This is a genomic window from Streptomyces sp. NPDC059850, assembly GCF_042731515.1.
Classification (GTDB): domain Bacteria; phylum Actinomycetota; class Actinomycetes; order Streptomycetales; family Streptomycetaceae; genus Streptomyces.
The window spans coordinates 115,201-199,109 of the sequence record NZ_JBHWJI010000011.1 but is presented as its reverse complement, the minus strand read 5'-3'; the positions used below and the strand labels follow the sequence as shown (position 1 = coordinate 199,109).

At 72.3% G+C, this 83,909-nt stretch carries 69 protein-coding genes, 2 pseudogenes and 1 riboswitch (1 of these 72 running past the window's edge); of the genes and pseudogenes, 49 read left to right on the top strand and 22 right to left on the bottom strand.

The annotated features are described in order from the left end of the window. A pseudogene (locus ACFV9T_RS12200) lies at positions 1–1,106 on the top strand (hypothetical protein); the annotation flags it as partial. A gap of 33 nt (positions 1,107–1,139) precedes the next feature. Here the strand turns inward: ACFV9T_RS12200 and ACFV9T_RS12195 are convergent. Further along, positions 1,140–2,459 carry an ABC transporter substrate-binding protein gene (locus ACFV9T_RS12195; protein WP_385438973.1) on the bottom strand — a complete coding sequence of 440 codons (1,320 nt, stop codon included), beginning with the start codon at positions 2,457–2,459 and terminating at the stop codon, positions 1,140–1,142. A gap of 172 nt (positions 2,460–2,631) precedes the next feature. Here ACFV9T_RS12195 and ACFV9T_RS12190 point away from each other — a divergent pair, with 172 nt between their 5' ends. Together ACFV9T_RS12190 and purU are read left to right on the top strand one after the other, a co-directional pair. Next, positions 2,632–3,078 (top strand): hypothetical protein, encoded by a 447-nt coding sequence (locus ACFV9T_RS12190; protein ID WP_385438970.1) that lies wholly within the window; start codon positions 2,632–2,634, stop codon positions 3,076–3,078. A gap of 59 nt (positions 3,079–3,137) precedes the next feature. Further along, the gene (purU, locus tag ACFV9T_RS12185) at positions 3,138–4,007 is read left to right on the top strand and encodes a formyltetrahydrofolate deformylase (RefSeq protein WP_385438967.1); all 870 of its coding nucleotides are present in this window, start codon (positions 3,138–3,140) and stop codon (positions 4,005–4,007) included. A gap of 24 nt (positions 4,008–4,031) precedes the next feature. Here the strand turns inward: purU and ACFV9T_RS12180 are convergent. Both ACFV9T_RS12180 and ACFV9T_RS12175 read right to left on the bottom strand, forming a co-directional pair. Beyond that, a pseudogene (locus tag ACFV9T_RS12180) lies at positions 4,032–5,488 on the bottom strand (zf-HC2 domain-containing protein). Beyond that, positions 5,485–6,072, bottom strand: coding sequence for an RNA polymerase sigma factor (locus ACFV9T_RS12175; RefSeq protein WP_385438965.1), 588 nt, complete (start codon positions 6,070–6,072; stop codon positions 5,485–5,487). The pseudogene ACFV9T_RS12180 and the gene ACFV9T_RS12175 overlap by 4 nt, the downstream one beginning before the upstream one ends. Positions 6,073–6,380: 308 nt before the next feature. Between ACFV9T_RS12175 and ACFV9T_RS12170 the strand changes: the two genes are divergently transcribed. After that, positions 6,381–6,758, top strand: coding sequence for an STAS domain-containing protein (locus ACFV9T_RS12170; RefSeq protein WP_385438963.1), 378 nt, complete (start codon positions 6,381–6,383; stop codon positions 6,756–6,758). Between the two features lie 186 nt (positions 6,759–6,944). Here the strand turns inward: ACFV9T_RS12170 and ACFV9T_RS12165 are convergent, their stop codons facing one another. The 3 genes from ACFV9T_RS12165 to ACFV9T_RS12155 all read right to left on the bottom strand — a co-directional run bounded on the left by ACFV9T_RS12165 (position 6,945) and on the right by ACFV9T_RS12155 (position 10,771). Then, the gene (locus tag ACFV9T_RS12165; RefSeq protein ID WP_385439005.1) at positions 6,945–8,168 is read right to left on the bottom strand and encodes a sensor histidine kinase; all 1,224 of its coding nucleotides are present in this window, start codon (positions 8,166–8,168) and stop codon (positions 6,945–6,947) included. Between the two features lie 17 nt (positions 8,169–8,185). Then, positions 8,186–8,854 (bottom strand): response regulator, encoded by a 669-nt coding sequence (locus ACFV9T_RS12160; RefSeq protein WP_385439002.1) that lies wholly within the window; start codon positions 8,852–8,854, stop codon positions 8,186–8,188. Positions 8,855–9,337: 483 nt separating this feature from the next. Further along, entirely contained in the window at positions 9,338–10,771 is a 1,434-nt protein-coding gene (locus tag ACFV9T_RS12155) for a helix-turn-helix domain-containing protein (protein ID WP_385439000.1), read from the bottom strand. Between the two features lie 67 nt (positions 10,772–10,838). On the opposite strand from ACFV9T_RS12155, the gene ACFV9T_RS12150 reads away from it, so the two are divergent. The 6 genes from ACFV9T_RS12150 to ACFV9T_RS12125 all read left to right on the top strand — a co-directional run bounded on the left by ACFV9T_RS12150 (position 10,839) and on the right by ACFV9T_RS12125 (position 21,335). Then, positions 10,839–12,191 carry an alpha/beta fold hydrolase gene (locus ACFV9T_RS12150; protein WP_385438961.1) on the top strand — a complete coding sequence of 451 codons (1,353 nt, stop codon included), beginning with the start codon at positions 10,839–10,841 and terminating at the stop codon, positions 12,189–12,191. A 208-nt stretch (positions 12,192–12,399) separates the two neighbouring features. Continuing rightward, entirely contained in the window at positions 12,400–13,740 is a 1,341-nt protein-coding gene (locus tag ACFV9T_RS12145; RefSeq protein WP_385438958.1) for a M64 family metallopeptidase, read from the top strand. A 440-nt stretch (positions 13,741–14,180) separates the two neighbouring features. Further along, a complete protein-coding gene (locus ACFV9T_RS12140) occupies positions 14,181–15,908 on the top strand; it encodes a serine/threonine-protein kinase (protein ID WP_385438956.1) in 1,728 nt (575 codons plus the stop codon). Positions 15,909–15,995: 87 nt separating this feature from the next. Further along, positions 15,996–17,783 carry a serine/threonine-protein kinase gene (locus ACFV9T_RS12135; RefSeq protein WP_385438954.1) on the top strand — a complete coding sequence of 596 codons (1,788 nt, stop codon included), beginning with the start codon at positions 15,996–15,998 and terminating at the stop codon, positions 17,781–17,783. A 65-nt stretch (positions 17,784–17,848) separates the two neighbouring features. Continuing rightward, on the top strand, positions 17,849–19,498 hold the full coding sequence (locus ACFV9T_RS12130; RefSeq protein WP_385438951.1) for a succinic semialdehyde dehydrogenase: 1,650 nt from the start codon (positions 17,849–17,851) through the stop codon (positions 19,496–19,498). Between the two features lie 28 nt (positions 19,499–19,526). Beyond that, entirely contained in the window at positions 19,527–21,335 is a 1,809-nt protein-coding gene (locus ACFV9T_RS12125; protein ID WP_385438948.1) for a GMC oxidoreductase, read from the top strand. 137 nt (positions 21,336–21,472) lie between these two features. On the opposite strand, the gene ACFV9T_RS12120 is transcribed toward ACFV9T_RS12125, so the two are convergent. Both ACFV9T_RS12120 and ACFV9T_RS12115 read right to left on the bottom strand, forming a co-directional pair. Further along, positions 21,473–22,501, bottom strand: coding sequence for a PT domain-containing protein (locus ACFV9T_RS12120; protein ID WP_385438946.1), 1,029 nt, complete (start codon positions 22,499–22,501; stop codon positions 21,473–21,475). 647 nt (positions 22,502–23,148) lie between these two features. After that, entirely contained in the window at positions 23,149–23,406 is a 258-nt protein-coding gene (locus ACFV9T_RS12115; RefSeq protein ID WP_385438944.1) for a chorismate mutase, read from the bottom strand. A gap of 266 nt (positions 23,407–23,672) precedes the next feature. Here ACFV9T_RS12115 and guaA point away from each other — a divergent pair, with 266 nt between their 5' ends. From guaA to ACFV9T_RS12090, 5 genes are all read left to right on the top strand, one after another. Then, positions 23,673–25,259 carry a glutamine-hydrolyzing GMP synthase gene (gene guaA / locus ACFV9T_RS12110; protein ID WP_385438942.1) on the top strand — a complete coding sequence of 529 codons (1,587 nt, stop codon included), beginning with the start codon at positions 23,673–23,675 and terminating at the stop codon, positions 25,257–25,259. A 128-nt stretch (positions 25,260–25,387) separates the two neighbouring features. Next, the gene (locus ACFV9T_RS12105) at positions 25,388–25,990 is read left to right on the top strand and encodes a Uma2 family endonuclease (protein WP_385438940.1); all 603 of its coding nucleotides are present in this window, start codon (positions 25,388–25,390) and stop codon (positions 25,988–25,990) included. 74 nt (positions 25,991–26,064) lie between these two features. Then, positions 26,065–26,868, top strand: a complete 804-nt coding sequence (locus ACFV9T_RS12100) for a class II aldolase/adducin family protein (protein WP_385438937.1) — start codon at positions 26,065–26,067, stop codon at positions 26,866–26,868. A 124-nt stretch (positions 26,869–26,992) separates the two neighbouring features. After that, a complete protein-coding gene (locus tag ACFV9T_RS12095) occupies positions 26,993–28,264 on the top strand; it encodes a hypothetical protein (RefSeq protein ID WP_385438997.1) in 1,272 nt (423 codons plus the stop codon). 101 nt (positions 28,265–28,365) lie between these two features. Continuing rightward, positions 28,366–28,941: a DoxX family protein gene (locus ACFV9T_RS12090; protein WP_385438935.1), complete on the top strand. Its 576-nt coding sequence runs from the start codon at positions 28,366–28,368 to the stop codon at positions 28,939–28,941. 430 nt (positions 28,942–29,371) lie between these two features. Here the strand turns inward: ACFV9T_RS12090 and ACFV9T_RS12085 are convergent, their stop codons facing one another. Beyond that, positions 29,372–29,593, bottom strand: coding sequence for a hypothetical protein (locus ACFV9T_RS12085; RefSeq protein ID WP_385438933.1), 222 nt, complete (start codon positions 29,591–29,593; stop codon positions 29,372–29,374). Further along, a complete protein-coding gene (locus ACFV9T_RS12080) occupies positions 29,590–30,891 on the bottom strand; it encodes a PspC domain-containing protein (protein WP_385438930.1) in 1,302 nt (433 codons plus the stop codon). The genes ACFV9T_RS12085 and ACFV9T_RS12080 overlap by 4 nt, the downstream gene beginning before the upstream one ends. 157 nt (positions 30,892–31,048) lie before the next feature. On the opposite strand from ACFV9T_RS12080, the gene ACFV9T_RS12075 reads away from it, so the two are divergent. The 4 genes from ACFV9T_RS12075 to ACFV9T_RS12060 all read left to right on the top strand — a co-directional run bounded on the left by ACFV9T_RS12075 (position 31,049) and on the right by ACFV9T_RS12060 (position 35,995). Next, entirely contained in the window at positions 31,049–32,734 is a 1,686-nt protein-coding gene (locus ACFV9T_RS12075; protein WP_385438927.1) for a serine/threonine-protein kinase, read from the top strand. A gap of 488 nt (positions 32,735–33,222) precedes the next feature. Then, positions 33,223–34,500 carry a PspC domain-containing protein gene (locus tag ACFV9T_RS12070; protein WP_385438925.1) on the top strand — a complete coding sequence of 426 codons (1,278 nt, stop codon included), beginning with the start codon at positions 33,223–33,225 and terminating at the stop codon, positions 34,498–34,500. After that, entirely contained in the window at positions 34,497–35,225 is a 729-nt protein-coding gene (locus ACFV9T_RS12065; protein ID WP_385438923.1) for a LuxR C-terminal-related transcriptional regulator, read from the top strand. The genes ACFV9T_RS12070 and ACFV9T_RS12065 overlap by 4 nt, the downstream gene beginning before the upstream one ends. A 95-nt stretch (positions 35,226–35,320) precedes the next feature. Further along, positions 35,321–35,995, top strand: a complete 675-nt coding sequence (locus ACFV9T_RS12060) for a DUF5701 family protein (protein WP_385438921.1) — start codon at positions 35,321–35,323, stop codon at positions 35,993–35,995. On the opposite strand, the gene ACFV9T_RS12055 is transcribed toward ACFV9T_RS12060, so the two are convergent. After that, a complete protein-coding gene (locus ACFV9T_RS12055; RefSeq protein ID WP_385438919.1) occupies positions 35,992–37,497 on the bottom strand; it encodes an FAD-dependent monooxygenase in 1,506 nt (501 codons plus the stop codon). The genes ACFV9T_RS12060 and ACFV9T_RS12055 overlap by 4 nt on opposite strands. Positions 37,498–37,588: 91 nt before the next feature. Between ACFV9T_RS12055 and ACFV9T_RS12050 the strand changes: the two genes are divergently transcribed. Continuing rightward, positions 37,589–38,227 carry a TetR/AcrR family transcriptional regulator gene (locus ACFV9T_RS12050; protein ID WP_385438917.1) on the top strand — a complete coding sequence of 213 codons (639 nt, stop codon included), beginning with the start codon at positions 37,589–37,591 and terminating at the stop codon, positions 38,225–38,227. Here the strand turns inward: ACFV9T_RS12050 and ACFV9T_RS12045 are convergent. After that, on the bottom strand, positions 38,220–38,645 hold the full coding sequence (locus ACFV9T_RS12045) for an ATP-binding protein (RefSeq protein WP_385438915.1): 426 nt from the start codon (positions 38,643–38,645) through the stop codon (positions 38,220–38,222). The genes ACFV9T_RS12050 and ACFV9T_RS12045 overlap by 8 nt on opposite strands. Positions 38,646–38,740: 95 nt before the next feature. On the opposite strand from ACFV9T_RS12045, the gene ACFV9T_RS12040 reads away from it, so the two are divergent. Together ACFV9T_RS12040 and ACFV9T_RS12035 are read left to right on the top strand one after the other, a co-directional pair. Continuing rightward, positions 38,741–39,556: a Scr1 family TA system antitoxin-like transcriptional regulator gene (locus ACFV9T_RS12040; RefSeq protein ID WP_385438912.1), complete on the top strand. Its 816-nt coding sequence runs from the start codon at positions 38,741–38,743 to the stop codon at positions 39,554–39,556. After that, the gene (locus tag ACFV9T_RS12035) at positions 39,553–39,873 is read left to right on the top strand and encodes a DUF397 domain-containing protein (RefSeq protein ID WP_385438911.1); all 321 of its coding nucleotides are present in this window, start codon (positions 39,553–39,555) and stop codon (positions 39,871–39,873) included. Before ACFV9T_RS12040 ends, ACFV9T_RS12035 begins: the two co-directional genes overlap by 4 nt. Here ACFV9T_RS12035 and ACFV9T_RS12030 read toward each other — a convergent pair. After that, positions 39,860–40,684, bottom strand: a complete 825-nt coding sequence (locus ACFV9T_RS12030; RefSeq protein WP_385438908.1) for an SAM-dependent methyltransferase — start codon at positions 40,682–40,684, stop codon at positions 39,860–39,862. The two genes, ACFV9T_RS12035 and ACFV9T_RS12030, sit on opposite strands and share 14 nt — an antisense overlap. A 497-nt stretch (positions 40,685–41,181) precedes the next feature. Between ACFV9T_RS12030 and ACFV9T_RS12025 the strand changes: the two genes are divergently transcribed. From ACFV9T_RS12025 to ACFV9T_RS11995, 7 genes are all read left to right on the top strand, one after another. Further along, the gene (locus ACFV9T_RS12025) at positions 41,182–41,991 is read left to right on the top strand and encodes a hypothetical protein (protein ID WP_385438905.1); all 810 of its coding nucleotides are present in this window, start codon (positions 41,182–41,184) and stop codon (positions 41,989–41,991) included. A gap of 64 nt (positions 41,992–42,055) precedes the next feature. Beyond that, positions 42,056–42,634 (top strand): Uma2 family endonuclease, encoded by a 579-nt coding sequence (locus ACFV9T_RS12020; protein WP_385438903.1) that lies wholly within the window; start codon positions 42,056–42,058, stop codon positions 42,632–42,634. Beyond that, complete coding sequence (locus ACFV9T_RS12015; protein WP_385438900.1) at positions 42,631–42,801, top strand: hypothetical protein; 171 nt, start codon at positions 42,631–42,633, stop codon at positions 42,799–42,801. The genes ACFV9T_RS12020 and ACFV9T_RS12015 overlap by 4 nt, the downstream gene beginning before the upstream one ends. Before the next feature lie 137 nt (positions 42,802–42,938). Beyond that, positions 42,939–43,208: a hypothetical protein gene (locus ACFV9T_RS12010; protein WP_385438897.1), complete on the top strand. Its 270-nt coding sequence runs from the start codon at positions 42,939–42,941 to the stop codon at positions 43,206–43,208. Continuing rightward, complete coding sequence (locus ACFV9T_RS12005; RefSeq protein WP_385438895.1) at positions 43,201–43,827, top strand: DUF6879 family protein; 627 nt, start codon at positions 43,201–43,203, stop codon at positions 43,825–43,827. Before ACFV9T_RS12010 ends, ACFV9T_RS12005 begins: the two co-directional genes overlap by 8 nt. 157 nt (positions 43,828–43,984) lie before the next feature. Continuing rightward, the gene (locus ACFV9T_RS12000; RefSeq protein WP_385438892.1) at positions 43,985–45,262 is read left to right on the top strand and encodes an AAA family ATPase; all 1,278 of its coding nucleotides are present in this window, start codon (positions 43,985–43,987) and stop codon (positions 45,260–45,262) included. Then, positions 45,150–46,106: a tetratricopeptide repeat protein gene (locus ACFV9T_RS11995; protein ID WP_385438994.1), complete on the top strand. Its 957-nt coding sequence runs from the start codon at positions 45,150–45,152 to the stop codon at positions 46,104–46,106. The genes ACFV9T_RS12000 and ACFV9T_RS11995 overlap by 113 nt, the downstream gene beginning before the upstream one ends. Before the next feature lie 11 nt (positions 46,107–46,117). Here ACFV9T_RS11995 and ACFV9T_RS11990 read toward each other — a convergent pair whose 3' ends face one another. Further along, complete coding sequence (locus ACFV9T_RS11990; RefSeq protein ID WP_385438890.1) at positions 46,118–46,990, bottom strand: dihydrodipicolinate synthase family protein; 873 nt, start codon at positions 46,988–46,990, stop codon at positions 46,118–46,120. Positions 46,991–47,010: 20 nt separating this feature from the next. Beyond that, positions 47,011–47,976, bottom strand: a complete 966-nt coding sequence (locus tag ACFV9T_RS11985) for a redoxin family protein (protein WP_385438888.1) — start codon at positions 47,974–47,976, stop codon at positions 47,011–47,013. Positions 47,977–48,087: 111 nt separating this feature from the next. Between ACFV9T_RS11985 and ACFV9T_RS11980 the strand changes: the two genes are divergently transcribed. Beyond that, complete coding sequence (locus ACFV9T_RS11980; RefSeq protein ID WP_385438886.1) at positions 48,088–48,900, top strand: MerR family transcriptional regulator; 813 nt, start codon at positions 48,088–48,090, stop codon at positions 48,898–48,900. Positions 48,901–49,025: 125 nt separating this feature from the next. Here ACFV9T_RS11980 and ACFV9T_RS11975 read toward each other — a convergent pair whose 3' ends face one another. Then, positions 49,026–50,099 carry an NlpC/P60 family protein gene (locus ACFV9T_RS11975; protein ID WP_385438884.1) on the bottom strand — a complete coding sequence of 358 codons (1,074 nt, stop codon included), beginning with the start codon at positions 50,097–50,099 and terminating at the stop codon, positions 49,026–49,028. 232 nt (positions 50,100–50,331) lie between these two features. Between ACFV9T_RS11975 and ACFV9T_RS11970 the strand changes: the two genes are divergently transcribed. Both ACFV9T_RS11970 and ACFV9T_RS11965 read left to right on the top strand, forming a co-directional pair. Beyond that, a complete protein-coding gene (locus tag ACFV9T_RS11970) occupies positions 50,332–50,685 on the top strand; it encodes a hypothetical protein (protein ID WP_385438882.1) in 354 nt (117 codons plus the stop codon). A gap of 230 nt (positions 50,686–50,915) precedes the next feature. Next, positions 50,916–51,566: a L,D-transpeptidase family protein gene (locus tag ACFV9T_RS11965; RefSeq protein ID WP_385438991.1), complete on the top strand. Its 651-nt coding sequence runs from the start codon at positions 50,916–50,918 to the stop codon at positions 51,564–51,566. Between the two features lie 69 nt (positions 51,567–51,635). On the opposite strand, the gene ACFV9T_RS11960 is transcribed toward ACFV9T_RS11965, so the two are convergent. Then, positions 51,636–52,835, bottom strand: coding sequence for an NlpC/P60 family protein (locus tag ACFV9T_RS11960; protein ID WP_385438879.1), 1,200 nt, complete (start codon positions 52,833–52,835; stop codon positions 51,636–51,638). Positions 52,836–52,841: 6 nt separating this feature from the next. After that, positions 52,842–53,037: riboswitch (cyclic di-AMP (ydaO/yuaA leader) on the bottom strand. 183 nt (positions 53,038–53,220) lie between these two features. On the opposite strand from ACFV9T_RS11960, the gene pcrA reads away from it, so the two are divergent. Continuing rightward, positions 53,221–55,722, top strand: coding sequence for a DNA helicase PcrA (gene pcrA, locus ACFV9T_RS11955; RefSeq protein ID WP_385438877.1), 2,502 nt, complete (start codon positions 53,221–53,223; stop codon positions 55,720–55,722). 22 nt (positions 55,723–55,744) lie between these two features. On the opposite strand, the gene ACFV9T_RS11950 is transcribed toward pcrA, so the two are convergent. Together ACFV9T_RS11950 and ACFV9T_RS11945 are read right to left on the bottom strand one after the other, a co-directional pair. Continuing rightward, positions 55,745–57,442, bottom strand: a complete 1,698-nt coding sequence (locus ACFV9T_RS11950; protein WP_385438875.1) for a peptidoglycan DD-metalloendopeptidase family protein — start codon at positions 57,440–57,442, stop codon at positions 55,745–55,747. 184 nt (positions 57,443–57,626) lie between these two features. Beyond that, positions 57,627–58,406 (bottom strand): esterase/lipase family protein, encoded by a 780-nt coding sequence (locus ACFV9T_RS11945; protein ID WP_385438873.1) that lies wholly within the window; start codon positions 58,404–58,406, stop codon positions 57,627–57,629. Between the two features lie 307 nt (positions 58,407–58,713). Between ACFV9T_RS11945 and ACFV9T_RS11940 the strand changes: the two genes are divergently transcribed. Continuing rightward, positions 58,714–59,124: a cobalamin B12-binding domain-containing protein gene (locus tag ACFV9T_RS11940; protein ID WP_385438871.1), complete on the top strand. Its 411-nt coding sequence runs from the start codon at positions 58,714–58,716 to the stop codon at positions 59,122–59,124. 312 nt (positions 59,125–59,436) lie between these two features. On the opposite strand, the gene ACFV9T_RS11935 is transcribed toward ACFV9T_RS11940, so the two are convergent. Together ACFV9T_RS11935 and ACFV9T_RS11930 are read right to left on the bottom strand one after the other, a co-directional pair. Next, complete coding sequence (locus ACFV9T_RS11935; RefSeq protein ID WP_385438869.1) at positions 59,437–61,071, bottom strand: DUF5691 domain-containing protein; 1,635 nt, start codon at positions 61,069–61,071, stop codon at positions 59,437–59,439. Beyond that, entirely contained in the window at positions 61,068–62,600 is a 1,533-nt protein-coding gene (locus tag ACFV9T_RS11930; protein WP_385438866.1) for an SWIM zinc finger family protein, read from the bottom strand. The genes ACFV9T_RS11935 and ACFV9T_RS11930 overlap by 4 nt, the downstream gene beginning before the upstream one ends. Before the next feature lie 136 nt (positions 62,601–62,736). On the opposite strand from ACFV9T_RS11930, the gene ACFV9T_RS11925 reads away from it, so the two are divergent. From ACFV9T_RS11925 to ACFV9T_RS11890, 8 genes are all read left to right on the top strand, one after another. Beyond that, on the top strand, positions 62,737–63,873 hold the full coding sequence (locus ACFV9T_RS11925) for an AAA family ATPase (protein WP_385438864.1): 1,137 nt from the start codon (positions 62,737–62,739) through the stop codon (positions 63,871–63,873). Continuing rightward, a complete protein-coding gene (locus tag ACFV9T_RS11920; RefSeq protein ID WP_385438862.1) occupies positions 63,870–66,260 on the top strand; it encodes a DUF5682 family protein in 2,391 nt (796 codons plus the stop codon). The genes ACFV9T_RS11925 and ACFV9T_RS11920 overlap by 4 nt, the downstream gene beginning before the upstream one ends. After that, entirely contained in the window at positions 66,257–67,489 is a 1,233-nt protein-coding gene (locus ACFV9T_RS11915; protein WP_385438859.1) for a VWA domain-containing protein, read from the top strand. The genes ACFV9T_RS11920 and ACFV9T_RS11915 overlap by 4 nt, the downstream gene beginning before the upstream one ends. Before the next feature lie 158 nt (positions 67,490–67,647). Beyond that, positions 67,648–68,592, top strand: coding sequence for a hypothetical protein (locus ACFV9T_RS11910; RefSeq protein WP_385438857.1), 945 nt, complete (start codon positions 67,648–67,650; stop codon positions 68,590–68,592). Positions 68,593–68,688: 96 nt separating this feature from the next. Then, a complete protein-coding gene (locus ACFV9T_RS11905; protein ID WP_385438856.1) occupies positions 68,689–70,260 on the top strand; it encodes a hypothetical protein in 1,572 nt (523 codons plus the stop codon). Between the two features lie 315 nt (positions 70,261–70,575). Then, positions 70,576–71,748, top strand: coding sequence for an ADP-forming succinate--CoA ligase subunit beta (gene sucC / locus ACFV9T_RS11900; RefSeq protein ID WP_385438854.1), 1,173 nt, complete (start codon positions 70,576–70,578; stop codon positions 71,746–71,748). Between the two features lie 21 nt (positions 71,749–71,769). Next, a complete protein-coding gene (gene sucD, locus ACFV9T_RS11895; protein ID WP_385438852.1) occupies positions 71,770–72,654 on the top strand; it encodes a succinate--CoA ligase subunit alpha in 885 nt (294 codons plus the stop codon). A 226-nt stretch (positions 72,655–72,880) separates the two neighbouring features. After that, the gene (locus ACFV9T_RS11890; RefSeq protein ID WP_385438850.1) at positions 72,881–74,650 is read left to right on the top strand and encodes a DUF6350 family protein; all 1,770 of its coding nucleotides are present in this window, start codon (positions 72,881–72,883) and stop codon (positions 74,648–74,650) included. Positions 74,651–74,726: 76 nt separating this feature from the next. Here ACFV9T_RS11890 and ACFV9T_RS11885 read toward each other — a convergent pair whose 3' ends face one another. Next, positions 74,727–75,662, bottom strand: a complete 936-nt coding sequence (locus ACFV9T_RS11885) for a hypothetical protein (RefSeq protein WP_385438847.1) — start codon at positions 75,660–75,662, stop codon at positions 74,727–74,729. 354 nt (positions 75,663–76,016) lie between these two features. Here ACFV9T_RS11885 and purN point away from each other — a divergent pair, with 354 nt between their 5' ends. From purN to ACFV9T_RS11850, 7 genes are all read left to right on the top strand, one after another. After that, the gene (purN, locus tag ACFV9T_RS11880; RefSeq protein ID WP_385438845.1) at positions 76,017–76,664 is read left to right on the top strand and encodes a phosphoribosylglycinamide formyltransferase; all 648 of its coding nucleotides are present in this window, start codon (positions 76,017–76,019) and stop codon (positions 76,662–76,664) included. Further along, positions 76,661–78,226, top strand: coding sequence for a bifunctional phosphoribosylaminoimidazolecarboxamide formyltransferase/IMP cyclohydrolase (purH, locus tag ACFV9T_RS11875; RefSeq protein ID WP_385438842.1), 1,566 nt, complete (start codon positions 76,661–76,663; stop codon positions 78,224–78,226). Before purN ends, purH begins: the two co-directional genes overlap by 4 nt. Before the next feature lie 149 nt (positions 78,227–78,375). Beyond that, positions 78,376–79,263 carry a bifunctional methylenetetrahydrofolate dehydrogenase/methenyltetrahydrofolate cyclohydrolase gene (locus ACFV9T_RS11870; RefSeq protein WP_385438840.1) on the top strand — a complete coding sequence of 296 codons (888 nt, stop codon included), beginning with the start codon at positions 78,376–78,378 and terminating at the stop codon, positions 79,261–79,263. A gap of 199 nt (positions 79,264–79,462) precedes the next feature. Beyond that, positions 79,463–79,867: a DUF3017 domain-containing protein gene (locus tag ACFV9T_RS11865; protein ID WP_385438990.1), complete on the top strand. Its 405-nt coding sequence runs from the start codon at positions 79,463–79,465 to the stop codon at positions 79,865–79,867. Positions 79,868–80,271: 404 nt separating this feature from the next. Continuing rightward, positions 80,272–81,426 carry a DUF2690 domain-containing protein gene (locus ACFV9T_RS11860; protein WP_385438838.1) on the top strand — a complete coding sequence of 385 codons (1,155 nt, stop codon included), beginning with the start codon at positions 80,272–80,274 and terminating at the stop codon, positions 81,424–81,426. A 377-nt stretch (positions 81,427–81,803) separates the two neighbouring features. After that, on the top strand, positions 81,804–82,793 hold the full coding sequence (locus ACFV9T_RS11855) for a malate dehydrogenase (RefSeq protein ID WP_385438835.1): 990 nt from the start codon (positions 81,804–81,806) through the stop codon (positions 82,791–82,793). 162 nt (positions 82,794–82,955) lie between these two features. Next, positions 82,956–83,909: the 5' portion of a hypothetical protein gene (locus ACFV9T_RS11850; RefSeq protein WP_385438832.1), read on the top strand. It continues 801 nt past the right edge of the window; only the first 954 of its 1,755 coding nucleotides appear in the window; its start codon is at positions 82,956–82,958; its stop codon lies beyond the right edge, outside the window.

The following is an 83,909-nucleotide window of genomic DNA, read 5'->3' as shown; positions in this document are numbered from 1 at the left end:
CGCCGGCGCCCCCCTTCCGCGGCCGGCCGCGGGCGTGCGCCGGGGGCCCCCCCACCCCCCACTCGCCCCGGGGGCCCGCGGGGCGGGGCGCCCCGGGGGGGCCCGGCACCCGGCCCCCCCCCGCCGCCCCGGCGGGGGACACCGAGGAGACGTCCGTCCTCCCGGCACCGATCCCGGCCGCCGCCCCCGCCCCCTCCCGGCGCGGTCGGCAGCAGCAACAGCCGCCGAAGCCCACCGGCTCCCCCTTCGCGATCCGCCCCGGCCGTCCGGGCGACCGGCCGCCGCCCTCCGAGTTCGACGGTCTCTTCCGGGCCGACGGCGACGCCCCCGCAGGCGCCGACTCTCCCGGCGAGACGCAGCAGATGCCGCAGTTCACCGCCCCGGCCCCCGCCACGGCCCCGGCGGACGGCGGCGGGCACGGCGGCCGTGGCAGCCGGGGTGGTGGCCGCCGTCGCCGGATGTCGCCCGCCGTGCTCATCGGCATCGTGGTCGCGGGCTGCGGGATCGCCGGGCTCGCCGCCGGAGCCGCGCTCAGCGCGGGCGGCGACGACGAGAAGAAGGATGACAACGCGACGCTGGGCTCCAGCTCGGAGCCGAACGCCGGGGAGGACGAGTCGAGCGAGCCGGGCGAGTCGTCCAAGTCCGCCGATCCCGCGCAGCCGCAGGCGAAGGCGCTGGACGCGCTGCTCAAGGACAGCAACAACAGCCGCTCGGCGGTGATCAACGCCGTCAACAGCATCAAGACCTGCAAGAACCTGCCCAAGGCGGCATCCGACCTGCGGACGGCCGCCGGGCAGCGCAACGGCCTGGTGACGCGGCTCGGCAAGCTGTCCGTCGACAAGCTGCCGAACCACACCCAGCTGACCGCGTCGCTGACCAAGGCGTGGAAGTCCTCCGCGCAGGCCGACAACCAGTACGCGGCGTGGGCCGATCAGACCCGTGGCAAGAAGGGCTGCCCCAAGGGCCAGGCCCGCCGGACCGGACGGGTCGGCGCGGCCGAGCGGGCGAGCGGCGAGGCGACGGCGGCCAAGCGGAAGGCGGCCGAGCTGTGGAACCCGCTCGCCGGGAAGTACGGCCTCACCAAGCACGAGGCCACTCAGCTGTAGAGGCAGCCCGGCGGTCCCCGGGACGGGGTCAGGTCAGTCCCGGGGGCCGTACCGCTCCAGCGTCTTCGCCACGTTGACGAACCCCTTGCGCACCGCGACCAGCCGCCCGTCGCGCACCACCTGATAGGTGACGTCGGCGTTCACGATCCGCGGATAGTCCCGCACGTTCAGCGGGTCGTTGTAGCCCCAGCGCAGCGGGGGCGTGAGGCCGCCCGTGTCGACCTTGTGGCCGTGGTCCAGGGCATTGCGCAGGGTGCGCGCGCTGATGTCATCGGGGTTCAGGGACATCAGCGCGGAGCGCAGCGCGGTGTAGGCGATCCAGGTGGTCTGGGTGCCCGCGTCGTCAGGGTCGATGCGGTTGTCGTCGAAGGCGTACTTGTTGATGACCTTCTTCATGGGGCCCCAGCGCGGATCGTCCGGCGCCGGGTACCAGCCCGTGGCGTACGTCCCCTCCAGCGGGCTGCTGCTGCCGCCCGTGCTGTCGACCAGGGACTGCCGGACGCTGCCCATGATGGAGGCGATCCGCACCTTCGGGTGGTCCTCCTGGACGCGCCGGAAGGAGTCGAAGAAGGTGCCCGTGCGGTTGCCGAGCGCGGCGGTGACGCAGGCGTTGTCCATCTCGGCGCCCGCGGTGGCGGAGCCCAGGGAGCTGTCGGCGCCGACGTCCGTGAGGGCGGTGGTGGCCTGCGAGCTGTAGTCGCCCGCGTCCTCGGGGGCGCGTATGTCGTGCGCGGGCTGGCGGCCCGCCGCCTTGAGCCCGGCGTCGAGGAGTTCGGGGAGTTCGTCGCCCGCGATGGTGTCGGGGCGGACCAGCGAGACGCGGTCGCAGCGGGAGGCGAGCTGGCGGCCGTTGCCCGCGAGCAGCGTGGCCTGGCCGCCGTTGACCGGGTAGGAGTACGGGCTGTTGAACTCCTCCTGGGTCAGCCCGTAGCCGCCGATGTACGGGATGCCCGCGACCTCCAGCGGGGAGGTGAAGGACCGGCCGTGCTGGCTGTACGAGCCGACGACGGCGACGGCCTTGGCCTTGGCCGCGTCCTGCGCGCAGCGCGCGGCCTGGACCGAGTCGTTGCGCTCGTTGCAGGTGATCACCTTGAGCTTGCGGCCGTGGATGCCGCCGCTGGCGTTGACCCAGCGGGCGTACGCCTGCGCCATGGCGGGCATTCCCGGCATATTGGTCGCTTTGGTGCCCTCGGGGGCCCATGTCATCACGACGATGGGCTTCTTGTCCGGCCCCTTCGCCAATCCTGGCAGCGAGCCGCATCCGGTCAGCGAGGACGCGCCCGCTGCGGTGCACAGTGCGGTGGCGACGGCTGCTCGGAGGGGGCGGGAGGAGGGGCGTCGCCGTCCGGTCATGGTATGCGAGCCTGGTGCTCCGGTCGGAACGCGACCGCTATGCCGGGGAACGCGCGGGTATCGGGAAGGTGAACACACGGGGGGTTATGCGGCCCTCTGTGTGAAGAACGTACGATCGGTGACTGTGCAAGGTTCGGAGAAGTCTTCCCGTCGCGGCCATCGCTCGACCACCATGGGCGGTATGCCTGTCAACGACATGCCGTGGTGGCGCTGGCGTACCAATGTGCGCTCGGGGCTGCACATGCTCTCTGACCCGGTCTTCCAGCAGGAGTGCTGGCTGGCCGGGCGATCCGGATACGGTGACGTCACCGACGCCGTGTACCGACTGGTCGAGGACACCTGGCTGGACAACTGGTCAGCCGAGAAGTACGTCGGGACGATCTTCCGGGACTCCCAGGAGGCGGCGCTCGTCGATGTCGCCGTACTGCGGGTGCTGAGGATCCTCCACCAGGTCGGCGCGGACGCCCAGGTCTCGGCGTACATCGAACATCACGGCTGGCCGGAGGCGGTGCGGGCGGCCCGCGACGCCCATGTCCTGCTGGCCTCCAACGACGGCGAGGACCCGGACGTGCCGCCGCGCACCCTGGAGGTGCTGTCGATCATGACGCAGGTCGCCTAGGTACTCCGGCCTGGGCGGCGGTCCTGAGGAGTGTCGCGGGTGTGCGACGCTATGGAGTCATGAGCCAGTCGCATTCCGTCCCCGACCAGTACATCCTCACGCTGTCCTGCCCTGACAAGCAGGGCATCGTGCACGCCGTGTCGAGTTTCCTCTTCATGACCGGCTGCAACATCGAGGACAGCCAGCAGTTCGGGGACCGGGACACGGGGCTCTTCTTCATGCGCGTGCACTTCCGCGCCGTCTCCCCGGTCAAGGTCGAGGACCTGCGGGCGAGCTTCGCGGCGGTCGGCGACTCCTTCGGGATGGACTGGCAGATCCACCGGGCCGACCAGAAGATGCGCGTCGTGCTGATGGTCAGCAAGTTCGGGCACTGCCTGAACGACCTGCTCTTCCGCTCCCGGATCGGCGCGCTCCCGGTGGAGATCGCGGCGGTGGTCTCCAACCACACCGACTTCGAGGAGCTGGTGGGCTCGTACGGGGTCCCGTTCCGGCACATCCCGGTGACCAGGGACACCAAGGCGCAGGCCGAGGCGGAGCTGCTGAAGCTGGTGCGCGCGGAGAACGTCGAGCTGGTGGTGCTGGCCCGCTATATGCAGGTGCTCTCGGACGACCTGTGCACCCAGCTGTCCGGCCGGATCATCAACATCCACCACTCCTTCCTCCCGAGCTTCAAGGGCGCCAAGCCGTATCACCAGGCCCATGCGCGCGGGGTGAAGCTGATCGGCGCGACGGCGCACTATGTGACGGCCGACCTGGACGAGGGCCCGATCATCGAGCAGGAGGTCGAGCGCGTCGGCCACGACCTGACCCCGGACCAGCTGGTCGCGGTCGGCCGCGACGTCGAGTGCCAGGCGCTGGCGCGGGCGGTGAAGTGGCACAGCGAGCGCCGCGTGCTGCTGAACGGCCACCGGACGGTCGTCTTCGGCTGACGGCGGTACGGGACGGCCGGGCGGCTACATCCGCGACAGCGAGGCCGTCGCGAACAGCACGTCGCGGATCGCCTCCACGTCCCCCAGCTGCCCCACCGCCGCCTCCTGCGGCGGCACATGCCCGGCGGCCAGCTGGTGGAACGTCTCGGGGTCCAGCGCGATCTGGGCCACCGTCTCCTCCCTCGTGCCCACGGCGGCCGGTGAGTCCAGCGCGATGAACCATTCGCCGCCGCCGGGGCCCTCGACCTCCAGATGGAGCGTACGGCCCGGGGCGCCCGCCTCCACCAGGCGGCGCGGCGGGGCGGCGAGCCCGGCCCGGCGCCGCTCGGCCAGCGCGTCGGGCAGCAGCCGGGCGCACAGGTCGATCATGGCCTTGAGGTGGGCGGAGGACGGGAGTTCATACGGGTAGTCGACGGCCTCGGCGATGTCCCCGGCGTGCACCCAGCACTCGAAGGCGCGGTCCAGGAACGCGTCGCGGACCGGCAGGGTGAAGTCCCCGAACGGAACGGCGAGATCCGAGGCCCCGCGCCCGGCGAACGACACCGTACGGACCAGCGCGTGCCCCTGCTCCCGCCACAACTCCCGCAGCAGGGTGGACGGGCCGGTCCCGCCCGCGACGTCGGGCTCCGCGTGCCAGTACGCCTCCGTACGGGCCGAGGGCGTGCCGGGCTCGTACTCGTGCTCGTGCTCTTGCTCGTAGTCTCCGAGCGGGTCGGGCAGTCCGAGGGCGGCGGCGACGGCGCCGTCCACCACCATCAGATGTCCGATCACCCCGGCGACGGTGGTGTTCCGGCCGGTGAGGCGCAGCCCGTCGAACCACTTGAGCCGCACTGGAGCGCGCCATTCGGCCTCGCCCATGTCCCGCAGCAGCGCGTCCAGCCGGGCGGCCTCCGCGTCGTACGCGGCGGCCCAGCCGGGCACCGGTATCCGCGCCGGGCGGCGGCCGAGGCATCCGGCCAGCACCCGGGAGCGGAGCAGCGGGTCGAGGTCGAGGCTGTGCTCGGCGTGCAGCAGCCCCACGGCCTCGCGCAGCCGCAGCGCCTCTTCGGCGCAGGAGGGGCAGTGGTTGAGGTGCGCTTCGACGGCGGCTGTCTCGTCGGGGGAGCAGGCGGTGAGCGCCCAGGCGCCGAGGAGCGACCGCAGACGTCATGCGTGGGCGGCGGAGCGGTGGTGCGCTCCAGCGCGGCGGCGGGCTGCTCGGTGTGGGGTTGGTCGTCCGGTGGATCGGTATCGGGCGGATCGGTATCGGGCGGGTCGGCTGGTTCGGGCAGCGGCATCAGGGGGCCCGGCCAGCCGCTGGCGTCCTCCGCGGCGGATCGCGGCGTCGGGATGCGGGGCGGCCCGGCCGGTTCGGGTGGAATGCCCGAAGTGTCGCCAGGCCCGTCTCTGCCGTCGCCGTGGTCGTCGCCGCGGCCATCACCGCGGCCGTACTCGGGAAAGTCGCCGGGGTCGCACCGCTCCGGGCCGCCCGCGCCGCTCATAGCGCCCGCCCGTAGCCGGGAGGCGCCGTGGTGCGCGGCGGCGGGACGTAGGCCGTGGACAGCAGTTGAAGCCCGAGCCGCAGACGGCGCCTGGCCTCGTCCTCGGTCACGCCGAGTGCGGCGGCCGCCTGGCGGTAGTCGCGGCGGTCGAAGTAGGCCAGTTCCAGGGCGGCGCGCAGCGGGGCGGGCATGGACGTGACGATGTAGTCGGCGCGGGCCGCGACGGAGGCGTCCCGGACGCGCTCCTCGACGGCGACGTCATCGCCCCCGCCTTCGCCTTCGCTGTCGCTGTCTTCGGTGGTCCGCGACCGGAGCCGGTGCACCGCCTGGCGGTGGGCGAGGGTGGCGATCCAGGAGCGCAGGGAGCCCTGTTTGGGGTCGTACGCGTCCGGGTTCTCCCAGACGTAGGCGAAGACCTCGCGGGTGATGCGGTCGGCCGCGTCCTCGTCTTCCAGGACGCGATGGGCGAGATGGTGGATGAGGGAGGCGAAGCGGTCGTACAGCTCGCCGAGTGCGGCGGCTTCCCCGCGCGCCAGCCGCTGCTGCATCCTGCGGTCCCAGCGGGGCGGTGCGTCGTTCGCCATGCGGCCCCCATCCCTGTTCGTCGGCCGGGTCTCCTGGCACTATGCCCACCTTCATATCGAATGTAGTGCCGGGGGCTGACACAACGCGCCTCCATGCGGCAAAGTGCGGCACAACGCGGCTGCGGATGGTATTGGGCCGCTCACGGTGCGCAGAACCGGTGGGACGAAACGCTTCGGCGGGGCATAGGGTCGTTGTACGGCTTGAGACTGGGGGGAGTTTTATGCGGTGCCGGGCGGGCAGCCGCCTTGGAACAGCAAATTCCGGTTAGCTGCGAGCGAAGGGCTTCGAGCGCGTGACGTTGAAGGTGATGGAGGACGGACGGGGGGAGTGGGTCGTCCTGCAGGTCTCCGGCGAGATGGACCTCGTGACCTCGCCCGCAGTCCGGCAGCACGTCCACGACGCGGTCGCCGAGGGCCGCCACTCACTGGTGCTCGACCTCTCCGAGGTCCGGTTCTGCGACTCGAGCGGCGTCGGCGTCCTGATCGCCGCGCGTCGGCTGATGCGGTCGTGCTCGGGCAAGCTCCGGCTGATCCTCCCGCCGCAGGACGCGGCCCACGGTTCGCATGTGCACCGCGTCCTCGCGGCCCTGGGCGTCCGCCGCCTGTTCGACGTCTATCCCAACCTGATGGTGGCGACGGAACCGGACGACGAAGAACGAAACACCGCGAATTCCCTGTCAGCCTAGTCACCGACCCACCTGGCGTCCCGGCCCGTCGGCCGCTCCGGCCCGAAGCCGACCGTTCCATTCCGCCCCGATGTTCGGCTCTTCCAGCCCGGCCGGCGTTTGAGGCCACGCCCGAAGGGCGTCCGGGGTCCGGGGCTTACCCCGGTTCGGGAAGGGGCGGGGTGGGGAACAAAACCCCCGTACCCCCTACGGCAGCGGCGGCACCTCAGGAAAGTCCGCCAGCACCACGAAGCCCCCCTCCTCCGTCGGCTCCGCCGACAGCGTGCCGCCCAGCAGCACCGCCCGCTCCCGCAGCCCCACCAGCCCGTGCCCACCCCCCGGCAGCCCCGGCGCCACAGCGGACGCGTCCGGCGGCCCGTTACGGACCTCCACCCGCAGCCCCCGCCCCTCGGCGGCCGCTTCCGCGATCCGTACCGTCACCCGCGCCCCCGGCGCGTGCTTGCGCACATTGGTCAACGCCTCCTGCACGATGCGGAACGCGGCCCGCTCCACCGCCTCCGGCCGCCCCGCGCGCCGCGCGTCGTCGGCCTCCTCGTACGCCACGTCCAGCGCGCTCAGCTCGATCAGCCGCGGCAGATCCGCCAGCCGGGGCTGCGGGGTGAGCTGTTCCAGATCGCCGCCCGCCGCCCGCAGGATGCCGACCATGTGGCGCAGCTCGTCCAGCGTCCGTACGGACAGCTCGCGGATCGTCCGCGCGCTCTCCCGCGCCTGCTGGTCCTCCGCGCTGATCTGCACCGCCCCGGCCTGCAGGCTGATCAGGCTGACCTGATGGGCGACGACGTCGTGCATCTCGCGGGCGAGCCGCGCGCGTTCGGTGCTCAGCACCTGCTCGGCGATCAGCTCGTCGGCGCGGCGGCGGCTGCGGGTCAGATCGTCCAGCCGGGCGGCGAGTTCGCCCCGGGTGCGCACCAGCAGGCCGAGCGCGATGGGCCCGACGGAGGTGATGGACGCGTCGATGAGCGTGAGCGTGTTCTCGCGGTACGCGGTCGGCTCGAAGTCGGAAACCGGCCACGGGACGAAGTGCGCGGCGGCCAGCAGCAGCGCCGAGACGCCGAGCAGCCGTGGGCCGGGGCGGCGTTCGGCCACCGTATAGAGCGCGATCATCGGCGCGAACCAGATGTAGCCGATGAGGATGCCCGGCAGGGTGACCAGGAAGACCGGCGCCGGGAAGCGGCGGCGCAGCAGCAGGGCGGCCGCCGCGACCAGGGAGACGTTCAGCTCCAGGCCGAGGGTGACGCCGTTGACGAGCAGTGCGTCGGCCACGGCGAGCACGACGGGGACCAGCAGCGGCCCCCACTTCCGCACCCACCCCGGCAGCCTCCGCCGCCCCGACGACGGCGACGCCGACTGCGCCGAGGACTGCGCTGAGGACTGCGCCTCCGATGACGGCGCCGACTTCGGCAGCGACATCGGGGCGGCGGCCGGGGTCACCGCGGGCCGCCCGTCCCCGGGCGGCTGGCGATCAGCCCGGCCCGGTCGGCGACGATGGCGGCCTGCACCCGGTTGAGCCCGCCCAGCTTGCCGAGCACCGCCCGCACATGGTCCTTGACGGTGCTGGGCGCGAGCCCCATCCGTTCGGCTATCTGCGGGTTGGCCAGCCCCTCGCCCAGCAGCGCGAGCACTTCGCGTTCGCGCGGGGTGAGGGCGTCGACGGCGGTGGCGGAGGTCGCCTCGGCCTCGGCGGCGAGATAGCCGCCGATCACCGCCCCGGTGACGCCGGGGTCGAGGACGCTGCCGCCCTGGGCGAGGGTGCGTACCGCGCGGACCAGTTGTTCCGGGTCGGTGTCCTTGAGGAGGAACCCGGCGGCCCCGGCGCGCAGCGCGGCGGTCAGATACTCCTGGGCGTCGAAGGTGGTCAGCATGGCGACGGTGGGGGAGCGGGGCGCGGCCCGCAACTGACCGAGTACGGTGAGCCCGTCGGCGTCGGGCATCCGGATGTCGAGGAGGACCACGTCGGCCTCGCTGTCGAGCACCGTCTCGACCGCCGTTCCGCCGGAACAGTCGGCGACCACGTCGATGTCCGGGGCCGTGCCCAGGATCAGCCTCAGGCCGGACCGTACGAGTGCCTCGTCGTCGACCACCGCAACACGGATCACCGGCAGCTCCCCTCCCTCGGCTGTCATGCGCATTGTCCGCACAGCCTGCCGCATCGGAGCGCCAATATGGAGTGGTCTCCTCCGCCCTGTTGGGGGGATCACCCCTCCGATCGGCGGGGGGCGAGGGAAGACCACGGGCGGATGACCGCACTTTCGCGGCCGGGCACAGTGGATCACATGCCGCACCACTCCGCGGGGTACACCCGACCCCCCGCCCCGACAGCGCGTCGTACGGCCTCTCGGCGCGCCGTAACCGCCGTGGCCGAAAATGGCCGTGGCGTGGGGTGGACAGCGGGGCGCTACGGCGCCGGACAGGCCGCCGCGACCCCCACACGCGGCGGCCTGTTCACCCTTTGACCCGCCCGCCGAGCCGTGTCGACCGGCCCTCGCTGGGGGAGGACCGGCCCATCGGGGCCTGACCACCCCCGAGCTGCCCCGGCCCGGCGGGCGCACCCATCGCCCGTGCCGTACGTCTTCCCGGGATCAGTGCCCGATGGGCGGTTCGGCCGGGGCCGGGCCCAGCGTGGTGGTGCCCGGTGCGGCCCGGTGCCCCAGGCCCGTCCGGTATGCGTCCATCGCGGCCTCCAACCGCCCCTCGCGGCGCAGCAGATCGCCCAGCAACCGGCACAGGTCGGCCAGGTCACCGGCGGCGCCGGTGCGCTCCAGCAGCGACAGCGCCGCGCAGTAGTGCTCCTCCGCCCCCTCCGCGTCGCCGCGCTCGTCGGCTATCAGCCCGAGCAGCCGGTGCGCGCCGCCCGCGTGCACCGCGCCGCGCTCCGCGGTGAGTTGCTCCGCGGTGAGTTCGACGGCATCGGCTCCGGTATCGCCGGATCTCGCCAGCAGCGGCCGCAGCAGCGCCTCCGCCTCGGCGGTACGGCCGCGCCGCCGCAGCACGTCCGCCAGCTCCACCTCCACCTGCACCATGAACAGCGCGGCCCGCTTGGACGCCAGCATGTCGCGGGCGGTGCGCAGTTCGCTCTCCGCGCGCTCCAGGTCGCCGTCCTGCGCGTGGACGTAGCCGCGCATCCAGTGGCAGTGGGCCAGATCGGTGCGCAGCCGCAGCTGTTCGTACAGCTCCTGCGCCTTGGCCAGCGACGCGTCGGCCTCGGCGGTGCGGCCCTCGGCTATCAGGGTGCGGGCCACCCCGCGGTGCATCTGGGCGACCAGTTCCGGGTTGTCCACGCTGGGCGCCAGCGCGAGGGAGAGTTCCGCGGCGCGCACCGCCCGCCCATGCGCCCCCATGTCCATGTACGGGGCGATCGAGGCGGTGTAGAGCAGCAGCAGGGCGTTCGGGTCGTGCATTCCGGACGCGTTCAGCTCGTCGATGGCGCTCTCCAGCAGATAGCAGGAGTAGCGCAGTTCGCCCGCGAGCAGATGGGAGACGGCGCGGCCGCGGAGCGCCGGGACGCGGCGCGGCAGCGGCTCGTCGGCGAGCAGCTTCTCGGCGGCCTCGAAGTGGTCGCGGGCGACGATCAGTTCGCCGGTCTCCATGGCGCAGTCGCCGGACCCCAGCAGGGCCGCGGCCCGCTCCTCGGTGAAGCCGAGCCGGTCGGCCTCGGCGCCGAGCGCCGCGAAGCGGGCGGCCGCGTCCTCGGTGTCGCCGGTGGCCAGCGTGCGCCGGGCGTCGGTGAGCCCGGCGCGCAGCCGGGTGGCGTCCTGCGGCGAACGGCCGGTGGACAGCTCCTCGTAGGTGATGCCGAGCCGGTCGGCGAGGTGGCGCAGGGCGGCCTCGGAGGGGCGGACCTTCCCGGACTCCAGCGTGGAGACATACGCGGCGGTGTACGCCGGTTCGGCCAGCTGCCGCTGGGTGAACCCGCGTTCCGTACGCAGCCTGAGCACCCGGCGCCCGATCTCCGCCGTGCCCTCCGCCCCTGCCGCCCCCGCCGCCCGACCGTCTCCGGCGCTCTTTTCGGCCACCGTGCCCTCTTCTCCCCGGCGGTAACTTAATCGCCGAGCTAAGTCCATTTACGTGAGGATTAAAAAGATGCAGCAGGCGATGGATACAGCACCGGACGGGTCGGACGCCACGGCGACCGTCCATCAGCCGGGACTGCGTCTCACCGACCATCATTTCGACGTACCGCTTGACCATAAGGCTCCGGAAGGCGAACGGATCCGGCTTTACGGCCGAGAGGTGGTCGCCGCGGGCACCTCGGACGCCCAGCGCGAGCGGCTGCCGTGGCTGCTCTACCTCCAGGGCGGCCCCGGTTTCGGCGCCGACCGCCCGGTGGGCCGCTCCGGCTGGCTCGACCGCGCGCTCGACGAGTACCGGGTGCTCCTCCTCGACCAGCGCGGCACCGGCCGCTCCACGCCCGCCACCCGCCAGACCCTGCCGTCGCGCGGCACCCCCGAGCAGCAGGCCGACTACCTGGCCCACTTCCGCGCCGACTCCATCGTCCGCGACTGCGAGCTGATCCGGACCCGGCTGACCGGCGGCCGCCCCTGGACCGTCCTCGGCCAGAGCTTCGGTGGCTTCTGCGCGGTCAGCTACCTCTCGTACGCGCCCGAAGGGCTCGACACCGTGCTGATCACCGGCGGGCTGCCCGGGCTCACCGCCGACGCGGACGCGGTGTACCGGGCCGCCTATCCGCGGATGGAGCGCAAGACCCTCGCCCACTACGACCGTTACCCCGGCGACGCCGACACCGTCCGCCGCGTCGTCCGCCATCTCGCCGCGCACGACGAGGTGCTGCCGGAGGGCACCCGGCTGACCCCGGAGGCGTTCCAGCAGCTCGGCATCCTGCTCGGCACCGGCGACGGATCGCACCGCCTCCACTACCTCCTGGAGGGCGCCTTCGTGGAGACCGCCGCCGGACCGCGCCTGGCCGACGCGTTCGCCGAGCAGGTCGCCGCCGTGCTCTCCCGCGCCGGAAGCCCCCTGTACACCCTGCTCCACGAGTCCGTCTACGCCCAGGGCGGCAGTGCCACCGCCTGGTCCGCGCACCGCGTACGGGACGAATTCCCGCGCTTCGACGCCGTACGGGCGGTCGCCGAGGACGCTCCCGTCCTGCTCACGGCGGAGACCGTCCACCCCTGGATGCTGGACACCCACGCCGCGCTGCGCCCGCTGCGCCGCACCGCCGAGCTGCTGGCGACGCGTACCGGCTGGGGCCCGCTGTACGACCCGGAACGGCTCGCCCGCAACACCGTCCCGGTGGCCGCCGCGATCTACCACGACGATCTGTACGTGGACACCGCGCACTCGCTGGCCACCGCCCGCGCGATCCGGGGCCTGCGGACCTGGGTGACGGACGAGTTCGAGCACGACGGAGTGCGGGCCGGAGGCCGCCGGGTGCTGGACCGGCTGCTGGCGCTGGCGCGGGACGAAGCGTCCTGACGGTGTGACGGTGAGTCACCCATCGGGGGATGCGGGCGGGGTGCGGGTGGGTCGCCGCCGGGGGGACGAGCCAGGACATAGGGCCTGATGGTCGATTTCTTTAGCGAATCCCCTAGTTCCCATTGCTCGGGCCATTCTTTGGCCCTAGGTTGAGCGGCGAATTAATCGTGTTTAACAGGCCGCTTACGGAGCACACTCGGGAGCCCCCGTGCGCAGAGGGATATGGCGAGGCCGCCACACCCCCTTACGCTCCGCTGTCGTCGCCGGAGGCCTGGCGCTGACGGCGGCGGTCGCCGCGACCCTGAGCCCCGCCGCGCCATCCGCGACCGCCGCCGGGTCGGCGGGGCGCACCCATGAGGTGGAGTACTTCACCGGCCCCGGCGCCCACCCCCGGCACACCGAGGTCCCGGCCGCCACCCCCGCCCGGCTCACCCGGGGCGACCGCGCGCTCTCCCGCGCCGAAACCGCCGCCGACGGCGATGTCGCGTCCGTCATCGACAACGGCGCCCCGGCCGACAAGGTCGACGTCGTCTTCGTCGGCGACGGTTACACCGCCGCCCAGCAGGACGACTTCCACGCCGACGTGCGCTCCAAGTGGGCGCAGATCTCCGCCGTCGAGCCGTACGCCGCCTACCGGAGCCTCTTCAACGTCTGGTCCGTGGACGCCGTCTCCAACCAGTCCGGCGTCTCCGGCGACCCGTCCAAGGGCGTCGTCAAGGACACCGCCCTCGACTCGTACTTCTGGTGCGACGGCACCGAACGGCTGCTGTGCGTCGACACCGGCAAGGTCGAGTCGTACGCGGCGAAGGCGCCCGAAGCCGACCTGGTGATCGTGCTGTCCAACTCCGCCAAGTACGGCGGCGCGGGCTACGCGATCAGCTCGGGCGTCGGCTACGACGGCATCGCCACCGCCTCCTCCGACCACCCCGACTCCGACCAGGTCGCCGTCCACGAGACCGGCCACTCGGTCGGTGACCTCGCCGACGAGTACGTCTACGCCACGAACGGCACCTACACCGGCGCCGAGCCCCGCGAGTCCAACGCCACCAAGCTGAGCGCCGCCCAGCTCACCGCGGAGAAGCGGAAGTGGTACCGCTGGATCGGCCAGACCTCACCGGACGGCGGCAAGGTCGGCGCGTACGAGGGCGGCCGCTACTACCCCAAGGGCCTCAACCGCCCCACCGAGAACTCGATCATGCGCACCCTCGGCCGTGAGTACAGCCTGCCCGGGCGCGAAGCGATGATCGCGGGCTTCTACCGCCACGCCAGCGTGCTCAGCAGCCGCACCGGCGCCGCTGCCGCCCGGGCGGCGAGCCTCACGGTGAGCGTCCCGAAGTCCGCCTCGCTCAGCTGGTACGTGGACGGCACCGAAGTCACCGCGGCGCGCGGCGAGAAGACCGTCACCCCCGCGTCCCTCGGCGTCCCGTCCGACGGTCGGCCGCACACCGTCATGGCCAAGGCCGCGGACACCTCCCGCGCGGTGAAGGACCCCGCGCTGCGCAAGCTGCTGACCGACTCCCGCACCTGGAAGGTCCCGCCCACCAGCTGACGCGCACCCAGCCGCCGCCGCATGGACGGCCGCCCCTGAACCGCCGCCCCGTGGACCCCCGCCGCGGGGCGGCCCCTTTTTTTGGGCTCGGTTCGCCTCCGGGGCGCAAAAGCCCCTGTCGACGGTCGACCGTGCTCGGCCCCTCGTTCCTCGGGGCCTGCGCGCGCTCTCCCTTTCGACAGCGGCGCGCCCCTTCGGCTCACTCGCCGAGCGGGGGCACCCGAGGGCCGAACGCATCCAAGGCTGGTCGATGCGGGGCGGCCGCGGTCCGCCCCTGTAACATCGGCACGCTCTACGATCCCCGACGCGGCCCGTCCGCTCAATCGCCCCCAAGGGCGAGCGCGCAGGCGCGCGTTCCACCGGCGCGCGGCTCATCCCACAAGGCGCCGGTGCCGCCTACCGGACGAAAGGCCGCCGAACCCGTGAGGCAAGATGAGCCCATGGGTAACTCCGGGGGAAACACCGGCCTGCTGGCCGGGCGTTATCGGCTGGGCTCGCGGCTCGGCCGCGGCGGCATGGGCACGGTCTGGCGGGCCGTCGACGAATTGCTGGGCCGCGATGTCGCGGTCAAGGAACTCCACGTGGACGAGGGCTACGGGCCCGACAACCGGCTGCGCGGCGAACGCGCGCTGCGCGAAGCCCGTACGGTCGCCCAGATCAAGCACCCCAATGTGATCGTCCTGCACGACGTGGTCGAGCAGGACGGCCATCCGTGGATCGTGATGGAGCTGGTCGACGGCGCCTCGCTCGCCGACCGGATGGGCGCGCGCGGCCCGCTCGGGGCGCACGAGGCGGGCCGGGTGGCGGCGGCGCTGCTGGACGCGCTGCGGGTGGCGCACGCGCGCGGGGTGCTGCACCGGGACATCAAACCGGCCAACGTCCTGATCGAGTCGGGCACCGAGCGCGTCGTGCTGACGGACTTCGGCATCGCGCAGGTCGACGGCGCGACGACGCTCACCGAGACCGGCGCGTTCGTGGGCTCCCCGGAGTACACGGCGCCGGAGCGGATGACGGGGCGCCGTACCGGGCCCGAGTCGGACCTGTGGTCGCTCGGCGTGCTGCTGTGCACGCTGGTGAGCGGCGAGTCGCCGTTCCACCGGGACTCCATGGCGGGGGTGCTGCACGCCGTCGTCTACGACGACGTCCACGTACCGGAGGCCGCCGGTCCGCTGCGGCCGCTCGTCGAGGGGCTGTTGCGGCGCGACGTCGAGACGCGGCTGACGGCGGACGAGGCGGCGCGGATGCTGCGTACGTACCTGGGCTCGGGGGACACCTCCGGGTTCTCCGTACGGCGCACCCCGACGCAGCCCGGCACGCCGCTCGCGTCGTCGGCGGCCACCCCGGCCACGCCGGTCGCTCCTACGGTCCCCGCGTCCGGGTCCGGGTCCGGGTCCGCGTCCGCGTCGGGGAGGCGTTCCCCCAAGCGCCGTACGGTCTGGATGGCCGTCGCGGCGGTCGTCGCCCTCGCCGGGCTGGGCGCGGGCACGATGGCGCTGCTGGACGACGGCGGCAAGGACACGACGGCCCGTGGCGGCGCGGGCCAGGTCGCGGAGAAGGACGGCGGCGAGGACGCGCGCCCGGACGGCGACGCGGAACCGACCGGGACCGCTTCCCCGAACCCGAAGGACTCCCCGGACCCGAAGGCGTCCCCGGACGCCGCGAACCCGAAGGCGTCCACGACCCCCGAGGCGTCCGCGCCCTCCGGCCCGGGCGGGGTGCCCGAGGGGTTCGAGCGGGTCCACGACCCCTCCGGGTTCTCGCTCGCCGTACCGAAGGGCTTCGCCCGCGAGGCCAAGGGGCCCCGGGTGTACTACAACTCGCCCGGCCTGGAGTTCCGCATCGGCATCCACGCCCAGGAGCCGGACCCGAGGGGTCCGCTCGCGGTGAGCCGGGCGGCGAACGCCAAGGGGCCGAGCGACTACGAGGGCTACCGCAACGGCCAGGTCATCCGGACCACGCAGAACGGCCACCCGGCGGCGCTGTGGGCGTTCGTCTGGAACGGTTCGGCCGACGACGGCGGCTCCCGGCAGACCTTCGACCTGAGCTGGAACGAGGGCGGCAAGATGTACGACCTGTGGCTTTCCGCCCCGGTCGGGAAGAAGTCCGAAGGGAAACGTTACTTCGATACGGCGGTCGCCACGTTCAAACGGACCGGCGCAACGCGCTGACCTCCTCGCAACGGCTTTGTCACGAGCCGTCCCCGGGGCCCGTCGGCGGGTGGCGGTGTTCACCGCCGACCGGGTAATGATTTGCGCATGACGAACGACGGGGGACGACGGGCGAACGAGCCCACCAGCTACGACCTGCGGCCGCCGCAGCAGGCGACGCCACAGCAGGCGGCTCCGCAGGCGACGCCGCAGGTGGCTCCGCCCGCGCAGCCGCCGCGACAGGCGACGGGGCCCGGTGCGTACGAACCCACGCAGGCATCCGGGCAGCGCCCCGCCGCCGACGCACCGAACGACCCGCGCGCGGGCCACGGCGCACAAGGCGGCCCTGCCACAGACGGCTCCGACACCGGGCGGCTCATCGGCGGCCGCTACCGCCTCCTCGGCCGCCTCGGCCACGGCGGCATGGGCACCGTATGGACGGCGCACGACCAGATCGTGGACCGGGAGGTGGCGGTCAAGGAGCCGCGCGTTCCGGCCCATCTGCCGGACCGCGAGCGGCAGACCGTCTACCAGCGGATGGAGCGCGAGGCGCGCGCCGCCGCCCGGATCGACCACCCCTCCGTGGTCACCGTCCACGACGTCGTCGTGGAGGACGGCCGCCCCTGGATCGTCATGGAGCTGGTGCACGGCGCCTCGCTGGCCGACCGGCTGGCCGAGGGCACGCTCGACCCGCGCGAGGCGGCCCGGATCGGGCTCGCCGTGCTGGGCGCGCTGTCGGCCGCGCACGAGGCGGGCGTACTGCACCGCGACGTCAAGCCGGACAACGTGCTGCTCGGCCGGGGCGACCGGGTCGTCCTCACCGACTTCGGCATCGCGCACATCGAGGGCGAACAGGGCCTGACCGAGACCGGCGGCTTCGTCGGCTCGCCCGAATTCATCTCGCCGGAGCGGGTGCTGGGCCAGCGGCCGGGCCCGGCGTCGGACCTGTGGTCGCTGGGCGTCGTGCTGTACGCGGCGGTCGAGGGCATGTCCCCGTTCCGCCGCTCGCACACCCCCGCGACCCTCCAGGCCGTGCTGTCGGCCGAACCGCAGCGGCCGGCGCGGGGCCCGGACGCGCTCGGCTCCATCACCATGCGACTGCTGCTCAAGGACCCGGCCCTGCGCCCCTCGGCGGCCGAGACGCGCGAGGCGCTGGAGTCGGTCGTACGGCCGGTGCCGACGCCTCCCGCGATGCCCATGCCCACGGCGGGCGGCTACGGCCCTCCGCAGGCGCAGGGCGGCGCGGTGCACAGCGGCAACCGCTTCGTCCCGCCGATCCTCCACAAGAACCGCCCGGCGCAGTTCGGCCTCGGCGCCACCCTCGTCGTGATCGCCGCCGTATGCGTGCTGGTCTTCGTCAAGCCGTTCGCGAGCGAGGACCCGCTGCCGTCCGGCTGGACGGTCCGCGAGGAGCGCGATGTGGTGGCCGCCTCGCTGGCGGTGCCGAGCGCGTACAAGCGGGTGCAGGACGACAGCGACGAGAGCGAGCCGAGCGTCACCTTCGGCGACCCCAGCGGCGTCTACACCATCACCCTCACCAAGCTGGTCTCCGACCCGGAGCGGAAGATCACCGACACCACCGGTCTGGCAGGGGAGGTCGCCGCGTACTACAAGAGCGGCGCCCTGTCGACGATGGAGGAGGTGCGCGGCGAGAAGCCGACGAAGACGACGCAGCAGGGCGAACCGGCGAAGGACCTGAGCACCACCTACTACAAGCCCGGCACCAGCAGCGACGAGAACCGCATCCTCTATCTGAAGCGCGATCACCTCTTCGTCAGCGACGATCACATCGCCTGGCAGCTGACCGTGACGATGCCCGCCCGGGGCGACGCCCGGGGGACCGGCGACACGCTGTACGAGGACGTCGTGAAGAACCTCAAGATCGAGGGCATCTGAGCGGCATCCACAAATAGTTACCGCCGGGTACCCAAACCGCCCGGCCGGGGCCTACGCTCGCCCCCATGACCGACTCGCAGGACAGCGCACAGGACCGGGACAGCGCACAGGACCAGGCCATGGCGGCCCCCGCAGACGGAAACCCGGTGGCCGCCAAGGGAAACCGGACCGCCGCCGACGTCGTCACCCCCGAGCTGGTCGCCCGGCTCGCCCGGTCCATCGTGGGCAGCGGCAGCACCGTCAACCACACCCCGTTCACCGGGGAGGTCCTGGCCTCCGGGTTGCCCGAGTCCACGCCCGAGGACGTCGCCACCGCCTACGAGCAGGCCCGCGCGGCCCAGCGCGCCTGGGCCGCGACCCCCGTGCGCACCCGCGCCGCCGTCTTCCTGCGCTTCCACGACCTCATCCTGCGCCGCCAGTCGGAGGTCCTGGACCTCATCCAGCTGGAGACCGGCAAGACCCGGCTGCACGCCCACGAGGAGATCCAGGGCGTCGTCCTGGCCGCCCGCCACTACGGCCGCAAGGCGCATGCCTATCTGCGTCCCAAGTCGCATGTGGGCGTCGTGCCGACGCTCACCAAGGTCACCGAACTGCGCCAGCCGCGCGGCGTCATCGGCCAGATCGTGCCGTGGAACTACCCGCTGGAGCTGTCGGTCGGGGACGCGATACCCGCCTTCGTCGCGGGCAACGCGGTCGTCATGAAGCCGGACACCGAGACCGTGCTGACCGCCCTGTGGGCGCGCGAACTGATGCTGGAGGCCGGAATGCCGCCCGGCGTGTGGCAGATCGTCGTCGGGGACGGCCCGGTGGTCGGCCCGGCCGTCGTCGAGCACGCCGACTACGTCTCGTTCACCGGCTCCACCCGCACCGGCCGGGGCGTGGCCCAGGCCGCCGCCGCCCGCCTGGTGGGCTGCTCGCTCGAACTCGGCGGCAAGAACGCCATGCTGGTGCTGCGCGACGCCGACCTCGACCGGGCCGCCGAAGGCGCCGTCCGCGCGTGCTTCGCCTCCGCCGGGCAGCTGTGCATCTCCATCGAGCGGCTGTACGTCCACGAGTCGGTCGCTGATGACTTCATCGAGCGGTTCGCGGCCCGTACGAAGGCCATGCGGCTCGGCTTGGCCCTCGCCTACGGCGCCGAGATGGGCTCCCTCGTCTCCGACCGCCAGCTGGAGACCGTCACCCGCCATGTGGAGGAGGCCGTCTCCAAGGGCGCCACAGTCGTCGCGGGCGGCCGCCCCCGCCCGGACATCGGCCCGTACTTCTACGAGCCGACGATCCTGGACGGCGTCGAGGCGCCGATGGCGGTGTGCACCGAGGAGACCTTCGGCCCGGTCGTCTCCATCTACCGCTTCTCCGACGAGGACGAGGCGGTCGAGCGCGCCAACGCCACCCCGTACGGCCTCAACGCCAGCGTCTGGTCCAAGGACGCCCGGCGCGGCCGCGCGGTCGCCGCCCGGCTGCGCGCGGGCACCGTCAACGTCAACGAGGCGTACGCCGCCGCGTACGGCAGCGTCGCGTCCCCGATGGGCGGCATGGGCGACTCCGGTCTCGGGCGCCGCCACGGCTCGGAGGGCATCCTCAAGTACACCGAGGCGCAGACGGTCGCCCAGCAGCGGCTGATGCCGCTCGGCCCGTCCTTCGGCCTGACGGACGAGAAGTACGCGGAGTTCATGAGCCGCAGCCTGCGCGCGATGAAGGCCCTGCGGCTGCGCTGACCGGTACGCATCGAACGGGAGGTACCCGGTGTCAGGGGACAAGCGGGACAAACACGCCGACACGACCGGTGATTGTGCTGACGACACGTACGACTACGACGTCATCGTCATCGGATCGGGCTTCGGAGGAGCCGTCTCGGCCCTCCGGCTGACCGAGAAGGGATACCGGGTCGGCATCCTGGAGGCGGGCCGCCGCTTCACGCCCGAGACCCTGCCCAAGAACTCCTGGGACCTCCGCAACTACCTCTGGGCCCCGGCCCTCGGCCTCTTCGGCATCCAGCGCATCCATCTCCTCGGCAAGGTGATGGTGCTGGCGGGCGCCGGGGTCGGGGGCGGTTCGCTCAACTACGCCAACACGCTGTACGTGCCGCCCGAGCCGTTCTTCCGGGACCCGCAGTGGGGCCGCATCACCGACTGGCAGGACGAGCTGGAGCCGTACTACGACCAGGCGAGGCGGATGCTCGGCGCCCGGCTCAACCGGACGATGACCCCCTCCGACGTCCACCTCAAGGCGGCCGCCGAGAAGATGGGCGTGGGCGACACGTTCCACATGGCGCCCGTCGGCGTCTTCTTCGGGGACGGCGAGGACGCGGACGGATCGGCGAAGGCCGCGCCGGGGCAGGAGGCCCCCGACCCGTACTTCGGCGGCGCGGGCCCGGCCCGCCGGGCGTGCACCCAGTGCGGCGAGTGCATGACCGGATGCCGCCGGGGTGCCAAGAACACCCTCAACGAGAACTACCTCTACCTCGCCGAGCGGGCCGGTGCCGTCGTCCACCCCATGACCACCGTGGTCGCCCTGCGCGACGCCGGTGGTCATGGGACGGACGGCGGCTACGACGTCGCCACCGTCCCCACCGCGAACCGCCGCAGGGGCAAGCGCGAGCCGAAGACGCTGCGCGCGCGGTACGTCGTCCTCGCCGCCGGTACGTACGGCACCCAGACCCTGCTGCACACGATGCGCGACCGGGGCCTGCTGCCCCGCCTGTCGGACCGGCTCGGGATGCTGACCCGCACCAACTCCGAGGCCCTGGTCGGCGCCCAGACCACCGACCGCCGCTACCGCGCCCGCAGCGGGCAGCGGCCCGACTTCAGCCGGGGCGTCGCGATCACCTCGTCCGTCCACCCGGACGCCAACACCCACATCGAGCCCGTCCGCTACGGCAAGGGCTCCAACGCGATGGGCATGATGTCCATCCTGCAGATCCCGGACGGCCGTGGCCCGCGCTGGCTGCGCTTCCTCAGCGCGACCCTCCGCCACCCGACGCTGGCCGCCCGCTCCCTGTCCAACCGGCGCTGGTCGGAACGCACCATCATCGGCCTGGTCATGCAGACCCACGACAACTCGCTGACCACGTACCGCAAGCCGAAGGGCCCCGGCAAGGGCCTGCTGACCGCCCGCCAGGGCCACGGCACGCCCAACCCGGACCACATCCCCGAGGGCGCGGCGGCGGCGCGCCACATCGCCGAGTCGATCAACGGCTTCCCGGGCAGCAACGTCGGCGAGCTGATGGGCACCCCGCTGACCGCCCACTTCCTGGGCGGCTGCCCGATCGGGGCGTCGGCGGAGGAGGGCGTTATCGACCCGTACCACCGGCTGTACGGACACCCGGGGATCAGCGTGGTGGACGGCGCGGCGGTCTCGGCCAACCTGGGCGTGAACCCGTCCCTGACGATCACGGCCCAGGCGGAACGAGCGATGTCCCTGTGGCCCAACAAAAACGAGCAAGACCCTCGCCCCACCCAGAACGAACCGTACGCCCGCGTAACCCCCGTGCCCCCAACAACCCCAACAGTCCCCGCGACGGCCTACGCCGCCCTGCGGCTACCGCCGCACTGATACCCCCCGTTGTGGGCAATCGTTCCGCTGGGCGGAACGGGTGGGCACAACCCACCCACCGGCCCGCACCCGCCCCCGAAACCCCAGGGGGCAACGCCGTGGGGCCACCCACCGAGGGGTGACCCCACGACCTACGCTCAAGCGGAACGGCGCCGCCGAACAACAAACACGGCCCCGCCACCAACAGCCATGGCCACCCCACCGATAAGCCCAATCATCGGCAGCGCGGAAGACGACCCCGTAGACGCAAGCTGCCCAGTCACCGGCAACTTGCTCAGCTCCGTGCCCCCCGTGGGCGAGGGCCGGTTGCCCTTACCCCCCGGCTTACCCTCCGCCTCGTCGACCGGCCCCGGCTTGCTGCCCGCGACCAGGACCTCGAACTCGTAGTCCATGACCTCGGAGTACCCGCAGACGTTGTCCTCGTCGTGGTACGCACCGGCCGCGAGCCCGACCCCGTAGCTACCGGGAGTCTTGGCGTCGGCCTTCAACCGCAGCTTGGCGTCCGCGTACTCACCCGGCTTCAGCTCGCCGATCGTGCCGAAGTACTCCAGCTCGTTGCTGATGGTCTTCCAGCTGCCGCTGTCCTCGTCGTAGAACTGCACGGTGATCAGCTTCGAGACGTCTTCCAGATCGTCCTTGTCGACGGCGGCGAACTCCACATACGCGTCGACCGACTTCATCGCCTTGTCGGAGGTGTTGGTCGTCCGGAAGGTGAACGGCACCCAGCCGGAACCGGCCACGATCTTGGTGGGCAGCCCGCGCAGCTCGGTGGTGACGGATTCCTCCAGGGACGACTCCTCGCACGTCTCCGGGTCGGTCGGCCCCGCCGTGGGCGTAGCCGTGGGCGTTCCCGTCGGCTCGTCGGTGGGCTCGTCTGTCGGCTCGTCCGTGGGCTCATCGGTCGGCTCATCCGTGGGCTCGTCCGTGGGCTCATCGGTCGGCTCGTCCGTCGGCTCATCACTGGGCTCACCACTCGGCCCACCCGGCGGCTCCTCCGACGGCGGTATCGACGGCTCCTCGGTCGGGGTGCCGTCATCCGGCGCGGTGGCTGACGGGCTGGGCGTCGGCGGGTCGTCGTCGGCGAACGCGGCAGGCGCGGCGAGCAACGCGGCGGGAGCGATGGCGGCCGTAGCAACGGCGGCCACCAGTGTGCGGCGAATCTTCATGAAGACCTCTTCTGGAAGGCCGTCGCGGTGGGGCGCGGAGTGGCCGTGCGTTCGGTTTGCACGTACATGACCAACCCGCTGGCCGAAAGGTTGCCTTCACAGTTGCTCACAGAATGGTCACAGAACCCGCAAGAGCCTCAGCGGGCATGGCCCGGAACGGGCGTAGGGCCCCGGGACGTCCGACGAGGCGGGCGTCCCGGGGCCCTAGGCGGTCAGCACCGGCGTCAGGGCAGCGCCGGTGCTGAAGGGGCGGCGCCGGGGGGTTGCGCCGCGGGCTCGGGGTGAGCGAACAAAAGAAAAACGAAAGAAAAGTATGGGGGAGGAGGAAGGTGCGTCAGGGGCGTACGCCCGCGCGGCCGGACTCGTGATCAGGCCGTGGTCGGACCAATGACGGGTGCTGACCCGGGGTGTTTTCCCTCACTGCATCGTGGTGGATGCATCGCTCCGGGCGCAACCGTTTCGACTGGATACGGTCGGTCCCAGGCGTCCCCGGGACCGACCGCCCTGTGGATGGTGACCGGGCTGCTGTCCCCTGCCGACCGGTCACCTCGCCGACGCGGCACCGGGCTCAACGAGCCCGTTCGCGAGCCGGTCACGCGCCGTACGGGTGACGGGGAGCCGGGGCGCCCGCGTCACGCGCGCCCCCGTCAGGCCCGCCCCCGGCACAGCTCCAGCAGCGTCATGGCGAGGGTCGTACCGGGCTTGCCGAGCGACTGGCGGTAGCGGTCGAGGATCTCCATCTCGCGGGAGAGGTGCACCCGCCGCCCGCCCGCCGCGATCCGCGCCTCCTGGATGGAGGCCGAGACCGCCATCCGTTCCCGGACGAGGTCGAGGATCCGTCCGTCGAGGGCGTCGATCCGCTCGCGCGCGGAACCGATCACATCTGAAGTCGTGCTCGTGCTCATATCCGTATCTCCTGGTCTCTCATCGATCAGAGGAGCCCGGAACCGGCTGAGACCCGAAGCCAAACGCACCAGCGCCCCGGGCCTTGTACCGGCCCGGGGCGCCTGGGAAGTCGCTTGTCAGTAGTTCAAGCAGCACGACCATGGCAGCCGGACGGGCCGGTGCCATAGATAAAGACGAAGGTCATGCGCGTGGACATGAGGCCGATTATGGGCTGGTTAGAATCGAAAGTCCAACCCTCCAGTTCCACCGCCGGAAGGCCGCCGAAGTGCCATCAGCGTCCCCTGCTGCCGCCCCCGACACCGTCCTGGTCGTCGACTTCGGCGCGCAGTACGCACAGCTCATCGCCCGACGAGTCCGTGAGGCCCGGGTCTACAGCGAGATCGTCCCGTCCACCATGCCGGTGGCCGAGATGCTCGCCAAGAACCCGAAGGCGATCATCCTCTCCGGCGGGCCGTCGTCGGTCTACGCCGAGGGAGCGCCCCGGCTCGACCGGGCGATCTTCGAGGCCGGGATCCCCGTCTTCGGCATGTGCTACGGCTTCCAGCTGATGGCCGTGACGCTCGGCGGCACCGTCGACAACAACGGTGCGCGCGAGTACGGCCGTACCGACCTGAGCGTGACCAAGCAGGGCTCGACGCTCTTCGCGGGCACCCCCGAGCAGCAGCAGGTGTGGATGTCGCACGGCGACGCCTGCTCGGCCGCGCCCGAGGGCTTCACCGTCACCGCGTCCACCGACCAGGTGCCGGTCGCGGCGTTCGAATGCGACGAGCGCAAGCTGTACGGCGTACAGCACCACCCCGAGGTGATGCACTCCACCCACGGCCAGCAGGTCCTGGAGCACTTCCTGTACCGGGGCGCGGGCCTGTCGCCCACCTGGACCACCTCCAATGTGGTCGAGGAGTCCGTGGCGGCCATCCGCGAGCAGGTCGGCACCAAGCGCGCGATCTGCGGGCTGTCGGGCGGAGTGGACTCCGCCGTCGCCGCCGCCCTCGTCCAGAAGGCCATCGGCGACCAGCTCACCTGCGTGTACGTCGACCACGGGCTGATGCGCAAGGGCGAGTCCGAGCAGGTCGAGAAGGACTTCGTGGCCGCCACCGGCGTCCAGCTGAAGGTCGTCGAGGCCGAGCAGCGCTTCCTCGACGCGCTCGCCGGGGTGTCCGACCCCGAGGAGAAGCGGAAGATCATCGGCCGGGAGTTCATCCGGGTCTTCGAGCAGGCCCAGGCCGAGCTGGTGGCCGAGGCGGGCGCGGCCGGTGAGGCCGTGGAGTTCCTGGTCCAGGGCACCCTCTACCCGGACGTGGTGGAGTCCGGCGGCGGCACCGGCACCGCCAACATCAAGTCCCACCACAACGTGGGCGGGCTCCCCGACGACATCGAGTTCCAGCTGGTCGAGCCGCTGCGGCGGCTCTTCAAGGACGAGGTACGCAACGTCGGCCAGGAGCTGGGCCTCCCGGAGGACATCGTCCACCGCCAGCCCTTCCCGGGCCCGGGCCTCGGCATCCGCATCATCGGCGAGGTCACCAAGGACCGCCTGGACCTGCTCCGCGAGGCCGACGCGATCGCCCGCGAGGAGCTGACCGCCGCCGGTCTGGACCGCGAGATCTGGCAGTGCCCGGTGGTCCTGCTCGCCGACGTCCGCTCGGTCGGCGTCCAGGGCGACGGCCGCACCTACGGCCACCCCATCGTGCTGCGCCCGGTGTCCTCCGAGGACGCCATGACGGCCGACTGGTCGCGCCTGCCGTACGACGTGCTGTCGCGGATCTCGACCCGGATCACCAACGAGGTGGACGAGGTCAACCGGGTGGTCCTGGACATCACCAGCAAGCCGCCCGGCACCATCGAATGGGAGTGACCGCCCACTCCTGATCATCATCTGATCGTCAACACCGACGCCGTCGCTCATACGTTTGGGTGGCGGCGTCGCTGTTTGTGCTGGGTACTCTGACCGGAGAGGCGAGACTCCGTCCCATGGGAGCAATCATGAGCGCCGCACGCGAGTACGAGCTGGACGAGCAGTACGAGTGGGCCCGCCCGCCGCAGGGCGGCTGGACGGCGGACGATCTCGACCGGCTTCCGAATCTTCCTCCGCACACGGAGCTGATCGACGGGAGTCTCGTCCTCGTGAGTCCGCAGGCCGCGTTCCACGCACGTGTCATGAAACTGCTTGAGTTCGCCTTGGAGACCCAGGCGCCGGACGAGTCAGAGGTCCTGCGGGAGATGACCGTCCGGATCGATGACAAGAACCGGGTCGAGCCGGATGTCCTGGTGACGCGGGCGTATGAGTTTCTCGACGCGCACCAGACCTGGTACGGCCCTCAGCAAGTCCTGCTGGCCGTGGAGGTCGTGTCGCCGGATTCCAGGGAGCGTGACCGTGACGTCAAGCCGCGCAAATACGCTCGTGCGGGTGTACCGCATTTCTGGCGGGTGGAGGAGGAGGGCGGCCTCCCCGTGGTCTACGTCTACGAGCTGGACCCCGCTCTGGATGCGTACCAAACCACCGGCATCTACCACAGCAAGCTCATTCTGAGCGTCCCGTTCCCCATCGACATCGACCTCACCGGGATCAACCCCCGTAGGCCCTGACACTGGCCTCCTGTCATACCCAGAGGTAGCTTCCGCCTCGGAGCCTTGAAGGCCCCGAGGAGGGAGCTGCCGAGATGACGATGCCGATACCGCGGCCGAACCCCGAGCCCATACCGGCCGACCAGCTGCACATCACCATGCCGCCCACCCACGCCTCCCCGGCCGACGAGCGGCGGTACCGCAAGGAGCGGCTGGCGGCGGCGCTGCGCGTCTTCGGGCGGTACGGGTACGAGGAGGGCGTCGCGGGGCACATAACCGTGCGCGACCCGGAACTCACCGACCATTTCTGGGTGAACCCGTTCGGAATGCCCTTCGCCCACATCACCGTGAGCGACCTGATCCTCGTCAACGAGGCGGGCCAGGTGGTCCAGGGGCGCTACCACGTCAACCAGGCGGCCTTCGTCGTTCACTCGTCCGTGCATCGGGCCCGGCCGGATGTGGTGGCCGTCGCCCACACCCGTTCCGTGCACGGCCGGGCCCTGTCCGCGCTCGGCGAGCTGCTGGAGCCGATCACCCAGGACGTGTGCGCCTTCTTCGAGGACCACGGGCTCTACGACAGCAGCACGGGCGTCGTCGTGGACGAGGGGGAGGGCCGCAGGATCGCGGCGGCGCTCGGCGCGTACAAGGCCCTCATCCTGCGCAATCGCGGTCTGCTGACGGTCGGGGACTCGGTCGACGCGGCCGCCTGGTGGTTCATCGCGATGGAGCGCGCGTGCCAGGCGCAGCTGGCGGCGAAGGCGGCGGGCAAGCCGGTTCCCGTCGATCACGAGAGCGCCGCGCGGATCCGTGAGCAGCTAGGAAGCGATCTTGTGGCGTGGATCAACTATCAACCTCTGTACCTGCAGATCACCCGCGGTGAGCCGGACCTGCTCAACTGAGACCCCTCGCGGTGCGGCACAATCCTCCCTCTATACCTGTCAGTTGGACGTACAGAACGAGTGAACGACGGAGCGGTGAGACCTCGTGGCGGTGGACACGACGAAAGACGCCACGAAGGCGAAAGTGAAGGCGAACGGCCCCCACGGGGACAGTCATGCGGACCACGGCCCGGCGGGCTGTGAGTGCCCCCAGGGCGCCCGTGAGGGGCACCGGCGGGCGGTGGCCGCGTTCGTGGCCATGCGGGAGCGTTTCGCGGCCGGAGAGGGCGTTCCGGCGGCCCTCGCGCACTCGGCCGGGGCGTCCCGGCAGTGGGTGTCGGACGAACTCGCCCACGCCGCCCGTACGCTCGTCGACTGCGGTCAGGCCGAGAGCACCGCGTGGCGCGACGCGGTGTGGCGGCGCACCCTGCTGGTGGTCTGGGGCGCGGTCGGGGCGCTGCTGGTCGGGCAGTTGGCGACGGCGCTCGGCGCCGGGTGGTCGGTCGCCCGCACCGCCGGGCTCACCGCCGCCCTCGTCACCGGCGCGCTGCTGACCCTCACCGCCCGGCTGCACTACGCGAACGGCGGCCCGCTCGCGCCGCTCGTCGGCGAGGACAACCGGATGTCCACCTCCCGCTCCCTCGCGGCCGCCTGGCTGCTGCTGGCCGTCTTCTCGGTGCTCGTCCTGGCCGTCGAGCTGGCCGTCGACCCCGGCGACCGGGACCGGATCGCCGGGGGCCTGTCCCTGGGCCACGCCGCCGGGCTGCTCACGGTCGCCGGGCTGACCTGCGTGGCCGCGGTGCTCGCCCGGCTCGTCGTCGCGGCCCGGGTGCGGGCGCAGCGGCTGCAGAAGGTCCGCGCGGCCCGCCCGCGCGCCGCCGACCTGCTCACGGACGACGCGGGCCGCGGCAGCTTCGCCGACGTCCAGTACGTCGTCGTCCACGCGGTCGCCCTCGCCTTCGCCGCCGTCCGGCTCGCCCGCGAACCGTGGCGGCTGCCGGAGCTGCCGTGGGGTCTGGTGCTGCTCGCCGTGGTCTCCGTGCTGATGTATCTCACCGGCAAGTACGCGGAGGGCGGCCGTCCGACCGTCCTGTCCGTCGTCCGGGTCCGCCCCGAGGAGGGCGGCATCGACCGCGACGCCCCGATCCGCACCGGCGACGACATCGAGATCCGCGGCAACGGCTTCGTCCCGCCGGGCGCGCAGGACCCCGACCGGCTGGCCCGGATGGTCGTCCGCATCGGCGCCGTCCACGTCCACGTCCCCCTGATCCCGGTCGCGGGCGGCTTCAGCAACCCGACCGATACGGCCCTGACCGTGCCGGTCCCGGTGGACGTGGAGCCCGGCCGGGTGGACGTGCAGGTGGTGACGGCGTCGGGGGCGGAGACGAACCGCTACCAGATCGACGTACTTGACTGACCAGGTCCGACCTCGGCTGAGTACGACTGACACCGGCTGAGTACGAATCCCCCTCCCCTCCGTATGGTTTTGATGACTACGCGATGGGAGAGGCGGGCGTCATGAGGCATGCGGACCGAACGGTCGGAGGGGGCCCCGCGGGAGACGCGGGCAGTGTGAACGTCGTGAGCGGCATAGGCGGCGGCCCGCCCACGGGCGGCGTGCGCGCCATGGCCGCCCGCTACTCCCTCCTACCCCTACGGATTTTCCTGGGCGTCACCTTCATCTACGCCGGGATCGACAAGCTCACGGATTCGGCCTTCCTCGCCGACAGCGGCGCGGGCTCGATCGGCCAGCTGATGAGCCAGGTGCGCGACACGTCGGCCGTGCCCTGGATGGTCGACCAGGCCCTGAACTCCCCGACCACCTTCGGCTACGTCATGGCCTACGGAGAGCTGGCGGTCGGCCTCGGCACCCTCTTCGGCCTCCTCTCCCGCGTGGCGGCCCTGGGCGGCGCGCTGATCTCGCTGAGCCTGTGGCTGACGGTGAGCTGGCAGACGGAGCCGTACTACTACGGCAACGACCTGGCCTACCTGATCGCCTGGCTCCCCCTGATCCTCGCGGGCGCCCCCTACCTGTCCCTGGACACGACCTGGTCCAAGCACCGCCGCCGCCAGAACTCCCAACTCTTCACCTGACCCCCAACCTCAGCGCCCGCACCCCCGCAGCACCCTCGCCCCGAGCCGACCACGGCCCGCCTCCGGCGGGCACCCGGCCCCACGGCACCCCGTGCGCCGAGCAGCGGCCGGGCCCGCGCCGCGCCCCCGGCGGTGGTGGCAGGGCTGCGGTTCCCGCCCGACTGCACCCCGCGCGCGGCGGCGGTCCGAGCTGAGCGGCGGCCCGGTTGCGGCTCCCGCCCCGCTCTCGACAGCCTGCCCCGCGGCGCCGACCCCGTGCCGCGCCCCAGCGGGCCTCGTCGGGCCTCGTCGGGGCGGTGGCCGGTCGCACCGGCAGGGGCCGCAGGCTCCGCGCAGCGGCGGGGGGCCGGGGGAGCCCCCGGTTTCGGGAAGGGGCGGGGTGGGGGACATCCCTCCGGTGCTCGGCGCCCCGGTGCTCGGCGGGCTGGGGCTACGGCTGTGAGGGGCGGTCCGGGGTGCGGGTGCGGCGGCGGGCCAGGTACGTCAGGGCCGACACGAACCCCGCCGCGCCCAAGCCCCCCACCAGCACCATCAGCGGCACAAGCGACCGCACATCCCACTCCCCGGCCGCATCCAGCCCGTACACCGTCGCCACGCCCAGCACGACGAGCCCCGCCACCAGCTTCCCCGGCTCCACCGGATGCCGCTTCACGAGCGCTTCACCTCCACATTCCCCAGCCCGATCGACAGCCGCAGCTCCAGCGTTCCGCGCGCCGCGCTCGCGCCGCCCTCCGGGTCGATGGTCACGTTCCGTTCCCGCCTCGGCTCGATGTCGATGTCATCGCCCCGTTCGCCCGGCAGCCGGATGTCGCCGAGCCCGGTCCGGATCGTCAGTTTGAGGCGGACGTCCCGTGGCACGGTCACGGTCAGTTTCCCGGCGCCCACGTCGGCCCGGGTCCGGACGGTCTGGTCGTCCGTCAGCCGGAAGCGGTCCAGTTTCAGTTCGCCGACGCCCCCGCCCAGCTCGTACGAGGACCGTACGGCGCCCGCCGACGCGGGGGCCCAGGTCTCGCGGGACCAGTCGGTCGTGACGGACCGGGGGAGCGCCGTGGCGGCGGCCAGCAGCGCGCAGGTGACGACGGTCATGATGGCGGTCCCCACCCCCGTCCGCCCGTACCAGCAGCTGACCAGCATCCCGAGCCCGAAGACCGCCAGCGCGCCCACGAGGCCGATCTCCAGGCTGGTGCCGAGCGGTTGGTGGTGCCAGGACAGCCGTACCCCGGCGGCCGCGACAGCGAGGGCGGCCAGGAAGATCCAGCCGCCGATGGAGGACCGGTCGCGGATCCGCCGGGCCCGGCCCGCCCGCGCGGTGGCCCTGTCGTACGGACCGTCGTCCGGTCCCCACAGATACCCCGCACGCCCCGCCGACCCCGTCGTACCGTCCTTGACGATCGGATCCCGCCACCACGACGGCCCCGGCCCGCCCCGCGTCGGCGGAGCCTTGGCTTCCGGGGGCGCGTCCGCGACGGCCTGCGCCGTGGCCGCGTCCACCGCGCCGCCGCTCTCCGCGTGCCGCCGCTGGTGCGACCAATAACCGGCGCCGCCCGTAGCGAGGATCAGCATGAAGGAGAACCACATCACGCCGCCGTTGTTGAGCATCGACAGGAACAGCCCGCAGCCGACCAGCGCGCACAGCACCGCCGTCAGCGCCGGGCCCTCGACACGCCCGGAGAGCAGCCGCCGCCCCTCGTTCTCGTCCTCCCCGCCCAGGGGGACGAGCAGCCAGCAGAAGCCGTACACGATCAGACCGAGCCCGCCCGCGAGGGAGAGGACGGACAGGACGATCCGGAAGATCACCGGGTCGAGGTCGCAGTAGCGGCCGAGCCCGCCGCACACCCCTGAGATCATCTTCTGGTCGCGGCTGCGCCGCAGCGGAGCGGCCGCGCCCCGGGGCTCCCCGGAACCGGCCGAGCCCTCGCTGTCGTCCGCCACGGTGGGTGCATCGGTCATGTGTCCATGGTGACAAGACGGTCGTTCCGGCGACATCCGGTGAAACCCTGGGCCTTCCCTGAGATCATCCCCGATGTCGTGGCGACTATCGTGGCGGATCGAACATGCGTGAGACGCGCGGGGGATCAGGGCCGCCGTGGAGCGGGAGGGGAGTGCGGTGTCGGACGTAGGGCGGCTGATTGCCGGACGGTACCGGCTGGCCGAACAGATCGGCCGCGGCGGCATGGGTACGGTCTGGCGCGCCGAGGACGAACTGCTGGACCGTCAGGTCGCTCTCAAGCAGCTGCACGTCTCGCCGCACATCACCGAGGAAGAACTGACGACGATGCACGAGCGCACCCGCCGTGAGGCGCGGAGCGCGGCCCGCATCGCCCACCCCAACGTGGTCGTGGTCCATGACGTCGTGGACGACGACGGGCTGCCGTGCATCGTCATGGAGTACGTCCCGTCCACGACCCTCGGCGATCTGCTCAAGGAGGGCGGAACGCTCTCCCCCGTCGAGACCGCCCGCGTCGGCCGCGGCATGATCGCCGCCCTGCGCGCCGCCCACGCGGCGGGCGTCCTGCACCGTGACGTCAAGCCCGGCAACGTGCTGCTCGGCCGCGACGGCCGGGTCGTGCTCACGGACTTCGGCATCGCCATGGCCACCGGCACGTCCACGCTCACCAAGACCGGCGAGGTCGTCGGCTCCATCGACTACATAGCCCCGGAGCGGGTGCGCGGCCGCACCCCCGGCCCGGCGTCCGACCTGTGGGCGCTGGGCGCGACGCTCTATCAGGCGGTGGAGGGCCGGGCTCCGTTCCGTAAGCCGACGCCGATCGAGACCGGGTACGCGATCGCCGTGGACCCCCTGGAGCCGCCGAAGCGGGCGGGCACGCTGGCCCCGCTGATCGAGGCGCTGCTGGAGAAGGAGCCGGAGCGGCGGCCGACGGCGGAGGAGACGGAACGGGCGCTGCGCGGCCCGGCGTCGGAGCCGGAGACGACGACGTATCCGGTGCACGACCGGACGACCCGGACGACGATGGCCCTGACGAAGCTCCGCCCCCAGCCCCCGGCCCCCGAGCCGACCCCCCAGCCGCAACACCCCACAAACCCCACACCCCCCACGCACCGCACCCAACAGGTGCCACGCGTCCCCACCCCGGCTCCCACCCCGGCCCCCGCTCCCGAACCCGTGACGGCCCCCGTCCCCACGCCCATCCCCCCTCATCAGCCGAAGGCCGCCACCCCCCGCAAGGCTCGATGGACCGCCATCGGGACGGCGCTGGCGGTCGTGATCGTGGCGGGCGGCGCTTACGTGTGGTCGAAGGAGGGAGTCACCCCCTCGTTCTCCTCCAACGCGGCCCCCGACACCTCGGCCACGCCCTCGTTCACCCCGTCCCCGGTCCCGAAGGGCTACCACCTGGCGAAGGGCCTCGGCGTCTCCTTCCCGGTCCCCAACACCTGGAAGCCCGACGCGGACGAGGAGGGGATCGTGGACGAGACCCAGGAGATCCGCTACCTCGACCCCGCCAAGATGGGCCGCCTGTCGGTCAACGTCCTGGACTTCGCGTCCAAGGACCAGGTCAAGCACCTGGAGGACGTCGAGACCGCGTTCAAGCGCAGCTTCGCGGAGGACGAGTACGAGCGGACCCGCCTGCAGGAGACCACGTTCCGCGGCATGCCCGCCGCGATCTGGGAGTTCCGCTTCAAGGGCCGCGCCCGCTGGTTCCGGGCGATCGACCTGGGCTTCGGGAACGAGGGCGACAAGGAGTACGCGATCTACTTGAGCGCGCCGGAAGCCCAGTGGAGCCAGTACCGCCCGATCTTCGACAAGGTAAGAGACGGCATCCGCCTCCCCTGACCTCCGAGGAACGCCTGCGGCGGGCTGTCCCCCACCCCGCCCCTCCCCGAAACTGGGGCTGCGCCCCAGACCCCGTACCGGGGCGGCGTCCCAGACTCCGGCAGGGGGCTCCGCCCCCACACCCCCACCGGGGCTGCGTCCCAGAGCGCGGCCGAGGCCCTGCCCCTCGCCCGGGGGCTCCGCCCCACACCCCGCCGGGGCTCCGCCCCAACTCCCACTGGGCTCCGCCCATGGACCCCGCCGGGGCGTGCCCGGTCGGCAGTGCCGTGGGCGTGGCGTTGTCGGCCCCGGGCCGCGGGGTCCAGGGGCGGAGCCCCGGCGGGGGTGGGGGGCGGAGCCCCCAACGGGGTCTGGGGCGGAGCCCCGGATTCGGGAAGGGGCGGGGTGGGGGACGGCCTGCCGCAGGCGCTTGCCCACCCGCCCCGCTCCGGGAACGATCAGGGTCGACCCTGATGTCCGGAACGCGGGGGCCGTGTGACGATCGGGGCATGACCGCCGCCGCACCCCCGACCACCCCCGTCGAGCCACCCCCGCGCAAGCTGTACCGCAGCGCCGAGGGCCGACTCCTCGGCGGCGTGGCACGCGGGCTCGCCGGGCATCTGGGGCTGCCGGTCTCCTGGGTACGGATCGCCTTCATCGCGCTGATCATGGCGGAGGGCTTCGGCACCCTCCTCTACGCGCTCTTCTGGTTCATCGTCCCCCTCGGCGTAGGCGGCGTCGGCGAGACGACCCGCCCGCTCACCACCCTCGGCCCGGACGGCCGCCGCCGGATCCTGGCCCGCAGGCCGGAGCGCGGCCAGATCATCGCCCTGGTCGCCCTCTTCATCGGGATGGGCATCTTCGTCCAGGGCTTCCAGCTCGGCCGCGCCAACACCTACATCTGGCCGCTGCTCCTCGTGGGGGCGGGCGTCGCGCTCTTCTGGCGGCAGGCCGACAACGCCCGCCGCGCCCAGTGGGTGGAGCTGAGCCGCAGCAAGCGGGTGCTGCCGCTGGCCCGCGCGGGGGCGGGGGTGGTGCTGGTCGGCGCGGGGGTGACCGGCATCCTCGTCCTGCAGGGCTCGGCCCGGCACCTGGGCGCCGTCCTCCAGGCCGCGCTCGCCGTGATCGTCGGCATCGCGCTGCTGGCGGGCCCGTACGTGATCCGGATGACGCAGGACCTCTCCGAGGAGCGCCTGATGCGCATCCGCGCCCAGGAGCGCGCCGAGGTCGCGGCGCACGTCCACGACTCCGTACTGCACACCCTCACCCTGATCCAGCGCAGCGCCGAGGACCCGCGCGAAGTGGCCCGGCTGGCCCGCGCCCAGGAACGGGAGCTGCGCGCCTGGCTCTACAAGCCGGAGGGCACCGGCAAGGACGAGGCGGACGAGCCGGACACCCTCGCGGAGGCGGTCAAGGCGACGGCGGCGGAGGTCGAGGACCACCACGGCGTCCCGATCGAGGTCGTGGTGGTCGGCGACTGCCCGCTGGACGAGAGACTGGGCGCACAGATGCAGGCCGCACGCGAGGCGATGGTGAACGCCGCCAAGTACGGTGGCGACGGCGGCGCGGTCCAGGTGTTCGCCGAAGTCGAGGGCGCCACGGTCTTCGTCTCGGTACGCGACCACGGCCCGGGCTTCGACCTGGACGCGGTGCCGGACGACCGCATGGGCGTCCGGGAGTCGATCATCGGCAGAATGCAGCGCAACGGCGGCACGGCCAGGCTGAGGTCCGCGCCCGACGGGGGCACGGTAGTGGAGCTGGAGACGGAGAGGGCGGCGACGACATGACCGAGCCAACGGACGAGGGCACGAACGCGACCAGCTCAACGGGCGCACCCGGCGCGCCGGACGCCCGCCGGGTCCGCGTCGTCCTCGTCGACGACCACCGCATGTTCCGCACCGGCGTCCAGGCCGAGATCGGCGAGACGGCCCGCACCGGCGTCGAGGTGGTCGGCGAGGCGGCCGACGTCGACCAGGCCGTCACCGTGATCACCGCGACCCGCCCCGAGGTGGTCCTGCTCGACGTCCACCTCCCCGGCGGCGGCGGGGTCGAGGTGCTGCGCCGCAGCGCCGCGCTGATGGCGGCCGCGGAGCGCCCGGTGCGCTTCCTCGCCCTGTCCGTGTCGGACGCCGCCGAGGACGTCATCGGCGTCATCCGAGGCGGCGCCCGCGGCTACGTCACGAAGACGATCACCGGCACCGACCTGGTCGACGCGATCTTCCGCGTCTCCGAGGGCGACGCGGTGTTCTCCCCGCGCCTCGCCGGTTTCGTCCTGGACGCCTTCGCGTCCACCGACGCTCCGCCCGTGGACGAGGACATGGACCGCCTCACCCAGCGCGAACGCGAGGTGCTGCGCCTGATCGCGCGCGGCTACGCCTACAAGGAGATCGCCAAGCAGCTGTTCATCTCGGTGAAGACGGTGGAGAGCCACGTCTCGGCGGTCCTGCGCAAGCTCCAGCTCTCCAACCGCCACGAACTCACCCGCTGGGCCACCGCCCGCCGCCTGGTCTGACCCCGACCTCGACTCCGACACCAAGCGGCGGGGAACGTTCCGGTGGGCGGCCGCGTTGCCCCAGGGCCCGTTCACGCCGCTGCCCTGGGAGCATCGTGCCCGCAACCACGCCCACCACCATCCCCGTACCTCCACTGAGCACGCAGGCCGAGCGGCTGATCGAGCTGGGGGTGCACGAGATCGCGGGGTTGCCCGCCGCCGAGATCCGTACGTTCGCCGCAGCCGCCCAGGCCGTCGCGGGTGGCGCGGGCGGCGAGGGCGCCCTGCTCGCCGTTCACCCGGACCGAGCCCCCGCCTCCGCCCTCGCGCCGCTGCTCCGGCGCGGTGACAAGCCGGGTTTCGTCGTCACCGACATGCCCGACGTCGACCTCTTCGCCCCGCTCGACACGGTCGCGTTGCCCGATGCCCCGCTCTACCTCCTCACCTGCCTCGACCGTGGCGACCAGCTGGCCAACTGGAGCCCGAACGAGGCGCTGCCGGACCTCACCGCCAAGGCCCGCACCCCGTTGCTGCTCACCGAGGGCGTGCACTGGGTGCTTCAGCAGCCCGCCGTTCTGGAGCGCAACCACTGCTTCATGACCATCGGCTCCCGGCTGCGTAAAGCAGACGGCGCCCTGGACTCCCGCACCCCGGCGATTTGGATCAGCAACGGCACCGGACGGGACGGCCGCGAGCGCCGCGACGCCCCCAAGGTGGGCTGGTGCTGGGCGAACAACCGCCACACCTGGCTGGGCTTCGCCTCCGCGACGGGCCGCCTGTCCGGCGTCTAGGCGACCTCCTCGATCAGATGCGCGGCGATCGCACGCGGCAACTCCTCGCGGCACGCCTCCGCGCCGTCCGCCGCCCAGCAGACGTAGCCGTCAGGGCGGAGGAGCAGCGCCCCCGCGCCCAGGTCGGTTTCGGCCGGGGACTTCGCACGTACGAGGTCGACTCGTCCCGGTAGCCGTACGTCGTCCGGGACGAGCCCGGCCACGTCCAGCAGCACGGCGTGGCCCGCGCCGAAGAGCGCCGACAGCCGGGTCGGTCCGGCCGGGGTGACCAGTTCGGCGTCCGGGACCCGGTGCCCGGTGAGGGGGTGCGCGCCGGGTACGTCGTAGCGCAGCGCCAGCCCGGAAATCAGGCCGGACAGATACCGGTTGGTGTCGGGCAGCCGCATCAGGTCGGTGAAGATCTCCCGCAGGGCCGCCACGTCCTCGCTGGGGCGCGGGTCCGCCAGCACCCGCTGGGCCGAGGTGTGGTGGCAGACCTGGGCCGCGACCGGGTGCCGTTCGGCGTGGTAGCTGTCCAATAGCCCGGCAGGCGCCCGGCCCTGGACGGTCGCCGCCAGCTTCCAGCCCAGGTTGAACGCGTCCTGGACGCCGAGGTTCAACCCCTGGGCGCCCAGCGGCGCGTGGATGTGCGCGGCGTCCCCGGCGAACAGCACCCGCCCCTCCCGGTACCGCTCGACCTGCCGCGTCGCGTCCGAGAACCGCGAGGAGTTGTCCACCCCGCCGAGGACCGTCTCCTCCCCGTACACGGCCCGCAGCGCGGCGGCGATCTCCTCCGAAGTGACCGGGGTGTCCCGGGTGAGGTCCGACCGCTCGTCGGCCCCGAAGTGCCCGTAGGTGAGCCGGTAGCGGTCGTCGCCGAGCGGGATGAGCATGGACCAGTAGCCGTTCGCCTGGCGTGTCAGCGTGCTGATCTGCGCCCGCTCGCGCGGCACCAGCGGCGACGCCGCCGACAGCCGGATGTCGGCGAGCACGGCCAGATACGTCCCGGACCGCCCCGGGAACGGCACCCCGAGCATCTTGCGTACGGCGCTGCGGCCCCCGTCGCACGCCACCAGATACCGCGCCCGCACCTGCGGGCCGCCGTCCGCCGTGGTCACGGTCACCCCGTCGTCGTCCGGCTCGACGGCTGTCACGGCGGCGTCGCGCCGTACCCGCGCGCCGAGGGCGGTGGCCCGCTCCTCCAGCACCTCTTCGATCTCCCACTGCGGGAGCATGACCGGGGACGGATACCGGGTGTCCCAGGGCTCGCAGTCCAGCGGCACCGGCAGCAGCGCGAAGTTCGCGCCGACCGGAGGGCCGGGGATCGCCCGGCGCCGCATCGCCTCCAGCAGCCCGCGCGACTCCAGCAACTCGGCCGTACGAGGCTGGATGGCCCCGCCCTTCACCTGCCGGTTGCGGCTGGGCAGCTTCTCCAGCACCAGCGTCCGGACCCCGGCCAGCGCCAGTTCGTGTGCCAGCGCCAACCCCGTCGGCCCGGCCCCCACGATCACTACATCCGTCATGCCACACTCCCTGTCCTCAACTGCACTCGGTATATTTCTACACCAGGTGCAGAAATATTCCCAGTGCAGTTTGGTGAGGTAGCTTGAACGAGTGACGACGACCGGCAAACCAGGGCTCCGCGAACTCAAGAAGCAGCGCACACGCACGGCGATCTCCGACGCCGCCATCGACCTCTTCCTCGACCGTGGCTTCGCCCATGTCTCCGTCGCCGAGATCGCCCACGCCGCCGAGGTCTCCAAGCGCACGCTCTTCGCGTACTTCCCGACCAAGGAAGACCTCGTCGTGCACCGCATGGCCGACCACGAGCAGGAAGCGGCGCGCGTGGTCCGCGACCGCCCCGCGCACACCACCCCGCTCACCGCCCTGCGTGACCACTTCCTCGACGGCCTGCGCCGCCGCGATCCGATCACCGGCATCAGCGATCACCCAGCGGCCATCAGCCTCACCGAGCTGATCTTCGAGACCCCGGCCCTGATCGACCGCATGCAGCGCTTCAAGGCGGGCGGCGAACAGGCCCTCGCCGAGGCCCTGCGCGAGACCAGCGACGCGCCGGACCTCACCGCCCGCATGGCCGCCGTCCAGATCATCGGCGTCCAATGGGCGCTGTCCACCGACAACTTCCAGCGCCTGGTGGACGGCGAGACCTCCGACGCCCGCTACCCGGGCGCCGTACGCGACGCCGAGCAGGCCTTCGACCTGCTGGCGAACGGCCTCGCGGCGCTCACGTAACCACGGTCAACTTCAGCTCGAACCACACCGTCTTGCCGATGCCGCACTCCCTCGGATGCGCGTCCCACGCGTCCGCGAGCGCCGCGATCAGCTCCAGCCCCCGCCCCGACTCGTCCTCCGCCGTCGCCTGACGCGGCCGAGGCATCACCTCGCTCGCGTCCGACACCTCGACCCGCAGTTTCCCGTCACGCACCACGCAGCGTGCGCGTACTTGCCGACCAGGGGAAACGCGCGCGTGGCGGCAGGCGTTGGTCACCAGCTCGCTGATCAGCAGCACGGCGACCTCCGCCTGTGCCTCCGCGATCTGCCACGTACGAGCCTGTTCACGCAGCAGCGCCCGCGCCCGCCCAACGCTGCGGGGGTGGCGGGGCAGCCGCCATTCGATGTCCATCGGAAGTGGGGGAGTTGGTGCATTCATGACCGGAATGCTGCTGGTCAGGCGTACTGTGCCGCAGTAACGACATCGGTACGCAGCGTATGCGTACCGCAGGTGCCTCAGGGAGAGAGGGCGCGATGAGTGTGATGGAGGGTGGTTCGCAGACGCCGATGTCCTGGCGGTACTGCGGAAACCAGATCAAACTGTGGCGCATGCAGGCCGGGGTCAGCCGTGAGGCGCTGGGCAAAGAGGCCAACTACGAGTACGAGACCATCAAGTCCATGGAGCAGGGCCGCCGAAAGCCCGCGCTGCGGCTGCTCCAGGTCGCGGACCAGATGTTCGGGGCGCGGGGGCTGTTGCTGGCGGGTCAGGAGTACCTGAAGCCGGATAAGTTCGCGTCGTACTCGGAGGACTTCATCCGGTACGAGGCCGAGGCGATCGTTCTCAACGGTTTCGAGGCACTGGTCATCCCAGGGCTGCTTCAGACGAGGGAGTACGCCGAGGCGCTGATCGGTGACCACTGTCCTCCGCTGGATGACGAAACCATCGAAGCGCGGGTCTCTGCCCGGCTGGAGCGTCAGGCTCTGCTGGACAAGCAGACCAGGGCGTTCAACTTCTTGATCGGCGAGGCCGCGCTGCGCTTCCCGATCCGCGACAAGGAGATGCACGTACGGCAGTTGCACCACTTGCTGGAGGTGGGGAAGCGGCGCAACGTGACGATCCAGGTCGTGCCGTTCGGCGGGACACACCCAGGGCTGCTGGGGCCCTTCGTGCTGCTGGAGACGCCCGAGCACGAGCACCTTGTGTACGAGGAGGGGCAGACCACGGGCGTGCTGTATGCCGACCCGCCGAAGGTCAGCATCATCAACCAGCGCCATGCCATGATCCTCCGGCAGGCCCTCAGCCCCGAGGCGTCGGCAGACTTCATCAGAAAGTTGGCGGAGGAGCTATGAGCAACGAGCTTGCGTGGTTCAAGTCCAGCTACAGCAATAGCGAGGGCGGCAACTGCGTCGAGGTCGCCCTGTCCTGGCGTAAGTCCAGCTACAGCGACACCCAGGGCGGCAACTGCGTAGAGGTTGCAGTCCCCTGGGCCAAGTCCAGCTACAGCAACAGCGAGGGGGGCGAGTGTGTCGAGGTCAGCACCTGCCCCCACACCATCCACGTCCGGGACTCGAAGCACGGGGCGGCCAGCCCTCAGCTGGCCCTGGCCCCGGGCGCCTGGGCGGAGTTCATAGCCTTCGCCGCCACCGCCGCCGTCAGCCCCGCTTGATCGCCACGCCTCCGTACATCGCCACTTCCTCGTCCCGGACGCCCTCAGCCGTGGCGTCCGGGCGCCAGTGGTGGAGCAGGGTCACGCCGGGGTCGATCAGTTCCAGGCCGTCGAAGAACCGCTCGGCCTCGGCCTTGTCCCTGATCTGGAGGGGGATACCGCGCTCGTTGTACTCGCGGCCGACCCCCGCGACCGCCTCGGGGGCCGTGTCGCCGCTGAAGATGGTCATGGCCAGCGCGCTGCCCGGCGCCAGCTCGGCCATCAACCGCCGCACGAGACCCTGCGGATCGTCCTCGTCCATGACGAAGTGCACGATCGAGATCAGGGACAGCACGACCGGCTGCTTCAAGTCCAGGGTGTCGTGCAGCTGGTCCGCGTCGAGGATGGAGTCGAGGTCGCGGATGTCGGCGTCGATGTACTCGGTTCGTCCCTCCGGCGTACTCGTCATCAGGTGACGGGCGTGGGTGAGGACGATGGGGTCGTTGTCGACGTACACGACCCGAGCGTCGGGGGCGATCCCCTGCGCGACCTCGTGGAGGTTCGGGGAGGTCGGGATGCCGGTGCCGATGTCCAGGAACTGGCGGATGCCGTGCTCCCGCACCAGGTCGCGGACCGACCGGTGCATGAAGTTGCGCGCCTGCTTCATGGACGTCGGCAGGCTGGGCCACGCCTTCGCGGACGCGTCACCGGCGGCGCGGTCGGGTGCGTAGTTGGTCTTACCGCCCATCAGGTAGTCGTAGACGCGGGCGGAGTGCGGTATGTCGGTGCGGAGGTCGACCCGAGGCTGGGCGAACTCCGACCTCGACGACATCCAGTCTGTTCCTGACATCTCATGCGCCCCGATCGTCAATCTGCGGCAATCAGCTGACCAATTGCGGTCGTGGACCATCGTAGGAGGCGTCGAGCCTCGCCCGCCGAGACCTGTGCGCATTTATCTAAGGAACGGTGCGTGCGCACAGAGTTGTTGGGGTTGAGCTTCGGGTGCCGAGGCCTGAGCGCTCTTTCCGAGGAACGGGTGGGTTGTATAACCCACCCACCCTCCCCTTCCATCCGCGCACATAATGTGACCGGGTTGCCACGCACGGTGGCATCGGTCTAGCGTTCGCGGCAACAAGCAAACGGCCCCGGGTGGTGCGCCAACACCAAATCCGGGGCCTGACCTACAAGATCGAAAGAGCCCTCGATCTCATGGCTTCAGACGACTCTAGCCCTGCCCCGCACGCCTCCGCACACCCCCAGGCCAACCCCGGCTACGGCAAGCGGAGCGCACCCCGCCAATCCCCTCGTCGCGCGGACGACTTCGCACACTTGCCCAGGCGTGAGGCGGCGATCGCCGCGTACATCGACCGGTTGCCGGACGGCGCCGCGATTGACGCCAAGACGCTCGCCAAGTGGCTCCCCGACTACGGCCAGATGGCCTGCGCGACCGCGCTGCGTCGGCTGTCGGAGGCCGGTCACCTGCGGCGAGTCCGCGAGCACCACATCACGGAGGACGGGGCGCGCTGGGTGACCCGTACGTTCTTCTCCCGGACGGCGCGCGGGGAGGACTGGTGGGAGGCGTTCGTACGCGGCGACGACGCGCCCGACCCCCGCCCCGCCGCCGTACGCGGCGACGACGCGCCCGACCCCCGCCCTGCCGCCGTACGCACGGCAGTCGCCCCCACCAGAACCCTCACCAGAACCCCCGCGTACGACACGCTGGCGTCCCTGGGCCGTACGGACCCCCGGATGACCCTCTCGGCCGCCGACTGCACCCGCCTCGAGCCCCTCGCCGCGATCTGGCTGGCGCGCGACGCCGACCCCGCCCGCCTCGTCCAGGCGCTGACGTCCGGCCTCCCTGTGCAAGTGCACAGCCCGGCCGCGCTGGCCCGCACCCGGCTGGAGGCCAAGCTGCCGCCGGAGCCCGTACGGGAGCCCGTACCGGAGCCCCGGTCGGAGATCACCATCCGCCGCCTCCTGGAATGCACCGACTGCGGCCGCCCCGGCCCACCCGCCGCCCTCCCCGGCGGCCTCTGCCGCCCCTGCCGGGGCGCGCCGGAACCGCCGCCGCCGGGCGGCATCGACGTTCACGACTGGGCCGAGCGGCTGCGAGCCGCTGCCCGCAACGCGAAGGGATGACCGAATGACCTTGCAGGACGCACCGCCCGATGTCGGGGCACCATGGGTGCGAGGAGGCGAACCCATGACCCCTGGCACCACCGATCGGCCCCAGATGAGCATCGAGGAGTTCGAGCAGCTCGCCCGCACGGCGCCGGAAACCGTCACGCTCGAATTCATCAACGGAAAGCTAGAGGTCAAGCCCGTGCCGGACGGGACTCATGGGGCGATCGTCGTATGGCTCCTCAAGCAGTGCATGCAGCACCGGCCCGAACTCGTCTTGCACCCGGAGCAGGGGCTGAAGATCGAGGCGTACCGCAGCGGTCGGGCCCGCGCGGATGGCGCCCTCGCGCCCGAGGACCATTTCGTCGGCCAGGGCGAATGGGCCGATCCGGCGGGCGTTCTGATGGCCGTCGAGGTCACCTCCCACGACACGGACGCGAACCGGCGTGACCACGTGGACAAGCCCGATGGCTACGCGGCTGCGGGCATCCCCGTGTACCTCCTCGTCGACCGCGACACGTGCACGCTCGTCGTCTACAGCGAGCCGCTGCGCGGGAGGTACCGCAACCGGAGGGTCTCGGCCTACGGCGAGACCGTCGAGCTGCCTGATCCCGTCGGGATCAGCCTCAAGACCGAGAAGCTCAAGGACTACGCCTCGTGAGGAGCGGAGATCCGGAGGCGGACGCCGCCGATGCCGCTGCGCAGGAGGTCGCGAAACGGCAGCGCCGACAGGAACTCTTCGACGCGATCGACAGCGGAGAGACCGACCTGACCTATGACGCTCGCGCCGACGCGGCATCCGGGCCGCGTGACCAGGCGCCTGGGTGAGCCATCGCTACCGGCGTGCTCGGCCGGGCTATCGGTCAAGCCGATGTGAAGGCGGTCCGTGGCCGACCGCGAACCTTGCCGTGTGTAGTCGCGTTGCCTACGACCTGTAGCAATCGAGGTGTGGAGCGGGAGGCGTCGTGACTCGTCCGTGGGAGGCCGATCCGTCCGCGTTATTCACGCGGCGCTTGGGCAAGTCGGCTAAGGAGCTGGGCATGACGCAAGACGAGGACGGCTGCCCCGACATCTGGGAGCTGGACAACGGCGACATCGCCGTCGTCGGCCGGGACCTCACGGACGTCTACGCGGCACATCTGCCCGCGGATGTGACCATCAGGTCGGATGAGCGCCTCGTGATCATCCCAGGGGTCATGCTCCGCTCGGCGAAGCCGGACATTGCCGATGCTTGACCGGAGCCTTCTTGAGCTGCCCCCTGCCCAGGGGGAGCGGCTGGCCGTCGCCGACTACCGGGCCGACTTCCGGGTGCATCGTGGCGCGATCCGCGACGCGGACTCCTGGAAGTTCGAGCGGCAGCAGGATTTCGAAGACAAGGGAGATAGCTGGGAGGCCTTCTGCCAGGGCCGTTGGGAGGAAACGCTGCGGCTCTTTGAGGAGAGGCGGGAGAGCCTTCTTGAAGGCGTCCGGCAGGATCAGGAGCGCAACACCGTCTTTCACCGCGTCCGGGTCGTCGAGGAACCGCTGACGGCCTACCTCCAATGGGAACTGCACTCGCTGCGGGTGCAGGCCGAGTCCGGGAAGAAGATCCGCGTCATCGGCCCCGGAGCGTGGAGCGCGCTGGAGGCGGACGGCCCGCTGCCCGAAGTCGTCGTGGTCGGCGGGCAGGTGCTCTACCGGGTCCTCTACAACGAGGCAGGCGCCCTGGACGGGGCCATCCGATTCCGTGACCCTGACCTGATCAAGCGCTGGGAGGGCTTCATCGGGCAGCTCTACGAAGACGGGGAGGACCTGCTGCCCTACTTCGAACGCCAGGTGGCACACCTTCCTCCGCCACAGATGAAAGCGGAGTAGGACGATCAACGAGGACGACGCACCACCAGAGGGGTGCCCGGAGGATACGGACAACGATCTGTCGGGCTCCGCCCGCGACGTCATACAGGCCGGAGCCATCAGCGGTGGCGTCCACTTCCACAGCGGACCGGCACCGGGTGGCGCCCCCGCCAAGGTCGTGCCGCGACAACTGCCCGCCGATGTACGGGGCTTCGTCAACCGCGCCGATGAGCTGCACCGCCTGGACGCGATCCTGGCCGAAAGGGACGGCGGAGACTCGGTCGTCGTCGCGCTCTGCGTCGTCGCGGGGACGGCGGGCGCGGGGAAGACCTCGCTGGCCCTGCGCTGGGCGCACCAGGTGAAGGCCCACTTCCCTGACGGCCAGCTCTACGTCAACCTGCGGGGCTACGACCCCGGCGAGCCGGTCACCGCGCAGGAGGCGCTGCACCGTTTCCTCACCGGGCTCGGCGTTCCCGCGAACGCAGTGCCCACGAACACCGAGTCCGCTGCCGGGCTGTTCCGGTCTCTGCTGGCCGACCGCCGGATCCTCATCGTCCTGGACAACGCCGCGGCCGCCGCCCAGGTGCGGCCCCTGCTGCCCGGTCACTCCGGCTGTCTCGTCGTCGTCACCAGCCGTGGGCGGCTGTCCGGGCTCTCCGTACGGGACGGGGCGCACCGCATCACCCTCGGCACCCTCCCCGAACTCGAAGCCGTGGCCCTGCTGCGGGCCGTGACCTCCGGCTACCGGCCCGAGGACAACGCGGAGAAGCTGGCCGAACTCGCCCGGCTCTGCGCCCGCCTGCCCTTGGCGCTGCGCATCGCGGCGGAGCGCGCCGCATGCCACCCGCACATGGGGCTGGACGAGCTGATCGCCGATCTGCGGGACGAGTCGGGGCTGTGGGAGGCGCTGAGCACGGGAGAGGAGCAGGACGCGGACGCGGTGCGTTCCGTTTTCGCCTGGTCCTACCGGGCGCTGTCCCCGGACGCGGCGCGCCTCTTCCGGCTGCTCGGCCTGCACCCGGGGCCCGAGTTCGGCATCGAGGCCGTGGCCGCTCTCGCCGGAGTCAGCGTGCGGAAGGCCCGGCAGGGGCTCGACGTCCTCGTCGGCGCGCATCTGCTGGAACACACGGGCCCGGACCGCTTCGATGGCGCCCGCCCGCGACCGGCTCGCCCTCGAACAGGCGGACGAGCAGGTCGTCCCGCTGTCGTTCGCCGACCAGGAGCGGACCAACCTCCTCGCCGCCGTACGCGCCGCCGAGACCGCCGGACTCGACCGGTACGCGTGTCAGTTGGCCCTGGTGCTGTGGAGCGTCCGGGCGCCGTCCGCTCCCGTCGCGGAATGGCTGACGGCGGGGGAGATCGGCCTGGGCGCCGTACGCCGTGTCGACGACCGCGCCGGGGAAGCGGGGCTTCTGCAGAGCCTGGGCTTCACCTACCGCCAGCTCAACCGCCTTGACGAAAGCCAGAACGCGCACCAAGAGGCGCTGACGATCCGGCGCGAACTGGACGACGCGCAGGGCGAGGCCGCCGCGCTGAACGCCTTGGGCCTGATCGCGCTGCGCACGAGGCGGCTGGACGACGCCGAGGGCCATTTCACCCACGCCCTGGATCTCTTCCGGGACTTCGGCGCCGAGCATTGGGAAGCCGTGACGCGGTCCAATCTGGCGACGGTGTTTTTGGAGGCGGGGAGCCCGGCGGATGCGGCGAACCAACTCGATCAGGCCCTGGCCGTCCACCGCAGGATGGGGAACAAGCGCAGCGCGGGCAACGCCCTGCGGCTTCGGAGCGCGGTGCTTCGCGCACGCGGGGAGCCGGAGGAGGCCGTTCAAGCGGCCCAGGACGCCGTGGACATCGCGCTGGAGCTACGCGATCGCGTAGCGGAGGCGTACTGGCTGCTCTACCTGGGCGACGCCCAGCAAGCCGTCGGCGGGTTCGCGGAGGCGCTGACCTCGTACCAGCGCTCCGCCGTACTGCATCGCCGACTCGGCGATCGTGGCCGCGAAGCCCTCGCCTGGCAGGGCACCGGCGAGACGTACCGGCGCCTCGGCCGCGACGCCGAGGCCGCCGCCTTCCACCGCCGGGCGGCCGCCGTGCAGGAGGAGTTGGGCGACGCGTGGCAGCAGGCCATCGCGCTGGACGGCCTCGCCGCCGCCTCGCTGAGCAGCACTGCGGAGGGCGACGGTGGGGCGGCCGCTCATCGGCACTGGAGTAACGCCCTGCGCGCCCTGGACGGTTACCGGGACGCGCGGGCGCTGAGGCTGCGGACGGACATCGAAGGGCGGCTGGCGCCCGGCCGCTGATCCCGTGTCCGTTACGCGCGCAGCCCCAACTCTTCGAGCACCGTGGCCACCTCGGCGCGGGCCTCCGCGTCGAGGCCGCGCAGGGGGAGGGGCAGGTCGTAGGCGGCCGCGGCGGCGACTACGCGGAGGGAGCCGTGGCGGGCGAAGAGGTCCCAGAGGGGCTGGAGGCGCTGGGACTCGGCCCGGGCCCGGTCGGCGTCGCCGGACTGGGCGGCGCGGGTGAGGGCCAGGGCCGGTTCGGGGAAGGTGCCCGCGAGCACCGAATACCAGGCGTCGCACCCGGCGTTCAGGCCGGTCGCCGCGAAGGCGTCGCCGCTCACGCCCACGGTGACCGTGGCGGGCAGGAGCTGCCGTAGCCGCTGGACGCGGGCATGGGCGGCCGGGCGGTCGGCCGGGACGCCGGGGATCTTGATGGACGCCACGTGGGGCAGCGCGGCCACCCGCGCGTGCAGCTCGTCGGTGAAGGTGACGTGGGTGGTGCCGGGGTTGTCGTAGACGACGAGCGGGACGGAGAGGTGCGCCGAGACGTCCTCGTAGAGCCCGAACACGTCGTCGTCGGTGAGCCGCTGATACGACAACGGCGCCAGCAGCACCCCGGCCGCGCCCGCGTTCTGCGCGTCCTCGGCGGCCTCCAGGACGTGGCGGGTGCGCAGTGCGCCGATGCCCACGATGACGGGGGTTCCGTCGGCGTGGTCGACGGCGACGCGGGCCGCGCGGGCCCGTTCCTCGCGGGTGAGGTAGGCGTACGAACCGGTGGAGCCGAGTGCTCCGATCGAGTCGACTCCGGAGGTGGCCAGGCGATGCACCAAGGCCGCGTAGGCCTTCTCGTCGATGGCGTCATCGGTGAACGGGGTGAGGGGGAAGGCACTCAGGCCGGTGAACATGGGCCGCTCCTGGTCAGTGGTCAGTGAGGGGTGTCGCGCAGCCAGGCCAGCACCTGGTCGGCGTGGTCGTTCGGTGGGAAGACCGGGTAGAAGACGTGCTCGATCACGCCGTCGCGGATGATCAGCGTCAGCCGCTTGTAGAGCGTCAGGCCAGCGGCCTCGAACGTCGGCAGGTCCAGCGCCCCGGCGAGGCTCAGGGGCGGGTCGGAGAGCATGTCGAACGGGAGGTGGAGGCGTTCGACGACCTCGCGCTGGTAGTCGGTGTCCTGGCTGGACAGGCCGAACACCCGGACCGCACCGGCGGCCAGCAGCTCCTGGTAGTGGTCGCGGAAGCCGCAGGCCTCGGGGGTGCAGCCACGGGCGCCGGGGATGGCGTCCCAGCCCTCGGGCAGGTCGGTGCCCGGGCGGCCGGTGAGCGGGTAGACGTAGATCACCGTGCGGCCCGCGCCGAGCGCGTCGAGGCGGACCGTCGTATCGCCGCTGCCGCGCAGCTCCAGGGGCGGTACGGGCGTGCCGGGCAGGTGGGCGGCCGCGCCGTCGTCCTCGGGGACGGGCAGCTCGGCGGGGAGGCTCAGGTAGTCGTTCATCGGGCGCTCTCCTTCGTCGTCGGAGTCGGACGGTGAGACGCGGCTGTTGCGGTGGGCGGCCTGCTGGAGGTGGGTGATCAGCGCCGTCCGGCGGGCCGTGAGCCCCGCGATGCGCTGCGACAGCTCGTCGATCGCCTGCCGGTATCCGGCCAGCGACGCCGGGCAGTCGTCGGCGTGCCGATGGCCCACCGCGAGGCAGTCCAGGAACGGACGGGTGCGCTCCACGGGGATGCCGAGGCCGCTGAGCGCCCGGATCTCCCGCGCGAGCCGTACGTCGTGCTCGCCGTAGTCCCGGTAGCCGTTGGGCAGCCGCGCGGGCGTCAGCAGCCCCAGCGACTCGTAATAGCGCACCGCCTTGGTCGTCACACCCGCCCGGCGGGCCAGCTCACCGATCCGCATCTCTCTCACCTCGACGAACGCTAAACCTTGCCCTTGAGGGTAAGGTCAAGCCCATGCCTGTCGTAGGCGCTTGACTCTCACACCGTGTGAGGCCGTGGACTGAGAGACGTCATGTTCACCATCGGAGATTTCGCCCGGCACGGGCGGGTGTCGGTCCGGATGCTGCGCCACTACGACGCGACCGGACTGCTGCACCCCGCCCGCGTCGATCCCGCCACCGGCTACCGGTACTACACCGCCGCCCAGCTCGCCCGCCTCAACCGCCTCATCGCCCTCAAAGACCTCGGCTTCACCCTTCAGCAGATCCGGGAGATCCTGGAGGAGAAGGTCACCACCGAGGAGCTGCGGACCATGCTGCGGGTGCGGCAGGCGGACCTGGAGGCCGCGATGACGGCCGCGGCGGCCCGGCTGGTACGGGTCGAGGCGAGGCTCCGGTCGATCGAGAGCGAGGGACACATGTCGACCGACGATGTCGCGGTGAAGAGCCTGCCGAGCGTCCGCGTCGCCGAGCTGACCGGCGTGGCGACCGGTTTCGACGCCATCGGACCCGTCATCCAGCCGCTGTACGGGGAACTGCTGCCGCGCCTGGCGGCGGCGGGGATCACGCCGACCGGGCCCGGGGTCGCGTACTACGAGGACGCCCCGGACGGCGGTGTCCTCATCCACGCCGGGATCGAGGTCGCGGCCCCGGTGGGGGAGGACGACGGCCTGCGGGTCGTGGACCTGCCGCCGGTCGAAGCGGCGGCGACGATCGTCCACCGGGGTTCGATGGAGACGGTCCTGCCGACCATCCAGACCCTGGGCCGCTGGATCGAGGCCAACGGCTACCGGTCGGCCGGATACCCCCGGGAGATCTACCTGGAGTGCCCGGAGAACCACGACGAGTGGGTGACCGAGCTACAGGAGCCGATCAGGGCGAGCTGATCACGGTGAGCTGATCGCGGCGCCGTCCCGCGCTGCCTTGTGGAAGCCGCCACCGGGCCCGTCCGCCGGTGAGGACGAGCGAGCGCGGTGACGGGCGGTCCAGCGGTTGAGCAGCGCCTCCGCGCTCAGGCCGGGCGGGCCGCGCCCGCGAAGGGCATCTGGTCGATCGGGGCCACCCGGACCGGAGCGCCGGGGCGCGGCGCGTGGATCATCTGGCCGTTGCCGATGTAGAGGCCGACATGGCTGACGCCGGAGTAGAAGAAGACCAGGTCACCGGGGGCGAGTTCGCCGCGCGAGATGCGACGGCCGGTGTTGATCTGGGTGTAGGTGGTACGCGGCAGGGCCACCCCGGCGGCGTGCCAGGCGGCCTGGGTGAGCCCCGAGCAGTCGTAGCCGTGCGGCCCGGTCGCGCCCCAGACGTACGGCTTGCCGATCGCCCCGTACGCGAAGGAGATGGCGCGGGCCGCCCGGCCGCCCGTCCGGGCGGGGACGCTGTGCCGGGGCGCTGACGCGGTACGGGCGTCGTCCTGGGCGGCGGCGTCGCGCAGGCGGTCGCGCTGTTCGCGGGTCAGCTTGGCCAGCAGCGCGTCGGCGGCGGCCAGCTTCTCCTGGACCGTGTGCTTGTGGCGGGACGCGGCAGCCTGCGCGGTGCGCAGCGTACGGAGGCGGCCGGTCGCCTCGTCCCGGACCCGGCGCAGCGACCGCTCCTCGCGGGTGATGCGCGCGATCGTCGCCGCCTGGCGGTCGCCCGCGCGGTCGGCGAGCGAGGCGCGCTGGAGGTACTGGCCGGGGGAGGAGGAGAGGGCCAGCTGAAGGGCGGGGGCGACGGTGCCGGAGCGGTACTGGGCGGTGGCGAAGGCGCCGAGGGCGTTACGTGCCGTGTTGAGGCGGGCGGTGCGGCGGCCCGCCTCGTCGCGTAACCGGTGGAGCGACCGCCGTGCCTTGTCGGTCGCGGCCCGGGCGCCGTCGTACTTCTCGGTGGCCTCCTCCGCCTCCCGCTGGTACGCGTCGACCTTCGCCTTCACCTGGGCGGACGTCAGCCGGGGCTCGGCGTGCCCGACGCCCGGGAGGACGGTCGCGGAGGCGGCGCCCGCGAGGGCGAGGGTCGCGGCGGTCCGGATGGTGGTGGTCCGGAGGGCGGTTCCGGTGAGCGACGTGCGGTGCCGCTGCTTCGGCTTCGTGGGGGGCTGCGGCGCCACTGCGGCGACTCACCTTTCGTACGGGATCGTGCTTCTTGTGAGGGGAAGGTAGGCCGGTCGGCGGCGCGGCGCGCTGGGATGAACGGAGGTGGACGGATTCGTCCCCCGGTGGCGTCTGCTGATCACGAGGACGGCGTGGGGTGGGCGGGATCGGGGCGGCTGTGACCGATGTGCCGATCAGGGTGCACCCGGGTGACTGGCGGTGATATGCGCGGCGCTAGTCTCCGGTGCCATGGACGTAGTCATCAATGTGTTCGTCGGCCTGCACATCGTCGGCATCGCCGCGCTGCTGGGCGGCTTCCTCTCCCAGCTGACGGCGGTACGCGGGGGCGGCGCGCGGATGACGCCGGGGATGCTGCACGGCGCCCTGACCATGCTGGTCACGGGCGCCGCGCTGGTCGGGCTGAACCAGGCGGACGATCAGACCGTGAACACGGTCAAGATCGGCGTGAAGCTGGCGCTGCTGGTCGTGATCCTGGGGCTGGTGTACGTGAAGCGGGACGAGGAGAAGGTGGAGCCCGCGGTGTTCGGCGCGGTCGGCGCGCTGACGACGGTGAACATCTTCATCGCCGTGCTCTGGACCTGACCCCACCCACCCTCTCCTGACAGCCCATCAGTTTGTCTCACGCCGCCGCGCCCCCGACCAGGGGGCGCGAAGGGGCGGAATGGGGGAAATCGCACCTGTAAGCGCAACCCGACGCACCCTTCGCCTGTCTTACCCGTCAAGGGCAAGCCCGGAGGGAGCGCGCAATGGGGGCAGAGGGAAGATTCGCGGCATGGCGCCGCCGTACGGCGGTCGCGTTGGGCATGGCGGGCATGGTGGTGCCGCTGACCGTCGCACTCGGTGCGGCACCGGCGCAGGCGGCGACGGCGTGTACGGCGAGCACGGGTCCGTATCAGAAGCAGGTGGAGAAGTTCCTCGGTCGTCCCGTCGACGGTCGGCAGTCCTCGGGGGACTGCCGCGCGACGCGGACGTTCCAGATCAACCACGGCATCAGCCCGACCATCGGCTACGCGGGCCCCGTCACCTGGGGTGTCATGAAGCTGATCAACGCGCAGAACGCGGCGGGGCGTAACCCCAACGCGGCGCGCAAGTGCCCCACCAACAAGGGCCGCGTCGCCTGCGTCGACCTCACCCGCCAGCTCAGCTGGGTGCAGGACGGCTCACGGCTGGTGTTCGGGCCGGTGCCGGTGCGCACCGGGCGGGACAAGTACGAGACCCGCACCGGGCTGAAGAAGATCTACTGGCGGAACAAGAACCACTGGTCGACGATTTACGACGTGGCCATGCCGTACAGCCAGTTCTTCGACGGCGGTCAGGCCTTCCACTCCATCGCGGGCAGCGTCTGGTCCCCGCCCGGCTCCCACGGCTGCGTCAACATGCGCTCCGGCGACGCCAAGAAGTACTGGAGCCTGTTGCGGAACGGTGACGACGTGTACGTGTACGGCCGCAAGCCGGGCACGTGACCCAGGGAGTGCAGCGCGGCTGCCCGGGCACGTGGTCGGGCAGCCGCACCGCTCACTACGGCGTGGGGCCTATGCGGGCCGGACGCTCCCGTAGATCGGCATCTCGGTGATCGGCGCCTTCTTCACCACGTCGCCCGGCTTCGGGGCGTGGATCATCATCCCGTCGCCGATGTAGAGCCCGACGTGGCTGATGTCGTCGTAGAAGAAGACGAGATCACCGGGGATGAGTTCAGAGGTCGAGACGCGCGTACCGGCCTTCACCTGGTCCCACGTGGTGCGCGGCAGCGAGACACCGGCGGCCTTCCAGGCGGCCTGGGTGAGCCCTGAGCAGTCGTAGGAGTTGGGCCCGGTGGCGCCCCAGACGTACGGCTTGCCGAGCTGCGACTCCGCGAAGTCGATCGCCTTGGCGGCCTTGGTGCCGGTGGTGGTGCTTCCGGAACCGGTGCTGCTGCCGGAACCGGTGCTGCTTCCGGAACCGGAAGAGGAAGCGCCGCTCGACGGCTGCTCCTGCTCCTGCCGCTGCTTCTCCTTGGCCGCCGCCTCCCGCTGCTTCTCGGCCAGCTCGGCCGCCTTGCGCCGCGCCTCCTCGTCCTTCTTCTTCTCGATCGCCGCCAGCCGCGCCTTCTCCTTGGCGGTCAGGTTGGCCAGCAGCTGCCGGGCCTGCGTGAGCTTGTCCTGGACGGACTTCTTCTTGGTCTTCAGCTCGCGCTGGGTCTCGGTCAGCGACGCCAGGCTCTGCGCGGCCTCGCGGCGCTCCTTGGCGGCCTTCGCCGCCTGCGTCTGGAAGTCGTCGACGGCCCGCTTCTGCGAACCGGCCATCCGGCTCATCAGATGGGACTGGTCGAAGAGGTCCTGCGGGTCGTTGGAGAACAGCAGACTCGCGGCGCTCGACGTCATGCCGCCGTCGCGGTACTGGGCCGCGGCGTACGTGCCGAGCGTGCGGCGGGCCTCGTTGAGCTTCTCCGTGTTCTCGGCGACCTTGTCCAGCAGCCGGTTGACCTTGGTGGCCTGCTGCTCGGAGCGCTCCTTGGCGGAGTTGTAGTGCTGGGTGGCGGTTTCCGCCTGGTGGTAGAGCGAGTCCACCTTCTCCTTGACCGCCTCGATCGACTGCGTGGTGCCGGGCTTCGGGTCGCCCGGGGCGGCGTTCGCGGTCTGGGACAGGAGGGTGACGGAGGCGAGGGCGGCGGTGGTGAATCCGACGGCCGTGCGGCGCCCGGTGGACGAGGCGTAGGTGGGTATTCGGGTCCGCGGCTTGCGGTGCGACGCCAAGGGAGGCGCTCCTTCCGTGGACCGCCTACCGGGTTAGCTGTCGGGTTCGGGCGGTACGGAAGGTTGCCCTACGGCCGTGCGCGGGCGGGACGGTCACGTCGTACATGCCGTACGTACGTGTCGTACCGCGCAGCTCGGGCCGATTCACCCCGGTGTTGCGTTGTGGGTCCCCGGCTCCGGGCGCTTGCGGCGTGGCCGGACTCGGCGGAGGCGGCCCGTGCCGACGCGGTTCGCCGACGGGTGTACGGACTGCCTGAGGGAGGACCGTAGCCAACTCGTGGGGCTCCTGTGAAGGCTGGTGGCCGATATGCCCGGAACCGTTTCGTGACATCCATATGCGGTCCATGCGTAGGCTGTCAGTGCGGCCGCCTAGACTCGGTGAGCGATGAGCAGCCTCTTTGACGACAGCTTCCTGGCGAATCTCGGGCCTCCGGACGAGGAGCCCCCGCCGCCCGAGGATTCCGCACACCCGGGCCCGGCCGGTGGTTCCGCTGATGCAGGCGACTCCGGCGGCGAAGAGGTGCCGCACCACCTCTTCACGGGCGCGTTCGACGCGCCGGTGCCGAGCGGCGCCCCCAGAGAGGCGTACTACCGGGATGGCGCGCCGCGCCCCGCCATCGACCCGGCGGCGCTCCTGGAGGGGCTGAACGAGCAGCAGCGGGCCGCCGTGGAGCACACCGGCTCGCCGCTGCTGATCGTCGCGGGGGCCGGGTCCGGCAAGACCCGGGTGCTCACCCACCGCATCGCGTATCTGCTCGGCACCCGCCATGTGCACCCCGGTCAGATCCTCGCCATCACCTTCACCAACAAGGCGGCGGGCGAGATGAAGGAGCGGGTCGAGGAGCTGGTCGGCCCGCGCGCGAACGCCATGTGGGTGATGACGTTCCACAGCGCGTGCGTGCGCATCCTGCGCCGCGAGTCGAAGAAGCTGGGCTTCACCTCATCGTTCTCGATCTACGACGCCGCCGACTCGAAGCGGCTGATGGCGCTGGTGTGCCGGGATCTCGACCTCGACCCGAAGAAGTTCCCGCCGAAGTCGTTCAGTGCCAAGATCTCCAACCTGAAGAACGAGCTGATCGACGAGGAGACCTTCGCCGGGCAAGCGGCGGACGGCTTCGAGAAGACGCTCGCCGAGGCGTACGCGATGTACCAGTCGCGGCTGCGCGAGGCCAACGCCCTCGACTTCGACGACATCATCATGACCACGGTCAACCTGCTCCAGGCGTTCCCGGATGTCTCGGAGCACTACCGCCGCCGCTTCCGGCACGTCATGGTCGACGAGTACCAGGACACCAACCACGCTCAGTACACGCTGGTGCGCGAGCTGGTCGGCACGGACACCGAAGAGGTGGCGGCCGGGGAGCTGTGCGTCGTGGGCGACGCCGACCAGTCGATCTACGCGTTCCGGGGCGCCACGATCCGTAACATCCTCCAGTTCGAGGAGGACTACCCCAACGCGCGGACGATCCTGCTGGAGCAGAACTACCGCTCCACCCAGACCATCCTGAGCGCGGCCAACGCCGTCATCGAGCGCAACGAGAACCGCCGCCCGAAGAACCTGTGGACCGAGGCGGGCACCGGCGCCACCATCACCGGCTACGTCGCCGACACCGAGCACGACGAGGCCCAGTTCGTCGCCGACGAGATCGACCGGCTGACAGACGCGGGGGACGCCCGCGCCGGAGACGTCGCGGTCTTCTACCGCACCAACGCCCAGTCCCGTGTCTTCGAGGAGATCTTCATCCGGGTCGGCCTGCCGTACAAGGTCGTCGGCGGCGTCCGCTTCTACGAGCGCAAGGAGGTCCGCGACGTCCTCGCGTACCTGCGCGTGCTGGCCAACCCCGAGGACGCCGTACCGCTGCGCCGCATCATGAACGTGCCCAAGCGCGGCATCGGCGACCGCGCCGAAGCGATGATCGACGCGCTCGCGTCGCGCGAGAAGATCACCTTCCCGCAGGCGCTGCGCCGCGTCGACGAGGCGTACGGCATGGCGGCCCGCTCGGCGAACGCGGTCAAGCGGTTCAACACGCTCATGGAGGAGCTGCGGACCATCGTGGAGTCGGGCGCGGGCCCGGCGACCGTCCTGGAGGCCGTGCTGGAGCGCACCGGCTATCTGGCGGAGCTGCAGGCGTCCACCGATCCGCAGGACGAGACCCGCATCGAGAACCTCCAGGAGCTGGCGTCGGTGGCGCTGGAGTTCGAGCAGGACCGGGGCGAGGAGAACCCCGGCACGCTCGCGGACTTCCTGGAGCAGGTCGCGCTCGTCGCCGACTCCGACCAGATCCCGGACGAGGACGAGGAGGGCGCCGGGGTCATCACGCTGATGACGCTGCACACGGCCAAGGGGCTGGAGTTCCCGGTGGTCTTCCTCAGCGGCATGGAGGACGGGGTCTTCCCGCACATGCGCGCGCTCGGCCAGACCAAGGAGCTGGAGGAGGAGCGGCGGCTGGCGTACGTCGGGATCACGCGCGCCCGCGAGCGGCTGTATCTGTCCCGGTCGACGATGCGCAGCGCCTGGGGCACGCCCTCGTACAACCCGCCGTCCCGCTTCCTGGAGGAGATCCCCGACCAGTACGTGCAGTGGCGGCGCACCGGGCCCGCGACCCCGTCGGCGTCGATGGGCGCCATGACGTCGGGCGGCGGGGGAGGGCTGTCGTCGTCGCGGTCCAGGGGCGGGTCCTCCGCGTCCGGTTTCGCGACGCGGCGGGCGAAGGACCGCCCGGTGGTCTCCCTGGCCATCGGGGACCGGGTGACGCACGACTCGTTCGGGCTCGGCACGGTGGTGGCCGTGAAGGGCGCCGGGGACAACGCGGAGGCGACGATCGACTTCGGCGGCGAGAAGCCGAAGCGGCTGCTGCTGCGGTACGCGCCGGTCGAGAAGCTCTGAGCGTTGTGGTGGTCGGGGGCGGCTAGTTGGGGTTGATGCCGTGGCTCTGCAGCCACGGCGTCGGGTCCACGGCCTCCCCGCCGCCCGGGTGCACCTCGAAGTGCAGATGCGGGCCGGTGGAGTTGCCGGAGCTGCCCGAGTAGGCCATGACGTCCCCGGCCTTGACGGTCCCGGAGCGGATCTTGGTGCTGCTGAGGTGGCAGTACCAGGTCTCCGTGCCGTCAGGAGCGGTCAATATGACCATGTTGCCGTAGGCGTCGTTCCACTGCGTCCGCACGGTGCCGTCGGTCGCCGCCATGACGGGCGTGCCCTGGCTGACCGGGAAGTCGATCCCGGTGTGCAGGGACATCCAGTTGATGCCCGCCTGGCCGTAGCCCGCGCTCAGCCCGTGCTGTTCCACCGGCAGCGCGAACTTCGGGCGCATCGCCTCCTTGCGCGCCGCCTCCGCGGCCTTGCGCTTCTTCTCGGCCTCCTGGCGCTCCTTGAGGTCGATCCGCTCCTGGGTACGGCTGGCGCGGTCCCGGAAGTCGTTGACGCCGTCGTCGACCCCGGCGAGCCGGGTGTCCATCTCGCTGTTGGCCACGGATGCCTTGACGGGCTGTACGTCGGGGGCCGCGGCCTGCGTGGTCGTGTCGTCCTTCTTGTCGCCGGACATGCCGCTCACGGAAGCGGCGGCCACGGCGGTGACGCCGAGCGCGCAGACGGACGGGACGGCGACGGTGAGGAGAGCGGAGCGCTTGGGGCGGGCGGGCGCGCTGCGGCGGCGGGAGCGGCTGCCGGAGCGGGTGGCGGTGACGGGTGCGGCCGCGGGGACGGGCGGCGGCGTGATGTCGGCGACGGGCTCGGGGTCCGCCGGGTCGGGATCGGGTTCCGGCTCGGCGACGGCTTCGAAGACGGCGGTCTGCTGTTGCTCGTCGTAAGGCTGCTCGTCGTACCGCAGCTCGCTGTACTGGAGCCCGTCGTACGGCGATTCATCGACGGTGGCGTAGGCCGAGGTATCCCAGAACTGGGTCTGCCCGGTGTCGACGCCGGAGGTGTCGTACGCGGCGTTCTGACTGATGACGTCGTACGCGCCCGTGTCGTAGTGGCCCGAATCGGCCTGTCCCGTATCGAACTGCCCGGTATCGAACTGCCCGGTATCGAACTGCCCCGTGGTGTCGTATGCGCCCGTGTCCCACTGGGGCTGATGCTGATGCGCTTGCTGCGACTGGGTGTCCCAGGCGCCGACGTCCCAGTGGCCGCCGGTGTCGTCCTGCCGCTGGGTGGGGACGTCGGTGGGCAGGTGATAGCCGGAGGCGGCCCACATCGCGGTGGTGTCGTGAGCGCCCGTGTCGTAAGCACCGGCGTCATAGGCGCCGGTGTCATGGGCGCCCGTGTCGTATGTGCCGGTGTCGTACGTGCCGGTGTCGTACGAGCCCGTGTCGTAGGCCCCGGTGCCGTACGGGGTGCCGCCGTTCCACTGGGTCGCGTCGTACTGGCCGCTGTGCCCGCCGTGCGGGTCGCCCTGGCCGTCCCCGTAACTGCCCGGGAGCGAGCCGAAGAGCGGATCGGCCTCACCGTACGCGGCCCCGAGGTTATCGAAGCTGCCGGTGGGGTAGCCGTCATACCCGGCGTAACCGTGCGCTGTGCCCTGCTGCTGGCCGTAGGCCTCGTCATAGGAGTACGAGGCGTCGGGAGCGGGGACGGCCGGGGTTGCCCCCGACGGGTGACGGTCGTTCACCACCAACTTCTCTTTCGCCTCGGCTGCAGGAGAATTAGCGGCGACTGTACCCGGCGGTACGCGGGAGCGACAATCTTCAGCAAGTTTTGGGCTGCACGGGAAAGGGCATTTGGACCTCTTTCGGTTGACTGCGCGCCCACTCTTGGCCCGGCGTTCGACGGTTGTTCGGCAATTTTCGGTCGTATCAAGCGACCGAGAAGGCGCCCGAAGTGTCCGTCGGCGTGGCATTGGCGGCGTCCAGCGCCTCCCGGATCCCGGCGGCGACGGCCGAGTGCACCGGCAGGGCGAGATGTCCCACACCGCTGACCCGGATGTTGCGGAAGATCAGATCTGGATGGTCTATGCGGGCGACTTCCGCCGGGATCATCAACTGATCCACATCGCTCCAGAAAGAAACGAAACGCGTACGGCATTCGGGGGCAGGCTGCCTCAACTCCGTTATCACCTCGGAGTTCGGGCACATCTGACGCACGAGCGGATGTGCGGACAACAAGGGCGCGACGCGGGTGCCGGAGTGCGGGGTGCCCAACGTGACCACGGAGTGCACGCGGACGTCGCCGCCCAGCCGCTGGACGTAGTAACGCGCGATCAGCCCGCCCAGGCTGTGCCCCACGATGTCCACCTGGCTGTGGCCGGTGCGGGCCAGCACGTCCTCGACATGGCGGGCCAGCAGCGCGGCGGCGGTGCGGAGGTCGCAGGTCAGGGGCGAGTAGTTGAGGGCCTCGACATGCTGGCGGCCGTTGCGGAGGAGGGAGCGGCGCAGCAGCACGAAGACGGAGCGGTTGTCGATGAAGCCGTGGAGGAGCAGCACGGGGCGGTGCCCCCGGAGGTCGGGTGGGGGTGTGGCGGGTGGATGCTCCTGGCGGAGGCCGGTGGGGTAGAGGAGAAGGTGCCCGGCGAGGATTGCCAGGTCGAGCGCGAGAGCCCGAACCCGACCGCCACTCCCGCTGCATACGAGGCCCACGCGACCGCCCCCCTTTGTGCCCTGTGCCCTTGTGCCGTGTGGGTAGCGGGTCGATGACCGCGCCGTCGCACCGCGCGGCGCCATGCCCATGCCATGCCGCCGTCCATGCGGCTGCCGGGCGGCGCTGCGCGGTGCGACGGTCCCCGCTGCGGCTCCCCTTGGTGGCCGGCCCAAGGTCGAACGTGTCCCAGGTGTGATTTCCCCCTCGCCGCACATCGCGAAACTGCCGGGTAGGGGATGCTTGCGGGAAGCTGGAGATAACGTTCGTTCACGCGGATGCGCGCGCTGCTAGGGCTTGGAGGCTGCGATGGGTGTGACCGGTCCGATCCGTGTGGTGGTGGCGAAACCGGGCCTCGACGGCCACGACCGCGGCGCGAAGGTCATCGCGAGGGCGCTGCGCGACGCGGGCATGGAGGTCATCTACACCGGCCTCCACCAGACCCCCGAGCAGATCGTCGACACCGCGATCCAGGAGGACGCCGACGCGATCGGCCTCTCGATCCTCTCCGGTGCGCATATGACCCTGTTCGCCAAGGTGCTGGAGCTGCTGCGGGAGCGCGAGGCGGAGGACATCAAGGTCTTCGGCGGCGGCATCATCCCCGAGGCGGACATCCCTCCGCTGAAGGAACAAGGCGTAGCGGAGATCTTCACCCCCGGCGCGACGACGACGTCGATTGTCGACTGGGTCCGCCAAAACGTCCGCCCAGTCCCCGCCTAACCCGCGCCCCGCCCCCACGCCCCGGCGGAGCCCGGCCATCCGGTCGCCCGCCTCAGCGCGCCCGCCCCGGGCAGGGGCGGCCCATGCGGGGCTCAGCCCCGCATGGTTCCCGCCGACCGGCGGACGCAGCCCGGGGCCCGGGGCGGAGCCCCGGTTTCGGGGAGGGGCGGGATAGGGGAATGAGCCCCCGCCCGCCGTCCGGTCACCGCTGCCGGGGCTGCCCCCGCCGGTTTCGTCCGTAACCGCCTGCGGGGCGGACGCAGGCCGGGGTCCGGGGCGGAGCCCGGTTTCGGGGAGGGGCGGGGCGGGGAATCAGCCCCCGGCCAGTTCGGCGCGCATCGCCCCCCTCAACCTCAGCGTCCCCACCAACCGCTGAAACGCCTCCGACCAGTACCCCCCGGCCCCCGGCGCCGCCCCCTCCGGCTCATCCGGCAGCGCGGTCAGCATCTCCAGGCGGTCCGCCTGCGCCGGGTCGAGGCAGCGCTCGGCCAGGCCCATGATCCCGCTGAAGCTCCACGGATAGCTGCCCGCGTCCCGCGCGATGTCCAGCGCGTCCACCACCGCCCCGCCCAGCCGCTCGGACCACGGCACCGCGCACACCCCCAGCAGCCGGAACGCGTCCGACAGCCCGTGGGAGGCGATGAAGTCGGCGACCCAACGGGCCCGTTCCTCCGAGGGGAGCGCGGACAGCAGCTTCGCCGGGTCCCGCCAAGCCGCCACCGCGGGCGCACCCGCGGTGGCCGGGGGCGAGCCCGGCGGACCGAGGAGCGCGCGCGACCATTCCGCGCTGCGCTGCCGCACGGCAGCCCGGCACCAGGCCGCGTGCAGGTCCCCCGTCCAGCCGTCGGCGACGGGCAGGGCCACGATCCGATCGGCGTCCAGCCCGCCGAACCACTCGGACCAGCGGGTCAGCGGCGTGGCCTCCACCAGCTGGCTCAGCCACCACGACCGCTCCCCCCGGCCGGACGGCGGCTTGGGCACGACGCCGTCGCGCTGCATCCCGCTGTCGCACTGCTCAGGCGGGTCGACGGCGATCAGCCCGGTCGCGGGGGACAGGGAGACGCAGGCGGCGGACCGCTCCGCCATCCGCGCGGCATACGCGGAGTCGGGAAGCGCGGCCAGCAGCTCGGCGGCGGTCGCCCGGACGTTCCGGCTGCGGTCGGACAGCGCCTGCTCCAGGAAGGGTTCGTCGGAGGGCGAGAGGTCGTCGCGGAGAGAGTCCAGGAACATCAGCCGGTCTTCCGCCCGCTCCGTGGACCAGGTGCCGCTGAGCAGGGCCAGCCCGGCCGCCGGGTCGCGGTGGCGGGTCCTGGCCAGCAGCGACACCCGCTCGGCGAACAGCCCCTCCTCCCAGCTCCGCCGCACCTCGGCGTCGTCAGAGGCCGCCCCGCCCGGCTCCGACGCGGGCGCCGTGCCCCGCCCGGGCCCGCCCCGCAGCGCGAACTTCCAGTCCGGGTTGAGCCGGGCGAGCCACAGCGCCCGGGGCCCGCCGAGGGTGAGCGCCTCGGGCCGCAGATCGGTACGGGCGCGGGCGGCGTCGAGCAGGGTGGGGAGCAGCGCGTCGGGCGCGCGGTAGCCGTGCTGGTTGGCGAGGGCGAGCCACTGGGGCAGCAGCTCGGCCAGATCGGGGGCGGAACGCGGCCCGCTCCGCCCGGGAGACGAGCGGTCGGCGAGCAGCATCGCCAGTCGGCTGCGGGCGGCGGGCGGGAGCGGAGGGCGCGGGTCCTCGGGCGCGGGGGCCGGGCCCGGCCGGGCGGGAGCGGGGCGCAGCCCGGCCCGCCGCCGTACGGTGCTGAGCGCGGCGGCGTCCAGCAGGGCGGACGCCGCGTCCTGCCCGGGGCGGACGGCGACCGGTGGGGTGCGGCGCTCGGTGCCGAGCAGGGCGGCGGCGACGAGGTCGTCCCACGAAACGGGTGCGGGTGCGAGTGCGGGTGCGGTGCTGGTCAACGCGTGCCTCCGTACGAGGTCGGGCCGGTGCCCGTGGCAAGCGGGACGGGTTCCGGATCCCAGGTGGTGAGGGGCGTGATGCCGCGGTGTCCGCACTCGCCGAAGACGGTGAGGGGGCGGCCGCCCGATATCGCCGTGAGCTGCCACAGGCTCGTGTGGCCGAGGCACCTCGGGTCGACGGGGAGCGCGGTCCCGGCCGCGTCGTCCGCCAACTGCCAACCGCCCTCACCGGCGGGGACGGGCGTGACGCCGGAGAGCACGACGGGCCAGCCCTCCAGCCAGGGGTCGTCGCTCAGCGCGTCGCCGTAGGCGGCGAGGGCCGCGGCGATGCCGCCGCCGTCGGGCACCCCGGCGGGCACCAGGGTTTCAGCGTCCGCCCCGCCGTCCGTGGCGGACTCGGGGGCCGCCGGGGGCCACCCGGGCGGCAGTGGGGGCTCGGCGGGCGGATACCGCGTGCCCAGCGCCGCCCGCAGCGGACGCGTGCCCGGGTAGTAGACGAGGTCCGCGTCGAGCACCAGCCCGGGCGGCAGGGCCAGCTCGGGGGGCCGCCCCGCCGCGCCGAAGGACAGCAGCAGCGCCATCCGGCCCGTGGTCCGGCCACGGAGCCAGATCCGCCGGGTGGTGAGCTTGCCGTCGCCGCTGTCCTGGCGGCCCAGGACGAGCCAGTGGTCCCGGACCGGCTGCCCGTGCGCGAGCAGCTCGGCCACCGGCATCGTGACGCCGACCCGTGCGCGCGTGGTGGCGGCCAGCTCCTCCGACAGGCTGTCGAGGTGCAGGAAGCCCTGGTCGAGCAGGTGCGCCAGGGCGCATTCCTCCAGCAGACGGGCGGGCCAGCCGGGGCCGGAGGAGGGGATCGCGCCCAACTCCCGCACCCGCGCCTCCAGACCGGGGGCCTGGGCGTCGACCATGCGGGCGGCCGTCTCGTCCCACGCCCCGTATCCGGCGCTGTCCGCCGTGGCCAGACCGTCGCGCAGGAGGTCCGACAGCCGCTGCTCCAGCTCGGTGGCGCCCGCCGCGATGCGCTGGGCGCGCCGCTCGGCGCGGCGGCGGGCCGCGACCGGATCGGCGGCCCCGCCCGCACCGCCCGCCCCCTTCCCCGCGCCGCCGCCCCCATCGGCCTCCGCGCCCGCACCGGCTTCCGCGCCCGCACCCCCGCGCGCGGCCCCCACCGCGCTCCGCGCGCGCTCGCGCCGCTCGCCGAGCCACTGCTCGGCCCACTCGGGCGGCTCCCCGCCCTCCGGCACCCCCGCTTCGCCCGCCCCCCACAGAAGCAGCAGCCCGAGCGCGTGCTTGCACGGGAACTTCCGGCTCGGGCAGCCGCACCGGAAGGCAGGCCCGTGCAGGTCGACCACCGTCCGGTACGGCGCGCCGCCGCTGCCCGCGCACAGCCCCCAGACGGCCCCCACCCGGGCTCCCGTGCCCGACCACGAAGCAACCCCCGCGAGCTTGCCGCCCGCCTTGCGTGACGCGGTGTCAGGCGCCAGCGCCAGCACCTGTTCCGCCGTCCAGCGTTCCCCCTGCGGATTCATGTCTGCGACGGTACGGGCACCCACTGACAATTGCCCTGACCTGCGGGTTCGTTGAGGCCGGGCCGGTTGTCAGTGGGGTGGTGCAGAGTGAAACACGCGTCCGGGAGCGGAACGAGCAACGAGTCGTGGGGGAGCTGTGACCGTCACTGTGTCCGGAACCAATTCACCTGAAATCACCGAGAGCGGCGAGGCCGCCGAGGTCATCCGTCCGCACGCCGAGACCGCCTTCGCCGACGAGCTGAGCGCCCTGGCCGCCGCCGACGACCGCCCGCGCCCGGCCCGCTGGCGGCTGTCGCCGTGGGCCGTCGCCACGTATCTGCTCGGCGGGACACTGCCGGACGGCACCGTGATCACACCCAAGTACGTGGGCCCGCGCCGGATCGTCGAGGTCGCCGTCACCACGCTCGCCACCGACCGCGCCCTGCTGCTGCTCGGCGTCCCCGGCACGGCCAAGACCTGGGTCTCGGAGCACCTGGCGGCGGCGGTCAGCGGCGATTCGACGCTGCTGGTCCAGGGCACGGCCGGGACGCCGGAGGAAGCGATCCGTTACGGCTGGGACTACGCCCGGCTCCTCGCCCACGGCCCGAGCCGAGCCGCGCTCGTCCCGAGCCCGGTGATGCGGGCCATGGCGGACGGCATGACCGCGCGTGTGGAGGAGCTGACGCGCATTCCGGCCGATGTGCAGGACACGCTGATCACCGTCCTGTCCGAGAAGACCCTGCCGGTCCCCGAGCTGGGAGAAGAGGTCCAGGCGGTCCGCGGCTTCAACCTCATCGCCACCGCCAACGACCGCGACCGCGGCGTCAACGAGCTGTCCAGCGCGCTGCGCCGCCGCTTCAACACGGTGGTGCTGCCGCTGCCCGCGACCCCGGAGGACGAGGTCGACATCGTCGCCCGCCGCGTCGCCCAGATCGGCCGCTCGCTGGACCTCCCCGAGGCCCCGGAGGGCGTGGAGGAGATCCGCCGCGTCGTCACGGTCTTCCGCGAGCTGCGCGAAGGCGTGACCGGCGACGGCCGTACGAAGCTCAAGTCGCCCTCCGGCACCCTGTCGACGGCGGAGGCCATTTCCGTGGTGACGAACGGCCTGGCACTCGCCGCCCACTTCGGCGACGGCGTGCTGAGGCCCGGCGACATGGCGGCGGGCATCCTGGGCGCGGTCGTCCGCGACCCGTCCGCCGACCGCGTCATCTGGCAGGAGTACCTGGAGGCGGTCGTCCGCGAGCGCGACGGCTGGAAGGACTTCTACCGCGCCTGCCGAGAGGTGACCGCGTGAGCACGCCCGGCGCCCGGGTGCCGGAGTGGCCCTTGTTGCTGGGGGTGCGGCATCACGGGCCCGGGTCGGCGCGGGCCGTGCGGGCGGCGCTCGACGAGTGCGAGCCCGGCGTCGTGCTCATCGAGGGGCCGCCGGAGGCGGACGCGTTGGTGCACCTCGCCGCCGACGAGGGCATGCGCCCGCCCGTCGCGCTGCTCGCGCACGTGGCGGACGACCCGGGGCGCGCCGGGTTCTGGCCGCTGGCCGGGTTCTCGCCGGAGTGGGCGGCCATCCAGTGGGCGCTGGCCCGCGATGTGCCCGTGCGGTTCATCGACCTCCCGGCCGCGAACTCCCTGGCCATGACGGCGAAGGCCGGGCCGGGTGAGGCCGGGCCGGGTGAGGCCGGGCCCGGTGAGGCCGGGCCCGGTGAGGACCAGCCGGGCGACGCCGAGCGGGTGCGCGTCGATCCGCTCGCCGTCCTCGCCGGGACAGCCGGGTACGAGGACCCGGAGCGCTGGTGGGAGGACGTCGTCGAGCACCGCAGCGTCGGCGGGACGGCGGCGTTCGCCGCCGTCGGCGAGGCCATGGGGGAGCTGCGGGCCGCGTACGGGGACGGTGGGCACGAGGACGACGCCGTCCGGGAGGCCCACATGCGGGTGCGGATGCACGCGGCGCGGCGGGAGTTCGGGGAGGCCGTCGCCGTCGTCTGCGGGGCCTGGCACGTACCGGCGCTGGCCGCCCGCTCCACCGTGACCGCCGACCGGAGGCTGCTCAAGGGGCTGCCGAAGGTCAAGGCCGAGGTCAGCTGGGTGCCCTGGACGCACCGCCGGCTGGCGCGGCACAGCGGCTACGGGGCGGGGATCGCCTCGCCCGGCTGGTACAGCCATCTCTTCCACGCCCCGGACCGGCCCCTGGAGCGCTGGCTGACCAAGGTCGCCGGGTTGCTCCGGGACGAGGACTTCGCGGTGTCGTCCGCGCATGTCATCGAGGCCGTGCGGCTCGCCGAGACCCTCGCCGCCCTGCGCGGCCGCCCGCTCGCCGGGCTCGCCGAGACGACGGACGCCGTGCGGGCCGTCATGTGCGAGGGCTCGGACGTGCCGATCGCGCTGGTGCGGGACCGGCTCGTGGTGGGGGACGTGCTGGGCGAGGTCCCCGCGTCGGCCCCGGCCGTACCGCTCCAGCGGGACCTGCGGCGCGTCCAGCGTTCGCTGCGGCTGGCGCCCGAGGCCGTGGAGCGGGAGCTTGAGCTGGATCTGCGCAAGGACATGGACGCCGCGCGCAGCAGGTTGCTGCACCGGCTGCGGCTGCTGGGGGTCGGCTGGGGCACCCCGGCGGCCTCGCGCGGCAGCACCGGCACGTTCCGCGAGACGTGGCGGCTGAGCTGGGAGCCGGAGCTGTCGGTGCGGGTCGCGGAGGCGGGGGTGTGGGGCACCACCGTGCTGTCGGCGGCCACCGCCAAGGCCGAGTCCGAGGCGCTGGGCGCCTCGGCCCTCGCCGAGGTCACCGAGCTGGCCGAGCGCTGTCTGCTGGCCGCGCTCCCGGACGCCCTCCCCGTGGTGATGCGCGCGCTCGCCGACCGCGCCGCGCTCGACGCGGACGTGGGCCACCTGGCGCAGGCGCTGCCCGCCCTGGTGCGGTCGGTGCGGTACGGGGACGTACGCGGCACCGACACCGCGGCGCTGGGCGAGGTCGCCGCGGGCCTGGCCGAACGGATCCTGGTCGGCCTCCCGCCCGCCTGCGCGGGCCTCGACGCGGACGGCGCCGCCGAGATGCTCCGCCACCTGGAGGCCGTACACCGGGCGCTCGCCCTCCTGCCGGAGCCCAAGACGGCCGAGGCAGCCGCTTCGGGTGGGCCGCTGCGGGGGCGTTGGGCGGGGGTTCTGCGGGGGATCGCCGGGCGGGACGGGGGGTCCGCCGTCCCGGGGCTGTTCCGGGGGCGGGCCGCGCGGTTGCTGCTGGACGACGGGCGGCTCGCCGAGGACGAGGCGGCGCGGCTGATGCGGCTCGCGCTCTCGCCCGGCACCGCACCGCCCGAGGCGGCCTCCTGGATCGAGGGGTTCATCGGCGGCGGTGCGGGCGGCGGCATGTTGCTCGTCCACGACGAACGGCTGCTCGGGCTCATCGACGGCTGGCTCACCTCCGTACCCGCCGATGCGTTCACGGATGTCCTGCCGCTGCTGCGGCGCACCTTCTCCGCCTACGACACGGGCGTCCGCCGCACCCTCGGCGAGCTGGTGCGGCGCGGTCCCGGGAGCGACGCGGACGGCGAGGCGGCACCCGCGGGGCCCGCCGCGCCCGGCTTCGGCCCGGGGACCGATGCGGACCGGGCGGAGGCCGCCGTACCGACGGTGCGGCTGCTGCTCGGTCTTGGTCCTCATCGCGACGACATCTCGGAGGTGGCCCGATGACGGACATGGACACGGGCACGGACGCGGGCACGGGCACGGACACGGACACGGACAGCGGGGACGAACGGCTGCGGCGCTGGCGGCTGGTGCTCGGCGGGCAGGGCGGCGGTGACGGCACCGGCGGTGGCACCGGCGACGGCACCGGCCGCGAACTGAGCGGCACCGACGCCGCCATGGACCGCACCCTCGAAGCGCTCTACGGAGACGGCACCGGCCCCGGCGGCGGCGCCCGGTCGGGCGGGCTCGGCGGCTCCGCGCCGCAAGCGGCGCGCTGGCTCGGCGACATCCGTACGTACTTCCCCACCTCCGTCGTCCAGGTCATGCAGCGCGACGCCATCGACCGGCTCGGCCTGTCGGCGCTGCTGCTGGAGCCGGAGATGCTGGAGGCCGTGGAGGCGGACGTGCATCTGGTGGGCACCCTGCTCTCGCTCAACAAGGCGATGCCGGAAACCACCAGGACCACCGCGCGGGCCGTCGTCCGCAAGGTCGTCGAGGAGCTGGAGAAGCGGATCGCGACCCGCACCCGCGCGACCCTCACCGGAGCGCTCGACCGGTCCGCCCGGATCAGCCGCCCCCGCCACCGGGACATCGACTGGAACCGCACCATCCGCGCCAACCTCAAGAACTACGTCCCCGAGCACCGCACGGTGGTTCCCGAGCGGCTGATCGGTTACGGACGGGCGGCGCGCGGGGTGAAGAAGGACGTCATCCTGTGCGTCGACCAGTCGGGGTCGATGGCCGCGTCCGTGGTGTACGCCTCCGTGTTCGGCGCCGTGCTCGCCTCGATGCGGTCGATCGCCACCCGGCTCGTCGTCTTCGACACCTCCGTGGTGGACCTGACCGACGATCTGGACGATCCGGTGGACGTCCTGTTCGGCACCCGGCTCGGCGGCGGCACCGACATCAACCGGGCGCTCGCGTACTGCCAGTCGCGGATCACCCGGCCCGCGGACACCGTCGTCGTGCTGATCAGCGACCTCTACGAGGGCGGGATACGCGACGAGATGCTGGGGCGGGTCGCCGCGATGAAGGCGTCCGGGGTGCAGTTCGTGGCGCTGCTCGCGCTGTCCGACGAGGGGGCGCCGAGTTACGACCGGGAGCACGCGGCGGCGCTCGCCGCGCTCGGCGCACCCGCCTTCGCCTGCACCCCCGATCTCTTCCCGGAGGTGATGGCGGCGGCGATCGAGCGGCGCCAACCACCGATACCGGACATGGCGATGCATCACTGACCATCACTGGCCAGGGGCTTGCGCGGCCCCCTGTGGGTCGTGCAAGGATCATTCCCGTCGCCAGGACGTGGAATGTGACCGTCCGCTTGGCGCTTCGCCTGTTGCCGTACCACGGAAGGCCCTCCCTCTTGTCTGCCGCGTTCGCTCTGCCTGCCGCTGTGCGCCTGCCGCGCACCGTGGCCGCGCGGCGGGCGCTGCTGGCGACGCTGTTCCTCGGGGGCTTCCTGGCACTGGCGTTCCTCTTCGGGGGCAGCGCCCAGGCGGCCGAGCGGGGAGAGTTGACGACCGGATCGGTCACGGGCCACCAGGCCCAGGCAGCGGACCTGGTCGACTCGACGCGAGCCGCCGCGAAGTCGGCCGCCAAGGCGGTTCCGGCGAAGGCGACGGCAGCCACGACGGAAGCCAAGGCAGCACCGGCGAAGGCCGCTCCGGCCAAGGCGGCGGCAGCCAAGACGGCCCCGGCCAAGGCGGTCAAGACCGCCGACACCGTGGCACGCCACGCCGCGCACAGCGCCACCGACACCGTCCGCGAGACGGTGGAACCGGTGCGCGAGCCGGTCGAGCGGCACACCCGCCAGGTCACCGACCCGGTCGATGACCTGGTCAAGGACGCCACGGGCGCGGACCTCCCGGTCCGGCTGTCCGAGGTCGGCGACGCCGGTGTCGGCGCCCTGGGTGACGCCTCCGGCGAGCACGGCGCCGCGTCGGGCCACGGCCCGGCCGCGGACGACGCCGACAAGAACGACACCCTGCGCCACCCGGCCCAGCCCGCCGCGGCCCCGCTCGGGCCCGACACGGCGGACTCGGACGCCGCCCCGCGTACCGCCGACTCCCACGACGACGGTCACGGCACCGCCGTCCGGGCGTCCGACGGCGCGGGCCGGGGCGACAGCGCTCCGGCGCCGATGCCCCTCCCGCGGTCCCCCTTCGGGACCGTCACCCAGTGCACCGGCGACAGCGGCGCTCCCCGTGGCGGGAACACCCATGCCGCTCTGCCGCCGTCCGGCGACGCGCACTTCGGGCTCGAGCCCGGCGCGGTCCGCGCGGACAGCTCAGCGCCGACGCGCGAGCGGTACAACGAAGTCCTCGAATTCCCCGGCTAGGGCAGACCTCCCCCCGTCTGTAAGACCTGCCGCGCGGGGGCGGGTCAGGTCTGCCCGTTCGCTCACCCCTCTTGAATTCGAAGGACTTCTTCCACCATGCGCAACAACGTTCGCCGCTCCATCCTCGTCGCCGCTGCCGCCACCGGTATCTGGGCCCTCGGCTCGGCCGCCGCCAACGCCGCCGAGACCCCGAACGTCCCCTCCACCGACAGCGTCACCAGCACGGTGGGCGGCGTCACGGGCAAGGTCTCCGACACGACCGACAAGGTCACCGACACGACGGACAAGGTGACGGACACCACCGGCAAGGTGACCGACACCGTCGACGGTGCGACCGGCGATGTGGCCGACACGTCCAAGCTGAACGACTCCGCGAAGAAGACCGTGGACGGCGTGACCGGCACCGTCGACGACACCGTGGACGGTGCCGCCAAGGGCGAGCTGCCGGACGTCTCCAAGACCACCCGCGATGTGACCGGTGGCGCGCTCGACGGTGTGACCGGTGACGCCGCCAAGCCGGGCAAGGTCGTCAAGAAGGCCCACAAGGCCGTGAAGTCCGTCCAGAAGACCGCCGACGTCGACCTGCCCACCGGCGAGGTGCCCGGCGTCGTTCCGCACCTGCCGGGCCTCGGCTCGCTGCCGGTCAGCGGCTCCTCGCTGCCCGCCGCCGCCCCGGTGCCGTCCGTCAAGGGCGCCCCGGCCGAGCTGCCCGCCCAGCTTCCGGCCGCCCCGAAGCTGCCCGCCGCCCCCGGCGCCGCCGACAACCTGCTCGCCTCGCTCTCCGGCGCGGGCGTCCGCCCGGAGGAGCTGACCGGCAAGGCCAAGGGCACCGTGGGCATCGCCAAGCCCGTCGTGAACGGCGTCGCCGACGACGTGCTGCCGCCCGTCGCGCACCGCGTCGTGGTCAAGGTCGTCCCGGTCGCGCAGGGCACCGTGGACGACGCGGGCGTGCTGGCCGGTGACGCCGTGGGCAAGACCGTGCCGTACGTCGCCTACGTGGGCGGCAGCGCGCAGGGCTACGCGCTGGGCACCGCCAGCAACGTGGTTCCGTTCGCGCAGGGCACCGTCGCCGACGCCGTGCCGTTCGTGCAGAACACCGTGACCAACGCCGTGCCGGTCGCCCAGAACACCGTCACCAACACGGTTCCGTTCGCCGCCGACCTGGCCACCAGCACCGTTCCGTTCGCGCTGGACCTGACCGGCTCCGTGGCCACGAACGCGCAGGGCACCGCGGTGGACACCGTGGCCCGCGTGCAGAGCCTGCTCCCGGTGGCCCCGGTCGACCTGACCGACGCCGCCAACATCCCGGCCCTCCCGGTCCTCCCCGCGGTCCCGGCCCACCTGCCGACCGTCCCGGCGGACCTGCCGACCGTCCCGGCCGAGCTGCCGTCGGTCCCGGCGGACCTGCCGACCGTCCCGGCCGAGCTGCCGACCGTCCCGGCGGACCTGCCCACCGTTCCGGCCGACCTGCCGTCGGTCCCGGCGCAGCTGCCCACCGACCTGCCGACCGTCCCGGGCCAGCTCCCGACCGACCTGCCGAAGGTCCCGGCCGACCTGCCGAAGGTCCCGGCCCAGCTGCCCACCGACCTGCCGACCAACGTCCCGGCCGAGCTGCCGAACGTCCCGGCCGACCTGCCCACCGCCCCGGGCACCCTCCCGGCCGTCTGACGGTCGTCTGACGGCTGTACGCAGCCGTGATACCGCGCACACGCCAAGAGCGGGCAGTCCTCGTTGGGGAGGGGGCTGCCCGCTTTTCGGTTCCGAAATAGGTGCGTACGGTCGCGATCTGTGACTGTAATCACCGCTCCAGTGTGATCTGCGATTTAGGGACGCACGTCTCGCGGTTATAACCTGCGAGACGGACATGCCGCGTACCCGGCGCACGTGTGCCGCCCTCTCATAGATCGCGTCCTCACGCTGGCCATCGCGGCACGCCCGCGCAGATAACGACCGCGATATCCAGTGGAAAAGGGACGGACGCGCGTGGACCTGTTCGAGTACCAGGCGAGGGACCTCTTCGCCAAGCACGGTGTACCGGTGCTGGCCGGTGAAGTCATCGACACGCCTGAGACGGCGCGCGAGGTGGCCGAGCGACTGGGCGGCCGCGCGGTCGTCAAGGCGCAGGTCAAGGTTGGCGGCCGCGGCAAGGCGGGCGGCGTCAAGCTGGCCTCCGACCCGGCCGACGCCGTGGAGAAGGCGACCCAGATCCTGGGTATGGACATCAAGGGCCACACGGTCCACAAGGTGATGCTCGCCCAGACCGCGGACATCAAGGAGGAGTACTACGTCTCCTTCCTGCTGGACCGCACCAACCGCACCTTCCTCGCCATGGCCTCCGTCGAGGGCGGCGTGGAGATCGAGGTCGTCGCGGAGCAGAACCCCGACGCGCTCGCCAAGATCCCGGTGGACGCCATCGAGGGTGTGACCCCCGAGAAGGCCGCCGAGATCGTCGCCGCGGCGAAGTTCCCGGCCGAGATCGCCGACCAGGTGGCCGACGTCCTCCAGCAGCTGTGGACCGTCTTCATCAACGAGGACGCCCTGCTCGTCGAGGTCAACCCGCTCGTCAAGACCGGTGACGGCAAGATCATCGCGCTTGACGGCAAGGTGACGCTGGACGCCAACGCCGAGTTCCGCCAGCCGGAGCACGCGGCGCTCGAGGACAAGGCCGCGGCCAACCCCCTCGAGGCGGCGGCCAAGGCGAAGGGCCTCAACTACGTCAAGCTCGACGGCGAGGTCGGCATCATCGGCAACGGCGCGGGTCTGGTCATGTCGACCCTCGACGTCGTCGCGTACGCCGGTGAGAACCACGGCAACGTGAAGCCCGCCAACTTCCTCGACATCGGTGGCGGCGCCTCCGCCGAGGTGATGGCCAACGGTCTTGAGATCATCCTCGGCGACCCGGACGTCAAGTCCGTCTTCGTCAACGTCTTCGGCGGGATCACCGCGTGCGACGCCGTCGCCAACGGCATCGTTCAGGCCCTGGAGCTGCTGAAGTCCAAGGGCGAGGACGTCTCCAAGCCGCTCGTGGTGCGTCTCGACGGCAACAACGCGGAGCTGGGTCGCAAGATCCTCACCGACGCCAACCACCCGCTCGTGCAGCAGGTGGACACCATGGACGGCGCGGCTGAGCGCGCCGCCGAGCTGGCTGCGAAGTAAGGGACGAGGTCACCAGAAACCATGGCTATCTTCCTCACCAAGGAAAGCAAGGTCATCGTCCAGGGGATGACCGGGTCCGAGGGGCAGAAGCACACCCGTCGGATGCTCGCCTCGGGCACCAACATCGTCGGTGGCGTGAACCCGCGCAAGGCCGGCACGACCGTTGACTTCGACGGCAGCGAGGTACCGGTCTTCGGCTCGGTCAAGGAGGCCATCGAGGCCACCGGCGCCGACGTCACGGTCATCTTCGTCCCGGAGAAGTTCACCAAGAGCGCGGTCATCGAGGCGATCGACGCCGAGATCCCGCTCGCCGTGGTGATCACCGAGGGCATCGCCGTTCACGACTCCGCCAACTTCTGGGCCTACGCCGGTCAGAAGGGCAACAAGACCCGCATCATCGGCCCGAACTGCCCGGGTCTGATCACGCCGGGTCAGTCGAACGCGGGCATCATCCCGGCCGACATCACCAAGCCCGGCCGCATCGGTCTGGTGTCGAAGTCCGGCACCCTGACCTACCAGATGATGTACGAGCTGCGGGACATCGGCTTCTCGTCCTGCGTCGGCATCGGTGGCGACCCGGTCATCGGCACCACCCACATCGACGCGCTGGCCGCCTTCGAGGCCGACCCCGACACCGACCTGATCGTGATGATCGGTGAGATCGGTGGCGACGCCGAGGAGCGGGCCGCGGACTTCATCAAGGCCAACGTCACCAAGCCGGTCGTCGGCTACGTGGCGGGCTTCACCGCGCCCGAGGGCAAGACCATGGGCCACGCCGGTGCGATCGTGTCCGGTTCCTCCGGCACCGCCCAGGCGAAGAAGGAGGCCCTGGAGGCCGCGGGCGTGAAGGTCGGCAAGACCCCGACCGAGACCGCCGGTCTGGCGCGCGCCGCGCTGGCAGGCTGACGGAGCGCAGCACGCTTCAACGGGCGCGGGCCCGTACCCCCGGACGGGTGGTACGGGCCCGCGCCTTTCGCGTTCCCGGGCCGCTCCCGGGGCCGTATGCCGCCGCTCAGCAAAAGGTACATAAGCCCATTACGTGCGACACGCGGCCAATCACTTGATGTACGGATGAAACGACTGTTATTGGCAGCATGGGCCCGTGACCCAAACGACCGATCGCAGTCCATCGGTGTCCTCACGCGGTAGCGCCGCGCTCGAGCGCCCCTCCGTCGCCAGGGAAGCGTTCCTCGGCGGCGTGGTGGCCGCGGGGCTCGGCCTGGGCACGCTCGCCGTCGTCGTCCTGCTGCTGTGGATCACCTCCTCGTCCCCCGACAGCAGCCCCGACGGGGCGCTGCACGTCGCCGCCGACCTGTGGCTCCTCGGGCACGGCGCCGACCTCGTACGGACCGAGACGCTGTCCGGGCATCCGTCGCCCGTCGGGCTGACCCCGCTGCTCATCAGCGCGCTGCCCTGCTGGCTGCTCTACCGCGCCGCGCAGCACGCGGTCTACCAGGGCCAGGCGGAGGAGGCCGAGGGACAGTGGGTGCCCGAGGAGTCCGTCGTCGACCCCCGTACCGCCTTCGGCTGGGTGACCGGCGGCTATCTGCTCGTCGGCACGGCGGCCGTGCTGTACGCCACGGCCGGGCCGCTGCACGTCGACCCGCTCAGCGCCGCGCTGCAGCTGCCGCTCGTCGCCGCGGCCGTCGCCGCCCTCGGCGTGTGGGTGGCCGACGGCCGGTTCCCGGTGCGGCCGCCCGCGCGGGTGAAGGCGGCGCTGGGCCGGGTGCCGGGCGCGGCGTGGCTGGCGGCGGGCGTCGTCCGCTGCGCGTCGTGGCTGCGCGGGAGCTGGTGCCGACGGCGCCGGTTGCTCGCCGCGTGCCGCGCCGGGGCCAGCGGGGTCATGGTGCTGCTCGGCAGCGGCGCGCTGCTCGCCGGGGTGTCGGTGCTGAGCCACACGGGGTCGGTGCAGGTGGCGTTCCTCCAGCTCAGCGACGTATGGCAGGGCCGCTTCGCGGTGCTGCTGGTCAGCCTGGCGCTGCTGCCGAACGCCATCGTGTGGGGCGCCTCGTACGGCATCGGCGCCGGTTTCGCGGCCGGGGGCGGCAGCGTGGTCGCCCCGCTCGGCGTCACGACCTACCCCCAGCTGCCGCACTTCCCCCTGGTCTCGGCGCTGCCCGAGGAGGGTCCGCACTGGCCGGTGAACTGGCTGATCGGGGCCCTGGCGGGGGCGTCGGTGGCCTGGCTGACGGCGGTCGCGGCGGCCCGGCGGCCCGGCAAGGGCGCGCCCCGCCCGGCGTGGGGCTGGGGCGAGACGGCGGTGCTGGCGGGGCTCGCGGCGCTCGGCTGCGCGGTCGTGATGGCGCTGCTGGCCGCCGTGTCCGGCGGACCGCTGGGCGCGGGCATCCTCGCCGACCTCGGCCCCGACTGGTGGCGCACCGGCACGGCCACGCTCGCCTGGACCGGAATGATCGCGGTGCCCGGGGCGCTGGTGGTGCGCTGGGTGCGGCTGTACGTCCCCACCCGGGCGACCTGGGCGGAGTGGAAGGCGGCCCGCGCGGCGAAGGCCCAGGCCCGGGCGGAGGTACGGGCGAAGGAGCGGGCGGCCCACGAGGAGGCGCTGGCCCGGGTGGCGCTGGAGCCGAAGCCGGAGCCGGAGGCCGAGCAGATCGACCTGCGGAAGGCCATGGCCGAGCCCTGGTGGCAGTGGCTGAAGCCGAGCCCTCGGCAGCGCGGCAAGCGGCAGCGCGGCAAGGGCGAGCGCGAGCCGGAGCACGCCCCGGATCCGGCGACGAGCCCGGGCCTGGGCTCCGGGGTCGGCACCGGCATGGGCGCGGGCACGATGGCCGACTTCATGGGCGGCATGGTGGGCGCGACCGGCCCGATGGTGGGCCCGGGCCCGGTGGAGGCGCAGGCCGCGCCCCCGCACCGGAAATCCGACGCCCCGGAGGAGACCCCGTAGATCGTGTAGACCCCGTGGACCGCCGCAGCCGCCCCGGACAGGACGTCCGGGGCGGCTGCGGTATGCGGGTGGTGCGCTATTCGCCGGTGCTGAGGAGGGGCCGCAGCTCCTTGGGGAGCTGCTTCTCGCAGGCCTGCTGGGAGGTCTGGGTGAGGGCGTCCTCCACGCAGCTGTAGTAGTCCTTGTAGACGATCTGGAAGCTGAACGTCGCCGCCACGATCGCGAGCGCGAGCCCGCCCGTCACCAGCCCGCTGATCGCCGCCGTCGACTGCGGCTTCGACGAGCCGGAGCCGGTGCCGGGCGCGGGCAGCCGGGCCGGGGTGGCGCCGGGCGGCGGGGGCGGCGCGTTGAGCGGAGCGTTCGCCGTGCCGCTCACGGCGGCGGCCGAGGCCGTGGCCTTACGGCGCGGCTTGGCCCGCAGCGAGCTGATGCCCCAGTACAGCGCGAGCGCGCCGAGCAGCAGCGCGATCTGCGCCAGGCTGAAGAGCGCGAAGAAGAACGCCCACATGCCCGCCAGCAGCGCGTACCGGGCGCGCCGCTGGGCCGGGTCGGTGGGGTCCCAGCCGCGCGGACCGGCCGGGCCGCCGCCCTGGCCGCCGGGGCCGGACGGGCGGTTGCCGCCGGGGCCGGGGCCGGAGCCGAAGCCGCCGCTCTGCCGACCGGGCTGGCGGCTGCTCCACTGGCTGCCCCAGGCCGGGGGCTGCTGCGGCTGGTCGTCCTGACCGTTCTGCGAGCCCTGGCCGCCGCTCTGCGGGTCCTGGCCGCCCTGGGCGTCACCGTTCCCGCTGTCGCTGCTGCTGTCGCCCTCGGGCCGGTGCCGGGGCTGCCAGGGCTGGTCGGGCCTGCCCTCGGGCGGCGGGGCGAACGGATTGTCCTCGGGCCGGTCCTCGCCGTGGTGGCCCCCGGACGAGGCGGAGGAGGGCGAGGAGGACGAGGGGGATGAGGATGAGGACGACGGTGACTGCTGCTCGCGCAGCAGCGGCGTCGTACGCGACGTGCGGGCGCGCCTCATCGCCGCCCCCCGGTGCGGGTGGGGGTCGGAGTGAGGCGATGTGCCGCGCGGCGGCGTCGGTCCGGCATCTGGAATGTGTCTTCCCCTTGTGTCGTCGTCCTGCACACCCGGGCCCGGGTACGGCTGCTTCCGTACGGCTCGGCGGGGCGGGCGCGACGGTCGTTCCCACGGCGTCAGTTGGATTCGCAGTCCAGACGCTACCTCCCGTGCCCGCCCCCGTCCCCCGGGGGCCGCTTCGTGTGCCGGTATCGTTGCTGACGGTCGGCGGCTTCGTAGAGTTCCCCGGAATTCAACAGGCCATGACCTTGTACGACCACACAAACGGCAGCACCGCCCGCGAGAAAGATCCCCGCCGTGGCCTCCCCGCCCCTCCCCGCCCCTTCCGGGTCCCCTGCCCGTCTCGTCGTCCTCGTCTCCGGCTCCGGTACGAATCTGCAGGCGCTCCTCGACGCCATCGCCGACGACGGCGCCGCGGCCTACGGAGCCCAGGTCGTGGCCGTCGGCGCCGACCGCCGCGACATCGCCGGTCTGGAGCGCGCCGAGCGCGCCGGTATCCCCACCTTCGTCTGCCGCGTCAAGGACTACGCGAACCGCGCCGAGTGGGACGCGGCGCTGGCAGCCCAGACCGCCGCGTACGAGCCGGACCTGGTGGTCTCGGCGGGATTCATGAAGATCCTGGGCAAGGAGTTCCTGGCCCGCTTCGGCGGCCGGTGTGTGAACACCCACCCGGCCCTGCTGCCCAGCTTTCCCGGTGCCCACGGGGTGCGCGACGCGCTCGCGTACGGCGTGAAGGCCACCGGCTGCACCGTCCACTTCGTCGACGACGGCGTCGACACCGGCCCGATCATCGCCCAGGGCGTGGTCGAGGTCCGGGACGAGGACGACGAGTCCGCTCTACATGAGCGGATCAAGGAAATCGAGCGTTCGCTGCTCGTCGAGGTCGTGGGGCGTCTGGCCCGTCACGGCTACCGCATTGAGGGACGAAAGGTAAGGATCCCGTGACCGCCGAAGGTACCAAGCGGCCCATCCGCCGCGCGCTGGTCAGCGTGTACGACAAGACCGGGCTCGAGGAGCTGGCACAGGGGCTGCACGCGGCGGGTGTCCAGCTCGTCTCGACCGGCTCGACGGCCGCGAAGATCGCGGCGGCGGGCGTTCCGGTGACCAAGGTCGAGGAGCTGACCGGCTTCCCGGAGTGTCTGGACGGCCGCGTCAAGACCCTGCACCCGCGCGTCCACGCGGGCATCCTCGCCGACCAGCGCCTCGACGCGCACCGCGAGCAGCTCACCGAGCTGGGCGTCGAGCCGTTCGAACTGGTCGTCGTCAACCTCTACCCGTTCCGCGAGACGGTCGCCTCGGGCGCCTCGCCCGACGAGTGCGTCGAGCAGATCGACATCGGCGGTCCGTCGATGGTCCGCGCCGCCGCCAAGAACCACCCGTCCGTGGCGGTCGTCGTCAACCCGGCCGCCTACGGTGACGTCCTCAAGGCCGCCGCCGACGGCGGCTTCGACCTGGCGCGCCGCAAGCGGCTGGCGGCCGAGGCGTTCCAGCACACCGCGGCGTACGACGTGGCGGTCGCCAACTGGTTCGCGGAAGGCTACGGGGCGGACGACGAGGGCGAGTGGCCGGACTTCACCGGCGCGACCTTCACCCGCAAGCAGGTCCTGCGCTACGGCGAGAACCCGCACCAGCCCGCCGCGCTCTACAGCGACGGCAGCGGCACGGGCCTCGCGCACGCGGAGCAGCTGCACGGCAAGGAGATGTCGTACAACAACTACGTCGACACCGAGGCCGCCCGCCGCGCCGCCCACGACCACGCCGAGCCGTGCGTCGCGATCATCAAGCACGCCAACCCCTGCGGGATCGCGACCGGCGCGGACGTCGCCGAAGCGCACCGCAAGGCGCACGCGTGCGACTCGCTGTCGGCGTTCGGCGGCGTGATCGCCGTCAACCGTCCGGTGTCGGTCGCCATGGCGGAGCAGGTCGCCGAGATCTTCACCGAGGTCATCGTCGCCCCCGGGTACGAGGACGGCGCGGTCGAGGTGCTGGCCCGTAAGAAGAACATCCGCGTGCTGCGCTGCGCCGACGCCCCCGCGGCCGCCACCGAGCGGCGGCCCATCGAGGGCGGCACGCTGGTGCAGGCCAAGGACCGGTTCCAGGCCGAGGGCGACGACCCGGCGAACTGGACCCTGGCGACCGGTGCGGCGCTGGACGCCGACGGCCTCGCCGAGCTGGCCTTCGCCTGGCGCGCCTGCCGGGCGGTCAAGTCCAACGCGATCCTGCTCGCCAAGGACAACGCCACGGTCGGCGTCGGCATGGGCCAGGTCAACCGTGTCGACTCGGCGAAGCTGGCCGTGGCCCGGGCGGGCGAGGAGCGGGCGGCCGGTGCGTACGCCGCCTCCGACGCCTTCTTCCCGTTCCCGGACGGCTTCGAGGTGCTGGCCGAGGCGGGCGTCAAGGCCGTGGTGCAGCCGGGCGGCTCGGTCCGCGACGAGCAGGTGGTCGAGGCGGCCGGCAAGGCGGGCGTGACCATGTACTTCACCGGTACCCGGCACTTCTTCCACTGAGCGCGCCCGACGCGACATATCTCACTGGAGGCCGCACCCCGAGGTCAGGGGTGCGGCCTCCGCCGCCCACCCCACCGCGTCCCCTCTCACAGGCTCTTCTCATGGGCCCTGAGTGGAATCGATGTCCCCGCATCCGGGAGGATGAAGCCATGACCGCCCAGATTCTCGATGGCAAGGCAACCGCCGCCGCGATCAAGTCCGATCTCGTCAGCCGCGTGGAGGCGCTGAAGGCCAAGGGCGTCCATCCCGGCCTCGGAACCCTGCTCGTCGGCGAAGACCCGGGCAGCAAGTGGTACGTCGCGGGCAAGCACCGCGACTGCGCCCAGGTGGGCATCGCGTCCATCCGCCGCGACCTGCCCGACACCGCCACCCAGGAGGAGATCGAGGCGGCGGTCCGCGAGCTGAACGAGGACCCGGAGTGCACGGGCTACATCGTCCAGCTGCCGCTGCCCAAGGGCATCGACACCAACCGGGTGCTGGAGCTGATCGACCCGGCCAAGGACGCCGACGGGCTGCACCCGATGAGCCTCGGCAAGCTGGTGCTGAACGAGACCGCGCCGCTGCCGTGCACGCCGCAGGGCATCATCCAGCTGCTGCGCCACCACGGCGTGGAGATCAACGGCGCGCATGTGGTGGTCGTCGGCCGCGGCATCACCGTGGGCCGGTCGATCGGGCTGCTGCTCACCCGCCGCTCCGAGAACGCGACGGTCACGCTGTGCCACACCGGCACCCGCGACCTGTCCGCGCAGCTGCGCCAGGCCGACATCATCGTGGCGGCCGCCGGGGTGCGGCACCTGGTGAAGGCGGAGGACGTCAAGCCGGGCGCCGCCGTGCTCGACGTGGGCGTCAGCCGGGACGCGGAGGGCAAGATCGCGGGCGATGTGCACCCCGACGTGTCCGAGGTCGCGGCCTGGATCTCGCCGAACCCGGGCGGCGTCGGCCCGATGACGCGCGCTCAGCTGCTGGTCAACGTCGTGGAAGCGGCGGAGCGGGACGCGAAGGCGGCCGCCGACGGCGGTGCCGGTCATGACGGCTGAGGCGAGCGAGGAACCCGCGACCGGTCAGACGGCGGCGGGTCAGAAGGCGGCGGCTGATGACCAGGCTCCGGCCGATGGGGCTTCAGCCGATGGAGCTGCGACCGGTGGAGCTGCGACCGGTGGAGCTGCGACCGGTGGGGCTGCGGCCGGTGGAGCTGCGACCGGTGGGGCTTCGTCGGGTAAGCCGACGGTCGCGGAACTGCCCGGGCTGCTGCTCCGTAAGTCCCGCCGCTTCCCGCTGATCACCCGCGACACCGCGCGTCCGCAGGGCGGCGGCCGGGCCGCGCCCGGCAGCGCCCCGTCGGCCGCCCGGCAGTGGCCGTTCGTGGCCGTGGTGGGCGGCGTCGCGCTCGGGCTGCTGATCGTCTCGCTGGACGGCTTCCGGCTGGGCACGGCGCTGATCGGGCTGTCCCTGCTGGCGGGCGCCGCGCTGCGGTGGGCGCTCCCGGAGGTGGGGATGCTGGCCGTACGGTCGCGCTTCACCGACCTGCTGACGTACGGCGGGCTCGGCGCGGTGATCGTGCTGCTGTCGCTGATGGTCCAGCCGGACCCCTGGATCAAGCTCCCGTTCCTTCAGGACGTGGTGCACTTCACGGTCCGCTAGTCCGCGCCCTCCGCGCGGCCCGTCAACGGAACGGCGGCCCGTCCTCACCCCCCGCGGGAGGACGGGCCGCCGTTGGCTTGTTCGCTTCCCTTACTGACCCTGACGGCGGTCCGCCCTCTCCCCCGAAGAAGGACGGACCGCCTGATGACCAGGGTTGTGTGTCAGCTGTGCGGGATCAATGAGTGTCGGGGGCCTGTGGCTTGGAAGTGACAGTTCCGCAACGAGGTATCCGCCGTGCAACGACGAGCAGGAGCAGGGGGAGTGCGCTCCCCAGTCCGAAATGCTCCGATGCGCCCCCGCGCGAGGAACTGACATCCTGGGGCAAGGCATCTCTTTGGGTAGTCACTTCGGCGCCCAGAGCCAGGGGAACGACCAGGTACGTACGGGGGGACAGGGGGAGGCACATGCCTCGTTGGAGGGACCTGCCGGAGGAACTCGACCCGCAGGTGCGGGAGTTCACCGGGCAGTTACGCGGGCTCGTCGACCGGAGCGGGATGAGCGTCGTGGCCATCGCCGACCGCACGGGCTACAGCAAGACCTCCTGGGAGCGTTACCTCGGCGGCAGACTCCTGCCGCCGCAGGGCGCGGTGGAGGCGCTGGCCGAGGCGACGGGCGCGGACGTGGGTCATCTCAGCACCCTGTGGGAGCTGGCGGAGCGGGCGTGGAGCCGCGCCGAGATGCGGCACGACGTCACGATGGAGGCGATCCGCGTCGACCGGGCGCGGGCGGCGCTGGAGGAGTTCGCGCCGCCGCCGGTGGAGAAGAGGAACGGGCGCAAACCGGCGAAGTCCAATCCGGCGGCCTTCCCGAGCGTGCGGAGCACCCCGGGCGCCCCGAGTACCCCGAGCGTCCAGGGCGTTGACGTACCCGCGCCCGAACACCCGCTGGTGGAGCCCGTCCCGGCGGCGTCATCGCCCGCGCGGCTCACACCGCCCGCGCAGCCCGCCGCGCCCACCCCGCCCTCACCACCTGAGGCCGATGAGCCGGGCCCGCCGCGTCCCGCCGAGCGGCCCCGGCGCCGTATCGCGCTGTTCGCCGCGGGCGTCGTCGGCACGCTGCTGATCGTGGCCGGGGCCGTACTGGTGACCAGCCAGGGCGACGGCGGCGAGAAGCGGGCCCAGAAGCCGGTCAAGGCCCCCGCCACCACCGCCTCCCGGCTCCCGGCGGGGGTGAAGTGCTCCGGGGACGACTGCGCCGGGAAGGACCCGGAGGCCATGGGCTGCGGCGGGAAGTACGCCACGACGACCGCGAACGCGATGGTCGGGACGGCGTACGTCGAGGTCCGCTACAGCAAGGTCTGCGGCGCCGCATGGGCCCGCATCGCCCAGGCGGCCCCCGGTGATCAGGTACAGGTCAGCGCCCCGGCCAAGGGTGGCGGGACGGGCCGTGCCGAGCGCGGCACGGTCGACGCGGACGGCGACGCGTACACCGGCATGGTCACCGCGGGCGCCACCGCGCGGGCCACCGCGTGCGCCACCCTCACCGGCGGCCAGCGCGGCTGCACCCCGCAGGAGGGCACCGCGGATCCGTCCGGGGGAATTTCGGAACGGGGGGAATGACCCCCGGGAATCGGGGCAGGCGCAGGCCGAACCCCCCCACGGGTGCGGCACCGGGCGGCCGTCTGTACTCCCCCTCCTGGCAGGCGGCCGCTAGGGGGTGTCTTTCGGATCAGGCCGGATCAGCGAGCGGCGTCTGGTGCGGTAGCTCGCAACCCGCGTGAGGAGAGCGCAGCGGCGCTGCGTGCGACGAGCGCGGGGCCGCGAGATGCCGTGCCAGACGTCGGGAGCCCGGCATGATCTGGAAGACACCCCCTGGGGGCGTGGCCGGTGAGCGGCGACACACAGGCCCGGGGATGCGGGCGCCGCGTCGTCGGATAGCCTGACGCCGGTATCTCGACACCAAGAGATCTCGGACAAACACAGCGCAGGAGACCGCCATGACCCGCACTCCCGTCAATGTCACCGTCACCGGCGCGGCCGGCCAGATCGGCTACGCGCTGCTCTTCCGCATCGCCTCCGGTCAGCTTCTCGGCGCTGATGTGCCGGTCAAACTGCGGCTTCTGGAGATCCCCCAGGGGCTGAAGGCGGCCGAGGGCACCGCGATGGAGCTGGACGACTGCGCGTTCCCGCTGCTGCGCGGCGTGGACATCTCCGACGACCCGAACGTCGCCTTCGACGGCGCCAACGTCGCGCTGCTGGTCGGCGCCCGCCCGCGCACCAAGGGCATGGAGCGCGGCGACCTGCTGGAGGCCAACGGTGGCATCTTCAAGCCGCAGGGCAAGGCCATCAACGACCACGCGGCGGACGACATCAAGGTCCTGGTCGTGGGCAACCCGGCCAACACCAACGCGCTGATCGCCCAGGCCGCCGCCCCGGACGTACCGGGCGACCGCTTCACCGCGATGACGCGCCTGGACCACAACCGCGCGCTGTCGCAGCTCGCCCAGAAGACCGGGGTGCCGGTCGCGGAGATCAAGAAGCTCACGATCTGGGGCAACCACTCCGCCACCCAGTACCCGGACGTCTTCCACGCCGAGGTCGGGGGCAAGAACGCCGCCGAGGTCGTCAACGACGAGCAGTGGCTGGCCGACACCTTCATCCCGACCGTCGCCAAGCGCGGCGCCGCGATCATCGAGGCCCGTGGCGCGTCCTCGGCCGCCTCCGCCGCCAACGCCGCCATCGACCACGTCCACACCTGGGTCAACGGCACCGCGGCGGGCGACTGGACCTCCATGGGCATCCCGTCGGACGGCTCGTACGGCGTGCCGGAGGGTCTGATCTCGTCGTTCCCGGTCACCACCAAGGACGGCAAGTACGAGATCGTCCAGGGCCTGGAGATCAACGAGTTCTCCCGCACCCGCATCGACGCGTCGGTGAAGGAGCTGGAGGAGGAGCGCGAGGCCGTGCGCGGTCTGGGCCTCATCTGACGCACCCCGCTGACGCACCCCGCTGCGGACTTCCCGCCGCGGACTTCCGAAGGGTCACCCTCCGTTTTTCACTCCGGAGGGTGACCCTTTGGCTATTCGCTGTTCTTGCGCCCCACCTTCTCCTACCGTAAGAGGGGTTGACGCCGGCCTCGGGGGGAGAGCATGGGCACAGGCAGTCGCAGTGATCCCGAAACCAGACACCCAGACAGATATGCCGCCAGTGAGGCCACGCGGCTGCTGTGCGCGGGTGCCTATCTGGACGACGATTTCCGGGACGCGGTCGTGGACGAGCTGCTGGTCCACGAGGAGCGCGTCGTGGCCCCGTCGCTGGGCATCGACGCGTCCCGGGTGCTCGCCCACGCGCTGCGCGCCCGCCGCCTGGAGGCGGGCTGGATTCTGCTGCTGATCGGGCTCTGGCTGCTGCACGCCCTGCTCGCCAAGGGCTTCTTCCTCATCTTCGTGCTGTCCTGCGGGCTGTTACTGGTGGCGACCTGGGCCAGGGGCGGCGCCTCGGGCCCGTTCCGCGCCGACTATCCGGGCTCGGACGGGATCCCGCCCTCGCGGCGGCGGCTGGCCGCGGTGCTGCGGGTGGCCGGAGTGCTGCTGCTGATCGTCTATGTCTTCTCCGCGCTGGAGCTGGTCTTCTCGGACGATCCGGAGCCGAGCACTCTGGACGGTGGCGCGCTCTCGGAGCTGACGACCGCGTCGGGCACGGGCGCCGCCTGGGCCGCGCTGCTCATCCCCACCGCGATGGCCGCCGCGGTCGCCCTGCACCGCGAGCACGTGGCCCGGGTGCTGTCCAGCGACCTCGATCCGCAGACCTTCGCCACTCCGGCCGACGACCCCGCCGAGCGCTCCGGCAGCGCCCGCGTCCGGCGGGTGCGGGAGCTGATCCGGCGCGAGCAGCACGCGCCCGTGATCCTCTACCACGATCAGCACCCCTTTCTCGGAGCGGGCACCGCGCACGCCACCTGGACGCTCGCGGTCGAGCTGCGGCCGCGCGAGGGCCGTACGGCGGTGCCGCTCGACAACCGGGTGGTCCTGGAGCGGATCCGGCCGCTGGTGGAGAGCCTGCGCACCCCGTCCGCCCGGCCTCCCGCCCAAAGTCCTGTAGTG

Excerpts from the sequence above, each read along its gene's own strand:
- ACFV9T_RS12080 (WP_385438930.1), bottom strand. The coding sequence starts at position 30,891 with ATGACCGATGCACCCACCGTGGCGGACGACAGCGAGGGCTCGGCCGGT.
- ACFV9T_RS12170 (WP_385438963.1), top strand. The coding sequence starts at position 6,381 with ATGGAGGACGGACGGGGGGAGTGGGTCGTCCTGCAGGTCTCCGGCGAG.
- ACFV9T_RS12195 (WP_385438973.1), bottom strand. The coding sequence starts at position 2,459 with ATGACCGGACGGCGACGCCCCTCCTCCCGCCCCCTCCGAGCAGCCGTC.
- ACFV9T_RS12135 (WP_385438954.1), top strand. The coding sequence starts at position 15,996 with ATGACGAACGACGGGGGACGACGGGCGAACGAGCCCACCAGCTACGAC.
- ACFV9T_RS12130 (WP_385438951.1), top strand. The coding sequence starts at position 17,849 with ATGACCGACTCGCAGGACAGCGCACAGGACCGGGACAGCGCACAGGAC.
- ACFV9T_RS12055 (WP_385438919.1), bottom strand. The coding sequence starts at position 37,497 with ATGACGGATGTAGTGATCGTGGGGGCCGGGCCGACGGGGTTGGCGCTG.
- ACFV9T_RS11930 (WP_385438866.1), bottom strand. The coding sequence starts at position 62,600 with ATGAATCCGCAGGGGGAACGCTGGACGGCGGAACAGGTGCTGGCGCTG.
- ACFV9T_RS12090 (WP_385438935.1), top strand. The coding sequence starts at position 28,366 with ATGAGGCATGCGGACCGAACGGTCGGAGGGGGCCCCGCGGGAGACGCG.
- ACFV9T_RS12020 (WP_385438903.1), top strand. The coding sequence starts at position 42,056 with ATGACCCCTGGCACCACCGATCGGCCCCAGATGAGCATCGAGGAGTTC.
- ACFV9T_RS12040 (WP_385438912.1), top strand. The coding sequence starts at position 38,741 with ATGAGTGTGATGGAGGGTGGTTCGCAGACGCCGATGTCCTGGCGGTAC.
- ACFV9T_RS12150 (WP_385438961.1), top strand. The coding sequence starts at position 10,839 with ATGCAGCAGGCGATGGATACAGCACCGGACGGGTCGGACGCCACGGCG.
- ACFV9T_RS11860 (WP_385438838.1), top strand. The coding sequence starts at position 80,272 with ATGCCTCGTTGGAGGGACCTGCCGGAGGAACTCGACCCGCAGGTGCGG.
- ACFV9T_RS12005 (WP_385438895.1), top strand. The coding sequence starts at position 43,201 with ATGCTTGACCGGAGCCTTCTTGAGCTGCCCCCTGCCCAGGGGGAGCGG.
- ACFV9T_RS12105 (WP_385438940.1), top strand. The coding sequence starts at position 25,388 with ATGAGCGCCGCACGCGAGTACGAGCTGGACGAGCAGTACGAGTGGGCC.
- ACFV9T_RS12115 (WP_385438944.1), bottom strand. The coding sequence starts at position 23,406 with ATGAGCACGAGCACGACTTCAGATGTGATCGGTTCCGCGCGCGAGCGG.
- ACFV9T_RS12065 (WP_385438923.1), top strand. The coding sequence starts at position 34,497 with ATGACCGAGCCAACGGACGAGGGCACGAACGCGACCAGCTCAACGGGC.
- ACFV9T_RS11980 (WP_385438886.1), top strand. The coding sequence starts at position 48,088 with ATGTTCACCATCGGAGATTTCGCCCGGCACGGGCGGGTGTCGGTCCGG.
- ACFV9T_RS12190 (WP_385438970.1), top strand. The coding sequence starts at position 2,632 with ATGGGCGGTATGCCTGTCAACGACATGCCGTGGTGGCGCTGGCGTACC.
- ACFV9T_RS12045 (WP_385438915.1), bottom strand. The coding sequence starts at position 38,645 with ATGAATGCACCAACTCCCCCACTTCCGATGGACATCGAATGGCGGCTG.
- ACFV9T_RS11885 (WP_385438847.1), bottom strand. The coding sequence starts at position 75,662 with ATGAGGCGCGCCCGCACGTCGCGTACGACGCCGCTGCTGCGCGAGCAG.
- ACFV9T_RS12100 (WP_385438937.1), top strand. The coding sequence starts at position 26,065 with ATGACGATGCCGATACCGCGGCCGAACCCCGAGCCCATACCGGCCGAC.
- ACFV9T_RS12120 (WP_385438946.1), bottom strand. The coding sequence starts at position 22,501 with ATGAAGATTCGCCGCACACTGGTGGCCGCCGTTGCTACGGCCGCCATC.
- purU (WP_385438967.1), top strand. The coding sequence starts at position 3,138 with ATGAGCCAGTCGCATTCCGTCCCCGACCAGTACATCCTCACGCTGTCC.
- pcrA (WP_385438877.1), top strand. The coding sequence starts at position 53,221 with ATGAGCAGCCTCTTTGACGACAGCTTCCTGGCGAATCTCGGGCCTCCG.
- ACFV9T_RS12030 (WP_385438908.1), bottom strand. The coding sequence starts at position 40,684 with ATGTCGTCGAGGTCGGAGTTCGCCCAGCCTCGGGTCGACCTCCGCACC.
- ACFV9T_RS11970 (WP_385438882.1), top strand. The coding sequence starts at position 50,332 with ATGGACGTAGTCATCAATGTGTTCGTCGGCCTGCACATCGTCGGCATC.
- ACFV9T_RS11905 (WP_385438856.1), top strand. The coding sequence starts at position 68,689 with ATGCGCAACAACGTTCGCCGCTCCATCCTCGTCGCCGCTGCCGCCACC.
- ACFV9T_RS11915 (WP_385438859.1), top strand. The coding sequence starts at position 66,257 with ATGACGGACATGGACACGGGCACGGACGCGGGCACGGGCACGGACACG.
- sucD (WP_385438852.1), top strand. The coding sequence starts at position 71,770 with ATGGCTATCTTCCTCACCAAGGAAAGCAAGGTCATCGTCCAGGGGATG.
- ACFV9T_RS12140 (WP_385438956.1), top strand. The coding sequence starts at position 14,181 with ATGGGTAACTCCGGGGGAAACACCGGCCTGCTGGCCGGGCGTTATCGG.
- ACFV9T_RS11965 (WP_385438991.1), top strand. The coding sequence starts at position 50,916 with ATGGTGGTGCCGCTGACCGTCGCACTCGGTGCGGCACCGGCGCAGGCG.
- ACFV9T_RS12165 (WP_385439005.1), bottom strand. The coding sequence starts at position 8,168 with ATGTCGCTGCCGAAGTCGGCGCCGTCATCGGAGGCGCAGTCCTCAGCG.
- ACFV9T_RS12070 (WP_385438925.1), top strand. The coding sequence starts at position 33,223 with ATGACCGCCGCCGCACCCCCGACCACCCCCGTCGAGCCACCCCCGCGC.
- ACFV9T_RS11855 (WP_385438835.1), top strand. The coding sequence starts at position 81,804 with ATGACCCGCACTCCCGTCAATGTCACCGTCACCGGCGCGGCCGGCCAG.
- ACFV9T_RS11940 (WP_385438871.1), top strand. The coding sequence starts at position 58,714 with ATGGGTGTGACCGGTCCGATCCGTGTGGTGGTGGCGAAACCGGGCCTC.
- ACFV9T_RS11985 (WP_385438888.1), bottom strand. The coding sequence starts at position 47,976 with ATGCGGATCGGTGAGCTGGCCCGCCGGGCGGGTGTGACGACCAAGGCG.
- ACFV9T_RS12175 (WP_385438965.1), bottom strand. The coding sequence starts at position 6,072 with ATGGCGAACGACGCACCGCCCCGCTGGGACCGCAGGATGCAGCAGCGG.
- ACFV9T_RS11990 (WP_385438890.1), bottom strand. The coding sequence starts at position 46,990 with ATGTTCACCGGCCTGAGTGCCTTCCCCCTCACCCCGTTCACCGATGAC.
- ACFV9T_RS12035 (WP_385438911.1), top strand. The coding sequence starts at position 39,553 with ATGAGCAACGAGCTTGCGTGGTTCAAGTCCAGCTACAGCAATAGCGAG.
- ACFV9T_RS11870 (WP_385438840.1), top strand. The coding sequence starts at position 78,376 with ATGACCGCCCAGATTCTCGATGGCAAGGCAACCGCCGCCGCGATCAAG.